This window comes from Pseudomonas sp. GW821-FHT11D10, assembly GCF_058808435.1.
The window spans coordinates 165,806-281,148 of the sequence record NZ_JBXARR010000009.1; the positions used below are offsets into that span (position 1 = coordinate 165,806).

The 115,343-nt window shown below is 60.8% G+C and carries 92 protein-coding genes, 1 tRNA gene and 1 pseudogene (2 of these 94 running past the window's edge); 47 read left to right on the forward strand and 47 right to left on the reverse strand.

What is annotated here, in order from left to right; all coding sequences use genetic code 11:
- From AC1RT4_RS23805 to AC1RT4_RS23840, 8 genes are all read left to right on the forward strand, one after another.
- Positions 1-294: the 3' portion of a DUF1842 domain-containing protein gene (locus AC1RT4_RS23805; RefSeq protein ID WP_493088297.1), read on the forward strand. Its footprint begins 333 nt before the window's first position; only the last 294 of its 627 coding nucleotides appear in the window; its start codon lies beyond the left edge, outside the window; its stop codon occupies positions 292-294.
- Between the two features lie 40 nt (positions 295-334).
- The gene (locus AC1RT4_RS23810; RefSeq protein WP_493088299.1) at positions 335-913 is read left to right on the forward strand and encodes a DUF1842 domain-containing protein; all 579 of its coding nucleotides are present in this window, start codon (positions 335-337) and stop codon (positions 911-913) included.
- A 103-nt stretch (positions 914-1,016) separates the two neighbouring features.
- Positions 1,017-2,480, forward strand: coding sequence for a GDL motif peptide-associated radical SAM/SPASM maturase (locus AC1RT4_RS23815; protein WP_493088300.1), 1,464 nt, complete (start codon positions 1,017-1,019; stop codon positions 2,478-2,480).
- 117 nt (positions 2,481-2,597) lie between these two features.
- Positions 2,598-3,104, forward strand: coding sequence for a sigma-70 family RNA polymerase sigma factor (locus AC1RT4_RS23820; protein ID WP_493088302.1), 507 nt, complete (start codon positions 2,598-2,600; stop codon positions 3,102-3,104).
- Positions 3,101-4,102, forward strand: coding sequence for a DUF4880 domain-containing protein (locus tag AC1RT4_RS23825; protein ID WP_493088304.1), 1,002 nt, complete (start codon positions 3,101-3,103; stop codon positions 4,100-4,102). Before AC1RT4_RS23820 ends, AC1RT4_RS23825 begins: the two co-directional genes overlap by 4 nt.
- 79 nt (positions 4,103-4,181) lie before the next feature.
- The gene (locus AC1RT4_RS23830; RefSeq protein ID WP_493088306.1) at positions 4,182-6,590 is read left to right on the forward strand and encodes a TonB-dependent siderophore receptor; all 2,409 of its coding nucleotides are present in this window, start codon (positions 4,182-4,184) and stop codon (positions 6,588-6,590) included.
- Between the two features lie 130 nt (positions 6,591-6,720).
- Positions 6,721-6,927, forward strand: coding sequence for a hypothetical protein (locus AC1RT4_RS23835; RefSeq protein ID WP_007955480.1), 207 nt, complete (start codon positions 6,721-6,723; stop codon positions 6,925-6,927).
- 229 nt (positions 6,928-7,156) lie between these two features.
- A tRNA-Gln gene (locus tag AC1RT4_RS23840) sits at positions 7,157-7,231 on the forward strand.
- A 50-nt stretch (positions 7,232-7,281) separates the two neighbouring features.
- On the opposite strand, the gene AC1RT4_RS23845 is transcribed toward AC1RT4_RS23840, so the two are convergent.
- From AC1RT4_RS23845 to AC1RT4_RS23855, 3 genes are all read right to left on the reverse strand, one after another.
- Positions 7,282-7,674 carry a DUF1801 domain-containing protein gene (locus AC1RT4_RS23845; RefSeq protein WP_493088308.1) on the reverse strand — a complete coding sequence of 131 codons (393 nt, stop codon included), beginning with the start codon at positions 7,672-7,674 and terminating at the stop codon, positions 7,282-7,284.
- A 152-nt stretch (positions 7,675-7,826) separates the two neighbouring features.
- On the reverse strand, positions 7,827-8,168 hold the full coding sequence (locus AC1RT4_RS23850; protein ID WP_493088309.1) for a hypothetical protein: 342 nt from the start codon (positions 8,166-8,168) through the stop codon (positions 7,827-7,829).
- 86 nt (positions 8,169-8,254) lie between these two features.
- Positions 8,255-8,902 (reverse strand): ATPase, encoded by a 648-nt coding sequence (locus AC1RT4_RS23855; RefSeq protein ID WP_493088310.1) that lies wholly within the window; start codon positions 8,900-8,902, stop codon positions 8,255-8,257.
- A 163-nt stretch (positions 8,903-9,065) separates the two neighbouring features.
- Between AC1RT4_RS23855 and AC1RT4_RS23860 the strand changes: the two genes are divergently transcribed.
- The 6 genes from AC1RT4_RS23860 to AC1RT4_RS23885 all read left to right on the forward strand — a co-directional run bounded on the left by AC1RT4_RS23860 (position 9,066) and on the right by AC1RT4_RS23885 (position 13,641).
- Positions 9,066-9,311, forward strand: coding sequence for a hypothetical protein (locus AC1RT4_RS23860; protein WP_493088312.1), 246 nt, complete (start codon positions 9,066-9,068; stop codon positions 9,309-9,311).
- 51 nt (positions 9,312-9,362) lie between these two features.
- Entirely contained in the window at positions 9,363-10,394 is a 1,032-nt protein-coding gene (ahr, locus tag AC1RT4_RS23865; protein ID WP_493088314.1) for an NADPH-dependent aldehyde reductase Ahr, read from the forward strand.
- A gap of 152 nt (positions 10,395-10,546) precedes the next feature.
- Complete coding sequence (locus tag AC1RT4_RS23870; protein ID WP_493088315.1) at positions 10,547-11,734, forward strand: MFS transporter; 1,188 nt, start codon at positions 10,547-10,549, stop codon at positions 11,732-11,734.
- A 104-nt stretch (positions 11,735-11,838) separates the two neighbouring features.
- On the forward strand, positions 11,839-12,723 hold the full coding sequence (locus AC1RT4_RS23875) for a LysR family transcriptional regulator (RefSeq protein ID WP_493088317.1): 885 nt from the start codon (positions 11,839-11,841) through the stop codon (positions 12,721-12,723).
- Positions 12,724-12,835: 112 nt separating this feature from the next.
- Complete coding sequence (locus AC1RT4_RS23880) at positions 12,836-12,997, forward strand: hypothetical protein (protein WP_493088319.1); 162 nt, start codon at positions 12,836-12,838, stop codon at positions 12,995-12,997.
- A gap of 53 nt (positions 12,998-13,050) precedes the next feature.
- Complete coding sequence (locus AC1RT4_RS23885) at positions 13,051-13,641, forward strand: helix-turn-helix domain-containing protein (RefSeq protein ID WP_165369529.1); 591 nt, start codon at positions 13,051-13,053, stop codon at positions 13,639-13,641.
- A 62-nt stretch (positions 13,642-13,703) separates the two neighbouring features.
- On the opposite strand, the gene AC1RT4_RS23890 is transcribed toward AC1RT4_RS23885, so the two are convergent.
- A complete protein-coding gene (locus AC1RT4_RS23890; RefSeq protein WP_493088321.1) occupies positions 13,704-14,213 on the reverse strand; it encodes a hypothetical protein in 510 nt (169 codons plus the stop codon).
- A 390-nt stretch (positions 14,214-14,603) separates the two neighbouring features.
- On the opposite strand from AC1RT4_RS23890, the gene AC1RT4_RS23895 reads away from it, so the two are divergent.
- Positions 14,604-15,065: a DUF3574 domain-containing protein gene (locus AC1RT4_RS23895; RefSeq protein WP_179695356.1), complete on the forward strand. Its 462-nt coding sequence runs from the start codon at positions 14,604-14,606 to the stop codon at positions 15,063-15,065.
- On the opposite strand, the gene AC1RT4_RS23900 is transcribed toward AC1RT4_RS23895, so the two are convergent.
- The 22 genes from AC1RT4_RS23900 to AC1RT4_RS24005 form a co-directional block, all read right to left on the reverse strand.
- Positions 15,062-16,426, reverse strand: a complete 1,365-nt coding sequence (locus AC1RT4_RS23900; RefSeq protein ID WP_493088323.1) for an APC family permease — start codon at positions 16,424-16,426, stop codon at positions 15,062-15,064. The genes AC1RT4_RS23895 and AC1RT4_RS23900 overlap by 4 nt on opposite strands.
- 42 nt (positions 16,427-16,468) lie before the next feature.
- Positions 16,469-18,856 (reverse strand): TonB-dependent receptor plug domain-containing protein, encoded by a 2,388-nt coding sequence (locus AC1RT4_RS23905; RefSeq protein ID WP_207985929.1) that lies wholly within the window; start codon positions 18,854-18,856, stop codon positions 16,469-16,471.
- A gap of 387 nt (positions 18,857-19,243) precedes the next feature.
- The gene (locus AC1RT4_RS23910) at positions 19,244-19,909 is read right to left on the reverse strand and encodes a sulfite oxidase-like oxidoreductase (RefSeq protein ID WP_493088325.1); all 666 of its coding nucleotides are present in this window, start codon (positions 19,907-19,909) and stop codon (positions 19,244-19,246) included.
- Between the two features lie 9 nt (positions 19,910-19,918).
- Positions 19,919-20,974 carry a substrate-binding domain-containing protein gene (locus AC1RT4_RS23915; protein ID WP_493088327.1) on the reverse strand — a complete coding sequence of 352 codons (1,056 nt, stop codon included), beginning with the start codon at positions 20,972-20,974 and terminating at the stop codon, positions 19,919-19,921.
- Between the two features lie 31 nt (positions 20,975-21,005).
- On the reverse strand, positions 21,006-22,031 hold the full coding sequence (locus tag AC1RT4_RS23920; RefSeq protein ID WP_493088329.1) for an ABC transporter permease: 1,026 nt from the start codon (positions 22,029-22,031) through the stop codon (positions 21,006-21,008).
- Positions 22,024-23,580, reverse strand: coding sequence for a sugar ABC transporter ATP-binding protein (locus AC1RT4_RS23925; protein ID WP_493088331.1), 1,557 nt, complete (start codon positions 23,578-23,580; stop codon positions 22,024-22,026). The genes AC1RT4_RS23920 and AC1RT4_RS23925 overlap by 8 nt, the downstream gene beginning before the upstream one ends.
- 8 nt (positions 23,581-23,588) lie before the next feature.
- A complete protein-coding gene (locus tag AC1RT4_RS23930; RefSeq protein ID WP_007955507.1) occupies positions 23,589-24,260 on the reverse strand; it encodes a methionine ABC transporter permease in 672 nt (223 codons plus the stop codon).
- A complete protein-coding gene (locus AC1RT4_RS23935; protein WP_493088334.1) occupies positions 24,257-25,057 on the reverse strand; it encodes a methionine ABC transporter ATP-binding protein in 801 nt (266 codons plus the stop codon). Before AC1RT4_RS23935 ends, AC1RT4_RS23930 begins: the two co-directional genes overlap by 4 nt.
- Complete coding sequence (locus AC1RT4_RS23940; protein ID WP_493088491.1) at positions 25,054-25,863, reverse strand: MetQ/NlpA family ABC transporter substrate-binding protein; 810 nt, start codon at positions 25,861-25,863, stop codon at positions 25,054-25,056. Before AC1RT4_RS23940 ends, AC1RT4_RS23935 begins: the two co-directional genes overlap by 4 nt.
- Positions 25,864-25,905: 42 nt before the next feature.
- Positions 25,906-26,958: an isopenicillin N synthase family dioxygenase gene (locus AC1RT4_RS23945; protein WP_493088336.1), complete on the reverse strand. Its 1,053-nt coding sequence runs from the start codon at positions 26,956-26,958 to the stop codon at positions 25,906-25,908.
- 213 nt (positions 26,959-27,171) lie between these two features.
- Complete coding sequence (gene catA / locus AC1RT4_RS23950) at positions 27,172-28,086, reverse strand: catechol 1,2-dioxygenase (protein ID WP_493088338.1); 915 nt, start codon at positions 28,084-28,086, stop codon at positions 27,172-27,174.
- 40 nt (positions 28,087-28,126) lie between these two features.
- Complete coding sequence (gene catC / locus AC1RT4_RS23955) at positions 28,127-28,417, reverse strand: muconolactone Delta-isomerase (protein ID WP_007958078.1); 291 nt, start codon at positions 28,415-28,417, stop codon at positions 28,127-28,129.
- A gap of 18 nt (positions 28,418-28,435) precedes the next feature.
- A complete protein-coding gene (locus AC1RT4_RS23960) occupies positions 28,436-29,557 on the reverse strand; it encodes a muconate cycloisomerase family protein (protein ID WP_493088340.1) in 1,122 nt (373 codons plus the stop codon).
- Between the two features lie 22 nt (positions 29,558-29,579).
- Complete coding sequence (locus tag AC1RT4_RS23965) at positions 29,580-30,341, reverse strand: 1,6-dihydroxycyclohexa-2,4-diene-1-carboxylate dehydrogenase (RefSeq protein ID WP_493088342.1); 762 nt, start codon at positions 30,339-30,341, stop codon at positions 29,580-29,582.
- Positions 30,342-30,368: 27 nt separating this feature from the next.
- A complete protein-coding gene (benC, locus tag AC1RT4_RS23970) occupies positions 30,369-31,376 on the reverse strand; it encodes a benzoate 1,2-dioxygenase electron transfer component BenC (RefSeq protein ID WP_493088344.1) in 1,008 nt (335 codons plus the stop codon).
- Positions 31,377-31,422: 46 nt separating this feature from the next.
- Entirely contained in the window at positions 31,423-31,911 is a 489-nt protein-coding gene (gene benB, locus AC1RT4_RS23975; protein ID WP_007958097.1) for a benzoate 1,2-dioxygenase small subunit, read from the reverse strand.
- Entirely contained in the window at positions 31,911-33,266 is a 1,356-nt protein-coding gene (gene benA / locus AC1RT4_RS23980) for a benzoate 1,2-dioxygenase large subunit (protein ID WP_493088346.1), read from the reverse strand. The genes benB and benA overlap by 1 nt, the downstream gene beginning before the upstream one ends.
- A gap of 141 nt (positions 33,267-33,407) precedes the next feature.
- Positions 33,408-34,364, reverse strand: a complete 957-nt coding sequence (locus AC1RT4_RS23985; protein WP_115077509.1) for an AraC family transcriptional regulator — start codon at positions 34,362-34,364, stop codon at positions 33,408-33,410.
- 206 nt (positions 34,365-34,570) lie between these two features.
- Positions 34,571-34,942: a fe2+ zn2+ uptake regulation protein gene (locus AC1RT4_RS23990; protein ID WP_493088348.1), complete on the reverse strand. Its 372-nt coding sequence runs from the start codon at positions 34,940-34,942 to the stop codon at positions 34,571-34,573.
- 101 nt (positions 34,943-35,043) lie between these two features.
- Positions 35,044-37,248 (reverse strand): TonB-dependent receptor, encoded by a 2,205-nt coding sequence (locus AC1RT4_RS23995; RefSeq protein WP_493088350.1) that lies wholly within the window; start codon positions 37,246-37,248, stop codon positions 35,044-35,046.
- A gap of 161 nt (positions 37,249-37,409) precedes the next feature.
- The gene (locus AC1RT4_RS24000) at positions 37,410-37,811 is read right to left on the reverse strand and encodes a ParB N-terminal domain-containing protein (RefSeq protein WP_127797825.1); all 402 of its coding nucleotides are present in this window, start codon (positions 37,809-37,811) and stop codon (positions 37,410-37,412) included.
- A 15-nt stretch (positions 37,812-37,826) separates the two neighbouring features.
- A complete protein-coding gene (locus AC1RT4_RS24005; RefSeq protein WP_493088352.1) occupies positions 37,827-38,714 on the reverse strand; it encodes an HpcH/HpaI aldolase/citrate lyase family protein in 888 nt (295 codons plus the stop codon).
- Positions 38,715-39,301: 587 nt separating this feature from the next.
- On the opposite strand from AC1RT4_RS24005, the gene AC1RT4_RS24010 reads away from it, so the two are divergent.
- From AC1RT4_RS24010 to AC1RT4_RS24065, 12 genes are all read left to right on the forward strand, one after another.
- Positions 39,302-40,696: a Y4yA family PLP-dependent enzyme gene (locus AC1RT4_RS24010; RefSeq protein WP_493088354.1), complete on the forward strand. Its 1,395-nt coding sequence runs from the start codon at positions 39,302-39,304 to the stop codon at positions 40,694-40,696.
- A 14-nt stretch (positions 40,697-40,710) separates the two neighbouring features.
- Entirely contained in the window at positions 40,711-41,754 is a 1,044-nt protein-coding gene (locus AC1RT4_RS24015; RefSeq protein ID WP_493088355.1) for a PLP-dependent cysteine synthase family protein, read from the forward strand.
- 28 nt (positions 41,755-41,782) lie between these two features.
- Positions 41,783-42,931, forward strand: coding sequence for an NAD/NADP octopine/nopaline dehydrogenase family protein (locus tag AC1RT4_RS24020; protein ID WP_493088357.1), 1,149 nt, complete (start codon positions 41,783-41,785; stop codon positions 42,929-42,931).
- Between the two features lie 45 nt (positions 42,932-42,976).
- Positions 42,977-44,830, forward strand: coding sequence for an IucA/IucC family protein (locus tag AC1RT4_RS24025; protein WP_493088359.1), 1,854 nt, complete (start codon positions 42,977-42,979; stop codon positions 44,828-44,830).
- Between the two features lie 13 nt (positions 44,831-44,843).
- Positions 44,844-46,088, forward strand: coding sequence for an MFS transporter (locus AC1RT4_RS24030; protein WP_493088361.1), 1,245 nt, complete (start codon positions 44,844-44,846; stop codon positions 46,086-46,088).
- A 14-nt stretch (positions 46,089-46,102) separates the two neighbouring features.
- Positions 46,103-47,287 (forward strand): aminotransferase class V-fold PLP-dependent enzyme, encoded by a 1,185-nt coding sequence (locus tag AC1RT4_RS24035; RefSeq protein ID WP_493088363.1) that lies wholly within the window; start codon positions 46,103-46,105, stop codon positions 47,285-47,287.
- 84 nt (positions 47,288-47,371) lie between these two features.
- Positions 47,372-47,887 carry a sigma-70 family RNA polymerase sigma factor gene (locus AC1RT4_RS24040; RefSeq protein WP_039771138.1) on the forward strand — a complete coding sequence of 172 codons (516 nt, stop codon included), beginning with the start codon at positions 47,372-47,374 and terminating at the stop codon, positions 47,885-47,887.
- The gene (locus tag AC1RT4_RS24045; protein WP_493088365.1) at positions 47,888-48,865 is read left to right on the forward strand and encodes a FecR domain-containing protein; all 978 of its coding nucleotides are present in this window, start codon (positions 47,888-47,890) and stop codon (positions 48,863-48,865) included.
- A 95-nt stretch (positions 48,866-48,960) separates the two neighbouring features.
- A complete protein-coding gene (locus AC1RT4_RS24050; protein WP_493088367.1) occupies positions 48,961-51,375 on the forward strand; it encodes a TonB-dependent siderophore receptor in 2,415 nt (804 codons plus the stop codon).
- Positions 51,376-51,439: 64 nt separating this feature from the next.
- Positions 51,440-52,627, forward strand: coding sequence for an ABC transporter substrate-binding protein (locus AC1RT4_RS24055; protein ID WP_493088369.1), 1,188 nt, complete (start codon positions 51,440-51,442; stop codon positions 52,625-52,627).
- Positions 52,624-53,685, forward strand: coding sequence for a FecCD family ABC transporter permease (locus AC1RT4_RS24060; protein ID WP_493088371.1), 1,062 nt, complete (start codon positions 52,624-52,626; stop codon positions 53,683-53,685). Before AC1RT4_RS24055 ends, AC1RT4_RS24060 begins: the two co-directional genes overlap by 4 nt.
- Positions 53,679-54,434, forward strand: coding sequence for an ABC transporter ATP-binding protein (locus AC1RT4_RS24065; protein WP_085604824.1), 756 nt, complete (start codon positions 53,679-53,681; stop codon positions 54,432-54,434). Before AC1RT4_RS24060 ends, AC1RT4_RS24065 begins: the two co-directional genes overlap by 7 nt.
- 10 nt (positions 54,435-54,444) lie before the next feature.
- Here AC1RT4_RS24065 and AC1RT4_RS24070 read toward each other — a convergent pair whose 3' ends face one another.
- The 3 genes from AC1RT4_RS24070 to AC1RT4_RS24080 all read right to left on the reverse strand — a co-directional run bounded on the left by AC1RT4_RS24070 (position 54,445) and on the right by AC1RT4_RS24080 (position 57,824).
- The gene (locus AC1RT4_RS24070; RefSeq protein WP_493088373.1) at positions 54,445-56,571 is read right to left on the reverse strand and encodes a TonB-dependent receptor family protein; all 2,127 of its coding nucleotides are present in this window, start codon (positions 56,569-56,571) and stop codon (positions 54,445-54,447) included.
- A gap of 139 nt (positions 56,572-56,710) precedes the next feature.
- Entirely contained in the window at positions 56,711-56,992 is a 282-nt protein-coding gene (locus tag AC1RT4_RS24075) for a hypothetical protein (RefSeq protein WP_493088375.1), read from the reverse strand.
- Positions 56,993-57,053: 61 nt separating this feature from the next.
- Positions 57,054-57,824 carry a PAS domain-containing protein gene (locus tag AC1RT4_RS24080; protein ID WP_493088377.1) on the reverse strand — a complete coding sequence of 257 codons (771 nt, stop codon included), beginning with the start codon at positions 57,822-57,824 and terminating at the stop codon, positions 57,054-57,056.
- A 239-nt stretch (positions 57,825-58,063) separates the two neighbouring features.
- Here AC1RT4_RS24080 and AC1RT4_RS24085 point away from each other — a divergent pair, with 239 nt between their 5' ends.
- From AC1RT4_RS24085 to AC1RT4_RS24110, 6 genes are all read left to right on the forward strand, one after another.
- Positions 58,064-59,695, forward strand: coding sequence for an APC family permease (locus AC1RT4_RS24085; protein ID WP_064595752.1), 1,632 nt, complete (start codon positions 58,064-58,066; stop codon positions 59,693-59,695).
- A 22-nt stretch (positions 59,696-59,717) separates the two neighbouring features.
- Positions 59,718-60,644, forward strand: coding sequence for a 4-hydroxyproline epimerase (locus AC1RT4_RS24090; protein WP_493088380.1), 927 nt, complete (start codon positions 59,718-59,720; stop codon positions 60,642-60,644).
- A 55-nt stretch (positions 60,645-60,699) separates the two neighbouring features.
- The gene (locus AC1RT4_RS24095) at positions 60,700-61,647 is read left to right on the forward strand and encodes a dihydrodipicolinate synthase family protein (protein ID WP_493088382.1); all 948 of its coding nucleotides are present in this window, start codon (positions 60,700-60,702) and stop codon (positions 61,645-61,647) included.
- A gap of 80 nt (positions 61,648-61,727) precedes the next feature.
- The gene (locus AC1RT4_RS24100) at positions 61,728-63,320 is read left to right on the forward strand and encodes an aldehyde dehydrogenase (NADP(+)) (RefSeq protein ID WP_493088384.1); all 1,593 of its coding nucleotides are present in this window, start codon (positions 61,728-61,730) and stop codon (positions 63,318-63,320) included.
- Positions 63,310-64,572, forward strand: coding sequence for an NAD(P)/FAD-dependent oxidoreductase (locus AC1RT4_RS24105; RefSeq protein ID WP_493088386.1), 1,263 nt, complete (start codon positions 63,310-63,312; stop codon positions 64,570-64,572). The genes AC1RT4_RS24100 and AC1RT4_RS24105 overlap by 11 nt, the downstream gene beginning before the upstream one ends.
- A gap of 350 nt (positions 64,573-64,922) precedes the next feature.
- Positions 64,923-65,636: a hypothetical protein gene (locus AC1RT4_RS24110; protein ID WP_493088388.1), complete on the forward strand. Its 714-nt coding sequence runs from the start codon at positions 64,923-64,925 to the stop codon at positions 65,634-65,636.
- 33 nt (positions 65,637-65,669) lie between these two features.
- On the opposite strand, the gene AC1RT4_RS24115 is transcribed toward AC1RT4_RS24110, so the two are convergent.
- The 3 genes from AC1RT4_RS24115 to AC1RT4_RS24125 all read right to left on the reverse strand — a co-directional run bounded on the left by AC1RT4_RS24115 (position 65,670) and on the right by AC1RT4_RS24125 (position 67,704).
- A complete protein-coding gene (locus tag AC1RT4_RS24115) occupies positions 65,670-66,077 on the reverse strand; it encodes a hypothetical protein (RefSeq protein WP_493088390.1) in 408 nt (135 codons plus the stop codon).
- Positions 66,074-66,640: a hypothetical protein gene (locus AC1RT4_RS24120; RefSeq protein ID WP_493088392.1), complete on the reverse strand. Its 567-nt coding sequence runs from the start codon at positions 66,638-66,640 to the stop codon at positions 66,074-66,076. The genes AC1RT4_RS24115 and AC1RT4_RS24120 overlap by 4 nt, the downstream gene beginning before the upstream one ends.
- Positions 66,641-66,822: 182 nt before the next feature.
- Complete coding sequence (locus AC1RT4_RS24125) at positions 66,823-67,704, reverse strand: LysR family transcriptional regulator (RefSeq protein ID WP_493088394.1); 882 nt, start codon at positions 67,702-67,704, stop codon at positions 66,823-66,825.
- 126 nt (positions 67,705-67,830) lie between these two features.
- On the opposite strand from AC1RT4_RS24125, the gene AC1RT4_RS24130 reads away from it, so the two are divergent.
- Entirely contained in the window at positions 67,831-68,820 is a 990-nt protein-coding gene (locus AC1RT4_RS24130) for a zinc-dependent alcohol dehydrogenase family protein (protein WP_493088396.1), read from the forward strand.
- Between the two features lie 89 nt (positions 68,821-68,909).
- Here the strand turns inward: AC1RT4_RS24130 and ycaC are convergent, their stop codons facing one another.
- The gene (gene ycaC / locus AC1RT4_RS24135; protein WP_007958138.1) at positions 68,910-69,542 is read right to left on the reverse strand and encodes an isochorismate family cysteine hydrolase YcaC; all 633 of its coding nucleotides are present in this window, start codon (positions 69,540-69,542) and stop codon (positions 68,910-68,912) included.
- Positions 69,543-69,762: 220 nt separating this feature from the next.
- On the opposite strand from ycaC, the gene AC1RT4_RS24140 reads away from it, so the two are divergent.
- The 3 genes from AC1RT4_RS24140 to AC1RT4_RS24150 all read left to right on the forward strand — a co-directional run bounded on the left by AC1RT4_RS24140 (position 69,763) and on the right by AC1RT4_RS24150 (position 72,630).
- On the forward strand, positions 69,763-71,364 hold the full coding sequence (locus tag AC1RT4_RS24140) for a sensor domain-containing diguanylate cyclase (RefSeq protein WP_493088398.1): 1,602 nt from the start codon (positions 69,763-69,765) through the stop codon (positions 71,362-71,364).
- Positions 71,365-71,469: 105 nt separating this feature from the next.
- Positions 71,470-71,976 carry a peptide-methionine (S)-S-oxide reductase MsrA gene (msrA, locus tag AC1RT4_RS24145; protein ID WP_221399463.1) on the forward strand — a complete coding sequence of 169 codons (507 nt, stop codon included), beginning with the start codon at positions 71,470-71,472 and terminating at the stop codon, positions 71,974-71,976.
- An 81-nt stretch (positions 71,977-72,057) separates the two neighbouring features.
- Positions 72,058-72,630 carry an eCIS core domain-containing protein gene (locus AC1RT4_RS24150; protein WP_493088401.1) on the forward strand — a complete coding sequence of 191 codons (573 nt, stop codon included), beginning with the start codon at positions 72,058-72,060 and terminating at the stop codon, positions 72,628-72,630.
- 15 nt (positions 72,631-72,645) lie between these two features.
- Here the strand turns inward: AC1RT4_RS24150 and AC1RT4_RS24155 are convergent, their stop codons facing one another.
- The 3 genes from AC1RT4_RS24155 to AC1RT4_RS24165 all read right to left on the reverse strand — a co-directional run bounded on the left by AC1RT4_RS24155 (position 72,646) and on the right by AC1RT4_RS24165 (position 76,106).
- A complete protein-coding gene (locus AC1RT4_RS24155; RefSeq protein WP_493088403.1) occupies positions 72,646-73,092 on the reverse strand; it encodes a GNAT family N-acetyltransferase in 447 nt (148 codons plus the stop codon).
- 65 nt (positions 73,093-73,157) lie between these two features.
- Entirely contained in the window at positions 73,158-74,564 is a 1,407-nt protein-coding gene (gene gabP / locus AC1RT4_RS24160; protein WP_493088405.1) for a GABA permease, read from the reverse strand.
- Positions 74,565-74,891: 327 nt separating this feature from the next.
- Positions 74,892-76,106, reverse strand: coding sequence for an aldose 1-epimerase family protein (locus AC1RT4_RS24165; protein WP_011333719.1), 1,215 nt, complete (start codon positions 76,104-76,106; stop codon positions 74,892-74,894).
- Positions 76,107-76,675: 569 nt separating this feature from the next.
- Between AC1RT4_RS24165 and AC1RT4_RS24170 the strand changes: the two genes are divergently transcribed.
- Together AC1RT4_RS24170 and AC1RT4_RS24175 are read left to right on the forward strand one after the other, a co-directional pair.
- On the forward strand, positions 76,676-77,038 hold the full coding sequence (locus AC1RT4_RS24170; RefSeq protein ID WP_007958158.1) for a DUF6124 family protein: 363 nt from the start codon (positions 76,676-76,678) through the stop codon (positions 77,036-77,038).
- Positions 77,039-77,214: 176 nt separating this feature from the next.
- Positions 77,215-77,661: pseudogene (locus AC1RT4_RS24175) on the forward strand (GNAT family acetyltransferase); the annotation flags it as partial.
- Positions 77,662-77,773: 112 nt separating this feature from the next.
- Here AC1RT4_RS24175 and AC1RT4_RS24180 read toward each other — a convergent pair.
- Complete coding sequence (locus tag AC1RT4_RS24180) at positions 77,774-81,376, reverse strand: SIR2 family protein (protein ID WP_493088408.1); 3,603 nt, start codon at positions 81,374-81,376, stop codon at positions 77,774-77,776.
- Between the two features lie 386 nt (positions 81,377-81,762).
- A complete protein-coding gene (gene solA, locus AC1RT4_RS24185) occupies positions 81,763-82,926 on the reverse strand; it encodes an N-methyl-L-tryptophan oxidase (RefSeq protein ID WP_493088410.1) in 1,164 nt (387 codons plus the stop codon).
- A gap of 193 nt (positions 82,927-83,119) precedes the next feature.
- Between solA and AC1RT4_RS24190 the strand changes: the two genes are divergently transcribed.
- The gene (locus AC1RT4_RS24190; RefSeq protein ID WP_493088412.1) at positions 83,120-84,451 is read left to right on the forward strand and encodes an amidohydrolase; all 1,332 of its coding nucleotides are present in this window, start codon (positions 83,120-83,122) and stop codon (positions 84,449-84,451) included.
- Positions 84,452-84,513: 62 nt separating this feature from the next.
- Here AC1RT4_RS24190 and AC1RT4_RS24195 read toward each other — a convergent pair whose 3' ends face one another.
- The 3 genes from AC1RT4_RS24195 to AC1RT4_RS24205 all read right to left on the reverse strand — a co-directional run bounded on the left by AC1RT4_RS24195 (position 84,514) and on the right by AC1RT4_RS24205 (position 87,011).
- Complete coding sequence (locus tag AC1RT4_RS24195; RefSeq protein WP_493088414.1) at positions 84,514-84,768, reverse strand: colicin E3-like toxin immunity protein; 255 nt, start codon at positions 84,766-84,768, stop codon at positions 84,514-84,516.
- A 7-nt stretch (positions 84,769-84,775) separates the two neighbouring features.
- Positions 84,776-85,996: an S-type pyocin domain-containing protein gene (locus AC1RT4_RS24200; RefSeq protein ID WP_493088416.1), complete on the reverse strand. Its 1,221-nt coding sequence runs from the start codon at positions 85,994-85,996 to the stop codon at positions 84,776-84,778.
- A gap of 91 nt (positions 85,997-86,087) precedes the next feature.
- Entirely contained in the window at positions 86,088-87,011 is a 924-nt protein-coding gene (locus AC1RT4_RS24205) for a LysR family transcriptional regulator (protein WP_493088418.1), read from the reverse strand.
- Positions 87,012-87,116: 105 nt separating this feature from the next.
- On the opposite strand from AC1RT4_RS24205, the gene AC1RT4_RS24210 reads away from it, so the two are divergent.
- The 7 genes from AC1RT4_RS24210 (at position 87,117) to AC1RT4_RS24240 (ending at position 94,153) form a co-directional block, all read left to right on the forward strand.
- Positions 87,117-89,084: an alkyl/aryl-sulfatase gene (locus AC1RT4_RS24210; protein ID WP_493088420.1), complete on the forward strand. Its 1,968-nt coding sequence runs from the start codon at positions 87,117-87,119 to the stop codon at positions 89,082-89,084.
- Positions 89,085-89,231: 147 nt separating this feature from the next.
- Positions 89,232-90,101 carry an AraC family transcriptional regulator gene (locus AC1RT4_RS24215; RefSeq protein ID WP_493088422.1) on the forward strand — a complete coding sequence of 290 codons (870 nt, stop codon included), beginning with the start codon at positions 89,232-89,234 and terminating at the stop codon, positions 90,099-90,101.
- 151 nt (positions 90,102-90,252) lie between these two features.
- Complete coding sequence (locus AC1RT4_RS24220) at positions 90,253-91,302, forward strand: NAD(P)-dependent alcohol dehydrogenase (protein WP_192564573.1); 1,050 nt, start codon at positions 90,253-90,255, stop codon at positions 91,300-91,302.
- A gap of 117 nt (positions 91,303-91,419) precedes the next feature.
- Positions 91,420-91,806, forward strand: a complete 387-nt coding sequence (locus AC1RT4_RS24225; protein ID WP_493088424.1) for a hypothetical protein — start codon at positions 91,420-91,422, stop codon at positions 91,804-91,806.
- A 95-nt stretch (positions 91,807-91,901) separates the two neighbouring features.
- Positions 91,902-92,417: a GNAT family N-acetyltransferase gene (locus AC1RT4_RS24230; RefSeq protein WP_493088426.1), complete on the forward strand. Its 516-nt coding sequence runs from the start codon at positions 91,902-91,904 to the stop codon at positions 92,415-92,417.
- A 37-nt stretch (positions 92,418-92,454) separates the two neighbouring features.
- Positions 92,455-93,495: a GSCFA domain-containing protein gene (locus AC1RT4_RS24235; RefSeq protein WP_493088428.1), complete on the forward strand. Its 1,041-nt coding sequence runs from the start codon at positions 92,455-92,457 to the stop codon at positions 93,493-93,495.
- Positions 93,464-94,153 (forward strand): hypothetical protein, encoded by a 690-nt coding sequence (locus tag AC1RT4_RS24240; RefSeq protein ID WP_493088430.1) that lies wholly within the window; start codon positions 93,464-93,466, stop codon positions 94,151-94,153. Before AC1RT4_RS24235 ends, AC1RT4_RS24240 begins: the two co-directional genes overlap by 32 nt.
- Positions 94,154-94,199: 46 nt before the next feature.
- On the opposite strand, the gene AC1RT4_RS24245 is transcribed toward AC1RT4_RS24240, so the two are convergent.
- The 6 genes in view from AC1RT4_RS24245 to AC1RT4_RS24270 are tightly spaced (at most 15 nt apart) and all read right to left on the reverse strand, a layout consistent with a single transcriptional unit that may run on beyond the window.
- Positions 94,200-95,069, reverse strand: a complete 870-nt coding sequence (locus tag AC1RT4_RS24245) for a TauD/TfdA dioxygenase family protein (RefSeq protein ID WP_493088432.1) — start codon at positions 95,067-95,069, stop codon at positions 94,200-94,202.
- A gap of 15 nt (positions 95,070-95,084) precedes the next feature.
- On the reverse strand, positions 95,085-95,291 hold the full coding sequence (locus tag AC1RT4_RS24250; protein ID WP_007958563.1) for an MbtH family protein: 207 nt from the start codon (positions 95,289-95,291) through the stop codon (positions 95,085-95,087).
- Positions 95,284-95,973, reverse strand: coding sequence for a hypothetical protein (locus AC1RT4_RS24255; RefSeq protein WP_493088434.1), 690 nt, complete (start codon positions 95,971-95,973; stop codon positions 95,284-95,286). The genes AC1RT4_RS24250 and AC1RT4_RS24255 overlap by 8 nt, the downstream gene beginning before the upstream one ends.
- A complete protein-coding gene (locus AC1RT4_RS24260) occupies positions 95,970-105,053 on the reverse strand; it encodes an amino acid adenylation domain-containing protein (RefSeq protein WP_493088436.1) in 9,084 nt (3,027 codons plus the stop codon). Before AC1RT4_RS24260 ends, AC1RT4_RS24255 begins: the two co-directional genes overlap by 4 nt.
- Entirely contained in the window at positions 105,053-109,165 is a 4,113-nt protein-coding gene (locus AC1RT4_RS24265; protein WP_493088438.1) for a non-ribosomal peptide synthetase, read from the reverse strand. Before AC1RT4_RS24265 ends, AC1RT4_RS24260 begins: the two co-directional genes overlap by 1 nt.
- Positions 109,162-115,343, reverse strand: the 3' portion of a protein-coding gene (locus tag AC1RT4_RS24270; RefSeq protein ID WP_493088440.1) for a non-ribosomal peptide synthetase. Its footprint extends 2,827 nt past the window's final position; the window shows 6,182 of its 9,009 coding nt (coding positions 2,828-9,009); its start codon lies off the right edge, out of view; its stop codon occupies positions 109,162-109,164. The genes AC1RT4_RS24265 and AC1RT4_RS24270 overlap by 4 nt, the downstream gene beginning before the upstream one ends.

The window sequence follows — 115,343 nt, forward strand, 5'->3', positions numbered from 1 at the left end:
AACTATGAATACTTCGACGGCCAGCGCTGGCATGAACTGAACAACGTGCCGGCGCATCTGGTGGAGGTGCCTTCGAACGTGCTCCAGGCTTTCAATCCCGGCCCGGTGATCGAGCCGCACAAACCGGTTCTGCCGCTGTATGCCGCGCCGATTCAGGGCGCCATTGCCAGCGGTGATCTGGCCCAGATGAAAAGCCTGTCCGCACAAGCCAGACAGCAGCTGGAGCAACTGCCGCTGCTGCGCAAAGCAGTGGACGACGCCAACAAGGAAATCAGCCGCGTACAAAGTCGCTGATCGGCAATTGGAACCATAACTTTCACAAGGGAGCAGCATCATGTCGATCGGACTTTTTCACACCCGCCTCATCGCCAGTAACTCACTGCTGGGCGCACCGGTTCTGACCCTCGATATCGTGGTCGATACCGTCCGCAAGAAAGTCAGCGGAACCGCCAGCGTGTTTCAAAGCACCTGGCCACCGGTGAATTTCCATGCCCGGGTCTGGGGCGATTATTCCGAGGCCAGGCTTACGCCATCCACCGAGACCTACCTCATTCTCACCCTCGGCGGTAACCCGAGCGGCCCGCTGAGCCAGATCGCCCAGACCTTCCACCTCAAGGGCATTCTGGGCGACTGGACCAGCGGTTTTGTCGATTACCGCTACAACGAAGGCGGCCAGTGGCAGGACGTACGGCACGTCGCCGTGCATCAGGCGCCGAGCGTCGAGCCACTGCCGCCCGAGCATCATGTCCATCCGCTGTATGCGGTGGCCGTGCAAACGGCTCAGGCCAGCGGTGATCTGGCGCAGTTGAAAGTCGCCGTGCAGCAGGGCGAACAACAGCTGGCCCACGAGGACGCCTTGCGCAGTGCCCTTGCGCAGCTGAATGCGGAAATCGCGCGACTGGAAGCGCGCTAAGCGGTACGGCCCGGGCGCGGTCATGGGTGACCGCGCCCGGTCTTCCAGCCAATCGAGGTCAGTCCACTCGTGCCGCGCACAGGCCCGTGCGCAAGGATCTCCCATGACAGACAACCGCCCTGCCCGCTACCTCAGCGATACCGATCTCAAACGCTACGTGCCGGTGCACGTGGTCTGGGAAATCACCCTCGCCTGCGACCTCAAGTGTCTGCATTGCGGCTCCCGCGCGGGGCATCGGCGTCCCAATGAACTCAACACCCGCGAATGCCTCGACGTGATCGATTCCCTCGCCGCCCTCGGCACCCGCGAGATCACCCTGATCGGCGGCGAAGCCTATTTGCGCAAGGACTGGACGCAACTGATCCGCGCCATCCACGACCACGGCATGTACTGCGCGATCCAGACTGGCGGACGCAATCTGACCCCGGCGAAGATGCAGGCAGCGGTCGATGCGGGGCTCAACGGGGTCGGGATTTCCCTGGACGGACTCGCGCCGCTGCACGACAAGGTGCGCAACGTGCCCGGTTCGTTCGACAAGGCCGTCGACACCCTGCGCCGGGCCAAGGCGTCGGGATTGGCGGTGAGCGTCAACACCCAGATCGGCGCGGCCACGTTGCCCGATTTGCCGGAGCTGATGAACACCATCATCGAGCTCGGCGCCACCCATTGGCAGATCCAGATCACGGTGGCCATGGGCAACGCCGTCGACCATCCGGAGCTGTTGCTCCAGCCTTATAAGCTGCTGGAAGTGATGCCGCTGCTCGCCCGGTTGTACCGCGACGGGCTGGATCGCGGATTGCTGATGAACGTCGGCAACAACATCGGTTATTACGGCCCTTACGAACATCTATGGCGCGGCTTCGGTGACGAGCGCGTGCACTGGAGCGGCTGCGCGGCCGGCCAGACCGTGCTGGCGCTGGAAGCAGACGGCACGGTGAAAGGTTGCCCGTCACTGGCGACCGTCGGTTTTTCCGGCGGCAACGTGCGCAACATGAGCCTGCACGACATCTGGCATTACAGCGAAGGCATGCACTTCGGCCGCCTGCGCTCGGTCGATGACCTGTGGGGCTACTGCCGAAGCTGCTATTACAACGACGTCTGCCGGGGCGGCTGCACCTGGACGTCGCACTCGCTGCTGGGCAAACCCGGCAACAATCCTTACTGCCATTACCGAACCCTGGAATTGCAAAAACAGGGTTTGCGCGAGCGTATCGTCAAAGTCGAAGACGCCGCCCAGCGCTCCTTCGCCGTCGGACGTTTTGACCTGATCACCGAACGCATCGACACCGGCGAAAAAGTCAGCAGCGTCAGCGACAGCGGCCAAGTGATCAAACTGGCCTGGATCAATCAGGGCCAGTCCTCCCCCGAGGAAGGACGCCTGCCGACGCAACTGGCTCTGTGCCGCGACTGCCTGCAATACATTCAGCCGCACGAATCGATCTGCCCGCACTGCCACGCCGATGTCGCCGCCGCCGAGGCCCGGCACCTGACCGACCGGGCGCGGCAGCAGGCGATCATGAAGACGCTGACCGGGTTGCTGGCGGGAGTGCCGGGTTCGATGAGCTGATACACCTGGCTCCGGTCATGCGGAGCCAGAGACGGTGCCCGAATTCACGTCCTTGTGGAGGTGGAAGCGCTCGCATATGATATTCGATCTCATTTGCATGGCATGCGTGGCAGCTCAATGGCATCGGTCGATACGAATCCGCTCACCGTTCTTTACGAACAGCAGCACCGCTGGTTGCGCAACTGGCTGTATCGGCAGTTGAGCTGTTCACAGCGCGCCGCCGACCTGATGCAGGACACCTTCATGCGCCTGCTGGTCAGCAATGAAGCACTGGAAATCCGCCAGCCCCGGCCGTTCCTGGCGAAAGTGGCGCGCAGCGTGTTGTCCAACCATTTTCGTCGCGCGCGCCTGGAGAAGGCTTATCTGGAGGCGTTGCAGTGCGAGGCCGAGGAAACCCTGCCGGACCTGGCCACCCAATTGATTCTTTTCGAGACGCTGGTGCGACTGGATGAAGCGCTGTCCGCCCTTGATATCGCCGTGAAAAAAGCCTTTCTCTGGTCGCAGCTGGACGGTCTGAGCCATGCCGAGATCGCCGCGCGACTGGGCATCTCGATCGCCACGGTCAAGCGCCACATCATCAAGGCCGGTGCGTGCTGCATGCTGGTGGCGCAGGCCCACTCATGAGCACCGTGCCTGCCCCCTCGCTTCAGGAACCCTCCCTGTCCTTGCAGTTGTGCGAAGAAGCGATGGAATGGTGGCTGGACCTGCACGACGCCCACCCCGATGCCTCTGCACAGGCGGCGCTCACTGCGTGGCGCAATCAGGACCCGCTGCATGAAGTGGCCTGGCAAAGAGCCGTGGTATTGGGCGGAAAGCTCGAAGCCCTGCGCCGTCAAGGTCAACCACGCCTCGCCCGGCAAGCCTTGCTGCTGCCGGCCAGCAACGGGCTGAGCCGGCGCGGGGCAATCAAGGGGCTGGCCCTGTTGCTGGCCAGCGGCGCCAGTGCCTGGGCAGCCCGCGACAGTGGGCTGGTCTCGCGGGTCGGCGCCGACTTCGCCACCGGGGTCAATCAACAGCAACGGCAGGTACTGAGCCGCGACCTGTCGTTGCAACTCAACACCCGCAGTGCGCTCGACGCCCGCCTGAATGACCAGCAATGGCAGCTCGACTTGCTCGAGGGCGAAGCCCTGATCGACAGCACATTCAAGACCACGGCGCTGACCCTGCAAACCGCCCAGCTGCAAGCCCGGGCCTCCAATGCACGCTTCACGGTGCGCCGGCTCGACAATGACTCGACGCTGTTGGCGGTCTATCGCGGAACACTTCAAGTCACGCCGCGAACCAGCGGCACCGTCACGGTTCTGCAGTCCGGAAACCTCGCGCGGTTCAGTGCTCGCGCCCTTCTGGATCAAGGCGTCTTGAACGCCTCCGCGGCCGCCTGGACCGAAGGCATGATCGTCGCCGACGGGCAGCCGCTCGGCATTTTTCTCGATGAACTGGCCCGTTATCGCCGTGGGCATCTGGGTTGTGACCCGGCCCTGGCCAATTTGCGCGTTTGGGGCACTTATCCGCTGGCCGACAGTGACCGGATCATCGACGCCGTCGCCCAGACGCTCAAGCTCGATGTGCAGCGTTTCACCCGGTTATGGGTCAATCTGCGTCCGCCACCGAACACGGTCTGACATTTTTTTGCGCCGCGATGAGCCGTTTTGATTTCTGGCGAGACTCATAAGCCATCAATCAATCTTCGGGAAGTCGTCCATGCATCGCCGCAGTCTCTCTTCACACCTCGCGCCCTCACCGCTGAGTTCACTGGCTTGTGCCTGTGCCTTGTCCGCCGCTTGCGCATGGCCGTCCTGGGCGGTTGCCGAGACCAACCTGCGTCACTACGACATCGCACCGGCTTCGCTGGGCACCGCCCTCAACCAGTTCGGGCAACAGGCCCATTTGTTGTTGTCGTTTCCCGAGGGTCTGGTCGTTGGTCAGCGCAGCCTGGGCCTGAATGGCGATTACACGGTAGAAGCCGGCTTGCAGACGTTGCTCGAAGGCAGTCAGTTGATGGCCGTGCGTCAGCCCGACGGACGCTACACGCTGCAACCGGCACCCGCGTCGTCCAGCCTGGAATTGCAGAGCATTTCCATCTCCGGCAAGGCGCCGGGCTCCACCACCGAAGGCACCGGGCTCTACACCACGTACTCGTCCAGCAGCTCGACACGCCTGAACCTCACACCCAAGGAAACCCCGCAGTCGCTGACCGTCATGACCCGCCAGCGCCTGGACGACCAGCGCCTGACCAACCTCAGCGACACCCTCGACGCCACGCCGGGCATCATCGTGTTGCGTGACGGTCTGGGCGCAGAATCCGATGGTTATTTCTCTCGCGGCTTCGAGATCCAGAACTTCGAAATCGACGGCGTGCCGACCGTCAAGCGCATGGACAATTACACCCAGAGCATGGCGATGTACGACCGCGTGGAAGTGGTGCGCGGCGCCACCGGCCTGATCAGCGGACTGGGCAGCCCCTCGGCGACCATCAACCTGATCCGCAAGCGGCCGACCGCCGAAGCCCAGGCCAGCGTCACCGCCGAGGCCGGCAACTGGGATCGCTATGGCACCGGCTTTGATGTGTCAGGCCCGTTGACCGAAACCGGCAACATTCGCGGCCGGCTGGTGGCCGATTTCAAGACCGAGCAATCCTGGGTCGAACGCTATAAACAGGACTCGCAACTGATTTACGGCATCACCGAGTTCGACCTGAGCGAAGACACCCTGCTGACCATGGGCTTCAGCTATCAACGTACCGACGTCGATTCGCCGATGCGCTCCGGCCTGCCGACCCGCTTCACCGACGGCTCGCGCACCCACCTCAAGCGCTCGCTGAACTCGGCGCAGACCTGGTCCTACAACGATCACGAGCAGACCAGTTTCTTCACCTCGATCGAACAGCAGTTCGCCAACGGCTGGAGCGGCAAGGTCGAACTCACCCACTCCGAGAACAAGTTCGACGAGGTCTTCAACTACGTCAACGGTGGCCTCAACCCGGACGGCAGTGGCACCACGCAGTTGCCGGTGCGTTTCTCCGGCACACCGCGCCAGAACAACATCGACGCCTACCTGACCGGGCCTTTCGACCTGCTGGGCCGCGAGCATGAATTGATCGCCGGTGTGACGCTGTCCAACTACTACGAAAACGTACCGAATTACGGTGGCTGGAAGTATGACTACTCCGGCTCCCCCGCCGGCGCCATCGACAACCTGCTGAACTGGAACGGTGACTCGCTCAAACCGGAGTTCAATGCCACCGGTAAGTCCACCACTGAAGAAACCCAGTACGCCGCCTACCTCGCATCGCGCCTGCACGTCACGGATGATTTGAGCGTGCTGCTCGGCAGCCGTGTGCTCGACTGGCATCGCGACATCGAAGACAAGCCCTACGGCGCTGCGCACACCAAGACCAAGGAATCGGAAACCGGCGTCTACATCCCGTATGCGGGCGTGGTCTATGACCTCGACGACACCTGGTCGCTGTACGCCAGCTACACCAAGATCTTCAACCCGCAGTCATCGTGGGTGCGCGACATCAACAACAAACCTCTGGACCCGATGGAAGGCACCGGCTACGAAGTCGGCGTGAAAGGCAGCCACTTCGACGGCAAGCTCAATTCCAGCTTCGCCCTGTTCAAAATCGAGCAGGATAACCTGGCGATCTGGATCGACACTCCGGGCGGCAACACCTACAAGTCCGAACAAGGCACCACCACCAAGGGCGCCGAATTCACCCTCGACGGCGAACTGGCCGACGGCTGGCAAGCGTCCGCCGGTTATGCCTACGCGGTCAGCACCGATGCCGATGACCAGCGCATCGTCACCACGCTGCCCCGGCACAGCCTGAAAACCTTTACCAGCTATCGCCTGCCCGGCATTCTGGACAAGGTCACGATTGGCGGTGGCGTGAACTGGCAGAGCAAGACCGGTGCCGATCTGCACACCTTCCAGCAGGGCAGCTACGCCGTCACCAACCTGCTGGCGCGTTACGACATCAACAAGAACCTCAGTGCCTCGGTCAACCTGAACAACGTGTTCGACCGCGAGTACCTGAGCTACGCCGGCGACCACGGCATGTACGGCGCACCGCGCAACATCATGTCCGGGTTCAAATACACCTTCTGAGGCCGGATCCACGTGGGAAGGGCCGGGTTCATCGACCCGGCTCTGCAAGCATCCGCCCGGTTGCCGCTAAAAATCTCGAACTCGCGCCACAGCGCTGCATCCAACGTTTAAGCCAACGGAGGTCAGCGCCATGAACAACGACAGCAAAGCTCCACCCACCGATACGTCCGGCAAACCGGTCAATGTGGTCAAACGCGATCTTGAGGACCCGGACGACGACACCCGCGGCGTGGATGAGGTCATCACGCCCTCGTCGACCCGCACCAAGGAGCAGGACGCTGAAGAGTTGCAACGCAAGGTCGACGAAATCGAACGCAAGGTTGCAGACGGCAACTGATCGGTTCGTCGAGGCAGGTCTTTGCCAGGTTTTCGGGCTGCAGCGGTCGCGCCGGTTTGCATGGCGATCGCTGAAAAGCCCGAAAAACCTGACCGGCGATGCCGTCCGGGAAATAAGTAGCTGTTTTCCCTGAAATTTATTGGCTTCAGGGGTTCACAGAACGCAAGAGCGCTGGTAAAGTGCCGCCCACTGTTGCAGAGGTCCTCCCGGGACTGAAACCAATAGCTACAGGGGCGTCGCCAAGCGGTAAGGCAGCAGGTTTTGATCCTGCCATGCGTTGGTTCGAATCCAGCCGCCCCTGCCATTTTTTCCTCGTTTCACCCTCCTCCGCTTCACCTCTGCCTCAACGGCAAATCACTTCTTTGCATTCAACGTAATCGCCGAACGCACCAGCGCTTTCAGAGCCTTTGCATCTATTTTATCGTCTTCGTGAACATCGATCGCCCGCCGGGTATTGCCCTCCAGGCTGGCATTGAACAGTCCTGACGGATCCTCCAGCGCCGCGCCTTTGGCAAAAGTCATTTTCACCACGGCCTTGTAGGTTTCCCCAGTGCAGATGATGCCGTTGTGTGACCAGACCGGAACACCCCGCCACTTCCACTCCTCGACGACCTCCGGATCCGCCTCATGAATGATCGCGCGGATCTCGGCCAGCTTCTGGCCGCGCCAGTCGTTCAGTTCCTTGATTCTTGCGTCGATCAACGCAGAGGGATTCTCGGTCGCCGCGCCGCTGCTGTCCTTCTTCATTTCCTTGTTCTCCCGAATACCTTTTCCGCTATCCAGCGTAGCGCCGACTGCGCCAAACGCCGGGCAAAAAAAGCCCCGCAAGGTGCGGGGCAAAGAATTGGTTGGTTGCGGCCAACCAAAGGAGCATCGTCAAAAGCGTTAACCGTCAGGCGTTACAGGCACTCCTGGGCAGCCCGTTCAAAACTCGACGGCATGAAACTCGACGCCAGCAAGTGGCGTTCATATAAAAAGACCTTGCCGCCATCCTGTGCCTTGTAGGCTTCCAGGACGTTGTCTGCCGACACCTTGCTCGGCACCACGATCCGGTAGCTGCGCTGGGTTTGCGACACGGTCGGGTTCAGCGCACTGCCCTGCAGTTTCGGCACAACGCATTCGGCGTACTGGGCGGGCGTCTTGTGCGTCTGCAAGGTCAGCGTCGGGTCGTTCGGCGCGGAGGCGCAAGCGGTCAGCAGTAAAGCGGCAGAAGCCATGGCAGGGATAAAAAAGGCACGCATGGATAAAATCCTGAAAATAAAAGGTTTGGTTCTTCGGCAACGTTCAGTGTCACGGGCACTGCCGTTGCCGTTTTTGATTAGGGTGTTCAGCCTGCACTCACCAGGGCTTTGAGCGAGTCATCGAACTGTTTCAAGGCACTCAGTTGCAGATCGCGCTGCTGTTCGATCCCGGCAGCGATTTCGGGCGCTGCCTTGTTGTGAACCCACACCGAAGGCAGTTGCTTCTCCACCGCGCCTTCGGCCTTGCCGATGTATTGCAGGTTGGCGTCGTAGAAGCGTGCAGCGAACCGCGCTTCGACCTGACTGTTGCGTTGGGTCAGCAGCCGGTTGTGGGTGTCGAGCATCACCACCACGTCCGGATGGGCCTGCACCAGCGCATCGAGGCTGTCGTAGACGGTCACCGAGAGAAACTGTTGTTGCAGCGAACTCATCAGCCAGTCGATGGCCAGCTCCGGATCGGAGCTGTCGACGAAGGCATCACGGATCCGTGCATCGAGCGCATCCTTGGCACCGTTCACCGCCACATCGTGGTAACGCTCGAGGTATTGCAGGTTGTCCAGGGTGTTTTCGCTGTACAGCACACCGACGGTTTGCGAGTGCTGCAGCCCGCTGCTGGTTCCTGCGATGGGCAGAAAATGGCACGACCGGGCGTCGTCTGCGTAAGCCGGGGCTACGGTGGCGGCCACCCCGCCCATCAGCAGGGCGACTACAGCCAGTCGGGTCAAAGTCTTCATCGCGCAATTCCTTCAGCGGCGTGTTCGATGGAGGCGATTTTCCGCCCATTGGCGCCAAAGCAGAACTTGCGTTTCTTGATGGTCACTATTACTTGAACCAATAGTTGCGCGGCGTGCAGACTGCTGCACACTCAATCACAACGAAAACAGATGAGGATTACCCGTGCGAACCTTTGATCTGATCCGCGATGCCGTCCTGCCCGAATTCCGCGACCGGGTGGCCGAATACCTGGTCGAATACGAAACCGTGCTGGGCAAGTCAGCGGACAATTCGGAATCAGTGCGGGCCGCGGCCAATCAGTTGCGCGGTTATCTTCGCGGCCTCAATACCACCCGAGTGCTGGGCATGGCGGACTGGGAAGAACTCGATCGGCGCGTGCTGAACACCTGGCTAGCGCCCGCTCGATGACACGCTAGACTCTTCAGGCTGCGCCCGCAGCGCCAGACCTGGAGGTGTCCCATGAGCAATAACACCGAACCTACGACATTCACCGGCTGGGCCGCCACCTCGGCCGGCGCGCCGCTGGAGCGCTTCAGTTACGACCCCGGCCCGCTGGGCGATGAGGAAGTCGAAGTCGCCGTGGAGTACTGCGGCGTCTGTCACTCCGACCAGTCGCTGATCGACAACGACTGGGGCATCAGCCAATACCCGTTCATTCCCGGCCATGAAGTGGTCGGCCGCATCGTGCGCACAGGCCCGCAGGTGCGCGGTCTGGAAGTCGGCCAGCGCGTGGGGATCGGCTGGTACAAGGGCAGCTGCATGCATTGCTCGTCCTGCATCGGTGGTTCCCATCATCTTTGCGCCACCGCCAAACCGACGATCATCGGCAGCCATGGCGGATTCGCCGATCGGCTGCGCACCCATTGGGCCTGGGCGCTGAAACTCCCGGACAACCTCGACCCGGCCCTCGCCGGCCCGTTGTTCTGCGCCGGCTCCACGGTCTTCAATCCGCTGGTGGAATTCGGCATCAAGCCGACCGACCGGGTCGGCGTGGTGGGCATCGGCGGCCTCGGTCACCTGGCCCTGCGCTTTCTCAATGCCTGGGGATGCGACGTCACGGCCTTCACCTCTTCACTGAGCAAACAGGACGAAGCCAAACGCCTCGGCGCCCACAAGGTCGTCGCCTCCACCGACAGCGAAGCGCTGAAAGCGATTGCCGGCACCCTCGACTTTCTGCTGATCACCGCCAACGCCAACCTCGACTGGACGGCCATGCTCGCCACCCTGCGCGGCAAGGGCCGGCTGCACTTCGTCGGCATCGTGCCCGACGCGATTCCGGTGCACGTGTTCAACCTCATCCCGCAACAGAAATCCCTGTCAGCCTCCCCGGTCGGCTCGCCCGCCACGGCGGCGACCATGCTGGAGTTCTGCGCGCGGCATCAGATCCTGCCGCAGGTGGAGGAGTTTCCGATGAGCAAGGTCAATGAGGCTGTCGACCATCTGCGCAGCGGCAAGGCGCGGTACCGGATTGTGTTGAACGCCAGCAAATGAACCCAAAGGCGCGTGAGTCAAAAACTCACGCGCCTTTTTTGCGCTTGCTGAAGACCTATCAATATTTTTATACCTGCACGCCAAAAACAGAATTTCATTTATAGATACGCAATCCCTAGCCTCTCGCCATCTTCCACTTGCGAGAGGCTCCCATGCCATTTGTCATTTACATCTTCACCCTCAGCGCCTTCGCCCTCGGGCTCGCTGAATTCGTGCCGATCGGCCTGACCGAGGTCATGGCGCAAAGTCTCGGCGTCAATGTCGAGGCCACCGGCGCGACCATCACTGCCTATGCTTTGGGCGCTACCGTTGCCGCGCCGGTCTTCAGCGCGCTGACCGCCAGTTGGTCACGCAAGAATGTGATGCTGGCGACGGCGCTGGTGTTCAGCGCCGGCAGCCTGGCGGCGGCGTTTTCCAGCACCCTGACGCTGATGCTGATCGCCCGCTTCATCGCCGGCATGGGCCATGGTCTGTTCCTGGCCGTGGCGTCGAGTACCGCCGCACGACTGGCGGGTCCCGGCCGGGCAGGCAGCGCGGTCGCCGTGGTGTTTGGTGGTTTCACCCTGGCCATGGCCATCGGCGTGCCGATCAGCACCTATCTGGGCAGCGTGATGTCGTGGCGTCTGGTGCTGGCCGCCATTGCAGTGTTCGGTGCGATCGGTTTCTTCGGCTTGCTGTTCGGCATGCGCGATCCACTGCCGACCGCCGCCGGCAGCGGTTCGGCCCTCGACAGTCTCAAGTCATTGTTGAACCGCAAACTGTTGGCCGGTGCGCTGGTCACAGTGCTCGGTTACGCCGGCTCGTTTGTGGCCTACACCTACATCGCTCCGGTGCTGACAGATGTCACCGGCACCACCGCCGCCACCGTCGGCGTGTTCATGCTGCTTTACGGCGTGATGGCTGCCATCGGCAACGTGCTCGGCGGCAAACTCACCGATGCATGGGGCGTCGACCGCGCCAGTGCCACGCTGATTGCCGGCATCGCACTGGTCACCGCGGGCATGTGGGCGTTCTCCGATTCGTCGTTGTTGATGGGCGTGCTGGTGGCGTTGCTCGGAATGTTCAGCTTCGCCGCCGTGCCGGCCTTGCAGGCGAGACTGATCGGGATTGCCGAACAGCATGCGCCTCACGCCCACGGCGTCGCCGCCGGCCTGAACATTGCCGGGTTCAACTCCGGAATTGCCCTCGGCTCGGTGGCCGGGGGCGTGACCATCAGCCAGATTGGCCTGAGCTACGTCGGCCTCACCGGCGCAGTGGTTTCGGCACTGGGTCTGCTGCTGATTCTCGGGCAGATGTCGGCGAGCTCCGCGCCGCGTTATCGCCCGGCTGACAACGCCTGACGAACCTTGCTTCGGGAAACGCTGCAACGGCGTTTTCCCGAGGCGAGCACGCCTGCCACCCGCCATGGTAAAAACCAGATTCAGCCCCCGGACGTCGCCAACCCATGAGCCACCTCACTCACCTGCGAACCTTCCTCGAAGCCTACCGCGCCAGGTCGTTTTCCAAAGCCGCCGAGCATCTGGGCATCACCCAGCCGGCGGCTTCGATGCATGTTCAGGCTGTGGAAGCGCTGGTGGGCAAACCACTGTTTCATCGACTGCCGAGGGGCGTCGAGCCGACCGAAGCCGCCGATGAGCTGGCCCGCTCGGTCGCGCCTTATCTGGACGGTCTGGAAAACAAGATTGCGTCATTGCGCCCCGGCCTGCTCAAGGGCGGCACGATTCATCTGGTCGGTCCTTCGGACTTCATTCACTCGCAAGTCGCCGCTCGATTGGCACCATTGATGGACGAAGGTTTCTTCCTGCGCTTTCACACCGGCACGAAAAAACGCATCTACGAGATGCTCGAATCAAAGCAGATCGATTTCGCGATCACCGCCTCCCTGCCTGACGAACAGACCCATGGTTTCGCCCATCTGCTGACCGAACGCATGCTGCTGGTCTACGCGCCGAGCCTGCTTGATCGCTTGGGCCAACACCCGACGCAGGAGCAACTGACTCAAGTCCCGCTGATTGCCTTCGACGAAGACCTCGCGCTGGTGCGCCCGCTGTGGTCGTCGATGTTCCAGATCGCCCCGCAACTGCAAGCGTCGCTGACCATTCCGGATCTGCGGATCATCAAGGACCTCGCCATCGGCGGCCACGGCTGGACGGTCCTGCCGGATTATCAGTGTGCCGATGCGATTGCCGATGGCCGCCTGATTTCCCCGACCGTGCCCGCCGAGGCCCCCGTCAACGTGCTGTATCTGGTGTGGCGCAAGAGCGCGTTGCAGAGTCCGAGCCGGGTGTATGTGCGGGACTATCTGTTGAATGCATTCGCCCCGATGTGACAAACCAGCAAATAACCAGAAAGCATTAATAAATAAACAATCAGTATTTATCGTTATAAAAATCTCGGCGTACTCTCACTTCATCCCGTCATTGAACACAGTGAAGTGCGCCATGAAACCGACTGACAACCTGATCGACTTCGCCGCCTACCGCAAACGCCGCCACGCCCAGCAACAGGCCCGGCTGATGTGGGAAATGTATGCGCGCAATGCCGGTTATCAGGCTTACCAGTGGGTGCAGGCCGCTCGTTCCAGCGAGACGCGTCAAGCGTGAACGCCCGTGAACCCTCGCGCTTTCTAGCGAGCGCCGATGAACCTGTGCTGGACCTGAACAACCTCGAATCCCTCGAAGAAGACCCGATCTGTGAACGCGTCGCGCAGAACCTGCAACGCCTGCGCGGCAAGCGGCACCTGTCGCTCGATGCCCTCGCCCGCCAGTGCGGCGTGAGCCGTGCGATGCTGGCGCAGATCGAATCCGGGCGCAGCGTGCCGTCGATCAAGGTGCTGTGCAAAATCGCCAAGGGTTTGAAGGTGTCGGTGGCGGCGTTTCTCGAACATCGCGCGTTTGAAGGCGTGGCCGTGTTGTCGGCGAGCCAGAGCAAGCGGCTGGTCAGCGCCAGCGGTGCCTTTGTCAGCCGTGCGCTGTTTCCCTTTGATGTAGCGCGCCAGTCAGAATTTTATGAACTGCGCCTGAGCCCGCTGGGCGAGGATCAATCCGAGGGCCACGGCCCGGGCGTACAGGAAAATCTGGTGGTGGCTCAGGGCGTGCTGGAGATCAGCGTCAACGACGAGCGCTATCTGCTGTCGACAGGCGACTCGATCCTGTTCTACGCCGACCAGCCCCATCGATACCGCAACCCCGCCGACAGTGAAGCGGTGGCGTATCTGGTGGTGACCTACCCCGAACGCCTGGACTGACAGACAGACAACAAAAAGCCCGACCGGAAATCTCCCGGTCGGGCTTTTTCATGCCTGAAGACTTAGCAGGTGCAGCACATCATCGGCATGCCGTTGCAGCTCATCATCATCGGCATGCTGCAGTCGTTCATCATCTTCATCATCAGGGCGCAGCAGTTTTTCATCATGTCCATGTTCATGCCCGGCATCGGCATGATTTTGCACATCATGCAGTCGGCCATCATGGTGCATTCCATCACGCACTTCATCGATGGCATCGGCATGCCCATCATCGGCATCGGCATCATCATGTTCATCATCGGCATGGCCATGGCCGCCGGGGACATGCACATCATGCTCATGTTGCCGCAATGCATCATCATCGGCATGCCGCAGTCCATCATCATCTGCATCATTTCAGCGCTGTTCTTGAACATGGCCATGTCCATGCCAACGGCCGGCATCATCTTGCACATCATGCCGTCGTCCATCATGTCGCAGCTCATGGTAGCCATCATCATCGGCATGCCCGTCATCGGCATCATCGGCATGTTGGCGTTCATCGGCATTTGCATCTGCATGGCGTTCATCATGGTGTAGCTCCCTGAGGATTAAGAACTGGATGAGAAGTTGATGGAGCGGATTCTAAGGATTGGGAAATCCGCAACAAGCTGTTCATCGAGCAGCAAAAAGTGCTGTTCAAACGCTTCAAGTGCAGCGTTCCGTGCGACTTGAACCGTTGCAGCAGCAGAGTAGACGCCATGACAGATCCGGCAAATGCGGGAGCAGGTTTTTAAACGTCATGGATATGCGATCCAACACCAAGCAAATAACTTAAAGAAATATTCGTTCTAACCAGCGGGCATTATTTTCACGTTGTTTGCTTATTCCATTAGTTCAGCGACGATCCACTTTTTAATCTTTTATTGCTATTAGCCGTCCCCTCTATAATTCGGGACAGTTCTTAACAATAAGGAAGTTCCATGCCGCAACGTTTTCTACTGGCAGCACTGTTCCTGGCGGTCGCCGGGTGTGCCAGCCCTCCTCCGGTTTCCGTGCATACCAAGGACCCCGCCAGTTCGACCCTGCAAGGCGATGCCACACGGCCGGCGCAGGCGCAGTGGGTGCGCACCGAGTTGTACTTCTCGGTGGGGCCGCTGGAAGGCAAGGAAGGTGTGGTGAGCCCGGCGCGCTGGCGCGAGTTTCTCGATCAGGAAGTGACGACACGGTTCCCGGACGGGTTCAGCGTGTTCGATGCGTATGGGCAGTGGAAGGACCACGACGCGAAAGTGCCCGAGCGACTGGCGACCAAGGTGATCGTGATCCTGCACGAAAGCAGCGCGAAACGTGAGAGTGACATCGAGGCGATTCGTTTGGCTTACAAGCGGATTACGGGGGATTTGTCGGTGCTTCGTTTGTCTCAGCCGGCCGCGGTGTCCTTTTAATCTACGCTCCGTTGCAGAGCCTGCCGAGGTGTCGACACCAGGCGGCTCAACCCGGCCAGCAACAACGCGCCAACCACCAACACCCCGATCCCCAAAAACGCCCCCAACCCCACTACCGTCACGCTGGAATACAGCATGTAAACGCACAACCCGAAAAACAGCAGCGGCAAAACCGGATACAGCGGCACCCTCACCGGCCGAGTCACCTCGGGAAAACGCCGCCGAAGAATAATCAACGCCACGCTACTCAAACTCAAAAACAACCAGTACACCGGCGTCAGATACTCAACCATGGTGTTGAAACCACTCTGGGTAAAACTGCCAAACAACACCAGCAACAACGCCACCGCCCCCTCGGCCAGCAACGCCTTGCGCGGTACGCCGTCGCGTTCGTCCCATTCCCCGAAGCGACGCAGTTGCGGCACATCGCGGGCGGCGGCGTAAGTGGTGCGGGCGCCGACCAGCAAGGTCGAGTTGATGGTGGCGATGGCCGCGATGCCGACCATCAACAGAATCAGCAGCACGCCGGGGGCGCCGAAGGCGCGGTTCAACAGTTCCACCGCCGGCGCGTTGCTCGCCGCCAGGCCTTCGAATCCCAGCCCTTGGACGAACGCCCAGTTCAGCGCCAGATAGATCGCCATCAACACCGTCAGCGCACCGAGCATGGCGATGAAAATTCCACGTCGTCCGTCGCGCACTTCAGCCGATAAGGTCGCCGCATCGCTCCAGCCGCCGAAGGCCAGAAACACGAAGATCATCGCCGCAGAAAACCCTGCCGCGCCAGTGTGCTCAGGCACGACCGGATCGCTGGGCAGCGCGGGTTCGATCCCTTGCCACGCCAGCCAGACTCCGGCGCTGGCAATACTCACGAACCCGAGAGCAAGCAGCCCGACCAGCACCGTCTGAGTAATGAATCCAATGTGCTTGCCCGTCAGATTCAGCAGCACCAAAGCGGCAATGATCGCACCGGCAAACACCCCCGATCCGTAATGCCCCAACGGCACGACCGCATTGAAGTAGTCGGCAAACATGAACGCCGACAACGCGATCCACCCGGTGTGCATCACCGAGAATCGCGACCAGGCAAACAGGAAACCCATGCGCTCGCCATAAGCGGTGCGCAGGAAATGATAGTCACCGCCCGGATGCGGGAACGCGGTGGCCATCTCGGCAAAGCACAAGGCCCCGGCCATCGACGCCAGTCCGCCGAGCACCCAGACCCAATAGAAATGTTCCGGCCCGACGTTCAAGGCAACGGTCGGCGCGGTTTTGAGAATATCGGTGGTGATGACCATGCCCAGCGTGATCAGCAATGCCTGGAACACCGGCAGGTGCCGCTTGGGGCCATTGGTTTGAGTCATGAAGGTTCCCACTGATGATCCGCCATCCATGGCGGAAAAGACTCAGAAGCCGTAAGTGGCGGTGGCGTAGTAGTAAGCGCCGTTGGTGCCGATCGGCGAGAGCACGTCGTACGGCAGGTTGCCGCCGTAGTTGATCGCCGAGCCGGAGCGTTCCGGGTAGTTGTCGGTCAGGTTGTTGCCACCCAGGGCGATGCTGAATTTCGGGGTGAATTTGTAGGTCACCTCGGCGTCCAGCTGCCACACCGCGCCGTAGGTTTGCTCAGGCTGCGAGTCGCCGAAATCGAACACCCGAGTGGTCTCGCCCTGACGGGTCAGACGCCCGAGCAGGCCCCAGTGTTCGCTGGTCCAGTTGGCGGAAAACACGAAGCGATCCTTGGGTGCGGCGTCGGTCAGGGTGTTGCGTTCCTCGACGCCGACCAGCGCGTCATTGCCGATCCCTAAGGCGGTCAGCTGCGACGGCGTGCCCTTGGTGCTGGTGACCTTGGTGTGGTTGTAGGTGTACGCGGTGGTCAGGCCCAGTTGCCCGTCGTAGAACGGCTGATGGTAGTTGAGCACCAGTTCGGCGCCGTCGGTGCTGGTGTCGGCGGCGTTGGTGAAGAAGTTGACGTCGTGCACGCCCGCCACGCCGAAGTTGTCGTTGATGTAGCTTTCCAGCGCATCGCTGCCGATTCGTTGGGACAGGGTGATGCGGTCTTTGACGTCGATGCGGAACACGTCCAGCGACGCATCGAAGCGCTCGTTCAACTGGAACGTCAGGCCGAGGCTGAAGTTCTTCGAGGTTTCCGGATCGAGTTTTTCCGCGCCCAGGGCACGGGCAATCGGGTCGTTGACCGACAGCACGCGGATATCGGTGAGCGTGCCGCCGTCACCGAAGTTGCTGGTGGTGTTCTGGAAGCCACTCTGGGCCAGCGACGGCGCGCGGAAGTTGTTCGACACCGCACCGCGCAACGCCCACTGATCGGTCAGCTTGTAGCGACCGCTGAGCTTGCCGGTGAGTTTGCTGCCGGCATCATCGTAATGTTCCCAGCGCGTGGCGGCGTCGACGAAGAAGCGGTCGGTGAGATCACCGGACAATTCGGCGTAGGTGCCGAACACGTTGCGATCCAGATCCGACTCTTCACTCGGGCGCAGACCGTTGGCGCCATCGGCCCCGGAACCGATGTAGGAGGCCTCGTCCCCGGCAAATGTCAGGTAGTTTTCATAGCGATATTCACCGCCCACCGCCAGCACGAACGAGCGGCCACCGAGGCGCAATTCGCGGCTGAAATCCAGGTTGGTGGTGGTCTGGCGCAACTCATAATCGCCGGTGTCGAAGCGGGTCGGCGAGTCTGCGCCGAGGCTGACGTTGAGGGTGCGACGGGTCGCCGATTCAAAACGGTTGCGACCATGGGTGACGCTGCTGTCGAAATCCCAGTCGTCGCCAATCAGGCCTTTGTAGCCGGCGGTGGCGGAGATGTCGGTGTTGTCGCCCAGCGATTGCGGCAGGTAGCCGTTGGGGTAGAACTGCGGCTGCTCGGACGGGTAGCGATAGAACTCGGCGCCGGTGGTGTGGCGTTCGTTGTAGGTGCCGAAGCTGTAGGCTTTGCCGCCGGCCAACGGCAATTCGCCGTTGAACCAGGCGTTGACGTCCCGCGCCACGCCGTCGCCCATTACGTAGTTACGCTGGCCCGGGGTGTCGGCGAAACCGTCGTAGCCGGCGCGGTTGGTCGGGTTGCGATCCTTGTACTCGGTACCGCCGCGAATGAAACCGCCCTCCTCGCCCAGCCGCGTGCCGATCTTGGCGGTGGTCACGCTGTTCTGGCCGTCGGTGGTGGTTTTGCCGATGGCGTCCTGATGGGTGTGGTAGGCGCCGTAGCTGGTGGACACTTCTCCGCCCTCGGGCGCATCGTCGAGGATGATATTGATCACCCCGGCAATCGCATCGGAGCCGTACTGCGCGCCCGCGCCGTCACGCAGCACTTCGATGCGCTTGATCGCGCTGATCGGGATCGAGTTGAAATCCACCGGCGCCGTGCCGCGACCGATTTTCGACGAGTCATTGACCACTGCCGACGTGTGGCGACGCTTGCCGTTGACCAGCACCAGCACCTGATCCGGGCTCATGCCACGCAGCTGCGCAGCGCGCACGTGGTCGGCGCCACCGGAGTTGGACTGGCGCGGAAAACTGAACGACGGCAACAGCGTCTGCAACGCCTGGCCCAGCTCGCCGCCACTGGCGCCGGCGGTCTTCAGGTCCTCGGCGGTCAGCACATCCACCGGCACCGGCGAGTCCAGCACCGTGCGAGCGGTGCCCCGGGTGCCGGTGACCAGCACGGTACCCAGCCGTGTGTCATCGTCGACGCGCGCGGAAGTCTCTTCAGCTTGCGCAGGAAGTTGCCAGATTGCACTGACAACAGCGATGGCGAGTAATGAACGCGAACGGTGAATCATGCGACAGCTCCTTGAATCGCAGTTAATAACCGGCCGCTGCCGAATCATGAAGTGTCGGCAATCAGTGCACGGCAATTTCTGCTGTAGTTTTGATATTCAGAAAGGCAGCGAAGTGCGTTGAGCAACTATCGACTGTTAGAGCGCAAGAACCCCAAAGTTAGTAGAAACCCCTGTTTACCGATGCTAGACGAGCGGTCGCCTGCCGCAAAAGAACCAATAACGCTTAGGTTATGCCTGACGAACGGAGTGTTGCCTGAGCAACACTTGTGTTTGCGCAACAACATGAATACCCAACTAACCAAAAACTAATCACGCACCAAAACGCACTCCACGTTGTTGTAGAGAGCGTTATTAATCTGTGTTTTTTCGGCGCGAAGTTAGATGCTGTCAGTCGAAGTCCTTTTCCCGCCAGGCATCTTCGGCAATGTCCAGCGCTTCGCCGCTGAAGCGCTGTTCAATGAACGGATCGGCGTGCAAATGAAAGCCGTTGCGCTCCCAGAAGCCCAGTTGTTCCTGATCGGTGAACTCGAGCCCGCGCAGCCATTTCGCGCTCTTCCAGAAGTACCGCCCCGCCACCACCAGACGCAGCGGCCAGCCATGTTGCGCGGTCAGCGGCTGACCGTCGTAATGGGTGGCCAGCAGGCTGTCCGGGTGCAGCAGGTCGTCGAGGCGCAGGTTGGTCTGGTAATCGTGATCGGCGTGGGCCATGACGAAGGACGACGTCGGCCGGACGTCCAGGGCCTGCAACAGGTCTTGCAGGTGCACCCCGCTCCAGCGGGTGTCGAACTTCGACCAGCGTGTCACGCAATGAATGTCGCATTGCAACGAGCGTTGCGGCAGCGCTTGCAGATCGGCGTAGGTCAGCTCGACCGGGTTGGCCAAGATGCCGAACAGGCGCAGCGACCACGTCGACAGGTCATAGGCCGGCACCTCGCCTTCGTGCAGGATCGGGAAACGCTCCGTCAGCACCTGCCCCGGTGGCAGCCGTTCGCCCAGCGCCACATCGGCTTTCGGCGAACGGCTCTTGCGCAGGCGCGCAGCCTTGTTGTGCATGTCGATTCCTCAGTTCGCCACGGGAATCCACGGTGCCCGCGCGACATTGGCGGTGTCACCGAAGGCCGGCAGTTTCTGCCCCAGGTCCCGTACGTTTTTCACGTCCAGATCCAGCAATTGCTGACGGGTGATCAGGGTCGGCGGCACCAGCACCTTGTGCCCCGGGTTTTCCCCGGCAATCAGCATCGCCAGACTGCGCACGCTGATCGCCCCGGCCACTTGCGGATTGACCGCAGCGGTGGCGGCCCAGGCGCTGTCCGCCTCTTTCATGATCTGGATGTCGGCGGTGGAAATGTCGGCGCTGTAGATCTTCACCTTGCGGCTCAGACCGGCCTCGTCCACCGCGATTTTCGCCCCCTTGGCGAATTCGTCGAACGGCGCGAAGATCACACTGATCCCCGGGTTGGCCCGCAGCACGGCGCTGGCCTGATCGGCCACCGAGTTGGCAATCGGCGGATTGAGCGTGCCGAAGCGCGCCTTCTCGACAATCCCCGGATTGCTCGCCTTGACCTGGCTCCAGATCTCGTCGCGGCGCTCCATCGGCGTGAAGCCGCTGATGTAGACGTAACCGGCGTCGAAGCGGGTGCCGTTGTCCTTCACCGCTTGATCTAGGGCCAGACGCGCCAGTGCGTGGTGGTCCTGTTCGACCTGGGTCACTTGCGGCGTGTTCAGATCAACGTCGAACGCGACGACCTTGATGCCTTTGGCGAGCGCCCGGTCAATCGGGCCTTTGAGGGTTTCCGCCAGTCCCAGTTGCACGATGATGCCGTCGACACCGAGGTCGGCGGCCTGATCGATCATTTCGCCCTGGCTCGCCGCCTGTTGCCGCGCGTCGAACACCCGAAGGTTGGCGCCCAGCGCTTCGGTCTGTTTCTCGACACCGCGCAGATAGGCTTCAGGGAAATCCCCGGAAAACAGATAGCCCACCAGCGCGATCTGTACCTGACCTTTATCGAACGGCGCCGGTGCGCCGGGCAAGGCCTTGGCCTGGGCGTTGAGGGCCAGCGCCGAGAGCAATGCCCCGGCAAGGCAATGACGTGCGAACTGCTTGATTGAACCGTGCATGGATCTTTCCTTGAAGCATCAATGAACCGGCTCAGCGCGCCCGATGCGCGAGGCCGAAGGTGAACATCAGGGCCAGCACCAGCACCAGTCCCTTGACGAAATCCTGCGCGTAATACGGCGCGTTGAGCATGGTCAGGCCGTTGAGCAACGAAGCCACCAGCAACGCGCCGACCAGCGTGCCGAACGCGTTGGGCTTCTTCGCCCCGAGCACGGCAAAACCGATCAGCGCAGCGCCCAGCGCATCGAGCACCAGACCGTTACCGGAGCTGACATCACCGCGCCCCAACCGCGCCGCCAACAACAATCCGCCCAGCGATGCCAACAGCGCCGACAGCACGTAAGCCAGCAACTTGAAGCGCTGCACCGGCGCACCGGCCAATCGCGCCGCCTGCTCGTTGCCGCCAATCGCATAGAACAACCGGCCGATGCGCGTGCGTTCGAGAAACAGCCACACCGCCATCGCGACCACCGCCGTGATCAACACCGGAACCGGCACGATGTCCCACAACCGTCCGCGGCCCAGCGCCAGAAACAGTGCACTGAACGAACCCTCGGCTTCGTCGCCATTGGGCAAAGTCATGCCCACCGCAATCGAGCGCCCGCCCGTGGGAATCAGTTGCACGCCGATCACCAGGAACATGCTGCCGAGCGTGGCGAGAATGTCCGGCACGCGCATCTTCACGATCAGCCAGCCGTTGAGCAGCCCGACCAGCGCGCCGCCCGCGAGACTGATCAGCACCGCCGGCACCGCGCCCCAGCCGAGCACCACCATCACGTAACTGGCGATCATCAGGCTCATGGCCGCCACCGCGCCGATGGACAGATCCAGCCCGCCGACGGCCATGGTCAGCGTCACGCCCAACGCCAGCAGCGCGACAATCGACACCGACTGCAGAATGCTGAACAGATTGCCAACGCGCAGGAACGCCGGTTCCGCCACACTGAAAAACACCACGATCAACGCCAGCACCCACAGCAGGCCGTAGCGGATCAGCGCTTGCACGAAGCGCTCGGTCGGCGCCGGGGCGGATGACAACAGGGAACTCGAATCAGGCACTCGCTCTACTCCTTGGCGCGGCGTGAACAATAGAATTTTGCGGATCGCTGCCGGCCAGCGCCGCGACCAAGATGGCGCGATCCAGCCCGGTACGCGGGTACTCGGCCACTACCGCGTGATCGCGCACCAGCAGAATCCGGTCGGCGATCTCCAGCGCCTCATCGACATCCGAGCAGATCACCAGCGTGGCGCGGCCAGCGGCGCTATCGCGCAACAACTGGCCGATCTCGCGTCGGGCACGCACATCAACGCCCTGAAACGGCTCGTCGAGGATCAGCACCCGGCCCTCGCCGAGCAGCCAGCGACCGAGCACGACTTTTTGCTGATTACCGCCGGACAACGCACTCATCGGCACATCGATGCCGGCGGTCTTGATTCCCAACGCCGAGACTTGCGCCTCGACCGCTGCTGCTTCGGCACGGTTGCGGATGAAACCACCACGGGTGAAGCGTTCGAGGAACGGCAAGGTCAGGGTGCGGCGCAATGAAAAGTCCGGCACCAACGATTGGCTGGCGCGATCCTCGGCGGCGAAGAACACACCGCTCTGGATCGCCTGCCGGGGCGAGCCCGGTTGCCAGTCGATGCCGTCCAGTTGCAGTGAGCCGGACAACGGTTTGCGCAGCCCGAACAGCACTTCGGCGATCTCGCTTTTGCCGGCGCCGAGCAATCCGGTCAGCACCACCACTTCGTTTTCGTGCAGGGTCAGATCGAAAGCCTGGGTGCGCGGCAGGATTTTCACGTCGCGCAGTTTCAGCACTTCGCGCCCCGCCGCTCGCGGTGTGTAGATGTGAGCTTCCAGCGCCTGACCAAGCATCGCTTCCAGCGCTTCGGGCAGTTGCTTGGCACTGAACTCACCGGCCAGTTGCCCGTCACGCAAGACCACGGCGCGGTCGGCCACACGTTGCAGATCGGACAGCCGATGGGAGATATACAGAATCGCCACACCGCGACTGCGCAAGGTGTCGATCAGACCGAACAGGCGCTGCGCTTCGGCATCCGACAGCGCTGCCGTGGGCTCGTCGAGAATCAGCAGTCGCGGTTGCAGGGCAAAGGCGCGGGCCAGCACCACCAGTTGCCGTTCGGCCTGGCCGAGGTGTTCGATCGGTTGTTCCAGCGGCAGCACCAGACCGAGGCCGGCAGCGATGCTCGCGGCACGCTCCAGCAGGCGTTTGCGATTGAGCCAGAAGTCGGCGTCGGGGCGGCACAGTTCATCGAGCAGCAGGTTTTCCGCCACGCTCAATCCGGGCGCGATGCCTTCATTGATCTGCTGATGAACCGCGACGATGCCGAAGCGGCGCGCCGACAGCGGCGAACTGAAATGCCGGGGCTGGCCATCGATCCAGATCTCGCCGCCGTCGTGGGATTGACTCCCGGCGAGGATCTTCACCAGCGTCGATTTGCCCGCACCGTTGGCGCCGAGCAGCGCCACCACTTCGGCGGGAAAAATATCCAGGCTGACCCGGTCCAGCGCCCGGTTCGAGCCAAAGGTCTTACTCAGTTCACGTACACGAATCAGTGGTTCGGAGACCACGGCGACAGGCGCACCCATAAAATTCCTTAACGTCGATGAGCCAGCGAACGCACCAGTCGATCGCCCAGGCTTTGCACGCCCTGGACGAGGATGACCAACACCACGACGGTGGCGACCATCACTTCATTGTTGAACCGTTGATAACCGTAGCGGATCGCCAGATCGCCCAGTCCCCCGCCACCGATCACTCCGGCCATGGAAGAAAAACCGATCAGCATCACCAGCGTCAGGGTGATGCCCGCCAGCAAGGCCGGCAGCGCTTCGGGCAACAGCACTTTGAAAATCACATGGCGGATGTCACCGCCCATGGCGAGGATCGCTTCGATCCGGCCCTTTTCGACTTCGTCGAGGGCGTTCTCGACGATCCGCGCAAAAAAAGGAAAGGCGCCGATGGTGATCGGCACCACGGCGGCGGTGCTGCCCAGGGTGGTGCCGACCACCAGCCGGGTCAGCGGGATCAGGGCAATCAGCATCACCACGAACGGCAGCGAACGCCCTAGATTGATGATCGCGCCCAAGGCTTGATTGAGCCTCGGCAACGGGTACAGACCTTGACGACGGCTGATGAACAGCAACACCCCCAGCGGCAGGCCGATCAGCAAGGTGAACAGCCCGGCGAGCAGCACCATGTACAGGGTTTCGCCGGTAGCGTTGAGCACCAGTTGCAGGATTTCATTCCAGTCGATCACGCGGTTCATGAGTGGGCCGCCCGTACACCGTACTGCCGCAGAAAACTCAAACCGGGCGCGTCATGCCCCAGCGGCAAGCCGCAACTGGGCCGCAGTGAGGCGCCGAGGGCGGACTGCGGATCGGCCAGCAGTCGAGCGACCGGCCCCGCTTCCACCAGTTTTCCATTGGCCATGGACGCGGCGTGATCGCAGATCGACTTGACCACGTCCAGCTCGTGGGTGATCAGGACGATGGTCAAACCGAGCTGCCGGTTGATGTCACGCAACAGCTCCAGAATCGATGCGGTGGTTTCCGGGTCGAGGGCGCTGGTGGCTTCGTCCGACAGCAGATACGCCGGCCGCGCCGCCAAGGCCCGGGCGATCCCGACCCGCTGCTTCTGTCCGCCGGACAGTTGGGATGGAAAGGCTTCGGCCTTGTCGCCCAGCCCCACCAGCTCCAGCAGTTCCCGAACCCGTTCCTGGCGCTGTGGTTTGGCGACTTTGGCGATTTCCAGCGGCACCGCGACGTTGTCGAACACGTTGCGCGAATGCAGCAGGTTGAAGCCCTGAAAGATCATGCCGATGCGCTGACGCTGGCGACGCAGTTCGCTATCGGACAGCACCGTGAGGTCTTCGCCGTCCAGCAGAATCCGCCCGGCATCCGGGCGTTCGAGCAGATTGAGGCAACGCAGCAGCGTCGATTTACCCGCGCCGCTGCGCCCGAGAATCCCGTAGATCGCGCCATCGGGAATGCTCAGCGACACCTGATCCAGCGCCGGGGTCGACGCTGACGGATAGGTCTTGCTCAACTGCTCGACGACGATCATGGCTTGGCATCCGCCACCGGAATCACCGAACCCTTGAAGTTCTCGGCGATGTACTTGGCGACTTGCGGCGAGGTCAGGTCCTTGGCCAGTTGCTGAATGCGCGGATCGTTCTCCAGTTTCGGCGTGGTCACCAGAATGTTGGCGTACGGGTTGTGTTCGGCCTTCTCCAGACCCAGCGCATCCTTGGCCGGCACCAGCCCGGCTTCCAGCGCGTAGTTGCCGTTGATCACCGCCAGGTCCACGTCGTCCAGTGCGCGGGGCAGTTGCGGCGATTCGATTTCGAGGATCTTCAGGTGTTTCGGGTTTTCGGCGATGTCCTTCGGTGTCGCCTGATCGGCCGCCGGGTCATTGAAACCGGCTTTGAGTTTGATCAGGCCGTTGTCCTGCAACAGGTACAGCGCGCGGCTCAGGTTGGTGACGTTGTTCGGCACCGCAACCGTGCCTTTGTCCGGCACCTGGGCAAAGGTTTTGTGGCGATGGGAATAGATGCCCAGCGGTTCGATGTGCACCGTGGCGGCCACCGCGAGTTTTTCGCCGAGGGCCTTTTCCTGGGATTGCAGGTACGGCAGATGCTGGAAGTAGTTGGCGTCCACATCGCCGTGTACCAGCAGTTCGTTGGAGTTCACGCCCTGCGGGATTTCGATCACCTTGAGGTTGAGCTGCGGATCGAGTTTCTGGATGTACGCCAGGATCTGCGCGTGGGGCACCGGGTCGGCGGCAACGCGCAATGGCTCCAGCGCCTGAGCACTGAACGAAGTCACCAGCGCGCCGAGGACGGCCAGGGTCAGGCCTGCTTTTTTCAACACTGCTTTTTTCAACATGGGAAAAATCCTTTTGCGAGTGATGGATCAGGCGTTGGCGGTCTTGCGAAGCGGTGTCTGGGTATTCGACGCATCGGCGTAGAAGCGCTGAGCAACATCGGGATGGGAGCGCAGTCGGCCCTTCAGATAATTCCAGCCGACATCACGAAACAACGGATTGAGCGGATCACTGGCCGGGCCGCGAGCCTCACGCAGCAATGCCGTCGGCAAGGGATAAAGCGGCACCACTGCATCCAGTTGCGCGCCGAGGAAAAACGCGATGGACAAGCGCTCGCTGCCCACCGGTGGCGACACCACCCGATGCACCGTGGCGCGCAGATAACCGTTGGTGGCCAGCTCCAGCAACTCGCCGATATTCACCACCAGGGTGTTGTCCCGAGGCAGCGCATCGATCCAGCGCCCCTCTTCGATTTCCACTTGCAGGCCGGCCTGCCGGTCTTGCAGCAGGAAGCTGAGAAAACCCGAATCCTTGTGCGCGCCGACGCCCTGCTTGCTCGCCGTCGAGGCTTGCCCCGGATAGCGCATCAGCTTGATGTGTTCGTTGGGTTTGTCGCCGTACAACCGGTCGAAAGCGTCTTCAGGCAGCGACAGTGACTGGGCGAATGCGCGCAGCAGACGCAGCGACATTTGGGTCATCGCCTGCTGCCAGTCGAGCAGCAACGGCTTGAGTTGCGGCAACGCTTCGGGCCATTGATTCGGCCCTTGCAGCCGCGCCCACAACGGACTGTCGGCGTTCAACGGCAAGACCTCGCGCTCGGCGCCCAGATCGAACTGTTCACGTTGATCGGGCTGGCCTCGAGTGATCTCGGAAGCGGCGCGGTTATAACCGCGAAAGTGCGGCGAATTGATCATGCCGACGGCGGTTTTCTCGCTGTCAGGCAAGGTGAAGAACTGGCGGGCATAGTCCTGCACTTGCTCGAGCAGGCTGGCGTCGATGCCATGGCCGGTCAGGTAGAAAAAGCCCACATCGCGGGCGGCATGGCGCAAGTCATCGAGAAAGGCCTGGCGTTGCGACGGCGTACCGTCGAGCAGGGACAGGTCGAGGATGGGTAATGCGGTGATGTCTGAGGTGTGCGGCATGATTCACTCCCGTGTGAATCAAACCTGAAGAGTCCGTGATCGATTCAGCGTGTGCCGTCATGGCAATCGGGAGGTCTATCGGTTTGATGCTTTTGATTCGTCTATGAAACAAAACTAAACGATATTAAAAACACCGGACAAATATCTTTTTTGCATTAGCTTAGGTCCAACATTTTCCAGAAGAGAGGGAGCCATGGGCTCCCTCTCTTGCTGTCACGCGTCCTGCAACGCCCGTGGCCGTTGACTGCGCTGCTGCGCCGCCGCGTCCGGCGCCTGCTGCAACTGGAAGTCGAACTTCAATTCGGCTCGACGTCCCGCTGCATCCTCCAGAAACTCGACCTCCCCGACCAACCCTTCACGCGTCGCGTACGCAAAGTCATCCCACAGGTATTTGTCCCCCGACAGATTGATCTGCGTGGTCAGGTGTCGATTCCCCGGTGCAGAAATGAAGAAGTGAATATGAGCCGGGCGCTGGCCGTGGCGGCCGAGCAGGTCGAGGCATTCCTGGGTCGGGCCTTGCGGGTCGCAGCCATAACCGGAGGGCACGATGCTGCGGGCGCGGTAGCGGCCTTCGGCGTCGGTGATGATCCGCCGACGCAGGTTGTACTCGGACTGACTCTGATCGAAGAACGAGTAAGTGCCCTTGGTGTTGGCGTGCCACAGGTCGACCGTGGCGCCGGCCAGCGGCTGGCCTTGCGGATCGAACACCTGGCCTTCGAGCAGCATCACGGTTGCGACGCTCTCCTCGCTGCCGTCGTCCATCCGGCATTCACCTTCGTACAATGGCGCGCCGGCCACGTACAACGGGCCTTCGATGGTGCGCGGCGTGCCGCCGGTCAAGCCGATCTGCGCATCCTTGGCGTCCTGCAACAGGTCGAGGAAATGTTCGAGGCCGAGGCCGGCCACCAGCAACCCGGCTTCCGAGCGGCCGCCCAGACGGTTGAGGTAATCGACGGCTTTCCAGAATTCGTCTTCGCTGATCTCAAGGTCTTCGATGATCCGGGCGGTGTCCTGCAACACCCGCAGGACGATGGTTTTCAGACGCATGCTGCCGCCATCGTTGGCAAAACCGGCGGCTTCTTCGAAGAACTTTTGCAGTTCGGCAGTGTGGGCAATCTTCACGGTCATGGTGTTCACCTCATCTTGTTGTTGTGGGGTCGGTCCGGGCTCAGCGGTCGTCGGCGTGGATCGACGAGGGGTGGCGGCAGAGGCCGTCGATCTCGATCTCCATGTAGGGAAACAGCGGCAACAGCATCAGGGTGTCGTGCAGCGCTTCGACGCTGGGCACGTCGAACACGCTGTAATTGGCGTAGTGCCCGGCGATGCGCCAGAGGTGGCGCCACTGGCCCTCGCGTTGCAGGCGCTGGGCGAGTTCCTTTTCGTCGGCCTTGAGCTTTGTGGCAACGGCCGGGTCCATGTCGGCGGGCAATTTCACGGTCATTTTTACGTGGAACAGCATGGCGTTCTCCTTGGGGAATCAGTGCCGGCGAAAGCGCGCCAGACTCTCTTCATCCAGCGTCAGGCCCAGGCCCGGGGTGCGTGGAATGTGCAGGTGAAAGTCGCGGTACTGCGGGCGCTCGGTGACGATGTCTTCGGTCAGCAACAGCGGACCGAACAGCTCGGTGTCCCAGGTCAGTTGCTTAAGTGTGAGGAACGCATGGGCCGAGGCCAGCGTACCGACGGAACCTTCGAGCATGGTGCCGCCGTACAGGGCGATGCCGGCGGCTTCGGCGATTTGTGCGGTGCGCAACACGGCACGCGGGCCGCCGTTCTTGGCGATCTTCAGGGCGAAGACGCTGGCGGCGCCGTCGGCGGCGAGGCTGAACGCGTCCTCGACGCTTTCAATGGATTCGTCGGCCATGATCGGCGCCGGGCTGCGCTGGTTCAGGCGAATCTGCCCGGAGCGATTGACCCGCGAGATCGGCTGCTCGATCAGGTCGATACCGTTGTCGCCGAGTACCTGACAGCCGCGAATCGCCTGGGATTCGTCCCAGTACTGGTTGACGTCGACCCGCACACTGGCGCGCTCGCCCAGGGCTTTCTTGATCGCCACCACGTGTTTCAGATCCTGCTCCAGCGGGTTGGCGCCGATCTTCAATTTGAAGATCCGGTGCCGCCGCGCTTCCAGCATTTGTTCGGCTTCGGCGATGTCGCGGGCGGTGTCGCCGCTGGCCAGGGTCCAGGCCACTTCGAGGCTGTCGCGGACTCGACCGCCGAGCAGTTCGCTCACGGGCAGGCCGAGGCGTTTGCCTTGGGCGTCGAGCAATGCGCTCTCGATGCCGGACTTGGCGAAGGTGTTGCCCTTGGCGATCTTGTCGAGCTTGTGCATCGCGGCGTTGATGTTGTCCGCGTCCAGGCCGATCAGCGCCGGCGCCAGGTGCGCGTCGATGTTGGCCTTGATGCTTTCCGGGCTTTCGTAGCCGTAGGCCAGGCCGCCGATGGTGGTCGCTTCGCCGATGCCTTCGATACCGTCGCTGCAACGCAGGCGCAGGATCACCAGTGTCTGGTTCTGCATCGTGTGCATCGCCAGTTTGTGCGGGCGGATGGTCGGCAGGTCAACGATGATCGCCGACAGGTTTTCAATCAGGATCCGGTTCATTTCAGTGTCCATTCAAGCGTGATCAACCGAGGTCACCGCCACCGACCGGCAGGGTCACGCCGGTGATGTAGGAGGCGTCGTCCGAGGCGAGAAACAGGATCGCGCCGACCTGTTCATCAATGGTTCCGTAGCGTTTCATCAGGCTGCTATCGAGGGTTTGCGCGACGATTTCCTGATACCAGGCCTGCTCCTGCGCGGACTGTTCGGCGGTGTTGCGCGGAATGCGCCGGGGCGGCGCTTCGGTGCCGCCGGGCGCGGTGGCGTTGACCCGGATCCCGCGCTCGGCATTTTCAAAGGCCAGGCAGGCAGTCAGCGCATTGATTCCGCCCTTGGCCGCGCCGTAGGGAACGCGGTTCAGGCTGCGGGTCGCAATCGACGACACATTGACGATCGCGCCGCGCCCCTGCTTGAGCATGTACGGCAATGCGGCGTGACAGCACCACAGCGTCGGGAACAGCGAACGGCGCACTTCGGCCTCGATCTGCTCGACGTCGTAATGTTCGAAAGGCTTGGCCCAGATGGTGCCGCCGACGTTGTTGACCAGCACATCCAGACGCCCGAACGTATCGACGGCGGCGCTCATCACCCGGGCGCAATCGGCGTATTGCTCAAGGTCGGCGGTCAGCGACAGCACGCCCTCGCCTTGCAGTTCGTGAACCAGTTCGGAGCGGTCGACGGCAATGACCTGCGCGCCCTCCTCCAGCAATCGCTCGCATACCCGGCGACCGATGCCCTGCGCCGCGCCGGTGACCAGCGCGACCTTGTTGGCGAATCTGTTGTTCATGACAACCTCGCAATTCAAAAAGAAGACTCAGGCCGCCGCGAATTTCTCGTAGTAGAAGTTCGCCGGCGTGATGCCCTGCTCGCGGATGTACTGGCTGACTGCCTCGACCATCGGCGGCGGACCGCACAGGTACACGTCGACATCGCCTTCGTTGAGGTGGCGCGGCTCGATGTGCTGGGTGACGTAGCCCTTGAGCGGGTGCTGACTCTGCGGATTGGCCACGCAGGCACCAAAGCTGAAATTCGGGATGCGCGCGGCGAAGGCTGCGAGGCGGTCGAGTTCGACCAGATCGAAATCGTTGGTCACGCCGTAGATCAGGTGAACCGGGTGCTCGCTGCCCTGCTCGGCGATTTTCTCCAGCATCGCCGTGAACGGCGCCAGCCCGGTGCCGCCAGCCAACAACAGCAGCGGCCGCTTGATCTCGCGCAGGTAAAAACTGCCCAGCGGTCCGGCCAGATTCAGGCTGTCGCCAGCCTTGGCCAACCCGGTGAGGAAGCTGCTCATCAGGCCGCCGGGGACGTTGCGGATCAGGAAACTGACCTCACCGTTCTTCTGCAGCGAGCTGAAGGAATAGGCGCGGGATTGCTCGCTGCCCGGCACTTGCAGATTGACGTATTGCCCCGGCAGGAACGCCAGTTTGCTCAGGGATTCACCCTTGAGCGACAGCGCGATGGTGCTTTCGGAAAGCTGCCGGACATCGCTGATCGACGCCTGATAACTCGCCTGTTCGGTCTTGCACACCTGCGAGCCCACCGGCACCCGCACCACGCAGTCGCTTTCGGCGCGCATCTGGCAGGTCAGGACGTAACCCTGGGCCAGTTCGTCTTCACTCAGGGCGTCTTCAATGAAGTTGTCGCCCATGTCGTAACGCCCGGCCTCGGCGAAACATTTGCAGGTGCCGCAAGCGCCGTCGCGACAGTCCAGCGGGATGTTGATGCCTTGGCGATACGCCGCGTCGGCAACGGTTTCGTGGCCCGAGGCCTCGATGAAACGGGTGACCCCGTCTTCGAAATTCAGTGCGATCTGGAAACTCATGGTGCACCTCGCTCACAGCGTCGAGCCCGGCTCGCCGCCGTCTCGATCAGATGTGGTAGATGTCGATGACCTGACGGACATAATCGTTCTTCAGCACGACTTTCTTGGCCTTGATCAACGGCTGTTCGCCGCGCAGGTCGAGGGTGTAGAAGCTGGTGCCGAAATAACTGTCGGTGACCTGATAGCGAAAGCTCAGGGTGTGCCAGTTGAAGCGCACCCGGCATTGCCCTTCGCCCTGCTCGACGATCTCGATGTTGCTGAGGTTGTGCGAGGTGCGGGTGTCGGGAATGGTCGCGCTGGAGCGCTCGGTCTTGATCCGGAACACCCGGTCTTCGAGGCCGCCACGGTTGCCGTACCAGATCAGCGAGATTTCGCTTTGCGGGTCTTCGGTCAGGGTGTCGTGGTCGTCCCAGGCCGGCATCCAGAAACTGGCGTCGGCGGCGTAGAGTTCCAGCCATTGATCCCACTGGCCGTCGTCGAGGTAGCGTGCTTCGCGGTAGAGAAAATCGCGCACGGTGTCGTAGAGGTTGCTCATCACACAGCCTCCACGGGAATCAGGTTTTTATCGGTGGAAGCGGCCTTGAGCATGGTTTCCTGCCAGTACTTGTGTTGCAGCACGAACAGGCCTTCGTCTTCGGTACGCATGCCGGACAACAAGGGTTTGAGGTCGATTTCCTCGGCCGCCGCGTCCGCGCCTTCGACCCAATGGGTCGCGCCACGGGACATGTCGTTCCAGCCGCGCCCGGCGCCGTAGCCGGTCTGGCATGAGCGGAATTCTTCGAGGTCATCCGGGGTGGCCATGCCGCTGACGTTGAAGAAGTCTTCGTATTGGCGAATGCGCTTGGCCCGGGCCTCGGCGCTTTCGCCTTTGGGGGCGATGCAATAGATGGTGATCTCGGTCTTGTCGACAGAGATCGGCCGGGCGATGCGGATCTGCGAGCTGAATTGATCCATCAGGTACACGTTGGGGTACAGGCACAGGTTGCGCGAGTTCTCGATCATCCAGTCGGCACGGGCCTGGCCGAAGTCCCGGGCCAGTTCATTGCGGCGCTCGTAGGCCGGACGATCCTCGGGATTGGCCCAGCGGGTCCAGAGCAGCAAGTGGCCGTGGTCGAACGAGTAGAAACCGCCGCCCTTCTTCGCCCAGCTGCCGGCGCTCATGGTCTTGATTTCTTCGCCGGCGTCGCGCTGCTGACGCTGGTTCTGGGTGGCGGCGTAGTTCCAGTGCACGGAGCTGACGTGATAACCGTCGGCACCGTTTTCGGCGGTGAGTTTCCAGTTGCCTTCATAGATGTAGGAGCTGGAACCGCGCAGCACTTCCAGGCCCTCGGGGGACTGATCGACGATCATGTCGATGATCTTGGCCGACTCGCCCAGATGCTCGGCGAGGGATTTCACATCGGCGTTCAGGCTGCCGAACAGAAAGCCGCGATAGGACTCGAAACGCGCGACTTTGGTCAGGTCGTGGGAGCCTTCGCAGTTGAAACCTTCGGGATAGCCGGCTTCGCTCGGGTCTTTGACCTTGAGCAGTTTGCCGCTGTTGTTGAACGTCCAGCCGTGGAACGGGCAGGTATAGCTGGAACGGTTGCCGGACTTGTGCCGGCAAAGCATGGCGCCGCGATGGCTGCACGCATTGAGAAAGGCATTGAGTTCACCGGCCTTGTTGCGGGCGATGAACACGGGCTGGCGACCCATGGTGAGGGTCAGAAAATCGTTGACGTTGGGGATCTGGCTTTCGTGGGCGAGGTAGATCCAGTTGCCTTCGAAGATGTGCGCCATCTCCAGTTCGAACAGCCGCGGATCGGTGAACATCTCCCGCTTGCAGCGGTAGGCCCCCTTCTCGGGGGCCTCTTCAAGCATGGCATTGAGGTAGTCGATTCCCAGGGACATGGCCGGGGCCTCCATTGTTATTGTTCAGGCCAGGTCAGATTAGGGAGGCAACGCGGGCGGCAATATCCGAATCCTGCAGAGCGCTATCCGTTTTGTGCAGGACGGCGCGGCAGGTGCTTCAGATTGTTTCGGGGCGGGAATTCAGTGGCGGCGTTTGAAGGTCACGGACGGCAATTCGCCGAACTGCTGGCGATAGCTTTCGGAGAAACGCCCGAGGTGCAGGAAGCCGTAGTCGAGCGCCAGTTCGGTGAGGTTGCGCACCGGACAGCTCGGGTCGTTGAGGCAGGCATGAATGCGTTCCAGCTTGCGCTGGCGGATGTATTGCATCGGGGTCACGCCGAGCTGGCGTTCGAACAGCGCGTAAAGTGAACGCGGGCTCATGTTCGCCTGGGCCGCGAGGTGTTCGGCGGGCAGATCCAGCTTCAGGTTGCGCTCTATATAGTCGAGGATCCGCTCGAAACTGACGCTCGGCGAACTCAGGCATTCACGGCTGACGTTGGTGTTCATCAGCGAGATCAGTTTGCTGCCGACGATCTGCGCGTAATGCTCCTGCACCCGCAGCAAAGGGTCGCTGGCTTCGGCTTCCTGGCAGATCATGCCCAACAGGTTGGTAAACCCTTCCAGCTCGTCGAGCCGGTAATGATTGCGCAGAAAACGGATGCCCCCGGCAGGATGCAGCCAGCGCTGTTCGTCGCAAACCGACTCCAGCACGCTGACCGGTACTTTGAGGATGAATTTCTCGCAATCGTCGGAATAGGTCAGGTCGACCGGATCGTCCGGGTTGATCAACAGCAATTCGCCCGGCACCAGGTGATGCTCGCGCTTATGCCCGCGCCACAGGCAGTTGCCTTGCAGCAGGACTTGCAGGTGATACACGGTTTCCAGCGCCAGCGACGTGACGCGAACGCTGCCGCCATAGCTGATGCGGCACAGATCGAGGTCGGCGAGCTTGCGGTGATTGAGGCTGGCTTGCGGGTGGGTGGTTTTGGACAGGCCGATGAAATGCTGGCCGACATGCTGGTTCACATAGTCGGAGACGGCATACGGGTCAGCGTGGCGAAACACGCTGCTGCGGTCGCTCAGCAGGCGGCTGTCCATGGGCAAGGCACTCGATCTTGTCGTTATGGTGATGGTCACGGTTTACGCCATCACCGGTCACAGTACGCCGGCGTGCCGGATCGGGCAATTGGACGAAGGTTTGGCTGTCCGGTGATCGAACGCTTTCAGCGAATCAGGATTGACGGCCCCAACGAAAAAACCACCTGAGAACAGGTGGTTTTGATCAAAACGGCAAACGCGGTCACTCAGCGATCGGTATGCTGCTCCAGCATCGCGTAGGCCTCGCCGGTGAAACGGTAGCTTTTGTCGGGCTGAAACACGATGACGCCCTCCTCGCACAAACGCTTGAGCACTTCCCTGACGCTGATGAATTGAATGCCGCTGACAAACGCCTGCAGATACCCATGTACCCCGCGCCCGCCAACGGCGCGCCCTTCCCGTGCGGCAACCAGCAAGGCATCGATCACCTTGATCCGGATCAGGCTGGTGCGCAGCCCGTAATAATGCAGCAGCTCACGGATATGCTCATTGGTGCTGCGCTCGAAATCGAAGGCCCGCTGGCCTTTCGGGATCGGCAATGGCGTACCAGAGGAAGTCGATGCCGGGCTGGTTAACATTCGAATACTCCTTTTCCTTGAAGGCTCTGTGCTCAACCGCTGTGCGTAGCTATATAGAAGAAGGCGCACTCGACTGTCCTGCCATCAAGTGCGCCCCCCGATCAGAAGTCGACGGTCGCCGACAACTGCAACGTACGTGGATAGCCCGGGGAGAACGCGCCGTAGGACGCCACACCGGACCAGTACTCACGATCAAACACGTTCTGCACCGTGGCACGGAACGTCGTCGGCCGACCTTCGATCTTGGTGGCGTAGCGAGCGCCAGCGTCGACGCGGGTCCAGGAAGGCAGCTCCTGGGTGTTGGCCTGATTGACGTATTGGCTGTCGGTGTAGATCGCGCCGCCGGTCAGGGTGAAACCTTCGACCCACGGTGTATCCCACTCGGCCCAGAGGTTGGCCTGGACATCCGGCACGCCGACCGGTTTGTTGCCACGGTTGGCGGAGGTGGCCGAGTCCGTCAGTTCGCCATCAAGCACGGTCACGCCGCCCATCAGGCGCGTACCCGGCGCCACTTCACCGAACATGCTCAACTCGACGCCACGGTTGCGCTGTTCGGCTTGCACCGAGAACACATTGCCGGCGCCAATTTCGCCGCTCGGCTTCTCGATCTGGAACAGCGCCAGAGTCGTCATGAACGTGCCGTGTTCGTACTTCACGCCGATTTCGTGCTGCTTGGACTTGTAGGGTGCGAAGGTTTCGCCGGAGTTGGCAGCCGTGCCCGGAGCGATGTCACCTTTGCTCAGGCCTTCGACGTAGTTGTAGTACAGCGAAACGTCGTCCCACGGTTTGACCACCACGCCCGCCAGCGGCGTCGTCGCGTTGTCGTCGTAACGCGAGCTGACCGCACCCGAAGCGTTGTAGTTACGCGACTCGATGTCCTGACGGCGCACGCCGAGGGTCAACTGAATCCGGTCATCGAGGAAGCCCAGGGTGTCGGTCAACGCGATGCCGGACAGCTCCGATTCGGAAATGCGCAGCACTTTCGGCGAGTTGATGTACTGCTTGGGCACGTCCACCGGGTGGTAGATGTTCGAGCGGATTTCCGTGCCGTTGTTGATGCCCCGGGACAACTCGTCCTGATAACGGGTCGCCATGACCGTGGTCGTGTGGGTGACCGGACCGGTGGCGAACAGCGCTCGCATCCCCACGTCCGCCGTCGAACGGTCGACGTTGAATTTGTAGTAGCCGGGAATGTTGCTGGTGTCGCCGGCGTCGTTGAGGATTCGCGGCACCTGGTCGGACATGCGCTTGACGTCCGAGCGACCGCCGCCGGCGTGGGCGAACACCGTCAGGTTATCGTTGAGGTCATACTCGCCGCCGAGCAAGGCCGACTGCTCCTTGGTGTCCGACCAGCCCCAGTCCTGCGGCAGGTTGGTGCGGCCGTTCGGCGCCGATGGAACCTCGACGCCCGGCGCGATGGTGAATGGGCGCGAGGCCGCATCGAAGCTCTCTTTCTGGCTGATGAAATCCAGGTTCAGGCGCAAGCGCTCGCCCTGGTAGTCGAGGGCAATGGCGCCAATGTTGAGATCCCTTTGCTGATCATCCACCGCAGTGTCGCCGCCCTGAAGGCTGCCATTGAAACGCACGCCAAACTGGTTTTCGTCACCGAAACGCCGACTGATATCCAGATGCCCGCCTACTTGCGAGTCCGAAGCGTAACTGCCGGTGAAGCGGGTCAGGTCTTCGGCCAGCGGGCGCTTGGGCACGATGTTGATCACACCGCCGACGCCGCTGTTGGGCGAAATCCCGTACATCAGCGCGCCCGGCCCTTTGAGCACTTCGACGCGCTCGGCGTATTCGGTGAACACCCGATAGTTGGGCGCAACGCCGTAGACACCGTCATAGGCCAGCTCGCCGAGGTTGCCCTCGCCTATCGCAAATCCACGGATGAAAAACGAATCGACGATCCCGCCGGTCTGCCCGGTGGAGCGCACCGATGGGTCGCGTTCCAGCGCATCGGCCACGGTGACGGTTTGCAGATCCGCGAGGGTCTTGGCGGTGTAGCTGGTCACGCTGAAAGGCGTGTCCATCACGTCCTTGTTGCCCATCATCCCGAGCCGCGCACCACGGGCGACCTGGCCCCCGGCGAGGACTTCCGGCAATGCGGTCGCGCCGTTGTAACGGGCGTTGACGTTGGTGGTGTCCAGCGTCAGCCCTTCGGTGGCGACGGCGTCCTGTTGCTCGGGTTGCTTGGGGTCTGCTGCCCAGGCAGTGGCGCTTCCTGCGGCCAGAATGGAACTCAGCATCGCGGTGCGAATGGCCAGTGTGAGTGCGCGTTCACTGCAGGGTCGGCTTGCAACAGACATGACGATTGGGTCCTTCTCGAGTGGCTGAAAATGGTAATGACTCCTATTTGCCAGTCGACAATCGAAAAAGTATCAGCGTGGCCGGATATTTTTTTTGAGCGGATCGCCCGGAGGGGAAAACGCCGGAGGATGAGTTTGCGAAACCCACCCTCCGACGCGGGTCAGTCATACAGGCATTGCAACGGGATGGAGACCACCGGCAGCGCAGGGTCGAACGCGTGCCGGGTGGTCTTGTACGGGAACAGCTCGCCGCGCTCGATGGTGGTGAAAATCTGTGCCACTTCGAACGCTTGCCCGGTCTGCCAGTGCCGCACACAAACCCGTGGGTCGGCGTAGTCGAGCTGGATGCACGGCACCCGTTTCAACCCCAGTGCCCGCGCCGCGTTGAACCGGTGATTGCCGTCCATCACGATGCCTCGGGAGCGCTCGACGATGATCGGTTCCAGCCAGTGCCCGGCCTGGATGATCGCCTCGCGCAGGCGCTGCACGTTGAGCGGATCGACCTGCTCGGATTGCCGCACATCGCACAGCGCACGCAGGGCAATCTGGTAACCATGTCCCATGATTCACCCCCGGTTTCAGCAGGCATCCGCGTTGGCGACCAGCGCGTAATGACTGGCCATGTCGCGCAGGCGCTGGGCCTGTTCGATGAGTGGCAGATCGACCATTTCGCCGTCGACTTGCACCGCGTGACTGCCCCCCGCCACCGCGTTCAGGACCCGGTCCGCCCAAGCCAGTTGGCGGGCGTTGGGCAGGAAGGCTTTCTGCACCGTGGCGATTTGCGAAGGATGGATACACAGCTTGGCGCCGAACCCCAGCGACCGGGCATAACGCGAGTCGCGCTCGACCACCGCCATGTCGCTGATGGCCGGGGTCACGCCATCGATCGGCGCCGGCAAACCGGCCACCCGCGAAGCCAGCACGATGCGATTGCGGGCGAACAGAAACGCCTCGGGAATCTGGCTGCAGTTGATGTCCAGGGAGAAATCCAGCGAGCCGAATGCCAGCCGCGCCAACCCGGGAATCGCCGCAATCGCCTCGACCTGATGCAGGCCCTTGGCGGTCTCGATGATGGCGACGATTTGCAGCTCGGGGTTCCATGCCAGCAGGCGCTCGACCACGCGCGACAGGCTCTCCGGGCATTCGGCCTTGGGCAGGAAAATCCCCGCGCAACGCTCGGGGTAGCGCATGTCGCCCAGCCACGTCATGTCCTGGCGAAACAGCGAGCTGCCGACGCTGTTCAGCCGGATGTAACGCTGGCAGGCGGTTTCGGGCGTGCTCTGCTGCCAGGCCCAGATCGACGCCCGGGCCACGGCTTTGCTGTTCGGATGAACGGCGTCTTCGAGGTCGAGAATGATCGCGTCCGGCCCGGCTTCGACCGCTTTGCAAAAGCGCTCCGGCCGGTTGCCGGGAACGAACAGGTAGCTGATGGGAAGCGTGGCATTGGTGCTGTGACGAACAGTCATCGGGACTCTCCTGAGCGTGCTTCAGTCGTGGGTTTTCAAAAAAATTCGAACACCTGTTACAGGGGAAAAACCGGGTTGATTCCAGGCGTATTGAATCAACCGTCAACACCTTGAATAACAAGGCGTTAAGGGATTTTTTAATCAATACGCGAGCGCTTACTTGAGCAGGCGAACAAACGGCTTCGCACTCCCCTGTTGCGTGTGTTCATTCAAAAATATTTGAAAACCTTACTTGATAATCGTTCCTGTTCGCAATATTGTTCGAGCCGCTGACAGGGTCGAGACTCAAATCAAGACCTGCGATTTTGTTCACGGAAAGTTCGGCGCAATGATGTCATTTACATGTCAGGTAATGGCACTTCAAAAGCGACAAGGCCATATTTTATTGGCCTTCTCCTTGCCTGCCTGAGCCTTAAGGAGTGGGGTTCTCATGAAACAGATTTGTGAAAATTTTATGAAAGAACATGCCCCTTGTTTAATTCAAGAGCGGATCTGTCATCCGCCTCCACCTCTTTAAACACTCGTACCTGACGAGCAGCAAGAACACGCAACATACATATGGCGATTATTTACGCCAGAGGTTTCCTATGCCTGAATTAATTGCGCCGCTCATTAAAGAAACAACTGAAGTTTATTACCCAAAAGTGCTGAAACCGTTACTTGATCCTGTTATCGAAAACTTTCTTCAACACTCACCGGGAAAACTTGTTGAACTTGTTAAACAATACGGATCGCCGCTGAATCTGGTGTGGCCACATGCTTTTGAAGCCAACGCCCAGGCGCTGCAATCGGTGCTGAAAAAGCACGCGGTTGACTACGCGATTTTCTACGGCGCCAAAGCCAACAAGTCCCAGTGCCTGCTGGCTGCGGCTGCGTCGTCAGGCATCGGCACTGACGTATCGAGTCTGTTTGAGCTGCAAGCCGCGCTGCGCGCTGGGACAAAAGCGGAACATTTGTGTGCAACCGGGCCAGCCAAAACGACTGCCTTTCATCAAGCGCTGGTGCAAGGCGGTTCGCTGATTTGTGTGGATTCACGGGAAGAGTTCAGCCAGCTCAAAGCACTGCTCGACACTGCGCCGGCACCGGCCAAAGCCCGAGTCCTGCTGCGTTACAGGCCGACAAGTTGCCCGGCGAGCCGTTTCGGCATGGGCGCCAATGACGTGTTTCAGTGCCTGCAATGGCTGACGGAATCTCGTGAGTCGTTGCACTTCGAAGGATTCCATTTCCACCTCGGCGGCTACGGCTACGAAACCCGGGTGCAGGCTTTCCGTGAAGTCACCGGTTTCATCGATGCAGCCAGGGAAATGGGCCTCGACCCGGTCATGATCGACATCGGTGGTGGCCTGCCGATGCGCTATGTCGACCCGCAGGAGTACGACAGTTTTTTGCAGAACGACAACAACCCTGGTCATTATCAGAATCGTCGAGTGCCCAATTCTTTTTATCCTTATGGCAGCAGTCTGACGGCTTGTCAGTGGCTGGACTTATTCCTGGAGTCAGAGCATTCCGCGGGAAAAACCATTGCCGGCTATTTGAAGACCCAGAATATAAAACTGGCACTGGAGCCCGGTCGAAGCCTGGTGGATCAAGCAGCCCTTACTGTATTTCGCGTAACCCGCACCAAACAACTTGCCGACAACAAAGTTGTGATCTTTGCCGAAGGCAGCAGTTTCAGCGCGTGCGAAACCTGGTTCTCGTCTGAATACCTTGTCGATCCACTCCTGATCACTTCGAAAAATTCAAGACAAGTTCCGATGCAAGCCTATATCGCCGGTCATAGTTGCCTGGACGACGATGTGATCACTCATCGACTGATCCACTTCGAAACAACACCACAAACCGGCGATTTATTGATCTACGCCAACACCGCCGGTTATCAGATGGACTTGCTGGAAAACGAATTTCATCGCCACCCGTTGCCACGGCGACTGACGGCAATTTGTTGTACGGAAGGCAACTACGCATTCACACCTGACTATTAAGGGAAGACGTCCAGATGATACTGAATAAAGTTTCGGATCTTATTGGCAATACACCAATGTTGGGCATCGATGTTCCGGATACCAACGCCCGGCTTTTGCTGAAGATAGAGAAGAACAATCCCGGCGGCAGTATTAAAGACCGTATGGCGCGAAACATGGTATTGGCGGCGCTCAAGTCCGGAAAGTTGAAACCCGGTGGCGTGGTCGTGGAATCGTCCTCCGGCAATACCGGTATCGGTCTGGCCATGGCAGCCGTGGAGTTCGACCTGCATTTCATTGCCGTGGTCGACCACCATGCGGCGCAGGACAAGATCGCGGTGATGAAGGCACTGGGCGCCGAGATCCGCTTCGTCGCCGGCACGTACCGGGAAGACGAAGTGGCTGTGGTCGAGCGTCAACGGCTGGCTGCCGAACTCGCCTCGCAGATCCCCGGCGCAGTGTTCATGAACCAGTCCGACAACGCGGCCAACGCCGGCGGCTACAGCGACTTCGTGCGTGAAACCATCGCCCAGGCCGGTGGCCACATCGGCGCGTACGTTGGCTGTGTCGGCACCGGCGGTTCGATGACCGGCATCGCCCGCGGCCTGAAACTGCACAACCCGGACATCGTCACCGTCGCCGTCGAACCGGCCGGCTCCATCGTCTTCGGCCATCCTGGCTATCCGTATTACCAGTCGGGAACCGGCACTCCGGCCGGCGACACCGTTGGCCTGGTACTCGACTACAGCTGCATCGACCTGGGCTTGCAGGTCACCGACTCACAGGCGTTCGAAACCGCCCGCTACGTCGCACGCAACCTGGCCCTGCTGGTCGGTGGCTCGACCGGCGGTGCGATCTTCAAGGCGCTGGAGCTGATCCACAAAGGCACGCTGACCGGCAACGTTGTGGTGCCGATTGCCGACGGTGGCGAGAAGTACCTGCACACCGTGTTCGACGACAAATGGCTGGAAGAGCGCGACTTGCTGGACCCGGGCGTCGCCCCGCAACTGGACCGCTGGCTGGGCAAGACCCGCTGGCTGGAATCCGACGCCACTCCCCTGCAATTGAGCGTCGCCTGACGCGTCTCCCACACAGGAAAGTCTCTGTATGAAACCGCTGAAAGTCGCCATCTGCGGCGCAGGCCGGACCGGGCATCTGAATGCCATCCTGTTTAAACAGCTGCCCAATGTTCAGGTTTCGATGCTCACCAACAACCAAGAGGTGGTCGACCGGCACCTCGCCAACCAGCCGATGCAGGCGCTGATGCCGGACGGCTCGACGCTGAGCGCACGGCCGGATCAGGTCAGCACCGATGCCAGCGTCGTGGTTGCCGACGCCGACATCGTGATCATCACGGTGCCGGCCCATGCCCGCCCGCAAACCCTGCAAGCCATCGCGCCGCATTTGAGTTCGAGCAAACCGGTGTACGTCGGCGCGATCCCGGGTTTCTGCGGCTTCGACTGGCTGGCGGAAGCTTCGCTGGGCGAACGCTCGAACGTGGTGATCTGGGGCATGAAGGATGTGCCGCACACCGCGTTCGATCTGAAGCCGGGCGTGTCGGTCAAGATGGGCGGCGGCAAGAGCCAGTTGTATGTCGCGTTGCACGACCGGGAATCAGCGCAATCACGGCAACACCTGGAACAAATCCTCACCACGCTGTACGGCCCCTGCGTGACGATGCTCGACCACTACCTGGAAATCACCCTGACACCGGGCAACCCGATCATGCACAGCTCGGTGATCTACGGCTTGATCGGTCCTTACGGCCAATGGCACCGCAAGATTTTCCCGCAGCGCATGTGCTGGTGGACCGAGTGCCCCGAGCTGGGGGCGTATTTCCTTGAGCGCATGGATCAGGAAAGTCAGGAGCTGTGCAGCGTGATCAGCCAGCGCATGGGTATCGACCTGTCGTCGGTGAAATCCCTCAAGCAGGAAATCGTCGAAGCCTACGGCGAGCAGATCCGCGATCAGAGCAGCATGCTGTCGATCCTGCGCACCAACCAGGCCTACAACGACATCCTCGCCCCGATGATTCCGGCCGACGACAACCGCGCCGGTTACGTGATCGAACGCGAAAGCCGCGCCTTCAACGAAGACGTTGCCTACGGCCTGGTGCTGCTGGTGGAAATGGCCCGGCGCTTCGAACTGAAAGTCCCCTACATCGAAGAAGTCCTGCAATGGAGCGTTTCCTATATGCAGGGCTTGCGCGACTCGGCGCTCGACTACTTCCCCCGCCATTGGCCGCGCACGGCGTGAGCGGATTCAACTTTTCATTAATTTCTCGACGAGCAGATAGCTGATATGGATGACTTCAAGACACTCATCGCCTACTCCCGTAAGAACGCCCTGCGACGGATGATCCGTTGCCTGTTTGCCGAAAACATTCTGGATCGCTCGGGGCTGCGCTTCTCCGAAGCCGGTAACGAAGCCACGTACGCGCTGAAAGACGGCCGTTCCCAGGTGTTCTTTTCCAACATCGCCAAGGGCCCGGCGGACACCGTGGTCAATGACGGCGACGTGATCCTGATGACCGATGAAGGCGTGCGCCAGGTGATCTACACCCATCAGGACCTGCTGGATGTGCTGCGCGACAGCTTCGATTTCGAACCGACCGATGAAGGCATCGACGGGCTCAAGACGGACATGGAAAACAGCCTGATGAACGATGCCCACGCGCGTCAGCATCGCCAGCAATGGAACGCACGCCTGGCCGCCGCCGCCCGGGAACAGGGCCTCGAAAGCCTGACCGACTATCTGCGCCAGCACGCCAGCACCAAGGACGCCGCGATCCTTCTTGACCAGTGGGGCTCGCTGGAAGGTCACCCCTACTATCCGACCTGGAAAGCCCGGCCCGGCCTGAGCGATGAGGAAGTCGAGCAACTGTCGCCGGAGTTCAACGCCCAGGTGCCGCTGCGCATTGCCGCGCTGCGTGCCGACATGGCGAAAAGCGAAAGCATGCCCCACATCACCGATTACCGCAGCTGGTTTGCCGGCAACTTCCCGACTCAATGGGAGCAATGGAAAGCGTCGCTGAACGACAAGGGTCTCGACGAATCCCAGTGGTTGCCACTGCCGATTCACGCGTGGCATTTGCAGGCCTACGTGCTGAAAAACTTCGCGGCAGAAATTGCAGAAGGCATCCTGATCACCGACGGCCCGGACATCCAGACCCTGCCGACCATGTCGTACCGCACGATGATGCCGGTGCTCAAGGAAAGCGCACCGCTGATCAAATTGCCGATTGCCGTGTGGATGACCAGCGAGCTGCGCAGCCTGCAAGCCAAGTCGATTCACATGGGGCCGCGCATCAGCACCGTCATCACCAAAATCCTCGAGGTCGAAAACGGTTTCGGGCAGCGCCTGGAAATCTTCCCGGAAGAGATCGGTGTGCGCTACAAGAACGCGATCACTCAAGACGACCACCCCGGCCGGCATCTGTCGGTGGTGTTCCGCGCCAGCCAGCAAGCGTTCGAGCGCACCGACGAGTGTCTGCCGATCACCGTGGCGTCACTGTTCACTCGCTTGCCGGGCAGTGGTCGACCGTTGTTCACCGAGTTGATCGAGCGCGATGGCGTTCGGGCGAATGCCACGCAGGTCGAGGACTGGTTCCGTCAGTACGCCAAAGTGGTCACCCACCCGGTGATGGCGATCTATCTGATGTACGGGATCGGACTCGAAGCGCACCAGCAGAACACGATGGTGCTGTTTTCCCCGGATGGCAAAGCACGTAGTCTGCTGATCCGCGATTTCGGCGACGGCAGGACCTACGCTCCATTGCTGGAGGGACGCGGCTACACCCTGCAACCGCACGTGCAGCCGGGCATTCTGCCAACGGTGTTCGAGGGCGATATCGAGCCGGTGCGCATGTTTGTGCTCGACGCGGCGTTCCTCACGCACCTGCATGAAATGGCCCTGTGGCTGACCAAGGAGTACGCGCTGGACAACAACCGGATGTGGGACATTCTGCGTGAGGAGACCGAGCAGGCGTTCGCGGCGGTACGCGAGCGTGTCGCGCCGGAGTTGTGGGAAGTCGAACGCAAGGCATTCCTCAATGATCCGTGGCCGACCCGTTCGTTGCTGCGCATGCACATGATGCAGTACTCCAACTACCGGATTCAGCACACGCTGACCAACCCGCTCAATGTTGTTCAATAACCGAGGCTGACTCATGACCCAAGCAGGTGCCATCGCGGGTTCGCGCGTAAGAGTCCTGATTTATCTTCTGTTCGCGATCCAGCTCATTTCGATGGGCGCGATGGAAATGAGCGGGCCGTTCTGGCCCGTCCACCTGCGGGGGCTGACCTCGTCAGACTCGCTATTCAGTTTCGCCAGCATCGCCGTGTACGTCGGGCCGATGCTGGGCATTATTCTGACCAGTGCATTCTGGGGCCGTATCGGTGACCGCTACGGCCACAAGTTGATGATGATCCGCGCCCTCGCCGGCCTGTCATTGACTCAGCTTGGGCTGGCCCTGTGCAGTGACATCTGGGTGATCCTGATCCTGCGCTTCCTGCAAGGCGCCTTCGCCGGCTACATCGCCCCGGCCCAGGCCTACGGCGTGAGTATCGAGGCCCCTTCACGCCGGGCGCGACTGTTCGCGATCCTGCAGATTTCCACCAACGTCGGCTCGTTGCTCGGCGCAGTGGTTGGCGGGTTGATCCTCGATTACGCGACGTTCTTCTGGATCAACATGATCGCTGCAGTGTTGTGCGCGATCTGCACCGTGGTCGCGGCCGTAACGTTGCCGGATGTGCCGCCGGTGAAGAAAGCACCGGTCGCGGATAACACTGCTCCGACCAGTCACAACACCAGTGTCTGGCAAGGCACGCCTCTTCTTTCGCTGTTGGGCGTGATGGGCATTTTGCTGATGGCGCGGATGCTGCCGCAGACATCGTTCTCGCTGTACGTCAGCTCGGTGTTCGAGGTCAGCAACTCGGTGGTCGGGTTGTGCTATGGCTTGCTGGCGCTGGGTTTCATTCTGTCGGCAACCGCGTGGTCGCGTTACTTCGAGCACCGTTCCCAGCAGGACACCTTGCAACGCATCACTTATGTCGTGATCGGCTGTATCGCGCTGACGGCACTCGCGGGCGTCACGCGTAACCCGATCGTGTTCGTCGGCGCCTACTTCATCTGGGGCGTGTTACTGGGTGCCACGACGCCGGTATTGATGGCGCTGATTTCCAAGACCGCCGACAGCTCGCGCCAGGGCTATGTGCTGGGCATTGCCCAAAGCACCGCGCAGTTCGCGTCCATCGCCGGTATTTCGGCCGGTGGTCTGCTTAGCCAGGTCTATGGCTTGCAGTACACCTACCTGTTTGTCTGCCTCGCCTACATCCTCGCGCTGATTCCCATCGTTGCGTTGCGCTACCGGCCGATGGTCATGCAACCGAGCCAGATCCCGCCGGGCGACTGATCAAGGAGTCTGCTTTGAACATTGAACAACTGCGCGCCGACACCCCGGGTGTCGAACAACTCATTCACTTCAACAATGCCGGCGCGGCGCTGATGCCCGATCCGGCGATCGAAGTGATGACCCGTCATCTTCAACTTGAGGCCCGGATCGGCGGGTACGAAGCCGCCGGCCAACAGGCCCAGGAAGTGGAGGACGTTTACGACGCCATCGGCCAACTGATCAACGCGCGTCCGGAAGAGATCGCGGTGATCGAAAACGCGACCCGCGCCTGGGACATGGCCTTCTATTCATTGCCGCTGCGGCCCGGTGATGTGGTGCTGACGTCGAACACCGAATACGCCGGCAACTACATTCCCTATCTGCAACTCAAGCAGCAGCGCGGGATCGAGATCAGGGTCATTCCCAATGATGAACAGGGCCAGGTGTCATTGCCGGCGCTGCGGGACATGCTCGGCGATGACCGGGTTGCCCTGGTGTCGCTGCCGGTAATCGCCACCAACGGCGGCCCGGTGCAGCCCATCGAGCAGATCGGCGCCCTCGCCCGCGCTGCCGGGGTTCTGTTTCTGCTGGATGCCTGTCAGGGCGTCGGGCAGATGCCGATCGATGTGCAGAAAATCGGCTGCCACATGCTGGCGGCCACCAGCCGCAAATACCTTCGCGGCCCTCGGGGCATGGGGTTTCTCTATGTCGAAAAGACCTTGTGCGAAAACCTTGAACCAGCGTTTCTCGACCTGCATGCGGCTTCATTGCTGACACCCGACACCTTCAAAATTCGCGGAGATGCCCGGCGCTTCGAAAACTGGGAATGCAACGTCGCTGCGAAACTCGGCATGGGCGCGGCGGCCCGTTATGCCCTGGCGCAAGGCATCGAACCGATGTGGCAGCGCATTCAACGATTGTCAGCGCATCTGCGCAATCGCCTGGCCGATGTGCCGGGTGTTACGTCGCAGGATCGGGGCGCGGTCAAGTCAGGCATCGTCACCTTCACCTGTCAGGACGCCAGTGCCGCGCAAGTCCAGGCATGGCTGGCGAAGCAGGAAAAACGCATCAACGTCACCACCTCGACTTTCCGCTCGACGATGCTCGACATGCAGCAACGGGACCTGCTGGAAGTCAGCCGCGCATCACTGCACGCCTACAACACCGAGGCTGAAATTGATGCCATGGTAAACACATTGTTGAGAATGCCCCGCGCCTGAAAACGGATGCTGATTCGCGCTTGCGTCGCGGGCTCTTTGTACACTAGCATTGGGAATACTTCTCAATTGCAAAACACTGCAGCCATGAGCGAAACCCTTCCCGCGAACAACGACAACCATCTGCGCGTGATCGAAGCGCTGTACAGCGGCCATCACGGCTGGCTGTACGCCACGCTGAAGAAAAAACTGGGTAACGCCATGGATGCGGCGGATCTGGCGCAGGATACCTTCACCCGGATCCTCGCCTCCCAGGTCACGACCATCGAGCAGCCCCGGGCGTACCTGAGTTGCGTGGCGAAGGGCATCCTCATCAACTGGTATCAGCGCAAGGCACTGGAACGCGCCTACCTAGATGCCCTCGCGCATTTGCCCGCGCCGGAAGTGCCCTCCCCCGAGCTGCGTTTCGTGGTACTGGAAACCCTGCACGAAATCGACGCGATGCTCGACACCCTGCCACCGCTGGTCAAACGCGCATTCCTGCTGTCGCAGATCGGCGGTTTGAAATACGCCGACATCGCCGAGCAGCTGGACGTCTCGCTGATCACCGTCAAGCGCTACATGAAACAGGCTTTCGTGCAGTGCCTGATGCTGGTGGAATGAATGCTCACGCGCCGCAGTGATCCGCCGCTCGATCCGAAAATCCTCGAAGAAGCCGCCGAGTGGCTGATGCGCCTGAGTGAAAACGACCTCAGCGAAACCGAGCGTGCAGAGTGGGAATACTGGAAAGTCAGCAGCCCCGAGCGCAACCGGGCGTGGGCCCGCGCGCAGTTGCTGCAAAGCAAATTTGGTGGCCTGCCACCGTCGCTGGCGATGTCGGCGCTGGATCGCCCGAGCAACCCGGAACGCCGCGCAGCCCTTGGCAAACTGGCCTTGTTGCTGGCAGCGGTGCCCGCCGGTTGGGGCAGCTGGAAACTCGCGCAATCGCAGCAATGGTCCGCCGATTACCACACGGCCGTCGGCCAGCGCCGCGAACTGACCCTGGCCGACGGCTCGCAAATCACCCTGAACACCGACACGGCCATCGACGTGCTGTTCGACACCCGGCAGCGGCTGATCCATTTACGCGAAGGCGAAATCCTGGTGCAGACCGCGCCGGACAACGCCGCGCAACCTCGACCTTTTCTGATCAGCACCCGTCAGGGCCTGATGCAGGCGCTGGGCACGCGATTCACCGTTCGCGAATGGCAACCGCGCACCCAACTCGCAGTGCTTGAAGGAGCCGTGCAGGTCGAGCTGGCCGACAGTCCCCAGAGCGCACCGATCATCGTCAACGCCGGGCAACGTACCGACTTTTCATCTCAAGCCTTTGGCGCAATGAACCCGACCGACCGCAACGTCGGCGCCTGGACCCAAGGCATGCTGATGGCCGACAAAATGCGGCTGGCGGATTTCGTCGTCGAACTGGCGCGCTATCGCCGGGGCTTTGTGCGCTGCGATCCAGCCATTGCCGACCTGCGCATTTCCGGGGCCTTTCCCATCAGCGATACCCAACGCTCGCTGAACATGCTGGCGCAGACCTATCCCGTGCTCGTTTCCGGGCACTTGAGCGGTTACTGGGTGACGCTCTCACCCGCCTGAGCAAAAAAAAATCACCGCGCAGGTGATACTTTTTTTGATCTCGGCTGGCAATGAAAGGAACAACCATTCCACCTCGTCCATAGGGTCACCCCTTCATGCTCGTTGCACGACCCTTGTTTGCGGATCGTCTGCTAAAGCCCGTTATGCGCAGTGTGCTGCTCAGCGTTGTGCTGGGCCTGGCCAGCAGCGCGCTCGCCGAGGCAGCCGGGCCGGCGCAACTGGACGCGGTCACTGTTCGAGCCTACAACATTGCGCCCGGCCCTCTGGGCGTGACGCTGTCGAGCTTCGCCGTGGACGCCGGCATTGCCCTGTCGTTTCAGCCGTCGATCACCGAAGGCCTCGTCAGCCCGGGATTGTCCGGTAGCTACTCGGTGCAGGAAGCGGTGTCCCGACTGCTAGAAGGCAGCGGTCTGGAAATGGTCGCCCGCAGCGACGGAACGTGGACGCTGGTGGTGCGCCGGGTCACGTTGTCGGACACCACGGTCGAAGGCATCGACAAGCGCGCCGACAGCTTGCCGCCGGTGCTGACGGGCGGTCAGGTCGCGCGTGGTGGACGCCTCGGCATTCTGGGCAACCGCGATGCGATGGACGCGCCGTTCAGTGTCAGCAGCTACACCTCGACGCTGATCAAGGACCAGCAGGCTGTCACGGTTGGCGACTTGCTGGAACGCGACTCTTCGGTGCGCTCCACCGGGCAGACAGGCGGGATTGTCGACTCGTTCTTCATTCGCGGCTTTCCCGTCGGTGAAGGCAATCTCGGCGAACTGGCCTTCGACGGCGTGTACGGCGTGGCCTCCAATTACCGGGTGTTCACCGAATACGCCGAACGGATCGAACTGGTCAAAGGCCCCGGCGCTTTGCTCTACGGCATGTCGCCCAACAGCGGCGTCGGCGGCGTGATCAACGTGGTGCCCAAGCGTTCGCTGGACGAAGACCTGACCCGCTTCACCACCAGTTACGCCTTGAATACCCAGCTCGGCGGACACCTTGATGTCAGCCGCCGCTTTGGTGAAGAACGCCGCTTCGGCGTGCGGGTCAATGGCAGCGTCCAGCAAGGCGATACCGCCATCGACAAGCAATCGAGAGAAGTCGGCATCGGCGCGATTGCCCTCGACTATCAGGGCGAGCGCCTGCGCACCACTCTGGATCTGATCAATCAGAAAGAAAGTTTCGACGCCGCATCCCGCCCCTTCCTGATCGCCTCCGGCGTGGAGATTCCATCCGCAGCCAACGGCCGCACCAGCGTCAGCCAGGAATGGGGCTGGTCGGAAACCCGCGACAAATCGGCGTTGCTCGGCGGCGAGTACGACCTCAACGACAACCTGACCGTGTTCGCCCACGCGGGTGGAGGAAAGTCGGATGTCGCGCGCATGTCCGACCAGACCCCGACCATCATCAACGAAGCGGGCGACACCTCGTCGATCCCCGGCTATTACAAGTTCGAAGTCCAGCGCTACACCGTCGATGCAGGGGCGCGCCTGCGTTTCGACACCGGCCCGATCAGCCACAGCACCGCGCTGCAAGTCACCCGCTACCGCGATCATTTGTCCCGGGGGATTATTTCCGGGCCGGCGATCCTGTCGAACATCTATCACCCGGCCGACCGCCCGAAACCTGCGATCGCCAAACCGGATACACCGAAGGTTTCCGAAAGCGAACTGTCGGGCGTGGCCCTTGCCGACACCCTGTCGGTGCTCGACGAACGCCTGCAAGTCACACTCGGCGTGCGTCAGCAGAACATCAAGTCGGATAACTACAACGCGGCCGGCTTCGTCACCACGTCTTACGACAAAAGCAAATCCACCCCGCTGTTCGGGGTCGTCGTCAAACCCTGGGATCATGTCTCGTTCTACTACAACTACGTCGAAGGCCTGAGCAAGGGTGACATCGCGCCGTCCGCCGCCTCCAACGCCGGCGAGATCTTTTCCCCTTATGTGTCCCGCCAGCAGGAAGTCGGGGTCAAGCTCGACTACGGAAGTTTCATGTCCACCATCGCCCTGTTTCAGCTGGAAAAGCCCAGCGGTGAACTGGCGTCCGGAGTTTTCTCGGTCAATGGCGAACAGCGCAACCGTGGCGTCGAACTGAACATGGCGGGCGAGATCGCAACGGGCACGCGCCTGATCGGTGGCGTGACACTGCTCGACGGCGAACTGACCCGCACCGGCGTCGCTGCCAACCGTGGCAACAAACCGGTCGGGGTTCCCGAGGTGCAAGCCAACCTCTGGGCCGAGTGGGACGTCCCGCAGGTCGAAGGCCTGACGTTGACCAGCGGCGCGATCTACACCGGTAGCCAGTACGTCAATCAGGCCAACACCCAACAACTGGACGCCTGGACCCGCTTCGATGTGGGCGCCCGCTACGCCACGCGCATCGCCGAACGACCGACCACTTTCCGGGCCACCGTGCAGAACGTGTTCGACCGTGAATACTGGTCCGGCGTCGCCTCTTACGGCGCGTTCTCCCAGGGCGCGCCTCGTACCTTGTTGCTCTCGGCCACTGTCGATTTCTGAAACGTCCGGCCCGGTGCGGCGCCTGGCGTCGTGGTCCGATCCGGCTTTTGCAAAGGCATACACCATGGTTAATGTTTTTCGCCGCCGCCAGACCTTCGCCGCCCTGCTGTTCGCCGGGCTGCTGGGTCTGTCGATTTCTTCCTTGATGCCGGGCCGCGCTCAAGCTGCCGAAGCGGATCCGGCGCTGGGCACCGTGACCGATTTGCAGGGCCGCACGGTCAAGGTTCACCTGCCGGTGCGCCGGGTGATCCTGGGTGAAGGTCGCCAGTTGTATCTGGTGGCCGCGCTGGATACGCAGAACCCCATCGAACGCATCGTCGGCTGGCGCAAGGACCTGATCCAGTCCGACCCGGACACCTATAACGCCTACCTGCGCAAATTTCCCGACATTGCCAAGATCCCGACCTTCGGCGGTTTCGAGAGCGGCACCTTCGACATCGAGCAGGCGATCTCGCAGAAGCCTGACGTGATCATCCTCAACATCGAAGCGCAGCACGCGACCGAGGATGCCCGCTACATTGAGAAACTCGACGCCCTGGGCATTCCGGTGGTGTACGTCGATTTTCGCAACAACCCCATGCAAAACACCGAGCCGACCATGCGCCTGTTCGGCAAGTTGTTCGGCAAGGAAGAACGCGCCGAAGCCTTCATCGATTTTCGTAACCAGCAGATCCACCGCGTCACCGACGTGATCGAGAAGCGCCACCCTGCCCGCCCCAGCGTGTTCATCGAACGCATCGGTGGCTACACCGACGATTGCTGCCTGAGTTTCGGCAACGAGAACTTCGGTCTGTTCGTCGACATGGCCGGCGGCAACAACATCGCCCGACGAATCATTCCGAGCACCTTCGGACAGCTGAACCCTGAGCAAGTGATCGTCGCCAACCCCGACCATGTCGTAGTCACCAGCGCCGACTGGGAAGCCTTTGCGCCGGGCGGCCATTGGGTCGGCGTCGGCCCGGGCGCGGATCTCACCGAAGCCCGACGCAAACTGGCCTGGTACACCCAACGCCCGGCCTACGCCGGCATCAAGGCGCAGGACACTCAGGCGTTTCATGCGATCTGGCATCAGTTCTACAACAGCCCTTACCAGTTCGTGGCCATTCAGCAATTGGCCAAATGGTTCCACCCGGAACTGTTCGCCGATCTTGATCCGGACGCGGCATTTCGCGAGATGCACGAACGCTTTCTGCCGGTGCCCTACGAGCCCGGCTATTTCGTCAGCCTGCAAAAAAGCGAGGCCAAACCATGAGTTCGCTGGGCGAAGCACCGATTGTGCAGAGCGTCACCTACCGGCGGCTGGTGCTGCGTAAACGGCTGATTCTGCTCTGGCTGTCCGTGCTGCTGATCTTCAGCGTGCTGCTTGATCTGGCACTCGGCCCGGCTCGCTACAGCCTCAGCGAAGTGCTCGGTGCGTTGTTCTCGCCGGACACCGCATCGGCCCAGGTTCGGGTGGTGATGTGGGACATCCGTCTGCCGGTGGCGTTGATGGCGGTCGCTGTCGGCGCGGCGCTTTCACTGGCCGGGGCGCAGATGCAGACCATCCTCAACAATCCGCTCGCCAGCCCTTTCACCCTCGGCATTTCTGCGGCGGCCGGTTTCGGCGCAGCGCTGGGGCTGGCCTTCGGCGTGGCGCTGTTTCCGCTGGCGGCGCAATACATGGTGCCGCTCAACGCGTTCATCATGGCGATGCTTTCGGCGCTGCTGATTCACTTCATGAGCATGCGCCGTGGCGTCACTGCCGAAACCATCGTGCTGCTCGGCATTGCGCTGGTGTTTACCTTCAATGCGCTGCTGGCGCTGGTGCAGTTCTTCGCCACCGAACAAGCCGTGGCGGCCGTGGTGTTCTGGACCATGGGCAGCCTGACCAAAGCCACCTGGCCGAAACTCGGCGTGATCTGCGTGGTGATCCTCATCACCCTGCCGATCTTCGCCAAACGCGCGTGGGCAATGACCGCCCTGCGCCTGGGTGATGACAAGGCTGCCAGCTTCGGTATCAACGTGCGCAGCCTGCGTTTCCAGACGCTGATCATGGTCAGCCTGCTCGCGTCGTTCCCGGTGGCGTTCGTCGGCACCATCGGTTTTATCGGGCTGGTCGGGCCGCACATTGCGCGGATGCTGATCGGCGAGGATCAGCGGTTTTTCCTGCCGGCCTCGTTGCTGACTGGCGCGCTGATCCTGTCCGCCAGTTCGGTGGTCAGCAAGACCCTGATCCCGGGGGCGATATTCCCCATCGGCGTGGTCACGTCACTGATCGGCGTGCCGTTCTTCATTTCTCTGATTCTCAACGGTAAGAAAAACTCATGGTGAAGATCCGGCTCGACAACCTCGGCGCCCGCTACGGGCAGCGCGAGATCATTTCCGGTGTCAGCACCGCGACGTTTACCGGCGGCCAGGTCGTGGCGGTGGTCGGGCCCAACGCGGCGGGCAAATCGACGTTGTTCAAACGCATGGCCGGGCTGATCGACGGCCCGGGCGAAGTGATTCTGGAAGGTTCGAAAAAAGGCACGCAGGGCATCAGTTACATGCCGCAAGGCCTGAACGCCAGCGCCCGGTTGACGGTGTACGAATCGGTGCTGCTGGCGCGCAAGCAGCTGACGCCCAACTGGTCGGTTCACGACGATGAACTGAAACTGGTGGACGAGATTCTCGATGCACTCGGGATCACCGAACTGTCATTCCGCAACCTCGGGGAATTGAGCGGCGGTCAGCAGCAATTGGTCTCAATCGCCCAGACCCTGGTGCGCGAACCGGAAATACTGCTGATGGACGAACCCACCAGCGCACTAGACATGCACCGGCAGGTTCAGGTGCTGAACTTCATGAAGGCCCTGGCACGCCGTCGCGAGGTGATCGTGTTCATCGCCATCCACGACTTGAATCAGGCACTGCGTTTTGCCGATCAGGTGCTGGTCATCGCGGGTGGCACGGCGCATGGCAGCGGGCCCAGCCATGAAGTCATCACCGAGCCGATGCTGCGTACGGTCTACAAGGTCGAGGCACGGATCGAGCAATGCAGTCGTGGGCAGCACCATATTCTGATCGACGATATTGTTTGAGGTCTGGCCCTCAGAGCAGGCTCCACGACACCCCGACATACATCGCCATGCCCTCACCCGGCGTGGAGCGTGCGGCGTCCAGCCCTTTATCGTCATAACCCGGCGTAACGGTAGCGGCATAGTGCTTGTCGGTCAGGTTGCGCATGTCCAGCCAGGTCTGCCAGTCGCCTTTGGGGGCTTTGTAACCCAGGGTGGCACCGAAGGTGGCGTAAGGATCGGCGTAATAGCTGTTGGCGTAATCCACTGCGGTTTTCGAGACCAGTTGCGTGTTGACCGCCGCGAAGAAACCCTGCGGGAAGTCGTAGCGCAGTTCGCCCTGGTAGTAATGCATCGGCAGGCCCGGCAAGCGGTTGTCACCGAAGCGGTCATCGTCGCGGTAATGGAAGTCGCTGAAGGTGTAGGCCTGGCGCAGGCTCAACTTGCCGCCATCGTTTGCTGACCACAGGTTGCTATTGAGGCTGGCTTCAATACCTTGGTGCACGGTCGGGCTGGCGTTGAGTTCGTAAGGCGTGGTGGCGTTGGCGTCCGGCAACACCGAAAGCAATTCGTGGCGCACCTGGGCGTAGTACCAGGCCAGGCTCCACTCGCCGAGTGCGCTGTCGCCACGACCGCCGAGTTCCAGAGTGGTCGCGGTCTGGTTCTGCAGCTTGACCGGATCACGCTGAGTGCCGGTGGCGGCGCCGCTGCCGGCCGGGAAGCGTACATTGGAGCTGTAGATCAGCGACCACGGATGCGGCGCTTCGACCGAGCGGCTGAGGTTGCCGAACAGTTGCAGGTCCGGCGTCACCTGATAGCGCAGGCCCAGGCGTGGCGCGTAATCCCAGTCGCCGAGGCTGGTCTTGCCGCCACCTTCCGGGTAGGTCACCGCGCTTTCGCGGCGGGTGTAGATCGCGGCGAGGCCGGTGGTCAGCCACAGGTCGTCGGCGATTTCCAGATCGTTGCCCACGTGCAGGACAGAATCCGATCCCTGATAAGTGAAGTTGCGCATGTGGGTGCCCGGCGCGTAGCGGGCGGTGTTGCCGGTGGGAATCCGCACCCGTTCGCTGGCACCGTCATTGGGCAGGTGTTTGGTGACTCGCAGGCCCACGGTGCTGTTGCTCTCCATTCCCCAGAGCGTGTCGCGGCGCTTGTAGTCGAACGTGCCGCTGACATCGGTGTAAGCGACCTTCAGGCGGTTGGGGCCTTCGCGCAGGTCCATCGGGTAATCGTGATAAACCAGACCGGTCTGAATGCTCGAATCGTCGTCGATGTAGTACGTGGTCTTGTTGCCGATGAAGGTGCTGCCGGGCTGATCGCGGCTGTCGTTGCGCGTCACATAGGCCGGGTTGGCCGCGCGCGGATCGTGTTCGATGGAATGTTTGGTCACCCGGCCGGCGAGGTCGTTGTCGGTCTCGCGGTGACGGATGTAGAAGCGGGTTTCCAGATTCGGATTGAAGCGATAACCGAAGTTGGCGATCACGCCCTGGCTCTTGCTGGCGGTGTGATCCTGATAACCGTCGGAATGCGCGTCGGTCATCGACAGGTAGTAATCGAAGTCACCCAGCACCTGACCGGAGCTGACTTGCCGCTGGGCATAACCGTGGCTGCCCATGACATAACGCACATTCAGCAGCGGCGCGTTGTAGCCCGTGTGGCTGACGTAATCGACGGCGCCGCCAAGGGCCAGCGCACCGCGATCAAAACCGTTGGCACCGCGCAACACTTCCACATGGTCGAGCCACAGCGGCTCCAATAATTCATAAGGCGTGCCGCCGGGGCCGGTCAGCGGCAGACCGTCGAGCATCGTGTACAGCCCCGACGCGTGGGCGCCGGGGGCACGGTTGATGCCCGAACCACGGATCGAAATCTTCGTCCCTTCGTTGCCCGCCGACTGGGCATAGACACCGGGCTGATACGCCAGCACGTCCTGATTGCTGGCGACCCGGCCCTGCAATGGCTGGCGCATATCGACCACATTGCTGCCACCCGGCACCTGGGCCAGACGAGCCTTCGCCTCTTCCACCGACACATCGTCACCGCTCTGATCTTCGGCCCCGATCAGCACTTGCCCCAATTCCAGCCCCTGGGATTGCGCCTTGACCGGACAGACAAGGGCCAGCCCCAGCAAGGCAGCGGGCAGGGTTTTGAGCGAAGGCATCGGGTGAACTCCAGACAGGCGGGAACGGACAGTGACAACTGCGACGTATGAAAGAACGAAGGAAACACATGGCGATTTTGTTTTTTGTCAGGTACTTATGCGGCTGATTTGTCCTTTTGAGCTTCGTGCCCTCCCTTCGTCAATTCTTGCACTTGGCCAACACCACCTGACAGGTGTCCGGCGTCCCCCCCGAGCGCCCGGCGTAACGCATGCAATTGGCCATGGATTTTTGCCGGGCCATGTTCAGGCTGGAGCCCCAGGCCAGGCCACCCTCCCCGACCGTCGGCAACGCCTTGGCGTAACAGCTGTCGCCAACGCCTGATGGCGGGTAGTGCGTTCTGTTCGAGCAACCCGAAGCCAGCATCACGCTGAAGGCGATCAAGAGCCACGACGAGCAGTGAAGCGCGACTGTTCTGCTCATTCCGCTTCACCCCTCGAAAGACAACCGTGATCCATGGAGTCTAGTCGCTGCTGCCGGACAATCACTGAGTGGTCGCCTGCCGGTACTGGCGCGGGGTAAAACCGGTCGACGCCTTGAACTGGCGAGTGAATGCGCTGTGATCGGTGTAGCCGCATTGCAGCGCCACCTCGGTGATCGGCAGCTCGGTGTGCAACAAGCGATGGGCATGTTCCAGCCGCACTTTCTGAATCACCTGCCTCGGCGTCAGGTGAAAGACCCGTTTGCAGTAGCGCTCCAGTTGCGCCACCGAAATACCGGCGATCCGGGTCAGTTCGCCCAAGGTGACACGCCGATTGAAATGCGCGCGGATGTGTTCGTCGACCGCCGCCAGGCGCTGAAACGCCGGGTGGGTTTCGCTGGCCGATTGCAGGTCCACCGAAATCCCCGCGAGGCCGATGATCTCGCCGCCACGGTTGTACAGCGGACGCTTGTGTGTCAGGCACCAGCCCGGTTCGCGACTGCCGTACAGGTGCAGTTCCAGCTGATCCTCCAGCACAAAGCCTTCTTCCAGCACCCGCCGATCCTGCTCGGTGTAACCCGGCCCCAGTTGCGCCGGAAACACCTGCGCACTGGTCTTGCCGAGCAACGGTTTCAGGTCTTTCAGGCCGCAGCGTTGCACCAGCGTGCGATTGGCCAGGACGTACCGCGCCTGCACGTCCTTGATGAAGATCGCCGCGTTCGGAATCGCGTCCAGCATCGGCAACAGCGGTGCCACGCCGCCCAGCAGTGCGTCGAGGGTATGCGGCCGATGGCGCTCATCGCCCTGACAGAGGATCGCAAACGCGTTCTGCATGTGAAGGTCTTCCCCGGTGAGTGGATCGGCCTGAAAACGTGCCCGCCCTGAGGCGTTCGCGTGCAGATTGCAGCAACGTTTGCGGCGTGTCGAGCGCCGCTGTCTTTCTTCGCAACTGTGCCGATTTCGTCATCCGCAGCTGCGCAAAACATCAATCGCCCGACGCCTGATGAGTTCACTGTTTAGCCGTTCCAGTGACTCACACCTGCCTATCCAATAACTCACAAGAAGGCGATGCCATGTCAGGCCAAGGCAAGTTCAAAAAACAACTTTCATTGATCGACCTCACCTTTATCGGACTGGGGGCGATCTTCGGTTCCGGCTGGTTGTTCGCGGCCAGTCACGTGTCGGCGATTGCTGGGCCGGCGGGGATTTTTTCCTGGTTGCTGGGCGGGTTCGCCGTGTTGCTGCTGGGCATCGTCTACTGCGAACTGGGCGCGGCGTTGCCCCGCGCTGGCGGTGTAGTGCGCTACCCGGTTTACAGCCACGGGCCGCTGCTCGGTTACCTGATGGGTTTCATCACGCTGATCGCGTTTTCCAGCCTCGTGGCGATCGAGGTGGTTGCCTCTCGCCAATACGCGGCGGCCTGGTTTCCCAGCCTGACCAAGGCCGGCAGCGGTGATCCGACCCTGCTCGGCTGGCTGGTGCAGTTCGGCCTGCTGTGCGTGTTCTTCCTGCTCAACTACCGCAGCGTGAAGACCTTCGCCAAGGCCAACAACCTGGTCAGCGTGTTCAAGTTCATCGTGCCGCTGCTGGTGATCGGCGTGCTGTTCACCTTCTTCAAACCGGAAAACTTTCAGGTCCAAGGCTTCGCGCCTTTCGGACTCTCGGGCATCGAGATGGCCGTCTCCGCCGGCGGCGTGATCTTCGCCTACCTCGGCCTGACCCCGATCATCTCGGTGGCCAGCGAAGTGAAAAATCCCCAGCGCACCATCCCTATTGCGCTGATCCTGTCAGTGCTGCTCTCCACCGCGATCTACGTCCTGCTGCAAACCGCCTTCCTAGGCGGCATCCCGACCGAATTGCTCGCCAATGGCTGGGCCGGGGTTTCCAAGGAGTTCGCCCTGCCGTACCGCGACATCGCCCTGGCGCTGGGCGTGGGCTGGCTGGCGTATCTGGTGGTGGCGGACGCGGTGATCTCGCCCAGTGGCTGCGGCAACATCTACATGAACGCCACGCCTCGGGTGATCTACGGCTGGGCGCAGACCGGCACGTTCTTCAAGGTCTTCACCCACATCGACGCGAAGTCCGGCATCCCGCGTCCGGCGCTGTGGCTGACCTTCGCCCTGTCGGTGTTCTGGACCCTGCCGTTCCCATCGTGGGAAGCACTGATCAACGTGGTGTCCGCCGCGCTGGTGTTGAGCTACGCCGTCGCCCCGGTGACCGTCGCCGCGCTGCGTCGCAATGCGCCCGACATGCCGCGCCCGTTCCGGGTCAAGTGCATGGGCGTGCTGGGGCCGGTGTCGTTCATCATCGCTGCGCTGATCGTTTACTGGTCGGGCTGGAACACCGTGTCCTGGCTGCTCGGCCTGCAAATCCTGATGTTCGTCGTCTACCTGCTCTGCGGCCGCTTCGTGCCGACCGCCCACCTCAGCCTGTCCCGGCAAGTGCGCTCGTCGGCGTGGCTGATCGCCTTCTACGCGGTGACCATCGTCCTCTCGAAACTCGGCACCTTCGGCGGCCTGGGCATCCTCACCCATCCGTTCGACACCCTGGTCGTCGCAGCCTGTGCGATGGGCATTTATTACTGGGGCGCCGCCACCGGCGTACCGGCACACCTGCTGCGCCTGGAGTCGGAAGAGGATGAGAGCGAAGTCGCTTCGCCGTCCCCTGCCTCCGCTGCCAACCCGCGCGCTGCCGGCGCTTACTGAAATCACTCAACGGGACCTGTCCATGAAACGAGTACACGTCATTGATTCCCACACCGGCGGCGAGCCCACGCGTCTGGTGATGAAAGGTTTTCCCGACTTGCCCGGCCGTACCATGGCCGAGAAACGCGACGCCCTGCGCAACCAGCACGACCAATGGCGCCGCGCCTGTCTGCTGGAACCGCGCGGCAACGATGTGCTGGTGGGTGCACTGTATTGCGAACCGGTGTCGCCGGACGCCATCTGCGGGGTGATCTTCTTCAACAACGCCGGTTACCTCGGCATGTGCGGCCACGGCACCATCGGCCTCGTTGCATCGCTGCAACACCTTGGTCTGATCGCACCGGGCGTGCACAAGATCGACACGCCGGTCGGCCCGGTCAGTGCAACGCTGCATGAAGACGGCGCCGTGACTCTGGGCAACGTGCCCGCCTATCGCTCACACAAGCAGGTGGCGGTGGAAGTGTCGGGATACGGCCGCTTCCTCGGTGACGTCGCCTACGGCGGCAACTGGTTTTTCCTGGTCTCCGAACACGGCCAGACGCTGAAGATGGACAACGTCGAAACCCTGACCGACCTCACCTGGAAAATGCTCAAGGCCCTCGAAGACCAAGGCATCCATGGCGAGGACGGCGCGGTCATCGACCACATCGAACTGTTCGCCGATGACACCGAGGCCGACAGCCGCAACTTCGTCATGTGCCCCGGCAAAGCCTACGACCGCTCCCCTTGCGGCACCGGCACCAGCGCCAAACTGGCGTGCCTGGCCGCCGACGAAAAACTCGCGCCGGGCGAGCGCTGGGTGCAGGCGAGCATCACCGGCAGCCAGTTCGAAGGCCGCTTCGAATGGGAAGGCGAGCGCATCCGCCCATTCATTACCGGCCGCGCCCACATGACCGCCGACAGCACGTTGCTGATCGACGAAACCGATCCGTTCGCGTGGGGCATCTGAGCCGCTGCGCTGCATTTTCAAACCCCTCTGAATGACCGTTCCAAGGAGAACAATAATGAGCGACAACATCTTTACCGGCTGCATGCCCGCCCTGATGACCCCGTGCACCGCCGCGCGCAAACCGGACTTCGATGCCTTGGTGGCCAAGGGTCGCGAGCTGATCGACATCGGCATGAGCGCGGTCGTGTACTGCGGCTCCATGGGCGACTGGCCGTTGCTCACCGAAGCCGAGCGTCAGGAAGGCGTGGCGCGCCTGGTGGCGGCCGGCATTCCGACCATCGTCGGCACCGGCGCGGTCAACACCCGTGAAGCGGTGTCCCACGCGGCCCACGCAGCCAAAGTCGGCGCGCAGGGCTTGATGGTGATTCCTCGGGTGCTGTCCCGTGGCGCTTCGGCGGCGGCGCAAAAAGCCCACTTCGCGGCGATTCTGCAAGCCGCGCCGAACCTGCCGGCGGTGATCTACAACAGCCCTTACTACGGCTTCGCCACCCGCGCCGACCTGTTCTTCGAACTGCGCCGCGAATACCCGAACCTGATCGGCTTCAAGGAATTCGGCGGTGGCGCCGACCTGCGCTACGCCGCTGAAAACATCACCTCCAAGGACGATGCCGTGACCCTGATGGTCGGTGTCGATACTCAAGTGGTGCATGGCTTCGTCAACTGCAACGCCACCGGCGCCATCACCGGGATCGGCAACGCCCTGCCCCGCGAAGTGCTGCAACTGGTGGCCCTGAGCAAGCAGGCCGCCAAGGGTGACGCCAAGGCCCGGCGTCAGGCGCGCGAGCTGGAATCGGCGCTGGCGGTGCTGTCGTCCTTCGACGAAGGCGCGGATCTGGTGCTGTATTACAAACACCTGATGGTGCTCAACGGCGACAAGGAATACACCCTGCATTTCAACGAAACCGATGCGCTCAGCGACTCGCAACGCCGTTACGCGGAAGCCCAGTACGCGCTGTTCCGTCACTGGTACGAAAACTGGTCGGCGGAACAGAACTTCGCCTGACCTGCCGCTGCGCTCAAGCCCGCCACCTCCCACGGCGGCGGGCCTTATACGTGACCTGCTTTATTGATAAGGAATGCGCCATGACTCTGACGGGCCAACTGCTGATCGGTCAGCAAACCCTCACCGGCGACCGCGACGTCATCCACGGAATCAACCCCGCCACCAACACCCCGTTGGAACCGGCCTACGCCGGCGGCTCTGCCGAGCATGTCGAGCAGGCCTGTGCACTGGCCTGGGCGGCGCTCGACCGTTATCGCGAGACATCGCTCGAGGCACGGGCCGAATTCATTGAAACCATCGCGGGCGAAATCGAAGCGCTCGGTGATGAACTGATCGACCGCGCCATGGCCGAAACCGGCCTGCCGCGCCCGCGCCTTGTGGGTGAACGGGGCCGCACCTGCCAGCAACTGCGTCTGTTTGCCCGCACCGTGCGAGCAGGTGAATGGCTGGATGTGCGAGTCGACAGCGCGCAACCACAGCGCCAGCCAATGCCGCGTTCGGACCTGCGTCAGCGGCAGATTCCACTGGGCCCGGTGGCGGTGTTTGGCGCGAGCAACTTTCCACTGGCGTTCTCGGTGGCCGGTGGCGATACCGCTTCGGCGCTGGCCGCCGGCTGCCCGGTGATCGTCAAGGCACACGGCGCCCACCCCGGCACTAGCGAGTTGGTCGGACGTGCAGTAGCGCGGGCGGTCAAGGCCTGTGGTTTGCCGGAAGGTGTGTTCTCGTTGTTGTACGGCTCCGGCCGTGAAGTGGGGATTGCGCTGGTCGGCGATACTCGGATCAAGGCTGTGGGCTTCACCGGTTCGCGCAGTGGCGGGCTCGCGTTGATTAAGGCGGCTCAGGCTCGGCCCGAGCCGATTCCGGTGTATGCGGAAATGAGCTCAATCAACCCGGTTTTGTTGTTTCCGGCAGCGCTGCAGAATCGCGCCGAGGCATTGGCCCAAGGTTTTGTGGCTTCGCTGACATTGGGTGCCGGCCAGTTCTGCACCAATCCCGGTCTGGTCATCGCCCGTAAGAGTCCAGCGCTGGACGCTTTCATTGGCGCCACCACCGAACTGATCCAGCGCAGCCCCGCGCAGACCATGCTGACGCCGGGGATTTTCAATGCCTATGAGTCCAGCGTGAATGCCCTCGCGGAAAATGCCCGGGCGCGCATTGCCGCCGTCGGCCAGCGAGCAACGGAGCCGAATCAGGGCCAGGCCCATGTGTTCGTCACCGACGCCGCCGACGTCCTCGCTGATCATTCGTTGCAGGCCGAAGCATTCGGCGCCACGTCCTTGATCGTGCAATGCGCCAGCGACGCTGAAATTCGTCAGATGCTCGAACAGCTGGAAGGCCAACTGACCGCCACGCTGCATTTCGATGACGAGGATCTGCAACAGGTCCGCGCATTGCTGCCGACCCTGGAGCGCAAGGCCGGACGGCTGCTGGTCAACGGCTGGCCGACCGGCGTTGAAGTCTGCGATGCGATGGTGCATGGCGGGCCGTTCCCGGCGACTTCCGATTCGCGCACCACGTCAGTGGGCACCGCGGCGATCCTGCGTTTCCTGCGCCCGGTCTGCTATCAGGATTTCCCCGACAGCCTGCTGCCCACCGCGCTCAAACACGCCAATCCACTGTCGCTGCGTCGCTTGCTCGATGGCCAAAGGGAAACCGCGAAAAATGCCGAATAACCCGCACGATATCGCCGTGGTCGGCGCCGGCATTATCGGCGTCGCGAGCGCCCTGCGCCTGGCCCGTCAAGGCTTGCGGGTGGTGGTGATCGACCCGCAGGAACCCGGCCACGGCGCCTCGTTCGGCAACGCCGGACACCTGGCGACCGAACAAGTGTTTCCGATTGCCGACAGCTCGATCCTCAAACGCCTGCCGGCCATGCTCATGGACCCGATGGGGCCGCTGCGCCTGGACTGGAAATACCTGCCCCGCGCCCTGCCCTGGTTTACGCGGCTGTTGCTGAACCTGCGCTCGGCGCCGTTCCAGCGCACCGTCGCCGGGTTACGGGCGCTCAATGAAAGCTCGCTCGATGCCTGGCACCGCTTGCTCAATGACATTCAGCGCCCCGACCTCTTGAAGATGGAAGGTTCGCTACTGGTGTTCGAACGCCCCGACTCGCGCCCGGCCCTCGAAGCATTGCAGCGACGCATGCAACAGCAACAGGTGCCAGTCGATTGGTGGCAAGCCGGGGCGGTACGCGAGACCGCGCCGCAACTCAGCGAACAGATTCAGGGCGGACTGTTTTTCCCGAGCACCGGGCACTTCATCGACCCCTACGGCGTCGTTCGTGAGTTGGTGGAAGCGGCGAAAGCCAGCGGCGTGCAGTTTGTGAAGCAGGCGGTTCAGGGCGGGCAACTGCACGAACATGGCGTCAGCCTGATGACCGGAACCGGCGCCCTGTCCGCTCGCCAGGTACTGATCGCCTGCGGCGCTCATTCGGCAAAACTCACCGCCGCACTGACCGGCAAAAAAGTCCCGCTGGACACCGAGCGCGGCTACCACCTGATGCTGCCTCACGAACACAACCGACTGCCCTTCCCCGTCACCTCGCTGGAACGCAAATTCATCATTACCCCGATGTCCGAAGGCCTGCGCCTGGCCGGCACCGTCGAATTCGCCGGCCTCGAAGCCCCACCCACCATGGCCCGTGCGTGGCAGTTGCATCGGTTGAGCAAGGGGTTGTTTCGTGAGGAGTTGAGTGTCGAGGCAGCCACACCGTGGATGGGTTTTCGGCCGTCGCTGCCGGATTCGTTGCCGGTGATCGATCGGGTGTGTGGCGGGAAAGTGCTGCTTGCGTTCGGGCATCAGCATTTGGGGCTGACGCAGGCGGCGGTGACGGCGGAGATGGTTGGGGGGATGGTTTTGCCGACGGCGCAGGAAACGGCTCGTATTCTTCCATCGAGCGAGCCCTATCGGCTGGATCGCTTTTGAGGGACCAACGAATGGTTTTGTAAACAGATGACAGACAACGGAGGTGAATACTCGACATCTGGCTTTGCAGTTTGTTAATGGCCGCCTGATAACTCGGATAAATGCGTCGCTCCGGCCACGAGCAAGTATTCTTCAAGGCCCGTTCTTGTTTGGTATGGAGGGGAACAACACTGTGGACGACAGCTAGCCAAACGCTGCACGCACAAAACCATTAAAACTCCTCAGCTTGGGCAATATATTTCAAAAGGACATTGACCCTATGAGCTAAAAATCTAGAATCCTTCTTCACCATGAAAGTTATTTCTATCTATATTTGCAAACTTGACTATTCACCTTCAAGGTGAACCAAGATGCCTATGTTGTTTCCACGAGCCGTTACTGCAAATATTCAAGACTGTGCCACTCGCGCAGACAAACTATGCAGAGACAAGCTCAACAATGGAAAAATTGTCGACGAAAACGACTACACCTCCAACTTTACTTGTCTATTCGACTTTGCAATCAATACACTTCAGATAAATGATCTGACCTCATCCATTCAAAAACTGAGCCCGTCTCGTGAAAGAGCACTAGGTGCAGATGGATGCATCATACTTCAAAACATAATTGACAACACGATGAAGGTAGGAATCTTCGAGGCGAAATGGCCAAGACTCACTCGAATGAACTACGATTGGGATTACATGCAGAATGATGGAGAATCACACTTCCATAACCAGCTTTGTCGGCAAGTGAGTAGAGCCGACGATTTTGCAATATGGGAAATGTTTTATCTTGAACATGCCTTCCAACAGCAACCAGCTTTTATGCCAGGAGAAGGATCTGCATGTGCCTGGCACTCAAGCGTACATCCTGCTTCCCATAACAGACCTCGAGACAAACCATGGCAAAGCTCGCAGCTCTTACAATGGCTGCATCGAGATTTCTATAACATATCATATATACTTGGAGAAATATGCGAGTGCCATCAGGGAGAGATTAGAAACATATCTCCAGCCGAGGCTATTTTTCAGACGGGAATATGCCCAAAAGAAGCACTTGTAATTAAATACGGAAGTCATTGAATCCAACAACCCCTTAATCAAACCGCCAACAAATCATTTTCCTCTATGCCCCAGCACACCCTGCAAAACAAACAACTTGACTACCAGCACCCACATATAAATCGTCAAAACCACAGACAACACAGTCACAAAGCAGTACGCGGTCCGCACCGCATCATAGCCGTCAATTGAAAGCCCAGTTCTACGGTAAGTGCTTATAGAATCAAAGGTTATTTTCACCGCATCGGGGAGAAAAATCACAGCAACCAAAAGCGAAATAAGCGCCACGGGCAATGCTTTTCCAAAAATAACTCTGACCACCCTGGAGCGGGGTGCAACGTTATTTTCCCAATAGCCCGTATCTTTCTCATTGAGCGCACTGATTATATCTGGATACCACAGGCTAAACAGTATCGCCGCAATTGCCAAAAGCAAGCTCGAAGCCGAAAGCAAGTCACTCATGGGTTAGTCACCGCGTATTTTTCACGCAACCGCGCATAGGAAGCAGGAGCTATTTCAAAAGTTGACACACTCCCTTTCTTTTTAATTACCGAAGTCAAATTTCCGTCAATATCCGCCAGCGCCTTATTCAGCTCATCAACCACACTCTGGCTTTTGATGACGACGGTATAACTCTGAGTGTCGTCTGGGCGCCTGGCGTTAGAAAGACACGTACGCAATGTACGCTCTACATGATTCCTCAACTGATATTGGTACTTTGACATGACTGATCGAATTAACGACCTACTTTCGGTCAATGTAGTTTGAAACAGACTACTTACCGTACGCTCATCCGGAATTTCACCATCGAAAGCATTTTCAATTAGCAAGAGTAGTCGAAACTCCAGCATATCGCTTCCGCGCTTGAAAATTTTCTGGCCACGAAACATCGCGAGGTACTCAGCCATCGCAGCCAACGAACATGCATTTAGTCGTGCATTAAGATTTTCAATTTCACACCCAAGGATAGCAGCAACTTCTACTTCCTCGGCCGGGGTCAAATTTATAGCAATTGTGATATTCAAATTTTGTTCCCTGCAAGCTGATTGACATAAAGATCATTCATCAACTCTAGCAGCAAATTCCCTTTCTACAACGCCATAACTACCTCTTTCCGAAAGAGAAACCAACATATTGAGAAACAGTGAGGTAGTTTGAATCTCTACAGCAAACATTCCTGACTCCTTCCCCTCACAACAGCTAACGCCTAACCCAACACCCCCCGCACAAAATCGATAAAGCTCCGCAGTTTGGGTGTCAGCCTCGGATCCGGCGCATACAACAGATTCATCGGCGAAACCGGCACCTTGTACTGCGGCAGCAGACTCACCAGCGTTCCGCTCCTCAGCGAATCCTTGACCAGCTCCAGCGGCAACATCACCACCCCCAGACCCGCCACTGCTCCGGACAGTAACGGATCGCCCTGATTAATCGTCAATCGGCTTTTAATCGGCACGTCGATGCAGCCTTCCGGGCCTTCGAATCGCAGGTGTGAGCGGCCGTCCGAATAGGCGAACGCCAGGCATTCATGTTCCTGAAGGTCCCAAGGCGTGGTGATCGGTGGGCGGCGTGCGAGGTAGGACGGCGCTGCGCACAGCACCATTTGATAGGGCATCAGCGGCAGTGCCTTCAGGCCGCAGTCGGCGAGTTCGCCGATGCGGAACACCGCGTCGTACCCGCCGTCCACCAGGTCGACCAGTTCGTTCGACAGCGTCAGGTCCACCGACACTTGCGGATAGCGAACCATGTACTCAAGCAGCTTCGGCGACAGTGAACTGACGCCGAACGTGACGGGCGCGTTGATCCGTAGTCGGCCGCTCGGTACGCCTCGGGTCACGGCGGCCATTTCTTCGGCGGCGTCCATGTCGGCCAGAATCAGCTTCGCCCGCTGATAGAACGTGCGGCTGAAATCGGTGAGGCTTTGCTTGCGGGTGGTACGGTTGAGCAGCGAAACGCCCAGATGCTGCTCTAGCATTTTCACCTGCTTGCCGACCATTTGCGGGGACAGGTTGAGTTCGTCCGCCACAGCGCTGAAGGAGCCTAGCTCCACCGCTTTGACGAAGGTGGCCATGAGTGTGAGGCGATCCATTGGAAACTCGTTGTTTCTAGTGTTGCGCCATCCTAGGCCTTTATCCGGAGCAGGCCAAAGCCTAAATTGGCGTCCATGGCACCAGATCACGCCGGTGCAATTCCATTGATAACCGAGGAAGTACAGATGGCACGCATTGTCAGGATTCATGAATACGGTGACGCGAGCGTCCTGAAACTGGAAAACGTCGACGTCGCGGCACCCGCAGCGGACGAAGTGCAAATCGAGGTCAAAGCCTTTGGTCTGAATCGCGCCGAAGTGATGTTCCGCAATCACGCCTATTTGCAGGAAGCAGAGTTTCCCAGCCGTCTCGGCTACGAGGCTGCCGGTGTGGTGGTGGCGGTCGGCGCCAACGCCAGCGAATTCAAGATCGGCGATGCCGTCAGCCTGATTCCGCCGCTGGACATCGCGCGCTGGGGCACTTACGGCGAGCTGGCCAACGTGCCCGCCCACCTCACCGTCAAACATCCACAGAACCTGTCGTTTGAACAAGCGGCGGCGTCCTGGATGCAATACGTCACCGCGTGGGGTGCACTGGTCGAACAGGCCAAATTGCAAAAGGACGATTTCGTGATCGTCACCGCCGCCTCCAGCAGCGTTGGGCTGGCAGCTTTCCAGATCGCCAAAATGGTCGGCGCCACCTCGATTGCCGTCACCCGGACCCGCGCCAAGAAACAGGCCTTGCTCGACGCCGGCGCCGCACATGTGATCGTCAGCGACGAAGAAGACATGGTTGCAGCGGTCATGGCGCTGACCGACGGCAAAGGCGCGCGAGTGGTGTTCGATCCGGTGGGCGGCCCGTCGTTCGAACCGCTGACCCAAAGCATGGCGCGCGGCGGCATCCTGCTGGAATACGGCGCACTGAGCCCGGAACCGACGCCGTTCCCGCTGTTCACCGTGCTGGGCAAATGCCTGACGCTCAAGGGTTACCTCTACACAGAGATCGTCTCCGACCCGGCCATCCTGGCGCGCGCCAAGGCTTTCATCGACGACGGGCTGGCATCGGGTGCGCTGCAACCGATCATTGCCAGGACATTTGCCCTGGATGACATTCAGGAAGCGCATCGCTTTCTTGAAGCCAATCAGCAGGTCGGGAAGATTGTCGTCACGGTTTGAGGTGACGAGCCCCCCTGCTCTGCTGTTTGCGGTAGAAACGACGAAAGCCTGCTTTTTTCAAAGCAGGCTTTCGTCTATCCGGCATCCGGTTATTTCTGATGCGCCGTCAGCGCCGCATAACCATTCATCAAGTTGCGGTAGTTCGGGATGCGCTGGGACAGCAGGTTACCCAGGCCTTCAATGTCGTTGCGCCAGTCGCGATGCAGTTCGCAGGCGACCGAGAACCAGTTCATCATCTGTGCGCCGGCCTGCGTCATGCGGTTCCACGCGGCTTGCTGCACGGTGGTGTTGAAGGTGCCGGAAGCGTCGGTCACCACGAACACATCAAACCCTTCCGCCAGCGCCGACAGGGTCGGGAACGCTACGCACACATCGGTCACGACACCGGCAATGATGATCTGCTTGCGGCCGGTGGCCTTGATCGCCTTGACGAAGTCTTCGTTGTCCCAGGCGTTGATCTGGCCTGGGCGGGCGATGTACGGCGCGTCCGGGAACATTTCCTTGAGTTCCGGCACCAGCGGGCCGTTCGGGCCTTGTTCGAAGCTGGTGGTGAGGATGGTCGGCAACTCGAAGAACTTGGCCAGATCAGCCAGCGCCAATACGTTGTTCTTGAACTCGTTTGGCGAGAAGTCCTGAACCAGAGAAATCAGACCGGTCTGGTGGTCGACCAGCAGAACCACGGCGTCGTCTTTGTTCAGGCGGTTGTAGGTTGGAGTGCTCATGTGTGAATCCCTTTTTAGTTGTGGAAGTGCGTTTGCGTTCAAGATGGGCACAGATTACTGACTCGCCTGAAAGCGATAAATCGTCTGAAAAGCGTTTCACCGTCAACCCAAAAGGGACAATCCACTCAAACTGCCAGGCAGTTCACACAGCCAGCCCGACCTTCGCGCCTATCCTTGTCATAATGCTCACCCGCTCAGAACGACCTCCAGGGAAATGTTGATGCCCGGACGCAACACGCAAGCGCCCACACCAGATGAAGCACCGCGCGCGCCCCGCAAAGGCGTGAAGGCCGGCTCGACCTTTCGGCTGACCGTCAGTTTCATGCTGATGGTGGTCGTGGCCTTTCTGGCGGTCGAGAGCTGGCGGACGTGGCGTGACTATCGTTCGGTGTTTGCTGCCGCGCGTGATTCGGTGACCAACCTCGCCCGCGCCACTGCGCAACACGCCGAGGACACCATCCGCCAGGTCGATGTGCTGACCGCCGGGCTGGCCGAGCGGGTCGAAGGTGATGGTTTGCAAAACCTCGATGTGGCGCGGATTCACAAGCTGCTCATCCAGCAATCGAAAATCATGCCGCAACTGCACGGCCTGTTCATCTACGGCCCGGACGGCCATTGGATCGTGACCGACAAGGAGGTCACGCCCGAGACGGCCAACAACGCCGACCGTGATTATTTCCAGTACCACCGCACCCATGAAGACCGGCGCGTGCGCATCGGTCAGGTGGTGGAAAGTCGTTCCACCCATGACCTGATCATTCCGATTTCGCGGCGTTTGAATAACCCCGACGGCTCGTTCGCCGGCGTACTGCTGGGGACGGTCAAGGTCAGTTATTTCGTCGACTACTACGGTGATTTCCGCATCGATGACAAAGGTGCGCTGGTGCTGGCGATGCGCGACGGCACGATCCTTGTGCGCCGGCCGTTCATTGCCTCGGTGGTCGGCAAAAGCCTGGCGAACAGCGAGATCTTCAAGACCTACCTGCCCAGCTCCAACCAGGGCATCGCCCAGATCAGGGCCGTGGTCGACGACACTGAGCGCCTTTACGGCTATCGCGCCCTGACCACTTACCCGCTGGTGGTCGAGGCGGGTTTGTCCCGGGATTCCATCATTGCACCTTGGCGCCAGGACCTGCTGAAAAACGGCTTCGTGCTGGTGTTCCTGATTCTGGTGCTAGCCTGTTTCGGGCTCATCGTGCTGAGCCAGTTGCGCCAGCGGATCGCGATGGAACGGGAGATCCGCTCCGCGCACAAAACGATGCGCGACATGGCGCTGACCGACAGCCTCACCGGTCTGGGCAACCGTCGGCGCTTGGACGCCGCACTGGCGGATGAGATTCGTCTGGCCCGACGTCAGGGCTCGTCGCTGTCGTTGATCATGCTCGATGTCGACTACTTCAAGCGCTACAACGACCAGTACGGCCATGCCGCCGGCGATGACTGCCTGATCGCGGTCGGCGACGGCATCCGGAAAGCGGTCAAGCGGCCTTCGGATCTGGCCGTGCGCTACGGTGGCGAAGAGTTCACCGTGCTGCTGCCCAACACCGACAGCGCCGGGGCAATTCAGGTGGCCGAAGATATTCTGCAGACCATTCGTTCGCTGGAGCTTGAACATGCCGGGCATCCGCTGGGGTATGTCACTGCGAGTGCCGGGATCACCACGCGTTATCCGGTTGACGATGCGGTGACCCCGGCCACTTTGCTCAAGGCGGCCGATACTTGTCTGTATCAGGCCAAGCAGCAAGGGCGGAATCGCTGGTGCTCGGCGCAGGCATCCCGGCAAATCCAGCCGATTGCGGCGATGCCGCGTACGGATCGCTGAGCGAGCCCGCGCTTCACGATTTATTTACCGGCTCAACCTTGGAATCGGCCCACACTCCCTCATATCAAGGAACATCTGCGACCCATTAGAGAGGAAGGACATGCCATGACCACTCAAACCGAAACTGCCATTCTCGCCGGCGGCTGCTTCTGGGGCATGCAGGATCTGCTGCGCCGCTACCCCGGCGTGCTGCAGACGCGGGTCGGTTATTCCGGCGGCGATGTGCCGAACGCCACTTACCGCAACCATGGCAATCACGCCGAAGCCATCGAAATCGTCTTCGATCCTGCCGTGATCAGCTATCGGCAGATCCTCGAGTTTTTCTTTCAGATCCACGATCCGAGCACGCCCAACCGTCAGGGCAACGACCTCGGCCCGAGCTATCGTTCGGCGATCTATTACCTGAACGAGCAGCAACGCGATATCGCCGAAGACACTGCGGCTGATGTCGACGCGTCAGGCCTGTGGCCAGGCCGGGTGGTCACTGAAATCGAACCAGCGGGACCTTTCTGGGAAGCGGAACCGGAGCATCAGGACTATCTCGAGCGCATTCCGAATGGCTACACCTGCCACTTCATTCGCCCGAACTGGAAGCTGCCGAAACGCGGTTGAGGCCAAGCGGAGGCAGGTGCAACTTCGTCGCGTTGCGCCTGCCTTCTTTCTCTGGTGCGGTCCCGCGATCGAATAGCGCCCATGCCCTCCACTCTCATCAGCCTCCTAACCTGGCTTGCCCTTGTAACGCCTGCCCAGGCTGACACCTGCCCTGCCGGCGAAAAACAAGTGTGCCTCGACAGCTGCATTTGCCTGCCGGACCCGGGGCGTCTGTCTGAAGACCTCTTCCAGATCGCCGCACCCGCTCTGGCAATGGGCTTGACCCAGGCCCACGCCGAAGCCGCCAGCACCGACATCAAACCGATTCCGCCGCACATTCGGGAGCAACTGCTGCGCTGGTATGACGCCGGTGTCCTCGATGCCGTGCACTACAAAGTCACCAACGACGGCCAATACAACGCCGCCACGGCCATCCTGCAAAACCCGGATGTCGGCGCAGTGACGCTGATCGACATCATCCTGTTTCGCGATGCTGAAACCGCAGAGCAGAACATTGCGCTCTGGGCGCACGAACTGAAGCACGTGCAGCAGTTCCAGGAATGGGGAGTCGACGGTTTTGCTCAGCGCTACACGCAGGATTTCAATGCGGTCGAGGCGCCGGCCTATGCGATTCAGGGCGAGGTCAGACGATGGTTACGAGCAGGCGCTGAGTGATCGAGCATTCTCCGGTCAAAGCGCCTTGCGCATGAACACCCGAGCAAAGCCATCTTCCGTGGCGCGATGGGTTTCGAGATAGCCGAGCTTTTTGTAGATCTCGATGTTTTCGGTCATCCGTTCGTGGGTGTACAACCGCACCGCCGCCAGCCCTTTGCCACGCGCGTGTTTTTCGCAGAACGCCATCAGCACCTTCCCCAGACCCTTGCCCTTGTGCCCAGCTGAAACGGCGACGTTGACCAGAAGCAGCTCGGTGTCTTCAGGGCTCATGACCAGCACGCCGACAACCTCGTCGTTGTCGGTCAGGACAAACGTCTCATTGTCCTGCAGCACCTGTCGGTAATCCTCCAGCATCGGCGCAGGTTTTCTGCCGATTCTGGCGATGTAGGGCGTGTAGGCGTCAGTGACGAGTGCGGTGATGCACTCGGCATCCTGAGGTTCAGCGCGGCGGATGGTCTGCACGATGGGGCTCCGATCGAATGTCAGGCATGCCGCCGATAGTCCCACAGTTCACGCCTGCGACACACCTACGCCTTGCCCACCGAAACCGCCGCCCTCGCCTGCCCATGCTGCCGCGTGGTCACCAGCCCGATAAAGGAAATCGCCAGCGCCAGCCCAATAGTCGACGTCACTTCCAGACGATGCTCGGGCGTCACCATCATCACCGCGAGCGCGGCGCAGATGAAGACGATCACCAACCACGTCAGCCACGGAAACAGCCACATGCGAAACGTCAGCTCGACGTTCTGCCGACGCAACATCCGGCGCATGCGCAATTGCGAAACCGCGATCACCAGATACACCAGCAACGCAATCGCGCCGGAACTGGCGAGCAGAAACTGGAACAGCCCGGCGGGCATGAAATAGCTGAACAGCGTCACCCCGGCACCGATCACGGTGCTGGCAATCACCGCCGCCCTCGGCACGCCCGCAGCGGAGGTCACCTTCAGCGGTTGCGGAGCGTCGCCGCGACGACCCAGCGAGAACAGCATCCGCGAGGAAATGTAGATCGAGGAGTTCATGCAACTGGCCACCGCGATCAGCACGACCACATCGACCAGGAATTTGGCGTTGGGAACGTTCATCAGCTCCAGCGCGCGCTGGTAAGAGCCGACGGACGCCAGCAGCGGATCGTTCCAGGGCACCACAGAAATGACCACGAAAATCGACAGCAGATAAAACACGCCGATGCGCCAGATCACCGAGCGCGTGGCCTTGGCGATGTTCTGCGCCGGGTTGCTCGATTCGGCGGCCGCGATGGTCACCGCTTCCGTCCCGATAAAACTGAACATGATGGTGATGAAAGCCCCGACCACGGCAGACAAACCATTCGGAGCGAACCCGCCGTGCTCTTCCATCAACCGGCTCAAACCGCTGGCCTCACGTTCCGGAATCCAGCCCATCAACACCGCAAAACCCAGCCCGATAAACCCGATGATCGCCACCACCTTGGCCATCGCAAACCAGAACTCGAACTCGCCGTACTTGGACACGCTGAACAGGTTGGTCACCACCAGCAAAATGATCGACAACAGTGCGAACAACCACGCATCGACCTGAGGAAACCACTGATTCAAGACATGCCCGGCGGCCAGCGCTTCGATCGGAATGACCAGCACCCAAAACCACCAATACAACCAACCGATGGTGAACCCCGCCCAGCGCCCGATGGCCTGATCGGCATAGGTGGAAAACGATCCCGTGTCCGGATGGGCCACGGCCATTTCACCGAGCATGCGCATGACCAGCACGACCAGCAGACCGGAGAAGAGATAAGCGAGCAAGACGGCCGGGCCGGCGGCGGCAATGGCGTGACCGGAGCCGACAAACAGCCCCGCACCGATGATGCCGGCAATGGAAAGCATGGTGACATGACGCGGCTTGAAGCCCTGCGCCAACTGACCGTTCGAGTCCTTCGAGTTCAGGCTATTCATTGTTTTTGTTGTTCTCTGGTGATCGACGTTTGGGCGTACTGACGACGTGTCAGGCGATCATCATTTCTTCCTCTTGCCCTGCTCCAGAGCGGCGCACCTCAAGCGCTGCAGCGTTACAAATCGGTCGGACGACGACGCAGGGCGATGAAATGATGCGTCACCTTACGTGCCCGGCGTTGATCGCAAATAGCCTGGGAGCGGCATGGGGGCGTCTGATTTCGACATGGCGAATAGCGTTCGGGCCCGTTCGAGAGCGCCTTCACAAAATTAAAAAAGGGGACTGATTTATTTAGGAAAAATAGATCAGTCCCCTTTTTCTGGCCGGTATCACCCCTTGGTCAGATCAACCAACGGTGTCTGCCGCACCTCGGTCTCCCGCCCGCCCTGAATATCGCTCACCTGCTTCAAGGCCTTATCCACCGCCGCCTTATCCGCCAACAAGCTGTAGCTGATGCGGAACTGCTTGTGTTCCTTCGGCCCGATGGTGGGCACCAGGTTCAGTGGCCGCTGATAACGGCGGTTGTAGGAAAAACTCGTCCCAGGTTCCAGCCCGGTGACATAACCCTGGCCTTGGGTATCGGTGTTCTTCCACAGGGAAAACACCGGCAATGTCTGCGTATTGAAGCCGACCGAAACACCCAGACTGCCCGCCTTGTTATGCAACACGGTCAACGTATCGCCCTTGGCATCGGCATACGGCACCACGTTGTAAACCGTTTCGTCGTAGTCCTTGGTCGGTGCGCGGTAGGTTTGCCATTCAGCCAAATCGCCCTTGGCCTTGTCGTTGAACGGCGACACCTGTTTCACCGGCGCAGCGAAACGAGCGCCTTGCTCCAGGAACGGGGTGCTGAAGTTGCTGTGGTACAGCGCCTGGTATTCCTTCGGATAGTCACCGTTGTTGGTCAGGGTGTCGTTAAGGGCGAACACTACGCTGCCGGGCTCGGTGACCAGTTCGGTGGCGACGGAGAAGTCGACTTTCTTGAACGCCTGCTCTTTCAGTTCACCGCGCAGGGTGATGGCGTACGGTGGCGTTTCATCGATGTGCAGGGTGACTTTGTTCGCAGGAATGTTGGCGGCCCGGCCATGCAGGGTCAGCAGTTCGCCGTTGTCGACGCCGGGGTGGCCGACCCATTCGTATCCGCAGCGGGTCACCAGCTCGTTGAACCCCTCCAGCCAGCCCAGACCACCGCGGCCATTGAGTTCGATGAAGGACGGATTGACCACTTCCTTGACCGGCGAATCCCAGCCCATACGCACATCGCCGACCGAGGCCTGCAAGACGTTCATTCCCCGCGTCGGCACCACCGAGAGTTTCATCGTGCCGTTATCGATGTCGACAATGCTGACGCCCTCCTGCCGACCGCCATGCAAGGTGCGCAGGCTGACGCTGAAGGGTTTGTCGGTTTTCACGCCGAGTTGCTGGCTGGTGATCTGCCAGTTCTGAGCGGCTTTGTCGGTGTCGAGCAGAACGTAATCCCAGGCCATGGCGTGGGAGGCAGCGGACAGTGCGCTGAGGGCAACAACGAGTTTGAGCGGGGTCATGGGAGCAGCCTTTCTTGGAGTTGTGCCTTTTTTATAAACCTGCTGAAACGTTTCATCAAGCTTAAAAAGCGGCATGTGCTGGTAGGCGCCAAGAAAGAATGGGGATGGACAGGAAAATTGAAATTGATGTGATCGCGTTATCCCTCAGACGGGAGTCCGCTTTTTTCAGGAGCGGCATGGACGTCTGATTTCGACATGGCAAGCGGCGTGTTTAAGCGTTTTTCGAATGGTGTTTAGAAACGCCCGGCATTACTTCCTCACGGCTACAGCGTCTTGCGTCATTGCCTACGACTACGCCAGAATCCGCCGGCTTGTGCGTCTGGGGTGCGGGTTTTATCGTTTCCGAGTCACTGAAAAACAGTGATCGGGTTTGGTAGCCCGCAGCGCTGACGCATCGCGTCACCTCATGCAGTTGCATTCATGCGACTGGATTTATGGTGGCCATGCTCAGGGCTTCTTCGGAAGCGCCGGTTCCAGTGCTCCGGTCTACCAACCTGCGTATGGTCGCCACCCCTCGTTTGGTAGCGAGAGTGGATGACTCCCCTTTAATAAGTGCTGGAGATTCATCTATGTTCAAACCAACACCGAACCCTCCCGAAACCGATCCGGTTTCTCCCTACAAATTTCCCGACTCCCGAACCCTTAATGAAGCGGCCGAGCGCGCGCTTGATCATTACCTCACACCGCAGCAACGGATCATGGGCAGTCACCACAAACACGATCCCATGTACATGGCAAATCCGGCCTACAACACTGAATCCCTCTTGGCCAACGCCAGCGAATCACTGGGCTCGGCCAGCGAAATGCTCAACAACTTCGCTGCGACGCTGGAGCCTGCCCATCGCAAGACTGCGATCGGGATTGCGCAGTTGGTGATGTTGAGTGAGTTGGCGGTGAATCAGGCGTTGGATCATGTTGAGGTGAAGACCTAAACGCTAGCCCTCTGCGACTGGATAGTACGCATCGACAGAGGGAATGAGCGTTGCCAATAGCTGCCATGGTAAATGGCAGCTATTGGCCAAAAAGAGACAGTGGACATTACCCACGCCAAGGCGCTAGCGTCAGCCCCTTCAATGTGAGGGCTACAACATGGACGCTATTGCCGATCTACTCAAATGAACACCATCGCCGTTGCGTCGTGCAACTCTGGCAAACCGTTTTCGGCTACGAAACCGCGCACAACACTCCCAGCCTTGCCATCGACAAAAAACTGGCCGCAGAGGATGGCCTTTTCTTTGTTGCCCTGTCAGGAAATGAAGTTGTTGGCACCGTTCTCGCCGGATACGACGGCCATCGTGGATGGTTGTATTCGGTGGCGGTGCACCCGTCGCACCGCAGAAAAGGCATAGGGATGAATCTGGTCCGTCATGCAGAGGGGGCTTTGACGGCGCGAGGCTGCATGAAAATCAATCTGCAAATCGTCAGCTCAAATGAAAGTGTCAAAGCCTTTTATGAGTCTCTGGGCTACTCGACCGAACCCCGCATCAGCATGGGGAAGAAGATCGAGTCGAATATAGTGGTGCCTGAAGAGAAGCCCATTTTCAGTAAGGAGTAATAAAAGGGGCCTGATTCATTTCAGGAAAATAAATCAGTCCCCTTTTTCCACAAACAAAGGATCACGACAGGCAAAGATTAAGATCTCTCGATTCCGGAGAATCTTATTATTCCTATATATTTCTCACAATTGAGTTCTCTATGAGATAACGACGCCCATGCCTCGCACCTGCATATTCCAAAACGCCAAGAATATTTCCTCTTAGTGGTTCCCGTGAATTTACTAGTAGTGGTAATAATCGTTCTGTAATGAAGCTCTCGGTAGCTACCGATCCAAGTAGATTGCTGCCTGTCCAACGATCACTTTTTTCTCGAGACAATTCTGCCAGCAAGAATGAGATAGCCTCGCTATCAAAATCATCGGTTGTCACGTCCATCCTTTGAATAATAAACTTAAAGATCAACGGGCGAAAATCAGATCCGCAATTAAACTCTTTCAAAAAATCAGTTTTAGCCTGACTGTCAATATGGCTACCTAAAACGTCACCTAGTTTAGTCAAAAGCCAATAATTGTCCCCCTCATTAAATAAATCTCGCATCCACTCCAACCACCAAGTGACGTCCCCAAGCTCAAGAACGCCTAGATTATTTGTATGCACGGGAATAGAATCGCCAAGTAGCGCGTTGGTTAATCGTGCATCCTTCAGCTGAAGAAGCTTAACAAACAGTAATTCACGCCCAAGCCAATCTATATCGATTCTTGCGATAAGAGAAAAAGACATCGCCTCGCGCTCTGTACTATCAAGAGTCGCGATCCTCTCCAGTTCAAAAAAAACAGCATCCATATCACCTAATTTAGCGCAATGGAGCAACGTGGCTTTTAATAATCCTTCCTTACTCAGTGCTTCTTCTTTATAAAATTCCGCAATATCCGGGCGCGCGAAGCAGAGTGCTTTTATAGCGTCAACGACCCAAAATTCTTCTATCAACTCTTGAAGGCGAGCAGCATGATGACAGTTAAATTCGTCCCAGCGAATGCAGTCATCGTCGTCAGCAAACACTGCAATTTTAGCTATGACCGAAGCAGCATCATCAATACCTTTCAGCAATAAGTCTCCTGCGACCAATAAGGCTTCTGTAGAAATATGTTCACCGAGCGCACTACATAGTAGTTTCATCCGATGCTGACCTCCTACTAAATTTTCGCCCCCGATAGAAAAAGAACGCAGCAAAGTTGGCATATCTAACTTTGCCAAAATATCCCCAACTGCCATGTTAAATCCACCGAAGACTTCCTCATCAATTTCAGGATTTAATTCAATCTCGTGTTGTATTGAGTCAGAAAAACCACTTATTACTAAAAAATCTTCTTCAGTAATATACGGAGCAAGGGCGTCTGCCGCCCTCATGCAAAAATTAAAATCTTCTTTCCGGTCGTACAGCATTTGCAGAACTTCCTGCTTTACATCCGCCCCTCTTATTGAGAGTAGTAAACAAACGGCAGAGCCTCCCAACACATCTCCAAAGTCAATAAAGTCTCGAATTATAGACTCGTGCACTTCCGAAACATGAACTACGAAGTCAAGTGCGTGCTCAATTTTATAACTTAACTCATTTCCACTATTTTTTAAATTATATAGTTCTCCAAGCATCGCCAAAACAACTTCGTCACGCCCGGTTTCTATGTATTTCGAAGCGTTAATTGCAAGAGACATATCGGCTTTCACAACGTCTTCTATAAATTCTTTCGCTTGGGGGCCAGGAAGGAAGCTCAATGCCAGAAACAGCCCCTGATCCCATCTTCTTAGGGCTAGTTTTTCTTTCAACTCTCGGGAGTCCGCCAAATAACGTCTAGCTAGTTCCGTGGCAGCCAAATACTCAGTGACAGATTGATGAATAAAGCCAATTCTACCTTTCGAATAGGGAATTAATATAGTCTCCGATACAAGCCAATTGATTACCTCCAATGGGGTTACATTGCTACCCGTTGGAAGAAACGAGCTCAATTCACTTACCAAAATCGAGATCGCGAATGCTTCTGTACCGTTGTCGAGCGCAGCATAGGCTGCGCTTGAGAGTGCGTGTTCAATATCGAAGTTAAATTTAAACTTAAGCAAAAATGAACGATTGACATTTTCAAACAAGCACTTATAGAAATCCCTTGGGTGCGCCTCGTCAGGTAAGTCTATTTGCCCGGAAAGAATGTGCTGGAAGTAGAACGGCCTTTGAATTAATCGAAGTACTTCATTACTAAATCTTCCTTCAAAATTAATCCCTAAACGTAGGAGTTCTCTGTCTACAGCCTTCCTTTCTATATAATTTAGTCGGAAGCATGGGAGCTCTAAACGAGACAGTCCATCGGTAGTTCTTGAACCGATTACTAGCGAAGACTGGCCGATCTCTGTAATGAACGCCAAAAAATCAGCCTCATAAGAACCGTTCTCCAGATACTCCCGAGGCATTTCGTTAAAGGAGTCGATAAATATCTTCACTCTGTATGACTTAATTAAATCTTGAAAAGGCAAGCTCTCTGGCAGAACCTGACTAACCAAAGCGCCAAGATCACCTTTATAAAGTTTTAAGTCGACAACAATTGGCACAAGGATGTTTTCTTTCTTGAATGAATTTGAAAGACACATCTCATTGAGCTGATCTGCTAACCTAGCCGCGGCCCGACGAATAGAGTACGTTTTTCCAGCACCAGGCAATCCCGTCAGCACCAAACGTTCTGGTCCAGCATCAAGAAGTTTTTCAACCAAACCATGATCAAAACGCTGAGCCGCAGTCGCAGCCAGTTTTCTTCGACCACCATCAATATTTACACGAATTGGAAACTCAGGAACACATTCAGAATACCTACCCAACACTGCTGCATGTCGAGCTAAAGCAAGCAGCACATCGGCAGAGTTGGGGTTAAATGTTGAACTAATTTGCGTATCAGGAACTTCTAAGAACGTGTCTAGCAAGGAAAGCAGTTGAGTATGGTCTCTTGATCCGTCCGCTCGCGCTACGGTGTTATAGCCAATAAGATGAATCCCGTAGTTCCTTCTCCAATAGTCAACTTCTTGATCCTGCACATCCGCCATGATTGCATAATGATCACGAACCCCTCCCTTATAAGTATTAGCCAGCAAATCTCTTACATATATAAAGTCAGGATCGCGAAGACCAAATCCTAAATACAAGACAGGTCTGCTTGCGAGAAGTAGCTTTACAGATTCCAAAGCAGATTGATTTTCACCCTGAGGCAACAATCGCCTATATTGTTCTCTTGTTAAAATTATACTTTCACTGTCTGCAGCATCACCATGCGGCTTAAATATAAAATCTATCGCCCTGGCATGTACAATTTCCGCTGTTTCAGTCAGCTGTCTATTTGTGACGGGCGGACGATAAAACCTATTCGGCTGCCATTCTCTTAAGCTTTGCTCAATTAGATCATCATAATTCGTAGTGATAAAGCATCGTGGACCTAGCGATACAATTTTACGGTGAATTTCATGAGGTCTCGCTCGGCCATATCGGCAAGTCTCTCGTATAAACTCACCAATTTGTTGCTTTGTCAATTTGTCGAAGCCATAGCTTGCCGCCTGCAACAAATCGCCCTTTTTCGCCTCTGCCCTAACTAAATCCGCGCCGCCCGTCCCTCGCTCCAGAAACTTTGCTAGATCCTCAATCATCCCCGACCAAGTTGGCAGTCCAGACCATAACGACACCCCAGATCCAATAAATATAATCGTGTCTGATTGCGCAAGTATGTTTTTTAGATTTATCATGATTTTTAATAATCATCGATTTCAAATTCTTGTTAATCTTGCGATCAACAAAAACTTGGTGGCTATTTATCACTCAGCACTCAGAAAGTTTCTTGATGCTGAACGCTCCGGACTTGCCTAATATCATTCTAATCTTAAATACAAAATTGACCAGAAAATTGATTCCGCTCTGTCTGTGTTCCACATTGATCACAAAAATCCATCGTGACTCAAAAGTAAACTCGTGCATAGTGTGTAATGTTCATCTGGTTACGATTTCGCGGCAGACGAAACCTAAGTATTGAAGCCCCCGAATTGCTTAAACACACCAAGGTGCCCCCTCTTGGCCGGTAGCAGTCGCTTAACAACGTCTGCTTTTGGCCGATAGCAGTCCCTCACGAATGTTGTCACGCCCCCTCAAACCGCCCCACCGAAAACAACGAAAGATCCAGCTCACTCTCCCCCCGCAAACACCACTGCGCAAACGCCTCCCCCAGTGCCGCCGAGTGTTTGAACCCATGCCCGGAGCATGCCGACACCACCAACGTATGCTGCAACCGTGGATGCTCATCAATGATGAAATGCCGATCCGGTGTAACGGTGTAGGCGCAAACCGCTGACTTCACTACCCGATCCGTCAGCCCGGCAATGCGCCCCTGCACCTGCTGTTCGTACATCTCGCGTTCTTCCTCGGCCGAGACTGTGTGATCCAGAGTCTCGGGCGTGGACGTGCTGTGATATTGCGCCGTAGCCACCTTCAAACTGCCCTCCCCCGGCAACGCGGGAAAGCCATAGAAATCGTCGTCCGGGCCGTGAGTGAAGATGAACGTGGGTGAGTGGCCGACCAGTCCTGCGTCGGGCTCGGTTTCGAACCAGAACAGTTTTTGCCGATAGACGCTGAGCAGCCTGTCGAACGGTGCGCCCAACAAGCCGCCCGCCCAGTTGCCGGCGGTGACCACCAGTTTGTTCGCCCGCACGGTGCGCTGGTCGGTGGTGACGGTGACGCCCTGTTCGTCCGAGCTGATGTGGGTCACGGTCTCGCCCTTATAGAGCGTGGCGCCGTGTTGTTCGGCCAATCTCAGTTGCACGTCGATGCAGCGTTCGGGCCTTACGAAACCGCCTTCGGGTTCGAAGTAACCAATGGCGTCGTCGCGCACCTGGGCGAACTGCGGGAAGCGCTGGCGGATCTGGGCGGCGTCGAGGACTTCGTGTTCGATGCCATAGGTCTGTGCCAGGGCGATGGTGCGCAGGGTGAAGTCGGTTTCGTCGGCGGGATCGAAGCCGGGGTTGGAGGTCAGCACCAGCAGGCCGGACTGTTCGAACAGGGACTCGCCTGACAGCGCTTCCAGCTCGCGCCAAATGCGGTGGGAGTTGCGCACGATGGGCACGTATTGCGCGCCCTCGCCCACGGACAGTCGGGTGATGCGGGTGTCGCCATGGCTGGAGCCGAATGTGTGCGGCGGATTGTGGCGGTCGATGCCGACCACGTTGACCCCGGCTTTCGCCAGTTGATACACGGTGGCCGCGCCCATGGCGCCGAGGCCGATGACCAGTGCTTCGCATCGTTCCATGATTGATTTCCGCTCAGGCAAAAGAGCCACAGTGAAGCGGATCAGGCGATGGAAAACAATCCGCTGAAAGCCGCGCTCTGGCAAAAACGCGAAAAACCAAAAGCCGTGCGATTACCGGCCAGACTCGTTTGTCCCGCCTTGCATCGCGGCATACCCTCTGACGCCAATAAAAACCATAAGAGAGAGTTCCGCCTTGATCCGTTTCTGCAAAACCACACTCTGCCTCGCCGTTCTGTCCTCGTTCGTTGCCACTGCCAGCCATGCCGCCGATGCGCCCTGGGTCGATGGCGCCGTGAGCGCGGTCAATCAGGATGTCATCGATCTGCGCCACACGATTCATCAGCATCCAGAGCTGGGCAATCTCGAGTTCAAGACCGCCGCACTGGTGGCCGAGCGGCTGAAGGCGTCGAACATTGAAGTGCGCACCGGGGTCGGCAAGACGGGTGTTGTGGGGGTGTTGAAAGGCGGATTACCGGGGCCGGTTGTGGCGTTGCGCGCCGACATGGACGCCTTGCCGGTCAAGGAGATGACGAACCTGCCGTTCGCCAGTCAGGCCACCAGCACGCGACTGGGCAAGAGCGTGCCGGTGATGCATGCCTGCGGGCACGACACCCACACCGCGATGTTGCTGGGCGCCGCGAAGGTGCTGGCCGAACATCGGGATCAAGTTCGCGGGACGGTGGTGTTTCTGTTTCAGCCGGCTGAAGAAGGCGCGGCCGATGTCGATGAGTTCCAGACCGACACTTTGATTGGCGCGCAAGCGATGATCCGCGATGGCGCGCTCGATTCGCCCAAGGTCGAGGCGGTGTTCGGGGTGCATGTGATGGCGGGTTATCCGACCGGGCACCTGTTCTACAAATCCGGAACCGTGCTCAACAGCAGCGACTCGTTCCGCGTCACGGTCAAGGGCCAGCAGACTCATGGCTCGGCGCCCTGGAGCGGTGTTGATCCGATTGTCGCCAGTCAAGGCATCATCAGCGGATTGCAGACGCTGGTCAGTCGGCGCGTCGACCTGACCCAGGGCATGGGCGTGATCAGCGTCGGTACGATCAATGGCGGTTCGGCGGCCAACATCATTCCCGAGACCGTGGAAATGACCGGGACCATCCGCACCAACAACGCCGACATCCGCGACACGATCCTGAAAAAGATGCCGCCGCTGGTGAACAGCATCGCCAGCGCCTACGAAACCCAGGCCAATCTGCTGCTGGTAAACAATGCACCGGTAACCACCAACGATCCGGCCCTGACCGAAGCCATGATCCCGGCCCTCGAGCTGGCAGCGCCGGGCAAGGTCGAGCGCCTGCCAGCCTCGCTGTCGCCGAGCGAGGACTTCTCCTACTACGCACGCGAAGTGCCGGGGCTGTTCGTGTTCCTCGGCGCAACGCCGGAAGGCCAGGACTTGAGCAAGGCGCCGAACAACCACAGCCCCTACTTCACCGCCGATGACGCGACACTGGCCACCGGGGTGAAGGCGCATGTGCAATTTGTGCTCAATTATGCGGGGCGGGGTCAGCAAGGCTGACTAATCCCGTTCGCAGGTTTAGCCCCCGATCAGATGACTGATCGGGGGTATTGTTTTGGTGCTTACCATTGATCACGGTAAACGAACGAAATTTGGTAGTCGTAAGAAGATGGATCAATGACATGGTTGAAATTCGGTTGAAGAATGCTCACCCAGTTTGAGAGCACGTCGAATCCGCCATTGTTTATATTGTTTTCAATTGGTATGCCGAGTGATTCGATTAAAGCACCGTCGTCACCGAAATCTTTCGATAATTCCTCTCCCATACCGAGTTCGGTTTCCTTGTCATACCACTCAAGTCTGGCTTTCAATCCCATAAATCCCTCACAAGTACTTTTTGATGCTTCGCTTTTTCCCTTTAGGGGGATCTAGTTGCTTACCGGTTCTATGGTCGTACGACCCCAAATGAGTACCGTCACTCGCGCGATAGGCCTCAAGCTCTCCGTGAAGAAAGTCCCATTCATATATCGTCCTCCCTTTTGCGTCTATCCAGCGATCCCGGAGGCCACCCGAGTACGGGGTTTTCTTTTTCGCTCTTCTCAATCCTGGAAACGCTGTGATTTCGTCTGTCTCAGGGGCCGGGTGGTAGGTGTGACCAGCCTTGGCTGTGCCATGGCCGCGTACATTTAAAACAATATAAATCGGCTTAACCCCGGAATTCACCGGAAACACCAGAATGAAATCCCGATACTCCGGCGGATAAACCGGATTCACCAGAATCCCGTCCGCCGCTTTCGTCGGCGGGTACACCCAGATATGCGGCGCTTGCGGAGCAGCCTCCAGCGCAGGGATGCCGAGGATGTCGGAGCCGTCCACGGCGGGCGTCCAGATCAGCTCAACACCTTCGCCAAGGTCTGCAATAAACCGGCTACCACGTGCAGCAAACTGCACGACATCAACCATCTCCCAATCGCGATTCTTGCCCGTGTAGAAGCCGTAACCCTTGAGGCTGCCATCGGCCTGCTGTTCGACACGCAGGCGTACGCGAGTTCGGGCCTGTTTGAGGGCGAGCAACTGGTCTTCGGTATAGAGCGCGCTGTCGCCCAGGTTCGATGGCATGAACATCGTCACCAAACCGAGCAACGGGCTGATGACGGCAGCAGAGGCCAACGCGGGTAATGCCTTGAACGCCTCACCGGCAAGGGCAAAAGTGCCCAGCCCCGCAGGGATTGCGGTGCCGCTGATTTTCTTGAGCTCAACCCCACCGCTGTCATCGGCCTCACGGCCACCGAGCAAAATCAGCTCGCCGTAATCCTTCAGGCTGTCAGTCGGCACCATCCCCGAAGGGTTCGAGTAATCGATGATCGCGTCCGGCAACTTGCAGGACTTGGCAAACACGCAGCCGGCGCGCACCGGCTCAGGCTTGTTCGCCGCGACCTCACGGCTACGCTCGAATGCATCCTGCCTCGCCAGCATGGCGTCGTACTTGTCTTGTCGTTCTTGCTGATCGGCCAGTTCGGTGGCCGTCATATAGCGGTAGGTAACGTGATGCCCGTCGCCCGCCGGTGGGTTGGGAACCCGGGGAATGTCCTTTTGACCAGCCACTGATTGTCCTTTCGTTCATGCATCGACAGCCCCTCGCAAGGGGCTGCACGACGTTAACGAAGCAGGAAAATCGTGGCTGTAGGACGCGTCTCTAAAAACGTGGGGATTGTTCGACGTGAACGGATTGCATCTCAGCAACGACCGCCTCGATCACACACAAAGCCGTCGGCGACAAGCTCCTGCCCTGCAAGCTCACCACACCAATTTCAGAGTGAAATCCCGGCCTGTCCACAACATGAAGCTCAATCAAACGCCCCACCCGAATATCTTCAGCCACAGCGCCATGGATGACGCCGAGGATCGTATCGGTTGAGCCGGCTACGGTCTTGAGCAACGCCACATCATCACACTCCAGCACGATCGGTAGCGCCTGGCGGGTGGAGATGCCAAGTGTTCGGGCGGTCTCGAGTTTCACCACTTCGGGCAGGCGCGTCGTGGCGATGCCGTAGCCTTCCAGTTCGCCCATCGCCACTTTACGCCCGGCCAGCGGGTGCTCCGGTCGCACGAAGAAGCCTGCCGATACCTGGCCCAGCGAACGGATCAAAAGATCAGATTCCGCCGTGAAATTGCGGATATCGGCAACGAAGAATTCGATCGCTTCAGCGCGCAGCCGCGCCTCGAGAATCTGCCAGTTGTTCACTTCCACCCGCAGCGTGACGGCCGGGTGATCCAGGCGCAGTCGCGGCACCACCTGATGCATCAACATGGCCGCCGGGAACGGCCCGACGCCGAACGCGAGGCTGCCCAGTTGGCGATCGCTGTAGAGCGCCATGTCCCGCTCCAGCGACCGGGCATCGAACAGCAGCCGCCGCGCCCGCTCGATCAGGAACTCCCCCGCCGGCGTCGGGCGGACGTCGCCGGTGTCGCGATCGAACAGGCGCTGCCCGGTTTCGCTCTCCAGCGCCTGAATGCTGCGGCTCAGGGCCGGCTGGCTGAGGTGAACGCGCTCGGCCGCGCGACCGAAATGGCGTTCATCGGCCAGCGCGAGAAGGTGTGAGAGTCGTTTGAGGTCCATTCGCCCGATGCTAGCGACGCATTATCCGGATGTAAACAATGCATTGGATACATCGCCGCCCGGCCCCTAGGCTGGAGCGCATTCGACCCTCGGAGAACAACAAGAATGAAACCGACCCTCTACACGATCATCGCCCTGACGCTGGTGTCCCTCGGCGGCTGTGACAACAAGCCCAACGTCGCAGCCGGCGACGCCACGCCCGCCACGGCAGCGGTGATCCAGGCGTCGATCAAGGGCCAGGACCTCAGCGACAACCGCGACATGGAAGATGCCCAGCGCGGGTTCATCGCCCGCCCCACCGGCAAGATCCTCGGCGCTGACGGCAATGTCCTGATCGATTTCGATGCGTACCGCTTCGTCGAAGGCCAGGCGCCGGCCACCGTCAATCCGAGCCTGTGGCGCCACGCGATGCTCAACGCGCAGATCGGTCTGTTCAAGGTCCGCGACGGGATTTACCAGTTGCGCGGTTTCGACATCGCCAACATGACGCTGATCGACGGGCAAACCGGCTGGATCGTGGTCGACCCGCTGACCTCCCGGGAATCCGCCGCCGCAGCGCTGGCATTTGCCCGCGAGCATCTGGGCAACAAACCCGTCACCGCGATCATTTTCACCCATGACCATGCCGACCATTTCGGCGGTGTGCTGGGCATCACCTCGAGCAGCGAAGTGGCCCAGCGCAACATTCCCATCGTTGCGCCAGCCGGGTTCATGGAGGAAGCCACCAGCGAAAACATCCTGGCGGGCCCGGCGATGGCACGGCGTTCGATGTATCAGTTCGGCAAGAATCTGACGCCGGGCGCCACCGGCATCGTCGACACCGGGCTGGGCAAGAACGTCGCCTACGGCAGCATGGGTATCCTGCCGCCGACGCAGATCATCGACCAGCCGATCCAGCCGCTGGTGCTCGACGGCGTCAGCTTCGTGTTCCACAACATGCCCGGCGCGGAAGCCCCGGCCGAGCTGACTTTTTCGATCCCCGCGCTCAAGGCATACGGCGGTGCGGAGCTGTTGGCGCAGACCATGCACAACCTCTTGCCGATCCGTGGCGCCAAGGTACGTGATGCGCTGCGCTGGTCCGACTACACGCAAATCGCCCTCGACGAACTGGGAGACACCGAGGTCTATTTCGGTCAGCACAACTGGCCGATCTGGGGCAACGAGCGGATCCGCGAATTCATCACCAAGCACCGCGATGTCTACAAATACCTGCACGACCAGACCGTGCGCCTGATGAACGCCGGCTATACCCCCAACGAGATCGCCGACAAGATCCAGCTGCCGGATTCGCTGGCCTCGTACTTCGGCACCCGCGGCTATTACGGCGACCTGCGCCACAACGTCAAGGCGATCTACCAGATGTACCTGGGCGCCTACGACGGCAACCCCGCACACTTGAATCCGCTGGAGCCCAAAGAATCGGCAAAGCGCTATGTCGAACTGATGGGAGGTAACGCCAAAGTGGTCGAAGCCGCCCGCGTGGCCTATGACAAGGGCGAATACCGCTGGGTCGCCGAACTGCTGGATCAGGCCGTGCTCGCCAAACCCGACGACACGGCCGCCAAGGAACTGCTGGCCCGCGCGTACGAACAGATGGGCTATCAGGCGGAATCGGCGACCTGGCGCAACAGCTACCTGACGGCGGCCATGGAGCTGCGCAACGGCCCGCCGGCCAAGGGCGTCAGACGCTCTGACCTGATCGAGCTGATGAAACAGACGCCCACCGAACGCTTCCTCGAAGCCATGGCCGCGAGCCTCGACGGGCCGGCGGCGGATGGCAAGAACTGGACGTTCAATCTGGTGCTGACCGATACGAATGAATCGTTCGTGCTGTGGATCGAGAACGCCGTGCTGCACTATCGAAAAGGCCCGACGGCGGCGAACGCCAACGCAACGCTGACCGTCACCAAGGACCTGTTCGTCCAGCTGCTGGGCGGCACCGCCGGGCTGAAGGAAACGCTCACTTCCGATGATCTGAAAGTGGAAGGCAGCAAGGTCGATCTCGTGAGATTCCTGGGCCTGCTGGAAAAGGCGCCGGGGAATTTTGCAATCGTTGCCCAGGCGCGTGACTGATTCACAACGCACCGAGCGAGTGTAATGATTCGGCAAGTCGGTGCAGTGTGTCAGCACCGACTTTCTGCCTTGAGCAAATACGGCTAGGCGCATTCAGGCCGCTATCGTCGATTCTAAGGCCGACCGAATTTCCAGGACTTCCACACCGTGCCCGACACTCCGACTCAAATTGCCTACGCCAGACGCTTCACGGCGGTACTCGCCTACATCGACGCCAACCTTGAAGGCGACCTGTCGGTGAAGGCGTTAAGTCAGGTTGCGAACTTTTCCGAGTTCCACTTTCACAGGCAATTTACGGTATTCGTCGGCGTGCCCGTTTCTCGTTATGTGCAGTTGATGCGCCTGCGTCGTGCGGCACACCGCTTGATTGCCCTGCCTGACCTCTCGGTGATGGACGCCGCGCTGGATACGGGCTTCGATAGTCCCGAGGCGTTTTCGAGGGCATTCAAGCGAGCCCTCGGCCTCTCGCCCGGGGCCTTTCGCAAGGCACCGGACTGGAAGGTCTGGCATTCGGTCTTTGCCATTCCTCATTTCTCAAGGAGCATTGCCATGCAGGTACGAACTGTCGACTTCCCCGAAGTTCGCGTCGCCGCGCTCGAACACCGCGGCCCCCCGGGGCTTCTCAATCAAAGCGTGCAAACGTTCATCCAGTGGCGCCAGCAAAGTGGCCAGTCACCGGTGGCGTCGAGCCGCACATTCGGGATTCCCTATAGCAATCCCGACACGACACCACCGCAAGACTTTCACTTCGCGATTTGCGGCGAGATTCACGACGCCGTGGCGCCCAATGCATTCAATGTCGGCGAGCTGATCATTCCCGCCGGTCGCTGCGCCGTCGTCCGTCATGTGGGCTCCACCGATCACATCGGCGAAACCATCTACCCGATTTACCGCGACTGGTTACCGGCCAGCGGCGAAGAACTGCGTGATCACCCTCTGTTTTTCGAATACTTGAGCATCAACCCCGAAACCCCGAAGGATCAGTGGCAGACGGATATCTACGTGCCGCTGCGCTAGCCTGCTCACGCCCGACCTGCTGGTGCAGCCGGTCGGGCAAATGCGCACGACTGCGAGCAGAATCAGGCAATCAATCCGGAGAAATGCGCTAACAGAACGGGGACACGGAACGTGAAGATGACTGTCCGACTGATCCTTCGAGGACGTTCCCATGCTTGTACACGCCTACGGTGCCCACGCCGGCGACCAACCCCTTGAGCCGATGCAGATCAATCGCCGCGCGCCGGCGGCCCATGATGTGCAGATCGATATCGCCTTCTGCGGCATTTGCCACTCCGACCTGCACCAGGTGCGCGCAGAATGGGCCGGGACGCAATTCCCCTGCGTGCCCGGGCACGAGATTGTCGGCCGCGTTTCGGCAGTCGGCGCCCATGTGTCCGACTACAAGGTCGGTGATCTGGTGGGTGTCGGCTGCATCGTCGACAGCTGCAAACACTGCGACGACTGCGAAACCGGCCTGGAAAACTACTGTGACGGCATGATCGGCACCTACAACTTCCCGACCCCGGATGCACCGGGCTGGACCCTTGGCGGCTACTCGCAAAACATCGTGGTGCATGAGCGTTACGTGCTGCGTATCCGCCATCCTGAAGCTCAACTGGCCGCCGTCGCGCCGCTGCTGTGTGCGGGCATCACCACTTACTCGCCACTGCGCCAGTGGAATGCCGGGCCGGGCAAAAAAGTCGGTGTGGTCGGTATCGGTGGCCTGGGCCACATGGGGATCAAACTGGCCCATGCGATGGGCGCGCATGTCGTGGCGTTCACCACCTCCGAGTCCAAGCGTGAAGCCGCCAAGGCGTTGGGGGCCGATGAGGTCGTGGTATCGCGCAACGTCGAGGAAATGGCCGCGCACACCAAGAGCTTCGACTTGATCCTCAACACCGTCGCCGCGCCTCACGATCTCGACGCGTTCCTGGTGCTGCTCAAACGCGACGGCGCCCTGACGCTGGTGGGTGCGCCCGCCTCGCCGCATCCGTCACCGAACGTGTTCAACCTGATCATGAAGCGCCGGACCATCGCCGGTTCGATGATCGGCGGTATTCCGGAGACTCAGGAGATGCTGGATTTCTGTGCCGAGCACGGCATCGTTTCCGACATCGAGCTGATTCGCGCCGATCAGATCAATGCGTCTTACGAGCGGATGCTGCAGGGCGATGTGAAGTATCGGTTTGTGATCGATAACGCGACGCTGGCTGGCTGAACCTCTCAGGTATTCCTTTCCAAAATCACCTCGATTGAAGTAGCCTTTTTGATATCAAAAGGATATCAAATCGTCTTCGAAGTCTTCAGACCCGAGTTTTTTGCGGAAAGGAATTTCATGAACAAAGCAGTTTACGTAAAAGCCCACTTTTGCCCGATCGGCGAAAACGTAGAAGTCAAAGTACCCACTGGCCGGATGAAGAAAGGGCTTTTTGGCGAAAAAGAGGAGATGGAGAAGGTCATCGAGTGGAAGCAGACAGGCTGGTCTGACTCCCAGATCGATGGCCAACGCTTGAACGAGGACATCAATGATGCGGTGAAGCGCCTCAACGAAGAAGGATACGAAGTTCAATCCATCCTCCCGATCCTTTCCGGTGCGTACAGCTACGATTACAAATACAAAGAAATGCCCCAGGGCGGCTGGGGATACGGCTATGGATATGGTTACAGCTATACCGAAGGCGTCACGATCATCGCTAAAAAAATAAACACCCAGGCTCAGTAAAACCATTGAAACCGCGAGCAGTGCCGCTCATTGATCTTTCCCCCCACACCAAGTAAAAAACCCTCTCCTTTTTCCATTCTTGCAAGGAGCAGCGGATGCTCGACCTCACCACGCAACGCCTGGACCTGCGCACGATGGTCGAATCCGACTGGCCGCTGTTCCTCAGGCTGCATTCCGAGCCGCAAACCATGCAGTACGTGTTCGGTGAAATCGCCGAGGACCAGGTGCGCAAAGGCTTCGAACATCGGCTTCCGGCCTGGGGGCCGCAGTCGGATCACTGGTTGTGTCTGGTGGTGACCGACAGGGCCAGCGGGCAGGAACTGGGCGTGACCGGATTCCGCATCCTGTCGCCGGGGCATGCCGAGGTGGGTTGCCTGCTGTTGCCGGAACATCAGGGCAAAGGCTTTGGCACCGAGTCGCGGCAAGCGATCATCGACTATGCGGCCGCCATCGGCCTGGACTCGTTGGAGTCGACCGTGACCGACGGTAATATCGCGTCCTGCAAGGTGTTGGAGAAATGCGGTTTTGTATTCGAGCGCCGCGTGCCGCAGGCCTATCAGATTGGAGATCGGTGGTTTGACGACCTGATCTACCGCTATCAAATCAGCTGACCCCGTTTTATCAGCGACCGCCAAGGAGGCCCTCGTCGTGAATCCTTATCAATGCCTGCCACCCCGCGCTTTCTGGCGCACCGCCGTGGCTGACAAGCCCGCGCTGCACATCGATCAACTGTGGACGCCACAGTTCGAGATCGGCAACAAGGACGCCATCGTCACTGCCGGTTCGTGTTTCGCCCAGCACATCGGTCGTGCGCTGGGCGAACGCGGCATGAACTGGCTGGATGCGGAACCGGCCCCGGCCGAACTGCCCGAGGCCGACTGGAGGGCCCACAACTACGGGGTGTTCTCGTTCCGCACCGGCAATCTGTACACCCCGGCGATGCTGTGCCAATGGCTCGAATGGGCACTGGGCGTGAGCCTGCCACCCGACGAAACCTGGACCCATGACGGGCGTTTCTTCGACCCGTTCCGCCCCGCCGTGGAGCCCGAAGGTTTTGCCAGCGAGGACGCACTGTTCGCATCGCGCGAAGCCACTCTCGACGCGATTCGCACCGCCCTGCGCCGGGCCAAAGTGTTCGTGTTTACTCTCGGCCTGACCGAAGCCTGGCAAAACCGCCAGACTGGTCTGGTCTATCCCGTGTGCCCCGGCACCGTGCGCGGCACCTTCGATCCGCTGCTGCACCGCTTCTGCAATTTCGGCTTCATGGACACCTATGGCGACATGGTCCGGGCGCTGGAGTTGATGCGTTCGATCAACCCGCAATTGCGCCTGCTGCTCACCGTGTCACCGGTGCCCCTGACGGCGACCGCCACGGGCGAGCATGTGCTGAGCGCCACCACCTATTCCAAATCGGTCCTGCGCGCCGTCGCTGGGCAGCTGTGTGAAGACCTGCACGACGTCGATTATTTCCCTTCTTACGAAATCATCACTGGCACACCGTTCAAGGGCGCGTTCTATCAGCCCAACCAGCGGGAAGTCACGCCCGAAGGCGTGGCGTTCGTCATGCAGCAGTTTTTCGCCGGGCTCGATGCGGTTCAACCGGTGCACACGCCGGCCAGCGTGCCCTCCACCTGCGTGTCCAGCGAGGAGCTTGTCTGTGAAGACGCCGTGCTCGATTACTACGCCTAGGTTTCTGCTGCTGGGCGACTCCCATGCCGGGGTCATTGGCAAGGCGGCGCAGGCCCGTGAGTTGCCGTTCAGCGGCGGTCCGCTGGGCACTGGCCGGGATTTTGCGGTCGATTTTTTCAGCCTGACCCGCCATGACGTGGTGTTTCGCGAGGCCGAGTTGGAGCGCCTGTATCGCCAGGCCCTTGAGCCGTTCGAAGTGCCGCAACTGGCGAAGGTCGGCGTGCCGCTGGTCAGCACCATCGGCCTGAGCCTGCACTACCTCGCCACCGCGCCGAACTGGACGTGCTACCAGACTCCGGACGGCGAGTTCGACGAAGGTTTTCTCGCAGGTCCCCTGTTCGAATCCATTGTCGACACCCTGTCCCGGCCTGCACTGGCGTTCTATGAGCAAGCTCGGGCGATGAACCTCAAGGTGTTCGCCGTATTGCCGCCGCAGCGGGTGCCGGAGTTGTCCGACTCGCGAGTGTTCATGGCCGCGCAGACGCTGCTGATCGAGCGCCTGCAAGGACTCGGCATCGAGCTGATCGACGTGCGCGCTGCAGCGAATGATGAGCAGGGTTTTCAGCGTTCGGCGTACTGCGAAGTGGATGACCCGCTGCACGGGAATCTGGCGTTCGGCGAGCTGATCGTCGAGCAACTGCTCAAACAAGGTCTGTGAATGACCGGTGGGAACGGCATCGCCGCGCCCACCGTTTTTTTACAGCTCAAGCCTTGGGCTGCGTCCCCAGAATCGTCACCCGCTCGCCATACCGCGAATGCGGGAAATAATCCCAGACCGCATGGTGCTGGGTGCAGCGGTTGTCCCAGAACACCAGCGTATTCGGCGCCCAGCGCACACGACAGCTGAGGGACGGCTCCCGCGCCACCAGATCGAACAGCATGTTCAACAGCACCTGGCTTTCCCCGCCGGACAACTGGACGATGTGCGACGTAAACCCGGAATTGACGAACAGCGATTTTCGCCCGGTTTCCGGGTGGCGAACCACCACCGGGTGTTCGGTTTTCGGCAGGTTGGCCGGCGCCTCATAGCCCTTCCATGGAATTGCGCCGTCGTGGATCGCCGTCAGTTCGCCAAGAAACTGTTGCAACGTCGGCGACAGCATTTCCAGCGCCAGGTGCATGCTGGCGAACAGCGTATCGCCTCCCGTGCCGATGGCCGGGGTTTCCTTGACGTACAGCATCGAGCCCATGGACGGCGCCAGATCGGCGGTGCCGTCGGTGTGCCAGGTTTCGCCGGCCACGTAGCGCGATTGCGCGTTGGCGCGGATCACCACCAGTTCCGGATCATCGCCGTCGATGTCTTCCACCGGTAGCGCCCGCAGCTCACCGAACAGCCGGCCAAACGCCTTGTGCTCGTCCACCGTCAGATGCTGATCGCGGAACACCACCACGTGGTTCTCCAGAAAGGCCCGGCGGACTTCCGCGAGCTGCTCGTCGCTCAGCGGTTGCGACAGGTCGACGCCGCCGATCTCGGCGCCGATGATCGGCGTGATCCGCTCGACCGTGATGTGCTGATACGGCGCGCGCCGTTCTGCGGCGATGCGCTCGATTGCCTTGAGTGCCAACTGATCCATGTTCCCTCACCTTTCTTATTGGAACGACGCTGATGACTGCTCGCGTAGCGAACGCGGGCGCATGTCGATCCAGTGTTCGTTGATGTAATCGAGACAGATTTGGCGTTCGCCACGCATCCCCGCTTCGCTCCAGCCGCTGGCCATCGGCTTGCCCGCCGGCCACAGGGAATACTGACCCTGGGCGTTGATCACCACATCGAATTGCAGTTGTGCGTCATTCATGTCGTTCTCCTGTTGAACGGGATTGCAGCGTGGCCAGGCTTCGCTCGAGCCCGGTGGCGAGATGGTTGAATGCAGCATGCCGCTGTTCGTCGCTCTGCGTGCAGGCCCCGACGTAAACCCGTACGGATGCCGCGCAAATCTGCCCGCAGGTTTCTGCGTCGTCGGCCGCGAAGGCCCGGGCCGACACTTCGGCGTTGGCGCTGGCATGAGCCTGGGCAAATGCGGTGGCAGCGGCCTCGGTATTCAGTTGCGCGTAGTACTCGGCGAACGCCTCGGCATCGCCAAAGTGCTCGGCAATCATGGCGCTGTTGGCTGGCGCAAGGCCGTAGGTCAGCGCACTGGCGTGGGCCTTGGCGTACGCCGCATCGTAGGCATAAGCCTTGCGGTACAGCGCCAGCAACACCGGTTTGAGCGCGGCCCGCCATTCGCCCTGACGCCCGATCACGCCGAGCGCCGCTCGCTGATGCAGACTTTGCAGAGCGAACAGGGCCTGCTGGTGTTCCGGCAAGGCTTCGCACAGCATCGGCATGACCACGTCGGCCTGCCAGAGATGAAACAGCTGAAACGGCACCTGCCCGTGGAATCGGCTCAAACGCAGACGCAAAGCCTCGTCCGGTTCGCCTTCACACAACACCTGAGTCAAGGTCAGCCACCATCGCGGCATCAAGATCGGTTCATTCATGGCGAAGGCTCATCCGTACCGATGACTTCGGCCAGCAACCGCGCCCAGCGGCCCGCCACAATGCCGTAGTGATCGGTGTCCACGGTTTGCCAGCTGCGCAGTTGCGGCAGCAAGGCCTGCCAGTTGCGTTGCAGGTCATCCGGGTTCCAGGCGTTGCCGAGCCCGTAAGGATTGGCGTGCCCGGCGATGAACAGTCGCACCGCTGTGGTCGCCAGCGCCGGCGGCTGGAAGTCGAGCATGCTGGTCATGTTGTTGCGGCAGCACACCGTCAGCCGTTGCAGATACGCCTGACGTTCCTCAACCATGCCCTGCCCTTCGACCGCCGGCCAGCGCTGGGCAAACTCGCGCTGGAACACCTGCTCGATGGTCTGCTCGTCGATGCCGGCCAGTTCCGCACCGGCATCCGGCGCGGGCGGGTCGATCAGGTACAACGACGGCTGCCTGAAACCGTCAGCCTGGGCCTGATGACACAGCGCCTGCGCCACCCATGCGCCGAAGGACCAGCCTGCCAGCCGCCACGCGCAGCCGTGCGGAAGGTGGGCCTTGATCGCCGCCAGATACCAGAGTGCACGTTCCTCCACGCTGATGTTCGGCAACTGCGGCAGACGCAGCGTCGGGTCGGCGATCACGCATACGCCCAACTCCGCCGGCAGCGCCGAGACCAGCTCCCGATAGGCCTGAACATCGCCGCCCACCGGGTGGATCAGGTACAGCCAATCGCGGCCGGCACCGGCATGCCATTGATCGATCCGCACAGCGTCGTGCCAACCGAGGGGAGCCTCTTCAACCGTGGCAGTCGAGACCAGCCCCAGCACCTCGTTCAAGCTGACCTTGTGGCTGAATTGCGACAGCTGGAACAACTCGCCGGTGGCCGCTTGCAGTTCGTCGATCAGGTCGAGCAGTGTCAGCGAATCCGCGCCCAGGTCGTACAGCGAATCGTCGTCTGCCAGCTCGGCCACACCGAGCCACTTGCACAGGCACTCACGCAAGCGCGCCGACAGATCCACGCCCTTCGGCGCCTCGACCGGCGCGGTCACAGCACCATGGCGAACCGGATAAAACCGCCGCGCCATGTCGATGCCCGTGGTGGAGATCAGCAGTTGCGGCAACTGCGTCGCCATCGCCAGATCGAACACCCGACAGCCCTCTTCCGCCGAGAGACCGACCGTCAGATGCTCCAGATGCGCGGCGTCTCCACCGTTGCTGGTGGTGGCCATGCCGATGTCGCGCCAGATGTCCCAGTTGATCCCCAAACGCAGGCAGGTGTCGGCCGGATTCGGACGATAGTGGGTGAAGCCATCGAGCACCCCGCTGGCCGCCGCGTAATCCAGATGCCCCGCGCCGCCGAACAGCGCCGACATCGACGAGCAGTACAGGACAAAACCCGGTTTCAGGTGCTCGATCAAGGCTTCGACCGCCAGCATGCCGCGAGTTTTAGCGGCCATCGCCTCGGCCATTTGCCGGGCATCGCGGTGGCGAATCAGGCTGCCCGCACCGACACCCGCCGCATGAATCACCCCGCTCAGGCGACCGTAACGAACGGCCAGTTGATCGAGGATCTGCGGCCAGCGCGGCAGGTCGGCGATGTCTGCTTGAATGCACTCGATCCGCGACGCGTACGCCGCCAGTGACTCAGGTAACTGCCCTTGGCGCGAGATCAGCACCACACGGCGCGCGGGTGCCTGTAGCAAGTGTTCGCACAAGGTGCGGCCGATGCCGCCGCTGCCGCCCAGCACCAGAAACGTGCAGTCTTCCGGCAGAAGCCCTGATGTGGTTGTTGGGCCGGTCAATGGCTGAGGCATCAAGCGTGGCTGCCAGAGGTAACCGTCGCGCACCGCCATTCGCCGAGGCAACGACGGAGGATCGGCCAGCAATACCGCCAACACTGCGGCCTGCGTTTCTAGGCGTGACGACGGCAAATCCAGCCAATGGCAACGCACCGGGTATTCCTGCGGCACCACTTCGGTGATGCCGGCCAGCGCTGCCAGCTCGGGACGCTGAACCGCGCCGTCCACCGGGCACGCCTGCCATGACATCAACCACAACCGCAGACGTGCCGTGCGCGGGGTTTGCCCCCAGGCCTGCATCAGCGCACTGACCGTGTCCAGACAGGCCCACTGCGCCAGATCCAGACTTTGCTCGTTGACCGCGCCCGACACCGCCAGCGGCAAGGCATGCAGCCAGTCGAGTTCGCCGAGTTCAGGTTCTGCGACCTCGGCGAGCAGCCGGTTCAAGGCTTCGGTGTCCAGCGGATCCAGCTCGAAACGGTTCGGGCTCAAGCGCTTGAAGCCATTGCCGGCGCGCACTTGAATCACGCGTCGGTACACAGCGTTCAGACTCGCCAGCAAGGTCGATTCCGGCACCTCATGACTGCACAGGATCAGCACTTCTCGGGATCCGGCCGTCGCTGCCGCGCTCAAGCGCCGAGTGCGTACCCACTGCCGCTGGTGAAACCAGTCCGCCAGCGGTTGTCGCTCGAGGGCCGGCGCATCAGGTTGGGTGGCCACGGGCGCCTGGAAACGATACGTCTGAAGATCGAACGACGACGGCGGCAAATCCCAGGGCGGCGGTGCCGAGCGCTGCGGCCACTGGATAGTCGCGCCTTCGTACCAGGCGTCCAGCAGCTCCTGCGGCGATTGATCAACGACTTTAAGTTGCGCGCCCGAAGCGGTGATTTCCTTGATCGAGGTTGGCTGCAACGGAATGTCGTCACTCGGCCGGCAGACCATCGCGAAGCGCCAGCGCAGTTGCCGACGACCCGACTGCAAGTGCCGCAACAACGCGGTCTGCTGCTCAGGATTCGTTTGCAGATATTCACGAATCAACGCGATATCGCGCAGCAACTCCGCCCGACTGTTGGCCGAGATCATCAGCAGCGGCAACGTTTCCTCGACACTTTCCTGCGCCGTGGGAGCAGCACCGACGATGACATGCGCATTGGTCCCGCCGATCCCGAAACTGCTGACACCGGCCAGTCGCCGCCGCCCTTGCGGCCATGGCCGGGACGTGGTCGGCACGTAGAACGGCGAATGCTCCAGATCGATCTGCGGGTTGATCCGGCCAAAACCGAGGTTCGGCGGCAGCACGCCATGGAACACCGCGAGGCTGGCGCGAATCAGCCCGACCACCCCCGCCGCTGCGCCCAGATGACCGATCTGGCTTTTCACCGAGGCCAACGCGCAATGACCGGCCGGCGCATCGCCGAAAGCTTTGGTCAACGCCGCGACCTCGATCGGATCGCCCAGCAAGGTGCCGGTGCCGTGGGCCTCGATGTAGCCGATGTCGGCACCGGTCAATCCGGCCCGGCTCAAGGCGTCGCGGATGACCGCGCTCTGCCCTGCCACCGACGGCGCGGTGTAACTCATCTTGGCCCGGCCATCGTTGTTCAACGCCGAGCCTTCGAGCAGCGCATAGATTCGGTCGCCATCGGCTCGCGCCTTGGCCAACGGTTTGAGCACCACGACGCCGTAACCACTGGCGCCGAGCGTGCCGCTGGCGTCGTCGCTGAACGGACGGCACAAACCGTCGGCGGAAAAGATGTGCTGCGAGCGATGCCGATAGCCCTCGGTCAGGGTCGGGTCGATCAGCACCCCGGCCGCGAGCATCAAGTCACTGTCGCCCTGACGCAGCATCGAACTGGCCAGGTGCACCGCGATCAGCGAACTGCCGCACGCAGCTTGCACGCTGAGGGCCGGGCCGTTGAGGTCCAGGTGATACGCGGCTTTGGTCGCCAGAAAATCCTTGTCGTGGTGCAACGCCAACTGGAAGCCGTCCGGCAAATCGCCTTCCGCAGTTTCGCGCAACATTTGCTGGTAGTACGTGGTTTCGCCGCAACTGGCGATCAGGCCGATGCGCGGGCCGTCCGCCGACGGAACGATGGCCGCGTGTTGCAGGGCCTGCACACACGCCATCAGCAGATGCCGCTGTTGCGGGTCCATCAGGCGCGCTTCCTGGCGGCTGATGCCGAAGTACTCGGGATCGAAATCGAGCATGCCCGCCAGCTGACTGCGGGCGCCGACCAGCCCTTCTTCGGCAGCAAAGTGCTCGATGCCCAGCTCATTGCCTTGCACCATCGCCCAGAACTCGGACAGGTTCTGCGCCCCGGCCACATTCACCGACATGCCGATGATCGCCATCGGCTGATGACCTGCATCGGTTTGCCGTACACGCTGCGCCGCTGTCACCGGCGCGGTCGACAGATGCGCCGCCAGACTCCGCACCGTGACGTGTTCGAACAGATCGGCCATCGTCACCTTGTGCGGCAGCTCTTCGGCGTAACGGCCATGCAATCGCATCAGGCCGAGGCTGGTGGCGCCGGCCTCGAAGAAGGTTTGTTCCGGCTCGATGTCCCGCCCGATCACGGCCTGGAACAACTCGCTCAGTTGCCGCTCCAGCGCATTCAATTGAACAACCGGTTGTGGCGTGCTGCGCCGCTCCAAAGCCTCGCCCAGATTCGGCAAGGCCTTGCGGTCGATCTTGCCGCTGGGGGTGCGTGGCCAGTGGTCGATCCGTCGGTATTCATCGATTCGCACATGGGCCGGCAGCCGCCGCGCGACCTGACGATCTAGCAATTGCGAGGTTGCAGGTTGGCCATCGAGTTGCAACCAGGCAATCAGCCGTGGCGGATCGGCCTGCACCGCCACCACCGCGTTGACCACTTCCGGCACTTGCATCAGCGCCGCCTCGATCTGCCCCAGTTCCAGGCGATGGCCGCTGAGTTTGATCTGCTGATCGTCACGCCCCAGATAATGCAGGCAGCCCTGGGCATCGGCCCACGCCAAATCGCCGGTGCGGTAGTACAAACAGCCGTCTGCCAGCTCGACAAACCGCGCGGCATTCAGATCAGCGTCAGCCAGATAGCAACGGGCAACCATCGGCCCGGCCACCAGCAGATAGCCGCGACTGCCGTTTGGCACCGGGCGGTCGTGCTCATCCACCAGCAGCAACCGCGCATTGCCGACGGCATGGCCGATCGGCGCGCGCAATGGCCAGTCCCGCGCCACGGACGGCAAGCGCAAGGCGCTGACCACGTGGGTTTCGGTCGGGCCATAGTGGTTGAATAGCGAGGCCTGCGGCATGTCGCCGAACCAGTTGCGCAGCGCATCGGTGCAGAGCAATTGCTCGCCGGCCGTGATCACCTCACGCAACGCCGACGGGTAAATGCCCCGGGCCACGGCGGTTTGCGCCAGATGCTGCAAGGCCACGTACGGCAGGAACAGCCGCTCGATCCGCGCCTCGACCATGTAATCCAGCAACGCCTCGGCATCCTGACGCCAGCGCGGCGTGATCAGGTGATAACAGCCGCCCCCGCACAGGGTGCTGAAAATCTCCTGGAACGACACATCGAACGACAGCATCGAGAACTGCAGCGTTACCGCTTTCGCCGGCAACTGTCCTTCGGTGCGCTGCCATTGCAGCAGGTTGCACAGGGTGCGTTCCGACACCTGCACTCCTTTGGGCGTGCCGGTCGATCCTGAGGTGAACAGCGTGTAGAGCGGCCGCTCACCGGCGTGGCGCGGACGTTCGAATGATCCCGAATCGGCGTGCAGATCGACCCGATGCGTGGCGAATCGTCCGGCGTTCAGGTCATCCAGTGCGGCCGCCGTCGCGTCGCTGAACAGCACACAATGCGGTTGCGCCTGCTCCAGTACCTGACGCTGGATCGCCACCGGATAAGCAGGATCCAGCGGCACGGCGGTCAGGTTGAGTTTGGCCAGCGCCAGCAAGGCGACGATGTGCTCCACCGAGGCATCGAGGAACAGCACGACATGCAGCGGCGCGTTCCCGGTCGGCAACGGATGGCGCTCGATCAGGTTTGCCGCCAGAGCATCGGCCCGCGTATTCAGTTCGCTGTAGCTGAGGCGCTGCTGGCCTTGAACCAGCGCGACCGCCTCCGGCGTGCAATGCACTTGATGCTCGAACCCGTCCGCCAGTGTGTTGAACGGCAGCGCAATCTGCGGACCTTCGCTGGCCGGGGGCAAACCATGTCGATACGGACCGAGCAAATCATCAAGCTTGGCCGCCGGGCTTTCCAGCAACAGGTCCAAGCCTCGGCGAAACAACCCGTTCACCGCCCGCATCTGTTCGGCATCGAAATAGCTGCACTGATATTCCCACCAGCATTCCAACTGCGAACCGCTGCCCACCATCAACAACGTCAGCGGGCACTTGGCGTGCAACTGCTCGTTGAATTCCAGCGTAGCGCGCAGGCTCGAATCGGTCAGCGCCGCGTAATCGGTGTTCTCCAGCACGAACATGAAATCGAACAGCAACGGGCTCGACGACAGCCGCAGGTCTTCCACCAGATCCGCCAGCGCCACGTCCTGCAACGCCAGCACTTCGCGCACAGTAGCGGTCTGTTTGCGCAACTGCTCGCTCAGGGGCAATGCGTTTTCAACGGCGGTGGGGATCAGCACGGTGTTGGCAAACATGCCGACCGTGTCTTCGAACTCCGCCATCGGCCGGTTGGACACCGGGCTGGCGATCCGTGGCCGCTCGCAGCCGGTCAGGGCGTACAGGCTCCAGGCGAAGACACTGAACAGCACTTCGAAACGGGTCAGTCGTTGTTGGGTGCAAAAGCGTTCGAGGGCCGCGCTACGGATAGCGCCCAAGGGTTCCCGGTGCAACCGGGCGTCCGGGCTGATTTCGCGCATCGGCATCAATGCAGACGACGGTTCTTCCTGACGGCGATGCAGCTCGGCGAGTGTGCGGCGCTGGTCGCGATAATGCGGATCAACGCTCCACTGGCGCTGCCACTGGCCAAACTCCAGTGTCGTCAATCGGGCTGCCGGTTGCGGGCAGTCGCGGCCTTGCAGGACATCGGTGTAAAGCTGCGTCAGGTCGTCGAATAGCAGGTTCACCGACCAGCCATCGACGATGATGTGATGCAGATTCAGCAACAACCGGCAGCTGCCATCAGCAAACGGCAACAGCCAGGCCTGAAACAGGTTCGACGTGGTCAGGTCGAACGGCGCGGTGAACACCAGTTCGGCGAAGGCCTGCCAATTGTCCTCGGTGAAATGCCCGACCGCGAAGGTGCGACAGGTCGGACCCTGCTCGGCGATTACCTGATCGAGTCCATCGGCACCGGGTGCAAAAGCCGTGCGCAACCCAGGATGACGCTGCACCAGTCGCCCTACGGCCTCGGCCAATGCCGCAACATCTACACCCGCCGCCACGTGCAGAATCAGTGGCACGCTGTAGGCAGTCGAGGTCGGTGAACGTTGCTGCAACAGCCACAGGCGGCGCTGTTCGGCTGTGGCTGGCAGGCGTTTGGCGCTGCTGATCCGAGGCGCAGGTGGGTAGATCGAATCGAAGTTCGTTTCACCGGTGAGTTGTTCGGCCAATGAAGAGAAAGGCTCGTTGAGCAACGTGTCGAGCGCGATCTCGCACTGCCAACGAACACGAATTGCCGAACGCAGGCGCATGGCCTTGAGCGAATCGCCGCCGCTGCCCAACCAGTCATCCTGCGCATTCAGGGCCGCTTGACCGAGCAGCGAGCGGGCCTGACTCAGCAACCAGTCCAGCGCCGGTGAAACGCTTTCGTTATCCGTAGCCGCCAGGACTGGATGCCACGGACTCAAACCTTGGGCCAGCAACCCATCACGATCAATCTTGCCATTGGCCGTCAGCGGCAGACGTTCCAGAAGAAACAACTGATGCGGCCGCATATACGGCGCCAGTTGTGCCCGCAGATGGGTTTCGAAGGCGTGATAGTCCAGATCCCCGCGAGGCACGATGAACGCCAGCAACTGATGATCTTCAGCCGCCTGACGCCGGGTGCAGACATACACCTGCGCCACGCCCGGATACTCCAGCATCCGTTGCTCCACCTCCCCCGGCTCGATCCGGAAGCCACGAATCTTCACCTGCCGATCAACCCGCCCCAGGTACTCGATCAAGCCTTCGGCATTGCACCGCACCAGATCTCCCGTGCGGTAATGCACCTGCGCACCGCCGTCGAGGTCGGGCAAACGAACGAACTGGCGGGCGGTTTCTTCGGGCCGGTTGCGATAGCCACGGGCGACACCGCTGCCACTCAAATACAGCTCGCCGACCTCGCCCGCCGGCACCGGCCGTTGCCGGTCATCCAGCACCTGCACGCCAGTGTCCGGCAGCGGTCGGCCAATGGGCGCCGAGTCACCGGCAAAGTCGCGGCTGATCGGCCAGCACAGGGCAAACGTGGTGCATTCGGTGGGGCCATAGACGTTGAAAATCCGGCAGCGGCTCTCAGGATTGGCCCGATACCAACCACGAACAGCGGCGGCACTGATCTGCTCACCGCCGATCAGCACCTGCCGCACGCTGGAAAAGCACGACGGCCACTCGGCAATCAAGGTGTTGAACAGCGACACCGTCATGAACAGATTGTCGACCTGCGTTCGCTCCAGCACTTCGGCCAGACGTCGCGCATCCAGCACGTCCTCGTCGGCAATCATCACGCAGCAACCGCCGTTGAGCAGCGGCGCCCAGAGCTCGAAACTGCACGCATCGAACGCCGGGTTGGACAGGCAGGCGAAGCGGTCTGTCGGGCGAATCTCGATATAGCCGTCGGTATGCGCCAGCCGCAGCAGGCCGCGCTCGCCCACCTCGACCGCTTTCGGCGTGCCGGTGGTGCCCGAGGTGTAGAACAGGAACATCACCTCGGCGAAGTCTGCGGCCAACGCTTGCGGCGGAGCGTCCGGCTGATCGAGCAAGGCCTCGACGCTGGTTTGCCACAACGACGCTGCCCACAGCGGTTCTTCATCCAGGGTAATCCGGCCGACACACGCCGCATCCGCCAGCATCAATTCCCGGCGTTTACGCGGGCTCGCCCGGTCCAGCGGCACCACCACTGCACCGACCTTCAACGCGCCGAGAATCGCCGCCAGCCATTGCCAACAACGCGGCATACACAACGCCAGCGACTGGCCGGGTTCGACACCGCGCGCCAGCAACCCTCGGGCGATACGTTCGCTGGCGCTGGCCAGTTCCGCGTAAGACAGCGTGACCGACTGATCGATCACCGCCGGAGCTTGCGGATTACCCCGCACTTGCTCGGCGAAACGCACTAGCAACGGCATGTCTTTGGACGCACTCATCATTTCGCCTCCTGCGCGTCGAAGCGTTGCAGCTCCTGACGGATGATTTGCGAGACCCGATGGATTTCCGCGCTTTCGAGCATGTCCCAGTGCCCGCCGCTGACCAGTTTCGCCAGATAACCGCGGCCCGCACGGCGACGCCAGAAACCGCGCAGTTCATGCAACTGATGGCGACTGAAATCTTCCCGCGCCTGAATCAGCACCACGCGACAAGCGCGCGGCGCGCACTCATAGGCGGCCATGGCCAGGCGGTTGTGGTTGTAGATGTTGAAGTAGCGTTCGACCTGGGCGTCTTCGATGCCGGGGTACATGCCGTTGAAACGCACCAGTTTGTCGCGGAACTCGGCCATGTCCACGGTGCCGATCTGCTCGCGGAAACCCGGATCGTCGCTGCCTTGGGTGTCGAGCAGCACCACCGTCACCTGACGATGCCCCGCCGCCGTCAACCGCCGCGCCATTTCATAGGCCACCAGACCGCCGAACGACAGTCCGGTAAGAATCAGCGGTTGCTGCGTCAGCGGTTCGATCTGGCGCAAGTAAGCCTCGGCCATCGCTTCGACCGTCGGCTCGGTGCGCTCCCCCGGATTCAGCCCCGGCGATTGCACCCCGTAAACGCCGGTTTCATCCGGCAGCACCTTGGCCAGCGACAGGTAACAGAACGCCGTGCCGCCCGCCGGGTGAATGCACACCACGTTGTGCGGACCGCTGCCGCGACGGAATTCGATCAGGTTGCTCTGGGCCAGCGCCGGATTGGCCCCGACCCGCAGCCAGCCGCCCAAGGCTTCGATGGTCGGGTAACTGAGCACCACGCGCACCGGCACTTCGACCGCAAACTGCTGGCTGATTTCATGGGCCATCTTGATCGCGGCGATGGAGGTGCCGCCGACATTGAAGAAGTTGTCGCGAATGCCAATCTGTGGCGCCAGCAACAGGCTTTTCCAGATCTGGTACAGCGCCAGTTCGATGTGATCGCGCGGGCTGCTCAGGTTGACCTGACGGTTGACCATTTCTTCGTCCGCCAACGCGGTCAGCGCGGCGCGATCAACCTTGCCGTTGGTGGTCAGCGGCAAGGCGTCGAGCCACAGATAGCTGCCGGGGATCACCGCTCTGGGCAACGTCGTCGCCAGATGGGCGTGCACCGCTGCTTCGTCCACGGGCTCTGCCACCACGCAACAGGCCACCAGCCGCTGATCCTGCGCCGCTTCACCGACCATCAACACCACGGCGCTGCGGATACCGGGAAACGCTTCGAGCCGGGCTTCGATCTCGCCCAGCTCCAGGCGAACGCCGCGCAACTTGACCTGAAAGTCGTTGCGCCCGAGAAATTCCAGCTGACCGTCCGGGCGGTAACGCGCCAGATCGCCGCTGCGATAGAGCCGATCACCTGCCACGAACGGATTGTCGATAAAGCGCTCGGCACTCAGCTGCGCCAGCCCCAGATACCCTCGGGCCACGCCCACGCCGCCAATGTGCAGATGCCCGGTCACGCCCACCGGCACCGGCTCATCGCGGTCATCGAGAACATAAAAGCGGTTGTTGGAAATCGGCCGGCCGATCGGCAGTTGCCGGGCCGGCACGTCGGCGCCCGGCTCAAGGGTCCAGATGCTGTTGATCACCGTGGTTTCGGTCGGGCCGTAGACGTTGTGCAGCCGCGCATGGGGCAGACGCTCCTGAAAACGCCGCGCCAGCGCTGGCGGCAGTTCACCGCCGCCGCTGAACACATCGGTCAGCGACGCACACTGGCTGACCTCGTCGACCTCCAGAAACAGCTGCAACATCGCCGGCACGAACACCAGCGCCGTGACCTTTTGCTCGCGCACCTCGCGGGCCAGATACGCCGGTTCGTAATGCCCGCCGGGCCGCGCGATCACCAGCCGTCCGCCGGTTGCCAGCGGCCAGAACGTCTCCCACGCCGAGGCGTCGAAACCGAACGGGATCTTGTGCAGCATCGCCCCCGCTTCGCCGCAGACCTGCAAACACCACAGCAGCAGATTGCTCAAGCCACGGTGGGCGACCATCGCGCCCTTGGGCAATCCGGTGGTGCCGGAGGTGTAGATCACGTAGGCGAGATGGTCAGAGGTGACGCCGACATTGCGTGGATCGAGATTGTCCGCCGGCAACGACGCCCAGCTCGCAGCATCTTTTTCGAGGTCGAGAATCGGCGCTTCCCAGTTCGAGCCTTGCACGGCCTGACGCAAGATTCCGTGCGCCGAACCGAGGGTCAGCAGCACCGCCGGCGTGCTGTCGCCGAGCATATGGCTCAGGCGTCCCAGCGGGTAATCCGGATCCAGCGGCACGTAGGCGCCGCCGGCCTTGAGCACTGCCAGCAGCGCCACCGGCAATTCCAGCGAACGCTCGATGCACACCGCGACGCGCACGTCCGGGCCGACGCCCAAGGTGCGCAAATGCCGCGCCAGTCGGTTGGCCCGGGCATTGAGTTCGGTGTAGCTCAGGGATTCGCCCTCGAAGACCACTGCGCAGGCCTGAGGGTTGCTCGCAGCCTGCGCTTCGACCAGTTGATGCACGCAGGGCGCCGCTTGCGTCAGTGGTGCGGTGCGGTTGAAGTCGACCAGCACCTGCTGACGCTCAGCTTCGTCCATCAACGGCAAGGCATTGATCGGTTGCTTGGCGTCGGCGGCGATCTGTTCGAGCAAGTGGCGGTAGTGTCCGCTCAGGCGTTGGATCGTCGCGAGGTCGTAGAGGTCGGTGTTGTATTCCACCAGCAAGTCCAGCCGCCCTGCCCGCTCGACCCATTCGAACGCCAGATCGAACTTGGCCGTGGCGCTGCTGGTACCGTACGGCGCCAGCTCCAGACCGGGCATCTGCACTATGTTGCCCGGCGTGTTCTGCAGCACCAGCATCACCTGGAACAACGGCGAATGACCGGGATCGCGCTGCGGGTTGACGGCTTCGACCACACGGTCGAACGGCACGTCCTGGTGGGCGTGGACGTCGAGCATCTGGCCGCGCACTTCACGCAGCAGTTCGGCGAAGGTCTGCTGCGGATTCAGGCGCTGACGCAGTACCAGCGTGTTGACGAAATGACCGATCAGCGGCTCGACTTCCGGACGATTGCGGTTGGCGAACGGCGTGCCGATGCACAGATCCTGCTGACCGCTGTGGCGCCACAGCAGCACCGCCAATGCGCCCAGCAGCACGTTGAACAGCGTGCCTTGAGTCTGACGGGCCAGCGCCGTGAGTTCGCGCAAGGTGCCGCCATCGACGGAGGAACTGAATGTGGCGCCGACATAACGCTGCACCAGCGGGCGCGGCCGGTCGGCGGGCATGGTCGACAACAGTGGTGCGTCGGCCAGCGTACGACGCCAGTAATCGAGCTGAGCGTCCAGCACAGCACCGCCGACGCGCTGTTGCTGCCAGCAGGCGTAGTCGGCGTATTGCACCGGCAGCGGCGCAAGCGTCGGGTTTTCACCACACAGATAATCGCCGTACAACGTGGCGACTTCATGCAGGATCACGCCCATCGACCAGCCGTCGGCGATGATGTGATGCACGCTGTACAGCCATAGGAATTCGTCGTCGGCCACGCGCAGTAATGACGCCCGCAGCAATGGGCCGGTGGCCAGATCGAACGGCGCCCGGGCATCCTGTTCGACGGCGAATCGCACTTGCTGCTCACGCTCGTCGGCAGGCAATTGGCGCAGATCCGTCACCGACAACGACAGCGCCATCGACGGGTGCACCACCTGACGCGGTTCACCGTCCACACTGCCAAACGTCGTGCGCAGGACTTCGTGGCGGGCCACCAGTTGATTCATCGCCCGTTCCAGCTGCGCTACGTCCAGCTGCCCTTTGAGCGTCACAGCGGTGGGCACGTTGTAGAACGGGTTGCCGGGCTCCAGTTGATCGAGAAACCACAGTTGACGCTGCGAGAACGACAACGGCCAGGACTCCTGCGCGCCAACACGGCGGGGAATCACCGCGTCATCGTGCCCGCCGAGCAAGGCAATCAGTTCCTGTTTATGACGCTTGAGCGCCTGGGTCAGCTCTTCGGTGAGAAACCCACGCGGCGCCTTGCAGCGCAGCCTGTCACCGTCCACCTCGAGCACCACGCCATGGCGAGCGAACAACGCCAGCAATTGATCGGCATTCATACTTCGAACTCCTCCATGTCTTCGTCGTCCAGGCTTGCGGTCACAGGCTCGTTGGCAAACGCCTCGACCGGCGCGCGGTGTTGTTCATCGGCCGTGCGCAGCCCGCCGATCATCGAGTAGATCAATTCATGGCTCGGCCCGAGGTCGAACAGCGTCGTCAGTTGCTGTTCCTCGACCGAGCCGATGCCGCACAGACCCAGCCCGTGCTCGACGGCAGTCATGCTCAGCAACTGGGCCATGGCCCCGCTTTCGATGTGGCAGAAATCGCGGCTGCGCTCGCCATACAACGGGCGGATCGCGGCCATGTCGGCGATGAAAAACAGCGAGAACGCGGCGTTCTCGTACACCGGGCGATTGACGAAATAGTCGTAGGTGTCCGGGTCGAGCAATCCGCTCTGGAGCGCCAGCAAACGATGCTGGCGGGGATCGTAGTAATACGCGCCACCGGGCACGCCGAGCACGCGATTCGCTTTGACGTAGAGGTACGCCTGAATCGGATATAGGCCGCCCGCCGACGGAAACTGGTATTTCACCTCGCCGTCGAGCTGCCCCTGGGCCAGCGCCGCCAGTACGTGCGCGAAGGCCTGGGTAGCGATCGGTTGCAGATCGTATTGGCGCACCGAGCGGTAATCGCTCAAACGCCGGGCGAAGGCCGGATCCTGCGGCAGATCCAGTGCCACTGCCGGCAAGGCTTGAGCGAAGTCGCGGCGCCCACGCTGTTCGGCCTTGAACTGCGCCCGCTGCTGCGGATCTTCGATGATGTCCTGCACGGGCTCCGGTGCCTGCTGCACGTTGCCGAGCAGATCCTGACGCGCCCGGTTCCGGCGGTACATGCCGAGCAGGTGCAGCAGCGTCGGCTGGGCCAGCAGTTGCGCCACGTGCGGGCGGAACTGCAAGGCGCCGGACAAGGCGTTGCTGATCCGGACGATATCGATCGAAGTCGCGCCGAGGTTCAGCAGGTTGGCGTTGGCGGCGATGGATTCGCGCTTGAGCACGTCCTGCACGATCTCCACCAGCCGCTGTTCCTGCGGGCCCTCGACTTCCAGCGCCGGACCTTGCTCCTCGATTTGCTCCGGTTCCGGCAGGCGTTTCTTGTCGACCTTGCCGTTGGACGACAACGGCCAGGCCTCGACGAACGTGAATGACGACGGAATCATGTAGGCCGGCAGTTTGTCGCTCAGGTACGCGCTGAAATCACTGGCCTGCAACGCCGGGTCGGCCTTGAGCACGTAGCCCGCCAGACGCTTCTCGCCCAGCGTGCTGCCAAGAATCCGCACCACCGCGCTCTGCACGCCGGGATGGCGATTGAGCGCGGCTTCGATCTCGCCCAGCTCGATGCGATAGCCCTGGACTTTGACCTGATTGTCTTCCCGACCGAGGAATTCGATGTTGCCGTCCGGCAGCAAACGCCCCAGGTCGCCGGTGCGATAAAGCCGTTCGCCGGTCACTGGATGATCGAAGAAACTGCCCGCGCTGAGTTTTTCATCGCGCCAGTAACCTTTCGCCAGACCGATGCCGCCGATGTACAGCTGCCCCGCGACCCAGGTCGGGCGCACTTGCAGCGCTTCATCCAGCACGTAGAAACGTTGATGATCGAGGGCCTTGCCGTAGGGAATGCTGCGCCAGGTCGGGTCGACGTGCGTCACCGGATAAGAGATCGACCAGATCGACGCTTCGGTGGCGCCGCCCAGGCTGATCAACTGCAAGTCCGGCTGCAAAGCCCAGGCCCGCTCGGGCAGGGTCAACGGAATCCAGTCGCCGGACAGCATCGCCACCCGCAGACTGGCAGGCAGCACACCGCCCTCGCCCTCCACGTACTCGACCAGCATGCCGAGCAGCGCCGGCACCGAGTTCCACAGGCTGACGTGATGACGTTCGATCAACGCCAGCCAGTGCGCCGGATCGAGGGTCAGTTGCGGGTCGAGGATGACCACCGCCGCGCCCACCGCCAACGTGCCGAAGAAGTCATAGACCGACAGGTCGAAGCTCAGCGACGAGATCGCCAATACATGGTCGTTCGGGCCGACAGCAAAGCGCCGGTTGATGTCTAGCAAGGTGTTGACTGCGCCGCGATGGTCGATCACCACGCCTTTCGGCTGACCGGTGGAGCCGGAGGTGTAGATCACGTACGCGAGGTCGCTTTCGTTCACCTGCACCGATTGCAGTGGCAAGACATCGTTTGAGACTTCATCGCTCACCGCAATGGTCGTGACCTGCGCCGGCCATTCGAGTTTGTCGAGCAGCGCCGGTTGGGTCAGGGCCAGACTCGCCTCGGCCCGCTCCAGAATATGCCGCAGCCGTTCCGCCGGCTGAGTCGGTTCGATGGGCAGGTAAGCGCCGCCGGCGTACAGAATCGCCAGGGTCGCGACTACTTGTTCCCAGCCGCGCTCCATCACCACTGCGACCAACCGGTTCGGCAGTACACCCTGCGCTTGTAGTCGGGCGCCGAGTTGCCGGGCCTCGTCGCGCAGCTGGGCGTACGTCAGCTGTCGCGTGCCGATCACCGCCAATGCATCCGGTGTGGCGAGGGCCTGGCGCTCGAACAGTTCGTGCATCAACGGCAATGTTTGCTGATGGTCGACCGGCGCCGGCAACTGTGCCTGCGGCAGCAGTTGTGACGTGTTTGCGCCCCAGGCTGCCGGTTCGCAAAGGCTGTCGAGCAGCGCGTTATAGGCGACGAACATCTGCTCGATCATCCCTTGCGGGAACAGTTCGTCGATGCTGTCCCAGTTGAACAGCAGGCGTCCTTCCAGCTCCAGCAACGTGTGGTCGAGCCACACTTGCGGGGTCTGGGTGATGCTGTGCATGTGCCTGGCGTTCAACGCGTCGGCGAGGTTGAATTCGGCCAGCTCCGGCGCCGCTTCCGACAACGTGCTGTTGAACACGATCGGCATCGCTGTCTGCTGCACGCCCCGGGCCTGGGACAACTCGCGCAGCACCCGCACACCGCTGACCACCGAATGGTCGATGTCGCGCCACAGTTGCGCCTGCACGGCGCGGGCCTTGTCGGTAAAGGTTTTTGTTCCGTCGATGCCGACTTCCAGCAACACCAGCGAGGTGAAGTCGCCGATGATTTCATCGACGTCCGGGTGCAGCGGCATGCGGTTGAACAGCGGCAGGCTCAGAGTGAACCGCGGCGTGCGGCTCCACAGCGCCAGCACTTCGCTGAACGCGGTCAGCAGCATCACCGACGGCGTCACCGCAAACTGTTTGGCGACGGATTTGAGCTGCGTCCACTGCGCGGCCGACATGTCGCGGTCGCGACGGGTGAAGTGCGGGTTGGCGATGCTTTCGGGTTGGCGCATCAATGGCAGGTCTGGCGCCGGGGCCAAAGTAGTCACTCGTTCGCGCCAATAGCTCAGCGCCTGCTCGTAGCGGCGACCGTTGCGCAGTTGCTGTTCGGCCAATACGTAGTCGCGGAAAGTCAGGCCCGGTTCCGTCATCTCCAGCGTCGGATCGACGTAGAACGCCATCAGTTCGCGGGCGAGAATCTGCGTGCTCGCGGCATCGACGATCAGCGCATCGAGACTGATATGCAGATGGGTAATGCCGTCATCGAGCAACGACAGGCTGAACTCGAACAGCGGCCAGCGACTGGCGTCCAGCACCTGATGGGACTGGCGCTCGCGTGTCGCTTCCAGCGTGCGCTGCGCCACATCGGCGGGCAAACCGCGCAGATCGCTGCGGGGCATGCGATAGGTCGGCACCTGCGCCAGCACCTGTTGCGTGCCGTCGCTGAGGAACACCACGCGCAGCATGTCGTGGCGCAGGATCATGCGGTTCAAGGCTTGTTCGAAACGCTCGGCGTCGAAGTCGGGAATGCGCAGTTCTTCGTAGCCGTGGGCGCTGACGCCACCGAGGCTGACCGTGGCCTCGCGACCGAACCAGTAGGCTTGCTGGATATCGGTCAGGGGGAATGGCTCATGCCGATTACCGCGATCTGGTTCGATCTGGATGAACGCCGGTTCGATGCTCTGATCTTCACGCGAAACCTGCGCCGCCAGATCCAGCAACACCGAAGTCTGGAACAGGCTGCTCAGGGACAGCTGCGCGCCCATCCGCTGGTTGATCGCGTAGATCATCCGCGTCGCCAGCAGCGAGTGGCCGCCAAGGTCGAAGAAGTTGTCGTGGATGCCGACCCGCTCGCACTTGAGCACTTCGGCCCAGATCTCGGCCATTTGCCGTTCGGTGTCGTTGCGCGGCGCCTCGTAGGTCGCCCCGGCGCTGCGTTCCGGTGCCGGCAGCGCCTGTCGGTCGAGCTTGCCGTTGCGGGTCAGCGGCAGTTGCGAGAGACGGACCCAGGCGCTCGGGATCATGTGTTCGGGCAACTGGCGTTGCAGTTCGGCGCGCAGGGATTCACTGGTCGCGGAGCCGACCACATAGGCCACCAGACGCTTGTCCCCGGCCACGTCTTCACGCAGCAACACGGCGGCTTCCTGCACGCCGGGTTGTTGATGCAACAGGCTGTCGATCTCGCCGAGTTCGATGCGAAAGCCGCGCAGTTTCACCTGTTGGTCGATGCGTCCCAGGTACTGCACGTTGCCGTCGGCCTGGAATTTCGCGAGGTCGCCGCTGCGGTACATTCGCGCGCCCGGTTCGGCGCTGAACGGGTCCGGCAGGAAGCGTTCGGCGGTCAGGTCCGGGCGGTTCAGATACCCACGGGCCAGGCAGGCGCCAGCGATGTACAACTCGCCCGCCACGCCGACCGGGACCGGATTCAAGTGCTCGTCCAGCACGTACAGCCGCGCATTGGCGATGGGACGACCGATGGGCGGCGCGTCCGGCCAGAACTCGGCCTCGTTGCAGTCGAGGCTGAACTGGCTGACCACATGGGTTTCGGTCGGCCCGTACTGGTTATGCAACTGCGCGCCCCCGAGCCCACGGACAAAACCGCGCAGCTCGTCATTGATTTGCAGGACTTCACCGGCGGTGATGATCTCGCAGCCACCGGACGGCATCGGTGCATCAACCTCGGTCAGGCCGGCGAGTTGCTGCAACACGGCAAATGGCAGGAACGCCCGCTGCACGCCTTCGGCCACCAGGGTCGGGCGCAGCGCGGCGAGGTCCTTGCGGCTGTCCTCGGTCATCAGCAACAGGCTGCCGCCCTGGCAGAGCGTGCTGCAGATTTCCTGGAACGAGACGTCGAAGTTCAGCGAGGCGAATTGCAGCACGCGCTGCGGTGCCGTGGCTTGATCGAGCTGCCAGGCAATCAGGTTGTCCAGCGCACGACGGCTGTGGGCCACGCCTTTCGGGCGCCCGGTGGAGCCGGAGGTGTAGAGCACGTAGCCGAGGTTTTCCGGGCTCACCGAGACGTGCGGATCATCAGTCGGGTGTTGCGCCCATTGAGCTGCGTCAGTGTCCAGGCAGCAGATCTTCGCCTCGTTGGCCGGCAGCCCGGCCGTCAGGCTCGACTGGGTCAGCAGCAGGGTCGGCGTGGCATCGCTGAACATGAACGCCAGACGTTCGCTCGGGTAAGCCGGGTCGAACGGCACGTACGCCGCGCCGGCCTTGAGAATCGCCAGCAGGCCGATGACCATTTGCGGCGAACGTTCCAGGCACAGGCCGACGCGATGTTCGGGGCCGACGCCTTGTTTGATCAGGTAATGCGCGAGGCGGTTGGCGGCGCGATTCAGGTCGCTGTAGCTCAGTTGCTCACGGTCGGCGAGCAGCGCCACGGCGTCGGGTGTTTGCCGGGCAAGGGTTTCAAAACGCGCCACGCAACCGGGCAACGACGCGGTATCCCGCGCGGTGCGGTTCCAGTCATGAACGATCTGCTGGTGTTGCTCGGCGCTCAGCAGCTTGATCCTCGCCAGCGACTGCTGGCTGTCCTCGACCATCTGCGTCAGTACCCGACGCAGGTACTCGCCGAACTGCTCGACGGTGCCGCGCTCGAACAGGCCCGAGGCATATTCCAGACCGCCGACGATCTGCCCGTCTCGCTCATGGAGCGCCAGTTGCAGATCGAACTTGGCCACGTGATGACTGCTCTCGACAGGCGTAACGTCGAGCCCGGTCAGCAGCAGGTCGGAATCCTGATCCTGCTCCCAGGCAAACAGCACCTGGAACAGCGGACTGTGGGCCAGACTGCGCGGCGGGTTGAGCAATTCCACCACTTGCTCGAACGGCAGGTCCTGATGTTCCTGAGCGTCCAGCGCCACCTGCCGCGCCTGTTGCAGCC

Excerpts from the sequence above, each read along its gene's own strand:
- AC1RT4_RS23810 (WP_493088299.1), top strand. The coding sequence starts at position 335 with ATGTCGATCGGACTTTTTCACACCCGCCTCATCGCCAGTAACTCACTG.
- AC1RT4_RS23815 (WP_493088300.1), top strand. The coding sequence starts at position 1,017 with ATGACAGACAACCGCCCTGCCCGCTACCTCAGCGATACCGATCTCAAA.
- AC1RT4_RS23820 (WP_493088302.1), top strand. The coding sequence starts at position 2,598 with ATGGCATCGGTCGATACGAATCCGCTCACCGTTCTTTACGAACAGCAG.
- AC1RT4_RS23825 (WP_493088304.1), top strand. The coding sequence starts at position 3,101 with ATGAGCACCGTGCCTGCCCCCTCGCTTCAGGAACCCTCCCTGTCCTTG.
- AC1RT4_RS23830 (WP_493088306.1), top strand. The coding sequence starts at position 4,182 with ATGCATCGCCGCAGTCTCTCTTCACACCTCGCGCCCTCACCGCTGAGT.
- AC1RT4_RS23835 (WP_007955480.1), top strand. The coding sequence starts at position 6,721 with ATGAACAACGACAGCAAAGCTCCACCCACCGATACGTCCGGCAAACCG.
- AC1RT4_RS23845 (WP_493088308.1), bottom strand. The coding sequence starts at position 7,674 with ATGAAGAAGGACAGCAGCGGCGCGGCGACCGAGAATCCCTCTGCGTTG.
- AC1RT4_RS23850 (WP_493088309.1), bottom strand. The coding sequence starts at position 8,168 with ATGCGTGCCTTTTTTATCCCTGCCATGGCTTCTGCCGCTTTACTGCTG.
- AC1RT4_RS23855 (WP_493088310.1), bottom strand. The coding sequence starts at position 8,902 with ATGAAGACTTTGACCCGACTGGCTGTAGTCGCCCTGCTGATGGGCGGG.
- ahr (WP_493088314.1), top strand. The coding sequence starts at position 9,363 with ATGAGCAATAACACCGAACCTACGACATTCACCGGCTGGGCCGCCACC.
- AC1RT4_RS23870 (WP_493088315.1), top strand. The coding sequence starts at position 10,547 with ATGCCATTTGTCATTTACATCTTCACCCTCAGCGCCTTCGCCCTCGGG.
- AC1RT4_RS23875 (WP_493088317.1), top strand. The coding sequence starts at position 11,839 with ATGAGCCACCTCACTCACCTGCGAACCTTCCTCGAAGCCTACCGCGCC.
- AC1RT4_RS23880 (WP_493088319.1), top strand. The coding sequence starts at position 12,836 with ATGAAACCGACTGACAACCTGATCGACTTCGCCGCCTACCGCAAACGC.
- AC1RT4_RS23890 (WP_493088321.1), bottom strand. The coding sequence starts at position 14,213 with ATGATGAACGCCATGCAGATGCAAATGCCGATGAACGCCAACATGCCG.
- AC1RT4_RS23895 (WP_179695356.1), top strand. The coding sequence starts at position 14,604 with ATGCCGCAACGTTTTCTACTGGCAGCACTGTTCCTGGCGGTCGCCGGG.
- AC1RT4_RS23900 (WP_493088323.1), bottom strand. The coding sequence starts at position 16,426 with ATGACTCAAACCAATGGCCCCAAGCGGCACCTGCCGGTGTTCCAGGCA.
- AC1RT4_RS23905 (WP_207985929.1), bottom strand. The coding sequence starts at position 18,856 with ATGATTCACCGTTCGCGTTCATTACTCGCCATCGCTGTTGTCAGTGCA.
- AC1RT4_RS23910 (WP_493088325.1), bottom strand. The coding sequence starts at position 19,909 with ATGCACAACAAGGCTGCGCGCCTGCGCAAGAGCCGTTCGCCGAAAGCC.
- AC1RT4_RS23915 (WP_493088327.1), bottom strand. The coding sequence starts at position 20,974 with ATGCACGGTTCAATCAAGCAGTTCGCACGTCATTGCCTTGCCGGGGCA.
- AC1RT4_RS23925 (WP_493088331.1), bottom strand. The coding sequence starts at position 23,580 with ATGGGTGCGCCTGTCGCCGTGGTCTCCGAACCACTGATTCGTGTACGT.
- AC1RT4_RS23930 (WP_007955507.1), bottom strand. The coding sequence starts at position 24,260 with ATGAACCGCGTGATCGACTGGAATGAAATCCTGCAACTGGTGCTCAAC.
- AC1RT4_RS23935 (WP_493088334.1), bottom strand. The coding sequence starts at position 25,057 with ATGATCGTCGTCGAGCAGTTGAGCAAGACCTATCCGTCAGCGTCGACC.
- AC1RT4_RS23945 (WP_493088336.1), bottom strand. The coding sequence starts at position 26,958 with ATGCCGCACACCTCAGACATCACCGCATTACCCATCCTCGACCTGTCC.
- catA (WP_493088338.1), bottom strand. The coding sequence starts at position 28,086 with ATGACCGTGAAGATTGCCCACACTGCCGAACTGCAAAAGTTCTTCGAA.
- catC (WP_007958078.1), bottom strand. The coding sequence starts at position 28,417 with ATGCTGTTCCACGTAAAAATGACCGTGAAATTGCCCGCCGACATGGAC.
- AC1RT4_RS23960 (WP_493088340.1), bottom strand. The coding sequence starts at position 29,557 with ATGAACCGGATCCTGATTGAAAACCTGTCGGCGATCATCGTTGACCTG.
- AC1RT4_RS23965 (WP_493088342.1), bottom strand. The coding sequence starts at position 30,341 with ATGAACAACAGATTCGCCAACAAGGTCGCGCTGGTCACCGGCGCGGCG.
- benC (WP_493088344.1), bottom strand. The coding sequence starts at position 31,376 with ATGAGTTTCCAGATCGCACTGAATTTCGAAGACGGGGTCACCCGTTTC.
- benB (WP_007958097.1), bottom strand. The coding sequence starts at position 31,911 with ATGAGCAACCTCTACGACACCGTGCGCGATTTTCTCTACCGCGAAGCA.
- benA (WP_493088346.1), bottom strand. The coding sequence starts at position 33,266 with ATGTCCCTGGGAATCGACTACCTCAATGCCATGCTTGAAGAGGCCCCC.
- AC1RT4_RS23985 (WP_115077509.1), bottom strand. The coding sequence starts at position 34,364 with ATGGACAGCCGCCTGCTGAGCGACCGCAGCAGCGTGTTTCGCCACGCT.
- AC1RT4_RS23990 (WP_493088348.1), bottom strand. The coding sequence starts at position 34,942 with ATGTTAACCAGCCCGGCATCGACTTCCTCTGGTACGCCATTGCCGATC.
- AC1RT4_RS23995 (WP_493088350.1), bottom strand. The coding sequence starts at position 37,248 with ATGTCTGTTGCAAGCCGACCCTGCAGTGAACGCGCACTCACACTGGCC.
- AC1RT4_RS24000 (WP_127797825.1), bottom strand. The coding sequence starts at position 37,811 with ATGGGACATGGTTACCAGATTGCCCTGCGTGCGCTGTGCGATGTGCGG.
- AC1RT4_RS24005 (WP_493088352.1), bottom strand. The coding sequence starts at position 38,714 with ATGACTGTTCGTCACAGCACCAATGCCACGCTTCCCATCAGCTACCTG.
- AC1RT4_RS24010 (WP_493088354.1), top strand. The coding sequence starts at position 39,302 with ATGCCTGAATTAATTGCGCCGCTCATTAAAGAAACAACTGAAGTTTAT.
- AC1RT4_RS24015 (WP_493088355.1), top strand. The coding sequence starts at position 40,711 with ATGATACTGAATAAAGTTTCGGATCTTATTGGCAATACACCAATGTTG.
- AC1RT4_RS24020 (WP_493088357.1), top strand. The coding sequence starts at position 41,783 with ATGAAACCGCTGAAAGTCGCCATCTGCGGCGCAGGCCGGACCGGGCAT.
- AC1RT4_RS24025 (WP_493088359.1), top strand. The coding sequence starts at position 42,977 with ATGGATGACTTCAAGACACTCATCGCCTACTCCCGTAAGAACGCCCTG.
- AC1RT4_RS24030 (WP_493088361.1), top strand. The coding sequence starts at position 44,844 with ATGACCCAAGCAGGTGCCATCGCGGGTTCGCGCGTAAGAGTCCTGATT.
- AC1RT4_RS24040 (WP_039771138.1), top strand. The coding sequence starts at position 47,372 with ATGAGCGAAACCCTTCCCGCGAACAACGACAACCATCTGCGCGTGATC.
- AC1RT4_RS24045 (WP_493088365.1), top strand. The coding sequence starts at position 47,888 with ATGCTCACGCGCCGCAGTGATCCGCCGCTCGATCCGAAAATCCTCGAA.
- AC1RT4_RS24050 (WP_493088367.1), top strand. The coding sequence starts at position 48,961 with ATGCTCGTTGCACGACCCTTGTTTGCGGATCGTCTGCTAAAGCCCGTT.
- AC1RT4_RS24055 (WP_493088369.1), top strand. The coding sequence starts at position 51,440 with ATGGTTAATGTTTTTCGCCGCCGCCAGACCTTCGCCGCCCTGCTGTTC.
- AC1RT4_RS24060 (WP_493088371.1), top strand. The coding sequence starts at position 52,624 with ATGAGTTCGCTGGGCGAAGCACCGATTGTGCAGAGCGTCACCTACCGG.
- AC1RT4_RS24065 (WP_085604824.1), top strand. The coding sequence starts at position 53,679 with ATGGTGAAGATCCGGCTCGACAACCTCGGCGCCCGCTACGGGCAGCGC.
- AC1RT4_RS24070 (WP_493088373.1), bottom strand. The coding sequence starts at position 56,571 with ATGCCTTCGCTCAAAACCCTGCCCGCTGCCTTGCTGGGGCTGGCCCTT.
- AC1RT4_RS24075 (WP_493088375.1), bottom strand. The coding sequence starts at position 56,992 with ATGAGCAGAACAGTCGCGCTTCACTGCTCGTCGTGGCTCTTGATCGCC.
- AC1RT4_RS24080 (WP_493088377.1), bottom strand. The coding sequence starts at position 57,824 with ATGCAGAACGCGTTTGCGATCCTCTGTCAGGGCGATGAGCGCCATCGG.
- AC1RT4_RS24085 (WP_064595752.1), top strand. The coding sequence starts at position 58,064 with ATGTCAGGCCAAGGCAAGTTCAAAAAACAACTTTCATTGATCGACCTC.
- AC1RT4_RS24090 (WP_493088380.1), top strand. The coding sequence starts at position 59,718 with ATGAAACGAGTACACGTCATTGATTCCCACACCGGCGGCGAGCCCACG.
- AC1RT4_RS24095 (WP_493088382.1), top strand. The coding sequence starts at position 60,700 with ATGAGCGACAACATCTTTACCGGCTGCATGCCCGCCCTGATGACCCCG.
- AC1RT4_RS24100 (WP_493088384.1), top strand. The coding sequence starts at position 61,728 with ATGACTCTGACGGGCCAACTGCTGATCGGTCAGCAAACCCTCACCGGC.
- AC1RT4_RS24105 (WP_493088386.1), top strand. The coding sequence starts at position 63,310 with ATGCCGAATAACCCGCACGATATCGCCGTGGTCGGCGCCGGCATTATC.
- AC1RT4_RS24110 (WP_493088388.1), top strand. The coding sequence starts at position 64,923 with ATGCCTATGTTGTTTCCACGAGCCGTTACTGCAAATATTCAAGACTGT.
- AC1RT4_RS24115 (WP_493088390.1), bottom strand. The coding sequence starts at position 66,077 with ATGAGTGACTTGCTTTCGGCTTCGAGCTTGCTTTTGGCAATTGCGGCG.
- AC1RT4_RS24125 (WP_493088394.1), bottom strand. The coding sequence starts at position 67,704 with ATGGATCGCCTCACACTCATGGCCACCTTCGTCAAAGCGGTGGAGCTA.
- AC1RT4_RS24130 (WP_493088396.1), top strand. The coding sequence starts at position 67,831 with ATGGCACGCATTGTCAGGATTCATGAATACGGTGACGCGAGCGTCCTG.
- ycaC (WP_007958138.1), bottom strand. The coding sequence starts at position 69,542 with ATGAGCACTCCAACCTACAACCGCCTGAACAAAGACGACGCCGTGGTT.
- AC1RT4_RS24140 (WP_493088398.1), top strand. The coding sequence starts at position 69,763 with ATGCCCGGACGCAACACGCAAGCGCCCACACCAGATGAAGCACCGCGC.
- msrA (WP_221399463.1), top strand. The coding sequence starts at position 71,470 with ATGACCACTCAAACCGAAACTGCCATTCTCGCCGGCGGCTGCTTCTGG.
- AC1RT4_RS24150 (WP_493088401.1), top strand. The coding sequence starts at position 72,058 with ATGCCCTCCACTCTCATCAGCCTCCTAACCTGGCTTGCCCTTGTAACG.
- gabP (WP_493088405.1), bottom strand. The coding sequence starts at position 74,564 with ATGAATAGCCTGAACTCGAAGGACTCGAACGGTCAGTTGGCGCAGGGC.
- AC1RT4_RS24165 (WP_011333719.1), bottom strand. The coding sequence starts at position 76,106 with ATGACCCCGCTCAAACTCGTTGTTGCCCTCAGCGCACTGTCCGCTGCC.
- AC1RT4_RS24170 (WP_007958158.1), top strand. The coding sequence starts at position 76,676 with ATGTTCAAACCAACACCGAACCCTCCCGAAACCGATCCGGTTTCTCCC.
- AC1RT4_RS24180 (WP_493088408.1), bottom strand. The coding sequence starts at position 81,376 with ATGATAAATCTAAAAAACATACTTGCGCAATCAGACACGATTATATTT.
- solA (WP_493088410.1), bottom strand. The coding sequence starts at position 82,926 with ATGGAACGATGCGAAGCACTGGTCATCGGCCTCGGCGCCATGGGCGCG.
- AC1RT4_RS24195 (WP_493088414.1), bottom strand. The coding sequence starts at position 84,768 with ATGGGATTGAAAGCCAGACTTGAGTGGTATGACAAGGAAACCGAACTC.
- AC1RT4_RS24205 (WP_493088418.1), bottom strand. The coding sequence starts at position 87,011 with ATGGACCTCAAACGACTCTCACACCTTCTCGCGCTGGCCGATGAACGC.
- AC1RT4_RS24210 (WP_493088420.1), top strand. The coding sequence starts at position 87,117 with ATGAAACCGACCCTCTACACGATCATCGCCCTGACGCTGGTGTCCCTC.
- AC1RT4_RS24220 (WP_192564573.1), top strand. The coding sequence starts at position 90,253 with ATGCTTGTACACGCCTACGGTGCCCACGCCGGCGACCAACCCCTTGAG.
- AC1RT4_RS24225 (WP_493088424.1), top strand. The coding sequence starts at position 91,420 with ATGAACAAAGCAGTTTACGTAAAAGCCCACTTTTGCCCGATCGGCGAA.
- AC1RT4_RS24230 (WP_493088426.1), top strand. The coding sequence starts at position 91,902 with ATGCTCGACCTCACCACGCAACGCCTGGACCTGCGCACGATGGTCGAA.
- AC1RT4_RS24245 (WP_493088432.1), bottom strand. The coding sequence starts at position 95,069 with ATGGATCAGTTGGCACTCAAGGCAATCGAGCGCATCGCCGCAGAACGG.
- AC1RT4_RS24250 (WP_007958563.1), bottom strand. The coding sequence starts at position 95,291 with ATGAATGACGCACAACTGCAATTCGATGTGGTGATCAACGCCCAGGGT.
- AC1RT4_RS24255 (WP_493088434.1), bottom strand. The coding sequence starts at position 95,973 with ATGAATGAACCGATCTTGATGCCGCGATGGTGGCTGACCTTGACTCAG.
- AC1RT4_RS24260 (WP_493088436.1), bottom strand. The coding sequence starts at position 105,053 with ATGAGTGCGTCCAAAGACATGCCGTTGCTAGTGCGTTTCGCCGAGCAA.
- AC1RT4_RS24265 (WP_493088438.1), bottom strand. The coding sequence starts at position 109,165 with ATGAATGCCGATCAATTGCTGGCGTTGTTCGCTCGCCATGGCGTGGTG.